The sequence below is a fragment of the Dyadobacter tibetensis Y620-1 genome (assembly GCF_000566685.1).
GTDB lineage: Bacteria > Bacteroidota > Bacteroidia > Cytophagales > Spirosomataceae > Dyadobacter > Dyadobacter tibetensis.
In genome coordinates this window covers 634,387-749,729 of record NZ_AZQN01000002.1, presented here as the reverse complement: position 1 = coordinate 749,729, position 115,343 = coordinate 634,387, and the positions used below count along the sequence as shown (strand labels likewise).

Below are 115,343 nucleotides of genomic sequence, written 5' to 3'. Positions count from 1 at the left end.
GGGAGCTGTGAAGATGACCTACAACCAAGTGCTTACGGATCGGGATGTAAAGGATGGGTGGGTGCTAACCTGTTGCGGCTTTCCCGAAAAGGGTCCCCTTATCCTTGACTTGGTCTAAGATCATATTACTCTGGCATCGATCTTAGATTTATACTATTCTTCTCTAAATACAACGGTTGCGCACCTTTTTCTCAATGGAAGTATGACGAGCTTGGAATTTCTATATTCTTAGTCGTCGAGTCGGTCTTGTGTAAGTCAAGTGTGAAAATGGATGACTCTACTTTAGTTAATTCTATAAATTTTGAATTTAAATACTTCTGACAGTAAAAAATATTAAAAAAAAATAGAATGGGACGTATAGCAGTATCGGTTTTGTTCAATTTTTGGGATCGGATCGAACTATTTTTGATGATCTATTTTGTTCTACTAGAATACCATGGGTATTTCTATTTGTTGTTAGGTGTACGTGCTATAAAAACAGTATGAGTTTTATAGAATACATTCAAAGTTCGACGTAAATCTACTTATTTTAGGACTGGTCAACTATTTTTCATAGCAAGAATTCGTAACGTTGCTCTATTTGTTTTCGATCAACTCTTCTAGATTTGTATGAAGAAGTTAAACGATTATCTAAGTAACACTTACACAAATGATATGAAAACTACAAGAAGGATTCTAGGAATAGTACAATTGATTGCCATGTGTTGGGTGGTAGGCACAAGTATGGCCACCGCTCCCGCAACTTATGACTGTAATTGCTCAGGAAATCTACTAAAGAACCCGAGCTTTGAATCGACCAGCGATTGGCAAAAGACCAGTGGTACCGACTTCTCTACAAGCACGGCTTATAATGTTTGTGGGAGCAAAAATGGAGTAATCGATGGCTCTGGGGCAGTATACCAACTGGTAGAAGTTCCTGCAGGAGCAAAGGTTGACTTTAGTATTTACGGAGGTACACATAATGCATCAAAATCTCATAAGATTAAACTTACATTCCTGAATAGCAGCGAGAAGGAAATTGATGGGGATCATAATATCAGCAAGGAGATGGACTATCAAGTAGGGCAGTCCCCGACTTTGCAAAAGTATACCATGAGTTCGACGGCGCCCTCGGGGACCAAGTACGTCAAGGTAGAAATGACCTCCTCTGGAAATTATTTTAAAATGGATATGGCTTGTCTGACCATTACACAGCCTAGTGCCTGTACCACCTGCGATGGCAACCTATTAGGAAATGATGGAAGCTTTGAATCGGGCAATACCAGCGGCTGGTATCATGACGGAGATAGTTTTAGCGCAAACAAGACCTATGCCGTATGTGGTACCTATGGTGCCGTTTTTGACGGTCCGGGATCTTTCTGGAGACGCTTGCCTATGAATGACCTAGTGGGTCGCACCGTTAATCTGGCGATCTGGGGTGCCATACACAACCGGAAGAACCAGAAGTTTTTCCTTGGTTTCAACGATAGCAATAATAATCCAATTGGGAATTATGTGAGTGTGGATATCAATAAGATTTACGATTCCAGTCCTAAAGGCTTGAGTGAATATAAACTTTCGGCCCTGGCACCTTCTGGAGCAAAGTATATAGTAATAGGAGGCTATTCCACAGGAGATTATATCAAAGTCGATGCGGCTTGTCTGACCATCTCTGCACCGAGCGAATGTGTTAATTGCGATAATAACCTATTGACAGACGGAGGTAGCTTTGAGTCGGGCAACACGAGTGGATGGTCTGTGGAAGGAGGCTCGTTTGGTGCCGATTCCAGATACGCTGTTTGTGGTAACTATGGTGCTGCTTATGGTGGTTCAGGTAGTTTTTATAAGGACATTCAGGTGGATAATATGGGAGGCCGTACCGTAAGCCTTTCAGCATGGGGAGCCTATCACCAAAATAAGGGCCAAAACTTCTTTGTGAAATTTCTGGATGCTTCGAAAAATCAGGTAGGAAGCGTCACCAAAGTGAATATTGATAAAGATGTAGATGCGAATCCTCAAGGCCTCAAAAAGTATAATTTAACGGCCCTGGCTCCTGCTGGTGCCAAATACATTCGGGTAGGAGGGGCCACCACTGGCGATTGGATCAAAGTTGACAAAATGTGTTTGACCATTACCCAGCCCGTAGAATGTACCAACTGTACGAATAATCTGGTAAAAGACGAGCCAGGGTTTGAGAATGGTAACACCACCGGATGGACCTCATCAGGAGGTAGTTTTAGCGCTAGTACAAGTTATGCTGCCTGCGGTAATTATAGTGGGGTACAGTCTGGAGCTGGAACCATCAAAAAAACTGTATTTGTAAATGGAGCCTCAGGCAATACGATTGAGCTCTACATCTGGGCAGGGTACGATAGTAAAAATAGCCAAAAAATATCCATGGTATTCCTGAATAGCTCTCAGAATACTATAGGAGCACCAGTGACTGTAAACCTGGATAAAGCGTATGAGGCCACACCTCAAGGACTGAAAAAATATACCTTAACAGGAACAGCTCCTTCTGGGACAGAATATATACGGATTGAGGGAACAACGAGTGGAAACAAATTAATTGTTGATGCAGTCTGTCTGACGATGTCAGGGCCTCCTTTGCCCGTCACTCTAACGCATTTCGATGCCCGGGTAGAAACAGGTCTGGTACAACTCAATTGGGCCACTACTTTTGAGACCAATTCAGATTATTTTGAAGTACAGCGTAGTAAAGATGGTAAAAACTGGGCTGTGATTGGACAGGTAAATGCCAGTCGTGAAAGCAATGTTCTTGCTACCTACGACTTCAAGGATTTACAACCCCTTAATGGATCAATTCTTTATAGACTGAGAATGATAGACCAGGATAATAGCTTTGCCTATAGCAGAAAAGTAGCCGTAGAGTCAAAGTCAACCATCAAGGTGACAGTATATCCCAATCCTACTACCGATATTGTAACCTTCGTAGGTCCTGTGCCTGTTGTAGCCGTAGAGCTCTTTAATACCTATGGTCAGAAGTTATTTTCAGGACGGCCCGATGCTCAGAGTCGACTAGATCTGAGCAGTCTGCCTCAGGGATCTTATATGGCCAAGATGCGTACTGAAGACGGTTCTATTGAAGTGAAGCGTATTCAGGTTCTGCGTTAGTCCTCACCATTCCTTATAATTGACTAGTTATGGTCGCTTCAGTCCCCCGGGGGATGAAGCGACCATTTTTTTATATAAGTTGTAAAATATACTTTTACGCTTAAAGCCAGTTCAAATTTCGATGATTGAGAGGTTTAGCCCTTATTTGATCTTTGTAGCAAAGCAATTTTATATAGAGTTTGTGCTATGATATAATGATTGCAGACATATTCAAATAATAGTATTGACATCTGAATGGTTAATATTTAAGTTGGTTTCTAACCATATGATGAAATAATGATGCGTACCGAAGATTTGCCATTCAGTCGAACCGATTTTGGAGAAGATTTTATATGGGGAACCGCCACCTCAGCTTATCAGATCGAGGGGGCGGTTGATCAATATGGGCGCGGGCCGAGCATATGGGATCCCTTTGTGAGAAAAAAGGGAAAAATAAAAGACGGAAGTAATGCCGATATGGCTTGTGATTTCTATCAGCGGTATGAAGAAGACCTTCGTATAGCCAAAAGTTTGGGACTTAAGCATTTTAGGTTTTCGGTCTCCTGGTCACGAATACTTCCTTCGGGCGTGGGAACTGTCAATCAGGAGGGAATTGATTTCTATAATCGTGTGATCGATTGTTGCGAGAAACTTAATATGGAGCCCTGGTTAACCCTATATCATTGGGACCTTCCCTTAGCACTGGAGCAGCAGGGAGGATGGAAAAATCGTAAGATTATTGACTGGTTTTCGAATTACACTGCTGTTTGTACCGAAGCCTTTGGAAATCGGGTCAAAAATTGGATTGTCATGAATGAACCGATGGCTACCGCCGGGTTGGGCTATACCACCGGCCTACATGCCCCCGGGCGGAGAGGATTATTTAATTTTTTACCGGTAGTGCATCATTTGGCATTATGTCAGGCCGAGGCTGGCCGAATTGTAAGACAATCGGTTGCTGATGCTTATATTGGTACGGCCTTAAGTTGCTCATTCGTAGAACCCGCCTCCCAAGACCGAAAGGATATCAATGCTGCCAGGCGCGCCGATGCCGTTATGAATAGATTATTCATTGAGCCTGCCCTGGGCATGGGCTATCCCAGCGATGTTTTTCCATATCTGGCTCAGATTAAAAGATATGTTATGCCCGGTGACGAGGATCGCTTGGCTTTCAACTTCGACTTCATTGGTCTTCAGAATTATTTTCGGGTAATGGTCCAACATTCGTATCTTAGACCAGTGCTCTGGCTCAAGGAAATACCCGCCACTATTCGGCAGAAACCCGTTACCGCTATGGGATGGGAAATCGCTCCAGATGGAATGTACGATATTTTGAATCAGTTTGCAGCTTATAAGAATCTTCCTGAAATAATTGTCTCAGAAAATGGTGCTGCTTTCGCTGATGAACTTAAAGATGGTCAGGTTGAGGATATTGCCCGGACTAATTTTTTTAAAGAATACCTTAGCGCCATCCTGCGTGCCAAAAGAAATGGCGTTAATATCAAGGGCTATTTTATATGGACACTTATGGATAATTTTGAATGGGCAGAAGGTTATAGTGCTCGCTTTGGAATCGTATATGTAGATTTTGCCAGCCAAAAACGTTATATAAAGGATTCAGGCAAATGGTTTGGCCGCCTGCTGAATGACCGGTGAAAAAATGACTAGCCATTACAACCCAAATGCCGTTTGTTGAGTCTTTCTTAGAAATGGGCGGACAAGATTTATGTAACTTTATTTAATCGAATAGATAATGACGACGGTGAAATGGATTCTTGGTTTAGTGGTGTTGGGTGCTTGTGCTCAGGAACCAATGTCAGAAGAAGGTAAGGAGATTTATGAAGCAGATGCGGTATTTTCGAATACGATTGCAGCCGATGGTTGTTCCTGGCATTTTGAAATCCAGGGGGTGGATAGTACGATCACATTATTGGCGCCATCTTTAACCTCCTTCAAAACTATTGAAGCCAAACTTGGGAGCATGGAGTCAAGCTACAGTACAACGCAAGTTAGGCTTCAATATTCTTTTACCGGAAATAAAAGAGCGGTACCCTGTGGCTGGGGAACAACTAGTGAAATGGATGAAATTACAGTTCGATCCATCCGCAAAAAATAGGATTTATATATTTAGTATCCTTCGCGCCTCCTTATCGGTATAATAGGGCCCTAATGCCGCCTCCTCAATCATTTCTTCTACTTGCTCTTCATTAGCAGACTTCGCATAATTATTGATTTGCTGCAATTCAATGATATTCTCGTCTACCAGTCCGTTCAGCAATTGCATCACTTTATTCTCATTTCGATCGGCTGGAATAATCAGTTGGTACGTTTTCATCTTTATAGATCAATTGGTTCTTGTTGATTTACTAGGGCTAAAAATGATGCCAGAATTATCCGTGTGGGATTCTTTATGGCCTCTATATGAGGTAAACGTTTAATTAATTTTTTATTGTGTTTAGGTTATAGAAATTAGGATTTAAATAATTCTGAATAAATTGTTGGAGCATAACAAAAAATAGCACCCTTGCGAAAAGGTGCTATTTTTTGTTATGCTTACCCTAATCTGGTATCTAGTAACGTTTAACTTTTACTTTTGTGAGGGCCCCTTCGAAACGGATTCTGACTTTCTGGGACGTCTGATCAAACCCTTCTGTCCTGAAAATATCACTGTCAACTTTCTGAAAATCTTTCAAAGATTTCGAATTCATTGCTCCATTGAGTGTGACTTCACACCCCATTCCTCTGGGGACTTGAATCTCTATGGACGCTACGCCCGCCTCCACATCTACCTGAACCTGATCATGCAAATTCCCCAAACGAAGGTCCAGGTTGGCCACTCCGGTACTTATATTGACCGATTCGACTTTGAATTTGCTTAAGTCGAAGTCACCCTTTCCTGCACCAATGCCCATGTCAATATTCCATATGGGTGTGGTATTTAGTTTGATCTTGGCTTCATTGGAGACTTTTCCATTTTTAAAAGAAAGTTCTCCTTCTTCCATTTTTAAGCTGATCTCGGTATTATTATTCTCCAGATTTGTCTTTTTGTTGGATAGAAAATTAACTACTGACGAGCTGGTATGGGCTTCAAAAAGTTTATTGGTAGATTCCTCTAGCACAAATGCTCCCGCTCCGCCTTCCAGATTTAGTGTAGCTTTGTTTATAGCCGATTCCATATCGTAACTGAAATACCCTTTTCTAGGGTTATTTTCTCTGAGACTACGGTCTCTTCTATATTCCTCATCTTTGTTCAATCGCTCTTCATCCAGCTCATCCTCGTCTAAAAAAGGCATATTATCCCCATTCCAACTTCGATTCCAAGATCTCCGATCTGAGTATTTCCAGTTTTTACGATTGGCAATTCCGCCCACAATGGCTAATATAATTAATAGGCTAACTACGGCTTTGGCAGCACCCCGATTATCCTGGCTGAAAATGCTGATTATTCCTGCAAGAATTAATAGTATAGGCCAATAAGGGAGTATATATCCCCAATCAAGGTCAAGCCATCCCAGGTTTCGCAATAGCCAGGCTACACCCAACAGGAGTAGCATACCCCCAATAACCATATTTTTGCTCGATCTCATTGATAGTATGTTTTTAGTCTTGTGAACGATCCGATTTTAGAAAATTTCTCATCAAGAGCATGGTCCCCGTACAGATAAGAATAAAAGGCCAGAAGTACTTGCCAATATGAAGATTTGTATGTTCTTCGATAAGAAAAAAACAGCCTACCAAAATCAGGATGATACCCCTAATTAGATTTTTTGCTTGCATAATATGATCTGTTTTGTTGATGGTCTCTGCTGCTTAATTAACCCTGATAACATCGTCATCGTCGTCTTTCTTGTCGTTTTTAGGCTCATCATCTGGAGTTGATAGCCTGTCTCTGGCATCGTCCCAGCGGGGATCTGATGGGGGAGTTGTTGGAGATGGAGGCGATGGTGGGGTAGTTGTATTGGTATGGCTTTGTTCTTGTTCCTGATCTCTTTGCCGGAGAATCAGATAGGCCCCAACCGATATCAGAAGGATGGGCCAGAAATATTGCTTAAACTGATACCAAATAGGAAAGTCGTCTACCAGCATGATAACGCCAAAAAATACGAGCGCTCCACCCAAAACCATGATGGTTTGATCAGTTCTCTTTTTATCGATAACAGGGTCAGAAGTTGTGCCCATATCGTCCGTTTCTGTGATCGAATTGTTACGAGAAAGGGCAGGCCCGGTAGGGAGGGCGGCCCAGAGGATGAGATAAATAAAGCCTGTCCATCCAAAACTGGGCGGGATGGGAAGTATTAGCATAATCACCATAATTACCCTTATGATCACCACATCTATCTGCATATACTGTGCCAGACCTGCTGCAACGCCTCCAACAACTTTCTCTTCGGGTATTCTATATAATTTCCTTTCCATAATAGGGATTACATTAAGTTTGTATTCAAAGGTAGTATGTTATACCAGTTACGTGCTAGTGGATAATTATGATTGGCTTATCTGCTTGTTAAATGGTGCATAACCCATTTAAAAGTGCTTCAATGCAGCCACGGTGGTTTATGCTTCTTAGTAGATTACCTACTCTTCTTCTAAGGCTTCCAGAATATCCATCATACTTCCGAAATCTTTATAGCCTGGCCTTATTTCTTCACTGCCTCTTAGCGCAATGCCAATCTGGGGCAGTAACTCGGTGAGAGCAGCTACTGAATATTCGTTATCCAGCCCAAATCCGATCATTACATTGAACTCATGGGTTAGGCGCTGTAATGTACTCATCCAGGTGTCATTTAGAGCGACGTCCTGATCGCTGACCAGTAAAAAATGAGTAACCAAGTCTCCATACCGTGCAACTATTGATTCCAAATCCTCGGGCCCATATAGGTCGACCGGAATCCTTAACAGAAGCGGTAGGTTGGATTTTGCTGCGAGGGTATGGATCAGGGCTGGGTGTTCTATTTCCAAGGCTCCTACCGGATATTGACTCAGCTGTGCCAGAATGGCCTCTGCATCGTCCAATGACGTTTCTGCCACTAGTTTTACACCAGAAATCCAAGAGCTGATTTCTTCAAATGTCTTAGGGGAAATATACTGAGCCGAATTTTCGTCAATATTGAAACCAAGCATTTCTACACCCATGCCGGCACAGTACCGGGCGTCGGACAAATTGGTAACATGGCTGATCTTTACTGTTTTGCTGAGCATTTCTACGGGTCATCGGTTTGTTGAGTCGTAAAGATACTTTTTAAAATTTTTAAATTCCAGTATTGCTATTGCCTGGAAAGTTTCAAAAAAACGCCCGATCCTTTAACAGGTCGGGCGTTAGCGCTTATTGGGCTGAGAAAGAGTATTGCGTGATACTGTGATAAGTTTGGCCGGGTCTTAACACGGTACTGGGGAAATTTGGATGATTGGGTGAATCGGGGAAATGTTGGGTTTCCAAACAGAGGGCAAAACGTTTTCCGTATGTAGCCCCTTTACCCTGAAGGGAGCCGTCCAGGAAATTGCCGGTGTAGAATTGTACACCTGGCTCCGTAGAGTATACCTCCATAATGCGCCCGCTCTTGGGCTCTGTAACGGTGGCAATACGCTGAAGTCCTTCTCCCGATCGGTTAATGACCCAGCAATGGTCATAACCCCCTCCGTAACTGATTTGCTGGTTGTCGGTTTTGTCAATACCTTTCGAAACAGCCGTTGGTTGCCTGAAGTCGAAAGGTGTCCCTTCTACAGCCATCAACTGCCCTGTGGGAATCAATGTAGCATCCACCGGGACTATACTGTCGGCATCTATACAGACCTGATGGCCCAAAATGTCCTCTTGCATTCCGGTCAGATTAAAATAAGAGTGATTGGTGAGGTTTACAATCGTTGGCTTATCAGTTGTAGCCGTATATTCTATAGATAGTGCGTTCTGATTATTCAAACGGTAATCGACCTGAACGGTCAGGGTACCTGGATATCCTTCTTCACCATCCTGGCTGGTATAGGTCATTCGAAGGCCAACAATAGAATCATTTCGCACTTCTTCTGTTTTCCATAATACTTTATCAAACCCCTTTAATCCACCATGGAGCGCATTAGGACCATTGTTGATTGGAAGTTGATAGGTCTTGCCATCTAGTTGAAACTGCCCCTTGCGGATGCGATTACCATACCGCCCTACTAAAGCCCCAAAGTAAGGGTGGCCATTCAAATAGGGTTGCAGGGAGTCGAAGCCCAGGACCACATCAGCCCACTGCCCCGTTCGGTCCGGAGCCGTTAACTTGGTAATAATTCCACCATAATTGGTGATATTCACTACCATACCATTGCCATTGGTGAGGGTATAAAGGTCAGCCGTTTGACCGTCGGCGGTCATGCCGAATTCTTCCTTCGAAATGGTGCTTTTCATGATACTGTCTTCTTTTTTGTTTCCACAACTTAAGGCAGACAAGGCCATAAGTCCTAAGATCAGGGTTTGGGATAAATTCATTATTAGAGCGTTCAGGGTGTTAGTGGTTGATTTCAACAACTTCGCTAGAGCCGTCCATGATGCGTACCCGATAACAAGGTAACTCAGTATTGAAAGACTCTTGATAAGCTTTTCTAATCTTGCTCTCAAAGGAATCGAGTTCTGAAGCTTTTACTAAATTGATGGTACAACCACCAAATCCTCCTCCCATCATCCTTGCTCCGAGCACTTCAGGCATTTCTAAAGTGGCTGCTACAAGGAAGTCTAGTTCTGGACAACTTACCTCGTATTCATTTTGAAGGCCATAATGGGTTTGATACATTTTTTCTCCGAAGGCTTGCAAATTTCCTGCTGCCAGATCTTTGCAACCCTCATTTACCCTTTCTATCTCTTCAGTAATGTACTTGGATCGCTGATATACCGGGCTTCCCAAGATTTCTTTATTTGCTAAGACGAGGGCTGGTGTAGCATCCCTTAAGCTTTGGATATGCGGGTGAGAGGCCTGCAATAATGCTACTGCCATTTCGCATTCTTGCCTGCGGGTGTTATAGGCCGAGTCTGCCAATGAATGCTTTACCTGTGTGTCGCAGAGCACAAGTTGGTAATCATCCATAGGAAAAGGGAAATACTCATAATCCAGTGATCGGCAGTCGAGGCGTATTACTGACTCTTCTTTTCCAAAGGTAGAAGCGAACTGGTCCATGATCCCGCATTGAACACCCACATATTCATTTTCGGCTTTCTGAGCCATTTTTACAATTTCCAGCCGGTCTAAACCCAACTCAAATATTTCGTTGAGGGCGAATAGTAATGCACATTCCAGTGCGGCAGAGGATGATAGTCCTGCACCCAATGGTACATCTCCCCCAAAAGCAGCCTGAAAACCTTTTATCTTCAGTCCCTTCTTTTGAATTTGTTCTAAAATACTCAATTGGTAAAATGCCCATGTTTGGGAGGGTTTGCTCAGATCATCCAAAGTCGTGGTATAACTTTCATCTAGATCGGTGGCCCTTAATATAATCTGATCGTCTTCCCGTGGTGCAATTACGAAATATACGGCCTTGTCTACACTGGCAGGAAGTACATAGCCCTGATTGTAATCCGTATGTTCTCCAATTAAATTGATTCTTCCCGGCGACCGGAAACTCCTTTCGGCTACAGTGGAAGATGTTCGATCGAAAACCTGATGGTATTGGGCTTGAATGCGTGCAAGTGTTTCGTTTGATTCAACTAACATTTTTTTTGAATTGGTATATATTTTTTTTAAAACTGCTTCATATAGGACAGGGATTAAGGATCGGGGGAAATAGTTTAACTTGGGTAGCTCTAATTAATACTCTTTCTAAAGTATTAGTAATTAGCGTGTTAATTTAATATCCCCGGGATATATCTATACGGTCCATAATGTCACAGCCTGTATTTAGTGCATAAATGTTAGTTAGGAACAAATCTACTTTACCTACGTGCTCATTTTTATGTCCACCCCCTGTGTGTTGAGTCAGGATTACCTGAGGCATTTTCCAGAGTGGATGATCGGATGGAAGAGGTTCTTGCTCGGTTACGTCGAGCACCGCTCCGTCGAGATGTCCACTAAGAAGGGCCTCTATCAGGGCAGTTTCATCGGTTGTGCTGCCACGACCTACGTTGGCATAGACGCTTCCGGCCTTCATGGACTTGAAAAAGTGATGATCGGCAAAATGGATGGCTGTGCCTGGAAGTGTATTAATGACCAGATCGATATGAGGTAATTTGGCCAATAATTCCTCTTTTGAGCGGAGATTGGCCTCGGGTGAGGTGCGGGCAAACAGATGTATGTGGCAACCAAAGCCCGTTAATATATTTTTAATGACGGTGCCTATGGTACCTGCTCCTAATATAACCACTTCTTCATTATATAATAACCTGAGGTCCTTCCGGATAGCATGTCCTACCCATTCTGATTCCTGCTGAAGTTTGGTAAGGCGATGTAAGCCCCGGTATAATGAAAGAATCCCGCCCACTATTGTTTCTGAACAGGGACGTCCAAACCAGGCCCCCATATTGGCCACTTTCGTGTCGGGATCCAGTTGTAAACCCTTATATTGGTCGAATCCGGCAGAATCTAGCTGCCAGTATATCAATTTGTTTTCTTTCCCGCTGAACCATTCTATGGGTGGGTTTCCGAGAACAATGTCCGCATGCTCAAAACAGGCTCTATTGCTCGCCTCATCACTTCCTCTAAATTGAATGGTATGGCTCTCGGGGATGTCTTTTTTTAACTTGTCAATAAGCGGTTGCTCAAATATAGAATTACAATAAATGTTCATATCGAATGCGTAAAGTTGGTTAATCATAAAGATATAAAAATATATGCCTAACACCTTTAAAAACCTTGAGAACGACTGCCATTCGGAGCCTGATCATTATCGTTTGTGGGGAATTTTGTGCATATTGCTGTAGCAACATTTTTCAAAAACAAACATGAAACAACGTACTTTAATAACCTTAATTCTCTTTCAGTTTCTACTGGTCGATCTAAGGGCCCAAAAAAGGTTGACTGCCGAAAAACTGTGGTCCCTGGGCCGGGTCTCCCCATTAGGAATTTCTAAAGATCAGCAATATGTTTTGTATGCGGTAAGTACTCCTGATATCAAAGAAAATAAAAGTACCAGGAAGCTGTTTAAAGTTCCCCTTGCAGGTGGGGAGGCGGAAGAGGTATCAGATACGGCCCCATATCTGGTCAATGATCGGCTCTCTCCTAATGGCCATTTTATATTTGATAGTCGCCCGGTGCAGGAGCGAAAGATGATTGGTGCTGACTTATATCCAGACCTGCCCAAGTCTGATGCCTATGTATATGAGGCACTCAACTATCGGCACTGGGATACTTGGGAAGACGGTAAATATGACCATGTAATGGTGGCACCATATACCAATGGGGTAGCTGGCGAATATATTGATATCATGAAGGGAGAGCCCTTTGACTGTCCGCAGAAGCCTTTCGGGGGTAATGAGGATTTTATCTGGAGCCCGGATAGTAAGCGAATTATTTATGTCACCAAGAAAAAATATGGCACCGAATATACCATTAGTACGAATACGGACCTATATGAATATGATTTGGCGACTAAACTGACCAAAAATCTTACAGAATCTAATAAAGGATATGATATAGCGCCCGCATTCAATCAAAAAGGCGATCTGGCCTGGCTCCAGATGAAACGGGATGGCTATGAAGCCGATAAGCAGGATCTGGTGGTCATGGATAAGGGTGGTGCCAGGAACCTTACTGCCTCCCGTGACGAGCTACATGTACAGGAATTTGCCTGGAGTGAAGAGGGGACAATGATTTACTTTACGGCTCCTATCAATGGTACGGTTCAGTTATTTCAGGTTTCCACACAAGCAAATGCTGCCAATATCAAACAACTAACCCAGGGAGACTTTGATATCAATGGTATTGTAGGCCAGGTAGGTGAGCGGCTGATCGTTTCCCGAAGCGATATGAATCATGCGTCAGAATTGTATAAGCTAAGCCTAACGACAGGTTCTTTGGAACAATTGACGCATGTAAACGATACATTTTATAATAGTATTGATCTGGTAAAGACGGAGAGACAGTGGGTAACCACCACAGATGGACAGAAAATGCTGGTATGGGTGATATTTCCTCCGGATTTTGACCCCAATAAAAAATATCCCACCTTATTGTACTGTCAGGGAGGGCCGCAGTCGGCGCTGACTCAATTCTATTCTTTTCGGTGGAACTTTCAATTGATGGCTTCTCAAGGATATATCGTGGTGGCTCCCAATCGGCGGGGTATGCCAGGCCACGGCACCAAGTGGAACGAAGCCGTAAGTAAGGATTGGGGAGGACAGGTGATCCGCGACTATCTGTCCGCTATCGATACGGTTGCTAAAGCACCTTATGTAGATAAAAATCGTATGGGCTGTGTAGGGGCTAGTTTTGGAGGTTTTTCAGTATTTGCCCTCCAGGCCATTCATGGTGATCGGTTCAAAACCTTTATTTCTCACGACGGGGTATTCGATTTTAGGAGTATGTATGGGACTACTGACGAAATGTTTTTTGAGAATTGGGAAAAGGGAGGGCCCTATTGGGATAAGAAAAATGCCGTAGCTCAACGATCATTTAGCCAGTCTCCTAGCAATTTTGTAGATCAATGGAAGACACCCATATTTATTATTCAGGGGGGCAGAGATTATCGCGTCCCTATTGAGCAGGGTTTGCAAGCTTTTCAGGCGGCGCAGCTACAAGGTATTAAAAGTAAACTGTTATACCTTCCAGAGGAAAATCACTGGGTGCTCAGTGCCCAGAATGCTATGGTTTGGCAGCGGGAGTTTTTTGGATGGCTGAAAGAGACTTTATAAAGCCCTCTTTTTTTAAAACAATAGAGAGTCAATATAAAAGCCCGGAAGTGATTTCATCTCCGGGCTTTTATGTTTTTTCTATGTTTTACTTCTTCGCTACTTTATTTTCATAGTATTCCAAAAAGCTGCTCAGCTGTTCTACCGGCATCTTCCGGGCTATGATTTTTTGATTCTTATCGAGGATATAAATGGAGGGAGTCGATACTACATCGAAGTCTCTGTAAAAATCAATACTGTTTTTGGTGTCAATACCATGCCGAATGTCGCTTAAATGATAGGTGCTAATATAATCTTTCCACTCCTTTTCATTACGGTCGGTGGCTATGGCCAATACTTGCACGCCCCTATCTTTATGGGCCTCATAAAACTCCTTAAGTTTTGGAGCCGCTTCCTTGCAGTGACCACAGGTGGGTGAATAAAAGAATAAAACGGCATAATTGCCTTTCAATTCCTGAGCCGAAACCTTCTGGCCCGCTGGGTTTGTTAATTCCAAAGCAGGGAAGGTTTTATTGACAAGCAACTTTTCCATTGACTGAACCTTGGAGACAATGCGTTTACGAGTGTCTTCACTTATAGGAATGTCACCTCCTAAATAATATTTCTTGGCCATATGGACCCATACCCCTTCTGTACCAACTGTTCTTGGCGTTTCGTACTGGTTGGTGATATAATAGATTACATAATTCCTGATGTCTGTATTTCCTTTTGTTTTTTCGATCAGACGATCGGCAGCTGGTATAATGGAATCGGGTACCTGAACCAACAAATTATGCAGGTAGGTATTTAGTTTTGGCTCTAAAAACGGGGTGTTGAGTATCCGGCCATCGGAGAAGTCGAAGTGGTCCCAAAAATGGTTTCTGTAATAATTAAACGTCCATAAAGAGTCGGGACTTCCGTTGGGTAGGAGAGGGGCTGCAGGAATTTCTGGGTCCGCGGCCATCTTTAACAATTTGGAAGTGAACAAAGCATTGTTATTTTGTAGAAAAGTATCTCTGAAAGCCTTGAACGAGGTTTGGATGCTTTTTTGTTTACTAGCAAGCTCAGGGGATTTTTGCTCCGTTAACTGCTTTACTACTTTTGAGTCTGCCAACAGTCTTCGCTGGTAGCTGTAGAAAGCTTCATTTTCAGGTGAATTTTTAATCACCATTTTTCCAACAATATCGGAGGTGTCTGTACGGATCTGAATATTAGTCTCCTTCCCTGAGTATACAAGCTCTATCCATTTACTATTGCCCGGAAATAAAATGACATATAAACCCCCTGGGAGGTTTTTCTCTCCAATAAATGAGACCTTTCCTCGAGCATCTGCCTTTGCCGTATCTTTCGGGATAAATTGTGTATTACTTCGGCTATAATGCCCCAGTATAAAAGTAGAGTCAGCCATTCCGGATATTTCTGCATCGATTTGGTAGTCTTGAGCAAGGGCTGGTGTGTACAAAGTAGCCCATGTACCGATCAGGAATAGGAAAAGAAATGAGAAATGTTTGTTCATCTTTGAATAGGTATTTAAATTGGGAATAGCTCCCGATTTTTTCGTAGTAAATGACAAAATTAAGAGATAAAGCCAAATAATAAATCAGGATATATATATGTTTTACTTTCTCTCAAAATCGATCGACTTTATATTAATGCCTTTCGTGATCGGATTGATTTGCTTCTTTTGGGCGTTATGCACTTCCAACAAAACGAGAAAAAAGGTGCTGATAATATCTGGGATCCTCATTTTTATAGGGATGTCCAATCTTAGGATCGTTAATTGGGCTTTTCAAAGCTGGGAGATAGAAGGGCAGGAAATCAACGAAATTAATGGCCCGTCCATGGTGGGGGTCCTGCTGACGGGAGGACTTGTAAATTATGCCCAGCATTCTGCTGGTCAGCTAGGTATGGGCCGTCAGGCCGACCGCTTCATGCAGATTTTTCAGTTGTATAAGCTTAAAAAAATTAAGAAGATTGTCATCACAGGCACCAATGCCGACTGGCTTCTAGTGCGTGGAAAGGGGGAGGGGCAGCAGGTGATGCGTTGGCTTATCGACTGGGGAGTTGCACCGGACGATATTATTCTAGAAGAACAGGCCAGAAATACCAGAGAGAACGCCTTGTTTACCAAGAAGATTTTGGATGAAAAATTTCCAGATGATTCATATATATTAGTTACTTCAGCCTTTCATATGAGGAGAGCAAAAGCATGTTTCAACAAGGTAGGTATAGAGGTCGCCGTTTTTCCAGCGGGGCATTACGGAGGAAATGTAAACTTCACTTTGAAAGAAAGCCTGATTCCTGAGGCCTCTGCTGCGGGAGATTTCAGCGTGATTTGGCACGAGTGGATAGGTTATCTCATCTACCGTCTCATGGGGTATTGTTAACCCTTTCCGCTAGTGATCAAAAGAAGCTTTGCCCATATAGTAAATAAAATTCACTTTGGGAGCTATCTTTGACCACCTTAGAGATTCTTCTTTTTAAACACTTAATATCTTCACCATACGCATCAAATCCTCGTTGATAGGTTTGGGTAAGCGAATACAGTCTTCGAACGGAGTATAAACCAGTTCATTATTAATAATACCCGCCATAACATTGCGCTGACCTGCAATAAGTCCTTCAACTGCACCTAGACCCAGGCGACTTGCAAGGATGCGATCGTATGCTGATGGAGGACCTCCACGTTGGGTATGTCCAAGGGTGGTTACTCTGATGTCGGCATCTTCGTCTACTTCTTCTTTGATACGAGCTGCCACTTCTACTGCACCGCCTGCCTCGTCTCCTTCGGCTACAATGATTATCGATGAGGATTTGGAACGGCTCCAGCCTTGACGCAGGGTTTCAACCACTTCTGAGATAGGAGTTAACACTTCCGGTACCATTACCAATTCTGCTCCACCTGCAATACCCGACTGAACCGCTATATAGCCAGAATCGCGCCCCATTACTTCTATAAAGAAAATACGATCATGCGAGCTTGCTGTGTCGCGAATTCTATCGATGGCATCTAAGGCCGTGTTGACTGCTGTGTCGAAACCTATGGTATAATCGGTGCCATACAGATCGTTATCGATGGTGCCCGGAGCACCCACTGCTGGAATACCAAATTCGGAGCAAAATAATTGCGCACCCGTAAATGTACCATTTCCGCCTATAGCCACCAGGCCTTCTATGCCTAGCTCCATCAGTTTGTCGTAGGCTTTCTGGCGCCCTTCCTTAGTTAAGAACTCCATTGAGCGTGCCGACTTCAGGATAGTGCCTCCGCGTTGAACGATATTACTAACCGAGTGGGACTCCATCTTATACACATCGCCAGTAATCATCCCGTTGTAGCCACGGCGTATACCATACACCTCAACGCCATGGTATACTGCACCTCTGACAACGGCGCGAATACAAGCGTTCATTCCAGGGGCATCACCACCTGAGGTAAAAACTCCAATTCTTTTCATTTATATTTTGGGTTACTTCTAAATATTCTCTTTCGTCTTATTCGGAACCTAAAAGCACAATTTCCGCAAATTTATCTGGTATTTTGATATAAACTTTAACCATTTTTTTAAAACTATTAGAAAATTACCAAAAGAGGATGTCATTTTAACAGTTCAAACATATATCATTACTTCTATATTTGCGATGGTTAATGAAAATTTAATATTGAAAGGTTACGTTCATTAGCCGTATTTTTGTGCCCATTAATCTGCAATTTTACCAAATCTGTACATAGCATACCACAATAATAACCTTTGGTTACCCTTTTTAACACCTAAAACATGAAAAATAATATGTCCTGGCATCGACTCTGGCCCCATTTAATAGCAATCATTGGTTTCATAATCCTTTCATTATCCTATGTGTCACCCGTACTGCAAGGGAAAAAACTAAATCAGTATGATGATGTTCAGGCCAAGGCCGCTTCTCGTGAAGTGATGAAATATCACGAACAAACGGGCGAATGGTCCGCATGGACTAATAGCATGTTCGGGGGAATGCCCGCTTTTTTGATTGGAACCGACTACCCAACCAGTTTGCCTACCAAATTAGGACAGGCCATCAATAAGTTGTTGCCGGCTCCAGCCAACTATTTGTTGATCGGATTGGGAAGTGCTTATATATTATTTCTGGTACTGGGTGCAAATATATGGCTTTCTGCGATAGGTGCCATCGCATTTGCCTTCGCTTCTTTCAATTTAGTATCCTTAGAGGCAGGGCATGTATCCAAGGTGATTGCCATTTTCTACGCTCCAGGTGTCTTGGCTGGGGTTTTGCTGGCGTTTCGTAAGAATTGGTTAGCGGGAGCCGCACTTACTGCTGTATTTTTGTCCCTGGAACTTTATGCCAACCACGTCCAAATTACTTATTATCTGGGGATCAGCATCGTGGTATTGGTGCTCATTGAGAGTTATCGTATGTTAAAGGAGGGTAATGGCCATAAAATTATGTTGATCTGGTCAGGACTCATAATGGCGGCATTATTATCGGTAGGCGCCCACACCACCCGATTATGGAGTGCCTATGACTACACCAAGGAAACTATTCGTGGAAAACCAGAGCTGAGTGTTTCTAATGGCGCACAAACTACGCCCAAACAAACCGGGCTGGATAAGGAATACGCTTTCTCCTATAGTTATGGCTGGGGTGAGTTGTTTACTCTATTGGTACCCAATGCCTATGGTGGTTCTTCACAAGGTTCGTTGGATGCCGACTCCCAGACCTATAAGACCCTTACGAGTCGGGGGGTAGATGCGGGTACCTCTCTCAATGTTGTTCAGAGCCTGCCACTCTACTGGGGTGCTCAGCCCATCGTTGGGGGCCCAATCTATGCGGGTGCGCTGGTATTTTTTCTTTGCATACTGGGACTGCTAATCGTTCGACAGCCTATTAAATATTGGGCATTGGGTATGATTATTCTATACCTGATCTGGGCCTTAGGGAAAAACTTTTCGGGTATTAATTATCTATTCTTCGATTACTTTCCCATGTTTAATAAATTCCGGGCCATCACCATGGTGCTCGCTCTGGTTCAACTTCTCATGGTTGTAATGGCTATGTTGGCTCTTATTAAAGTAGCCCGGAAAGAGATCGACCGGTCCAAATTCCAAAAAGCTTTTGTCATTTCATTAGGTGTTTCTGGTGGTTTGTGCTTGCTGTTTGCCCTGATTCCAACCTTGTTTTTTGATTTCCAATCTCCTAATGATGCTCAAGTGTTAGCCTCCTTCGAGCAAAGTACCCAAGACAAGGGTTTTGCACAACAATTGGTAAATGCCATTGTGCAAGATCGAATTGGGATGATGAAAAAAGATGCCTTCCGTAGTTTGATCTTTATATTGCTTGCAGCAGGACTGGTATGGATGTGGGTAAGAGAGAAAGTTAAGCCAGTGATGGCTTACACTGTGCTGCTCCTGCTGATGATTATAGATATGTTTGGTATCGATAAGCGCTACCTTAATAATGAAGACTTCATCAGCAAATTTGCTGCTGAAGAAGCAATGAATCCCTCTGCTGCCGATACACGTATTTTACAAGATACCGATCCGAATTTTAAGGTACTCGATCTTTCCACCTCTCCCTTTCAGAGCGCAGCGGCATCGTATTTTCATAAGTCCCTAGGCGGATATCATGGAGCCAAGATGCGCAGGTATCAGGAGCTTTTCGAGAGGCAGATTGCCAAATCGAATCCTAATCCCGGCATCTTGAACATGTTAAATGCCAAATATATTATTTCGGTAGATCAGCAGGGGAATAAGGTGGCCCAGCTTAATCCGGATGCGTATGGACATGGATGGTTTGTCGAGCGATATAAAATCGTTGCGAATGCGGATGCCGAAATGGCGGCTTTAGATTCGCTCATGCCCCGGCAGGAAGCAGTCATTGATCAACGGTTTGCTCAGGATTTGCAGGGCCTGAACCTACAGCCAGACTCTACGGCCAAAGTCAGTCTGATTACCTATAAGCCTAATGAACTGGTATATGAAACTCAATCCTCGGCCCAAGGATTGGCCATTTTCCCCGAGATCTATTATAATGTTAGAGATGAATGGCAAGTCAGTATCGATGATCAGCCCGCCAAAATGATTCGGGCGAATTATGTGCTTAGGGCATTACGCATACCAGCCGGAAAACATACAGTCAGATTCCGTTTTGAGCCTGTATCTGTCACAGTTGGGCGTAAGATCGATCTGGTTAGTTCTATATTATTATTGGTTCTGGTCGGAGGTGCGTTATTTGTGCATTTTAAATCCGGAAAAAAGGAGGATTAATTACATCCCAGTTTAAGATTATTTTCCTGTCAAAAAGGGGTATGCCCCTTTTTGACAGGAAAAATTAGGCTTTAAGTTTGTCCTTTAAATAGGAAATAGATAGTTGATAAGCCTCGGCTGTAGCAGCTGCATCATACTTAGGATTACTGGGGTTAGCAAAGCCATGAACGGCATCGAACATTTTTACTGTTAGTTTCTTGTCGGCCGCCTTCATATTTTTCTTAAACTGCGCTACGACTTCTGGGCTTATCCCCTGGTCCTGACTTCCAAAAATCCCTAGAACATCTACAGGTAAGGTTTTTAACTTTTCTATATCCTGTTCTGGTCTACCATAATACATTACGCAACCAACCATTTGTTCCTTTCCAATTAAGGCAGTCTGTAAGGACAACATTCCTCCAAAACACCATCCAATACTCGCAACCTGGGCTTTGGGGCCTGCATAGTCAAAGGCTCCCTGCATAATGGCTTCAAGTCGCTCTTTGGGGGTTGATTGCATCAGCTTTCCGGCTTCTTCCCTGGTGGTTCCCACTTTTCCGTCATACATATCCAAGGCGATTACGTTGACATTTTTCAGGTCTTTATAAAGCTTTTCGGCTTCTCGCTTTATATGATCGTTAAGGCCCCACCATTCCTGGTATACAAACAACCATTTGTCCGACTTCTTTTCTGACTTTAATAAAAACCCTGAACCCATTTTGCCATCGGGTGTCTGAAAAGTGACGGTTTCCCCCTGCCCTTGGTACTGGTAAGTCGGAGGTGTTTGGTGAAGGCGCTGAAAGGCGGGATCTGCGGCCATGCCGGCCATTTCATGAGGTGTGCTATGGCAAATGGGTAAGGCATCCGGCCGACTGTCAAGAAGGTAGGGTGTGTAGGCATTTAAACCAAATGCTGCTAGTAATAATAAGGCTTTTTGGTACATAGGAGATGGGGGTTTGATGAATGATATGGTAATATAGTGAGTTTGATGAAGTAAATTGTTAACAGGAAAGTGGTCGTTTTTAGGAGAGACCTCCCAACCGTTTAAATGGGATAATACAAAATTCATATTTGCTTCATGTATTTAACCTACGGTTCAAAAATAATTTTGGTTTATTTGTCTATACAAATTCAGACTCGTAACCATGCGTTATTTTTTCATTATTTTATTCCTTATACCTTTTTCCAAGACATCTGTCGCCCAAAGAAATAAGCCATTACCCTCTTATGAACAGATACATTCGGGAGATCTGTTGATGACCAAAAACTATTATCTGCTGACGCTTTTGGATGCCATTAGACCAGCGAGATCTATTCTCGAGAAGGATGAGGTTTTAAATGAGGTAACGAAAAATAATTTTTCACAGTTGGATTCAGCCGTCTCGCATGGCGGCCGAAGCTTAGCTTCTTACTCCAATGCCATGTTTTTTTCAGAAGAGACTATACAGCGTGTTGGGGAAAGGCTGGAGGAATTGTATGGTCATGAGCTTACCATCCAAAAATTAGTGAGAGACCATCTGATACCTTCTGGGATGTATTATTCTTATCAGGATAATGCTCCCCAACTTATGCTTCGAAAGGCCTGGGAACAGGATGCCCGAGCCGTAAATCATGCTATATCAGTATATGGCATGGGGCGGAAAGCTAATTATCCAGCTATCGACTCCGCTTATTTCACTCCAGGTTCGGCTACGCATCAGACTTTAGTTGCCGATCTGGCCTATGTAATTCATGCAGAAGGAAACAATCAACTATTTACGACCATTCCTTTAAAATTTGCCTTAGGATTTTTAGCGCTGAATAATCGATTTGAAGCCATAGATTTCGAGCCATTGGAGCAAGGGGTTAACCAGGCTGCCATTAAAAAGGGACGAGCGGTACACTGGGGGAGTTTTCCTTATTCCGTTGTGCTTATTCCTGGTTCTGGACCTTCCGATCCTAATTTGGCACTCAGTCCTGTAAGTATGCTTCGCTGCCGGTTGGGGGCACTCCGGTATTTTCAAAAGAAAGCCCCATTTATTGTGGTTTCCGGTGGTAGGGTACATCCTTTTAAAACCAAATATAGCGAAGCGTTGGAAATGAAAAAATATTTGATCGATGTGATGCAAGTGCCGGAAGAGGCTATTATTATGGATCCTCACGCCCGACATACGACAACCAATATCAGAAATACGGCCCGCTTGATCTTCCGCTATGGATTTCCATTTGAGAAAGCTGCATTAATAACTACAACTGAGGGGCAGAGCCGTTATATAGAATCGGAGATCTTTGCCAAAAGATGCCAAAGTGATCTGTCATATTTGCCTTTTCGATTGGGGAAACGGCTTTCGGCTACTGATATTGAATTCTACCCTATGAAGGAGTCGCTTCATATAGATGATGATGAGCCTTTAGATCCTTAACGGAACGAACTAGAGCGGCGCAAGTGGTTATTAGTGTGAATTATAGTTCCGTTTTGATGCAATGGAGTATAAACCCGATCGGAATATTTATAGCTGACCGAAATTAGAAAGGGTATTGCGACAGGTTGTGAAATTGTACAAAAGGCATGAAACTTCATATTTAGTTAATCTTCGCTTTGCTTTAAGATAATACAGTGGAAATACATTTGCAGGATATATAGGTGGATAATGAATCTTATCTGTATTGTTTTGAATGTATTATTTAATTGTATTATTTTAATTGAGGGAGTAGGGGATTATGAAAAAACTACTAGTGCCTATTGTTCAGCTGTCTATGGCAGGTCTTTTGGTGTTTGCTCCACAAAGCCACACCGAGGCCCATGTTTTGGTAGGGCGGAGCAAGATTTCGCAGAAGTATGCCACTGGGGAATTTGCCAGGCAAATTAAGGGTCGGGTTATCGATGAGAATGGAGCTGCTCTACTCGGAGTTACAGTATTGAAAAAAGGAACGGCTATCGGTTCTGTTACGGATGTAGAAGGAAATTTTATCATAGATGCCCCGGAGGGATCTACCTTGGTATTTTCTTTTGTGGGCTATATTTCTCAGGAATTAGTAATAGGCAAACAGGAAGACTTACAAATACAGTTGGTGCCCGATGCTATGATGCTTAACGAAGTCGTAGCGGTGGGCTATCAGACCATGCGCAAAAGCGATTTGACAGGTGCCGTATCCAGTGTGAAAGCGAAGGAGCTGAACCTAACCACACCTACCTTAGGCCAGGCATTGGTAGGTAAGGTAGCTGGGGTACAGATTTCGCAGGTAAGTGGTGCCCCTTATGTAGGTACTAAGATTCGGGTAAGGGGCGTTGGTTCGGTAAACGCCAGTTCCGATCCGCTCTATGTTGTGGACGGGTATCCAGCCGGAAATGATTTGTTTATCAATCCCAACGATATAGAATCTATTGATATATTAAAAGATGCTGCATCAGCGGCAATTTATGGTTCAAGGGCCGCAGGTGGGGTCGTGCTCATTACCACCAAGCGTGGGAAAGAAGGCAAGGGAACATTAGAATACGACTATCAATTCGGAGTACATCAGCTTGCTCATAAAGTAGATCTGCTAAATGCAGCTGAGTTCACTCAACTTATGATCGATGCGCGGAATAATTCCTACAGAGACTTGATGGTAAACGCAGGAAAGGCTTGGAATGATGGTATGTTTGCCGATGACAATGCTACGCGAATCAAAAATGTAGGTTCGGCGAGTTCGGTAAGTATACCTACAGATTTATATGACTTTGCGAACCAAAAAATGATTACTCCCCAATACGACACGGATTGGCAGGATGAGCTTTATAGGAATGCAATTGTTCAAAGGCATAATCTGTCCTTTAGCGGAGGTAAAGATGGTATCCGTTATGCCATTAGTGGAGGGTATCTCAATCAAGAAGGTATCATCAAAGGTACAGGACAGGAGCGTTATAATTTCCGGGCCAATGTCGATGGTAAGGTCAATGAGAGAATAAAGGTAGGGGCCAACCTCGCTTTTACCTCCAACCAGAACAAAGAAGTTCAGGAAGGTCGTTTCCATCAGGGCCCTATCCTTGGAGCCCTTATATATATGCCTATCTTCAAAGCTTATAATGAAGATGGCAGCTTAGCCAAGAATGAAGCTGCTGCGCTCAGTTCAAACTTTGGCTACCAGTCAATAGAAAATCCCGTAGCTCTCGCCACCGAAACTCATATCCATCGGAATGGGCTTAGGGGAACATATAATGGATTTGCTACCTACGATATTCTTCCTGAGCTACAATTCAAGGCGAATATCGGTTTACAAACCTATCAGGAGAAATACGAATTTTATCGTCCAACTAGCCTCTCAAATGGAGCGAACCCTCCAGGGTCTCCCCAGGCAATAGCGGCAGCCAACGCAATAGCCCAAACGAGAAGCCAGATAGACCAGCTGGCAGAATTTACCCTGAATTATAATAAGCAGTTCGGGAAAAATACGTTGTCGGCATTGGCCGGTTATACCGCCCAGCGTAATTCCCTGGATGTTATTTCAGTGACTGCCAGAGGTTTTCAAAACGATAATATAGAGGAAATAACTGCCAAAGGTGCCGACGCTGCCAATTTTAGTCTTAACTCGGGAACGGGGAAGGTAAACTGGAGTTTATTGTCTTACCTGGCTAGGGTTATGTATCAATACGATAGCCGGTATTTTATTACGGCATCCTTCCGTACAGATGGGTCATCCCGTTTTGGTCCCAACAACCGCTGGGGAAATTTTCCCTCGGTATCAGCCGGATGGAATATATCTAATGAAAATTTTTATGGTAATCTGCTAGGAGAGTCTTCTTCACTTAAATTGCGTGCTAGCTGGGGGCTAAGTGGAAATAATAATATAGGAAACTATCGTTTCCTTCAAACCATGGCTTCACCTGGTGGTGCTGTTTTTGGCAATGGAAATGTCAATACCGCTATGTGGGCAGAGGGCATTAAAGACAGGAGTTTGGGTTGGGAGTCTACTTCACAATTTAATTTTGGCGCCGATTTAGGGCTGTTGAATGATCGCTTATCTGTCATTGCAAATTATTACATCAGTCGTTCTTATAACCTGCTTTTCGATCAACCCATTTCGGCTATCTCTGGAGCATCGAATATTTTGACGAATCTTCGAAATTCTAAAGTGGAAAATAAAGGACTGGATTTGCAGATAGACGCCCGCGTAATTGCTCAGGCTGATTTCAATCTGAATGTTAACGGAAATATTTCTATAAACCGGAATAAGGTTTTGGATATGGGTGGGGCTAGTACCATTATTGCCAATGGAGCAGAGCGTTCATATAAAACGCATATTACCCAGGAGGGACAACCAATCGGGATGTTCTATGGCTTTAAAGTAAAAGGTATGGTTCGTGCATCTGATATGGAAAATCTGGCAATAGACAATGCCAATTATGACGCTGCTACCCAGTCGTTTCCCTCAGGTTATGTACTGAAAGGCCCTGCCCGGTCGACAGCTTCCAGCAACCCCTTACAGCCAGGTGACTTGTATTTTGAGGATTTAAACGGAGATGGGGTTGTCAATGACAATGATAAAACGGTTATTGGATCTCCCCACGCCAAATTTACCTATGGCTTTGGTCTATCAGCCCGGTATAGAAACTTTGATTTTACGTCTGCCTTCAATGGGTCGTATGGCAATAAGGTACTGGACGGTCAGGATTACTACCTCTTCAATATGGAGGGTTCCGGAAATCAATACCAAAAGGTGGTGAACCGATATAGGTCCGAAGCTGAGCCAGGAAATGGACAGGTTTATAGGGCATCCCGAGGAGGAACGCAAAGCAATAGTACCAGACTGTCTACTTTCTATCTGCAAGATGGATCTTTCCTGCGCTGTACCAACTTAACGTTGGGGTATAATATGCCAAAAATTAACGTCTTGACCAATGGAGCCGTTAGCAACTTGCGTATTTATGGAAGTATTGACAACGCCTTTACGCTCACAAAATATCTAGGCTACAATCCTGAAGTGGATTATAATGATGGTGCGAACCTTACTCCAGGGGTTGACTATGGGAAGTACCCTCTTGCACGAGCCTTTAATATTGGCGCCAAAATCACATTTTAAGTAACCAAGATTATGATGACTGTTAATAAAAATATAAAAAGCATAGGGGTAAGTTTAATCCTGATGCTCCTGGGAGCCTGCTCCTCCGATTTTATCGATCTACAAGACCCTAATGCGGTGGCAAGTGCCACATTCTATAAAAATGAAAATGATGTCTTACTCGGGGTAAACGGAATATACCAGTCGCTGAGGAGTGGCAATAGCATAGGGGAAAATTCGGGGATGTTCTTTGAGGAACGATCCGATAATACCGGTAGAAATGATAACCAATCCAGTTCCGGTGAGCCTTTCCAATTCAATGATTTTTCGCTTTTACCCAGCAATGCCTATCTCAAAAATCATTGGGATGCACTTTATGAATCGGTAAGCAGAACCAATCAGGTATTAGAAGGAATGGAAAAGGTTACCTTCTCCAATAATAATTTAAAGGCTCAATATGAGGCTGAAGCGCGATTTGTCCGTGGATTGATGTACTTTCATCTGGTTCGTAAATGGGGGGCTGTGCCACTGGTGACAAAAACCTTTAGTACGATGGCCGAAGTAGAGGCGGCGACTTTTCGCAGTGAAGAACCCGTAGTATACGACCAAATTGTAACAGATTTAAAATATGTGGTCGATAGTCCTTTGCCAAATCTACCTACTGCCGAATCCCGGGGGCGGGTTTCCAAAGCGGCTGGCAACGCATTATTAGGACAAGTGTATTTAACCATGGCCACTACATTGCCAGGTGTGGATAAGTCAGCATATTTGTCCGAAGCGCATAAATATTTATTGGCTGCTTATCAAATGCGAAACTTTGGCTTTTTAAAAGAGATTCCCTATCAGGATGTATTTGACGTAAATAAAAAAACCACTTGTCCCGAATTAATCTTCCAAATTGTAAATAAGCAAGGAGATATTAATTATTCATCTTCCATTGCACGCAACAATCAGGCTCGGGGAGAAACAATTAATTCCCTCTTTGCGAGTACTGGATTGGGCGGCAATGTGAAACCTGACCTGGTTAAAGACTATGAACAAGCCGATTTGCGTAAAGCTTTTTCCATTAAGTTTGCAGACCATGCTTCCGTAAAGGATTATTTTATAACTAAATATAGGGACAATAGCGAAGCTGCTGGTAGTACAGGCTATGGTGGTAACGACTGGATACTGATGCGGTATGCCGACGTGATCCTTATGTTGGCCGAGGTGAATATGCTGCTCGGTAATGACGTAGCGGCTATAGGCTATTTAGATCAGGTTCGGGAACGAGCAGGGCTTTCACCTTATTCCATAGCCAAAAATACGGCTGCTTATCAAGCTGCATACCCTACACTTAAGCTAGCCATTCTGCACGAGCGTCGCGTCGAACTGGCCTTTGAAAATCATCGGTGGTTCGATTTGTTGAGATTCTTTACAACGCCCGAACTCGTAAACTATTTTCAGAGTAAAAGTCAAGCTGATTACGGGGTTGCCCGCTTAAGCAACTTTGGGGAAAAAGATCGTTATTTCCCCATACCTTTCGATGAATACAAACTAAACCCCGAGAAAATGTATCAAAACAAAGGTTATTAATCGTATTCTATAGTATTATGAGCCGTCATCTGTTTCCAGGTGGCGGCTTTTTATTTTCTTCTGGCATGTCTTTTGCTCATAGAGATATCAACCCTGTCATAGGGTCAGTTAGTTATTTCAACTTTATATATTCCGGCGACCGAAATCAAAGGAGTCTAATATTAAATACTTAGAAATCATGGCTAAAGAAACAAATAAACCTAATCAGGAGGAGAGTCAAAGTGAGTTCGAAGGTTATCCGCTTTATCCTCCTAAGGATGATGTTTACAACCGGGGCATGGTCGATCATAGTATCGATCCTGAAGATACCGGACATGTGAAAAGTAGAGAAACACCGATGCCCGATGGCTGGAACGAGAAAGATTATAATAATGATCTGGTAGGAGATGACCTGGACGTTCCGGGTGCCGAGCTCGACGATGCCGATGAGATCATTGGCAATGAGGACGAGGAAAATAATTATTATAGCCTGGGTGGGGATAATCATAATGATCTGGAAGAGAATAAGGGCGAGTAAATACGGTTTTACCCTTCAATGACTGATCGGTACTGGCACCAGCTTGGATATTCCTGCTGGTGTTTTTTATTTTTTGGAGATTTAGATTTCAGCTGCATCTTCAAGTCTGATATGGGAATGGGCTTTAATGTTAAAGCTTTCGACTCCTTTATAATGACTAAACAGACATCTTGATTTTTAGGACACGAGTGATATCTTCCACCCCGATCACTCCCTCTTCGATTAAAAGTGCTCAGTGGCCAGGGATTAGGCAAAACCACCGGAAGTGAATTTATTAACATGGTCACTTCATCCGGAGGCTACAAGTAACTTCCCTACAGCACACATTTAAGTCATCCAAGAGAATATTCTATTTTTTTCTAAAAGGGAGGGATAGGTAAGGGCGCTGCTGTAAGCGTATGGTTATCGTTTTCGTACAACATCCTGGTAACTAGCCCGGCAGGTAAACGTAAATTTTCCTTATCTAGGATATTGTGGAGAGCTGGGGGCAGAATCCATATTTTGGCCCTTAGAGTTTGCTCCAACACGCTTCATGGGCTTACCTTTGAGGCTTGTAGCATACTAATCCTAAATCCATGACATTTACAGAATATCTAAGTCTTCTCCTCCTATTAATCCTGCTGGGCTTCGCTCCCGTGCAGGCCCAAGACCAACGTTATATTTATGAAAAAGGGATGATGGGATCGCCTTTCGTCTTGACTTTTTATGCCCCCAATGAAGCCTTGGCTAAGACCGCTGCCGATAGTGTATTTCGTAGAATACAGCAACTTAACGACTCCCTAAGCGATTATCGTGATGGGAGCGAGATCAACAAACTCTCGGCCACATCAGGATCCGATAAATGGGTTAAGGTTAGTCCCGATTTATATAAGATTATGGAGATTTCTCAGCGCTTTAGTCGGCAAACCAAAGGCGCTTTTGATGCAACTTTGGGGCCCGTCGTACAGGTATGGCGCCGGGCAGTACGAAAGGAATACATGCCAGCGCATGAGGATATCCAAACGACACTTGCCCGGACGGGCTATAAAAAAGTGCTTATGGAGCCCAAGAGTCAACGTATTAAGTTGGTTCAGAAGGGAATGCGTCTTGATATTGGCGGGTTAGGTAAGGGCTTTGCGGCTGACGAAGGCATGCTTGTCTTCAGGCATTTTGGTATTGATGCGGTTCTCATTGATGCCGGAGGTAAGCTTGCTATCGGGAATCCTCCTCCTGGAGATAAAGGCTGGAATATTCAGATTTCGACGGGGAGAGATTCTGTGGGCGCGGTGGTGTTATCAAACGTAGGGGTGGCGACTTCGGGGCCGACCTACCGGTTTTTGGAAATAAATGGTAAGAAATACTCCCATATCTTAGATCCAAAGACAGGAGTTGGACTTCTCTTTAATGTAAGAACCACTGTCATTTCTCCCAATGCCACCGACGCAGATGTGCTGGCGACGGCATTTAGTGTGACGGGTATCCGTAAAGGAAAACGTCTGGTCCGGAAATACTATCGCAACTCAAAAGTATGGATGGTTGAAACAAAAAATGGTAAGGTCAAAGAATGGAATGCTATACATTAATATTCCAAGTGCATAAGCTTAATCATAATTTAATTATTGCTCTGAGGAGAATCTAATAGAGTAGACCGATCTTCGCATCTTGTTTTAAAAGTGCCACCCATCCAGAACTTATTATGAAGTTGCCGATAAATCTCTGTTTCCTTTTGTTTTTTGTGGGATTTACATCCACACAGGCCCAGCCCCCCTTTCCTTATACCACGGCTCATGCACATTCTCATAACGATTATGAGCAAAAGTTTCCTTTCGAGCTTGCTTACGGTCAGCAATTCGGATCAATAGAGGCGGATGTTTTTGGAATTAATGATTCACTATTTGTTGCCCACGACCAAAAGGATATTCGTGCTGGTCGCACCTTGTCAAGTCTATATCTAGAGCCTATCGCTCTTTTGCTGGAAGAAAACAACGGGAAGATCTATAAAAATTCTGATCAGCAGCTACAGCTTTTAATCGATTTAAAAACTTCCGGCGCAATTACCATTCCGATATTGGTAAAGGAGCTGCAGCGCTTTCCCCGACTGATGGATCCCAATGGGCCGGTAAAAATCGTCCTGAGTGGAAGTACACCAGCACCCGCCGACTTCGACCTTTATCCTGAATATATTTCCTTCGATGGACGACCCAATATAAATTATACCCCCGACCAGCTAAAGCGGGTGGGGCTTATTAGCCAGGCTTTTTATCTTTATTCGAAATGGAACGGAAAGGGGGTTCTTACGGACCAGGACCTCGAAAAAGTAGAAGCTGTTATCAACCAGGTGCATCAGAAAGGGAAAAAAATAAGACTTTGGGCTACTCCGGATGGGGTCAATTCATGGAAAATGTTGATGAACTTAGGACTCGACTACATTAATACCGACCATGTCGATGATCTTGGCCTTTATTTGAAGGGACGAAAAAATGCTGAATTTATCAACCCCAACCCTCATCCTGTTTATCAACCTACCTATAAAAACAATGATGGCTCCTCCAAGGTTAAAAATGTGATCTTGCTAATTGGAGATGGCATGGGCCTGGCTCAGATACATGCGGGCATGACGGCCAATCACGGACAGCTTAACTTATTGCAATTTCTGAATATAGGTTTTTCTAAAACGTCTGCATCCGATAGCTATATCACCGATTCGGCCGCAGGAGGTACGGCCATGGCCACGGGGCATAAAACACGGAATCGCGCTGTAGGGGTCGATCATGATTTTAAAGCCGTTCCTAATTTGCCTGAACTGTTAAAACAGAAAGGAATAAAAAGCGCTATTATTTCTGCTGGCGACGTTACCGATGCCACTCCGGCGTCATTTTACGCTCATCAGCCCTATCGCGAGTTCAACAAGGAAATTGCAATGGATTATTTAAAATCGCCGGTTGAGATCCTTATTGGTGGAGGGTATGATCTGTTTAAAAGTCAAAATTTGACTGATTCACTGAATCTCATGGGCATACAAACGTCGAACAGCTGGTCTGAGTTGACAACCCTGAAACCGCCTTTTCTCTTGCTGGATGACAGCCGTACTAAATCCATAGAACAGGGTAGAGGTAACTTTCTGACTGAGGCCTTCCAGATCAGCTTAGAACACATGAAAAAGAATTCTAAAGGTTTTTTTATGATGGCCGAAGGAGCTCAGATCGATTACGGTGGGCATGCCAATCGTATAAGCTATGTAAGTTCCGAAATGCTGGATTTCGACCAGCTGGTGGGCCAGGCCCTACGCTTCGCCGATAGCAACGGTGAAACTCTGGTGATTGTGACAGCAGACCATGAAACTGGAGGCTTGACGCTTCTGGACGGGAACTTCGAGAAAGGCTACATCGATGGCCAGTTTAGTACCAATGACCATACGGCTGTAATGGTGCCTGTTTTTGCCTACGGCCCACATAGCCTCAGCTTCAGAGGGGTGTATGAAAACACGGCAATTTTTGAAAAAATAAAAGACATAATGCTCAATAAATAGGATCACTGGTTCCGGAGCGTTCTGTAAGACGGTCTCCGGAACCAGTCCTCTACATATCTTTAACCTCAAATTTCATTGGAGCTTGTCAGAATGACAGGTGTTTGTTCCGTGATTAAGATGGTATGTTCATGTTGGGTAACAAATCCACCCCGGTTCCCTACCAGGGTCCACCCATCGTTCAGCTGCACCGCATTATTGGAGTTTGTAGCAATAAAGGTTTCTATTGCCACGGTAGTGTTTTTCTTAAACTTCTCTCTATTGCTTCTTACTTTGTAGTTTAATATGTTATCAGGTTTCTCGTGAAGACTTCTTCCTACACCGTGGCCGGCTAGATTTCTGATAACTGTATAGCCATATTTTTTGGCCTCGGTTTCGATTAAATGGCCAATATCCGCTATTTTGACCCCGTCTTTGATATTGGAGATCGCCTTGTATAAAATGTTTTTTGAAGCATCTACAAGGGGTTGATGGTTGTGAAAATCCCGTCCTAATACGAATGACCCGCCATTATCTGACCAAAATCCATTTAACTCGGCAGAAACATCAATATTGATCAGATCTCCTTCCTTTAGAATTCTACTTTTAGAAGGAATGCCATGAGCCGCTACTTCATTGACGCTTATACAGGTAAAACCGGGGAATCCGTAAGTAAGATAAGGGGCGGATTTTGCTCCAAAGCTTTTCAGAATTTGCCCCCCATATTCATCGAGCTCTTTGGTAGACATGCCCACCTTGGCATATTCCCGCATTCTTTTGAGGGTGGTTCCTACGGCTTCACTTATTTTTTTCATTCCGATAAGCTCGGATTCTTTTGAAATAGACATCTGGATTTATGATTTATTTATGGTCGTGAGTAATAACGAAGGTTTAATTCTTCATCCTCAAGTATAGTTTTTAGTTTATATATTCGGTACGGTTAACAGAAAAATAATCCATGAAGAAAGGAGATAGTTCCCGAGATCTAAAAAAATGAGGCCCAGCACTGGTAGTGGCGATGACCCCAAAGAGCTGCTTCGGTTACACCAAAGGCCACTTCGGTGGAAATGCTAATTACGATATGGTCAGGCGAACTGTCGCACGCCGTACCTAATGGGACTCCTGGTACCGCTCCAATTCCTGTATATTTTTCAGATTGGTTTTTTTATAATCGGTCCAAATCTGTTATGTTTAATGTTCAGCCAATTATCGTGTAGTCCGCGCCTAAGCCTCTTATCGACTAGTACCAACTAACTCTAAGTAACATCGGGGCAATAATAGCAAAATTATTAAAATAATCAGGTAACTAATAAGCGAAAATGCTTAAGATACAGCCGTTTTTGCAAATGGAAACAGACTCGAAATAACAACTGTGTGAAGGGGATCATTGCAAATAATTGATATAATAGTTTGAAACCCTGGGGTTATGTAGATAATTAATTCTTTCATTGGTAATAAATATGTTTAAATCCACTCGAAATGCATATACCAAATTCATTCAGGAATCAAAATGTGAAGGAAGTGAAAAACTTTCTAACTGAAAATAGCTTTGGGATTTTGATTAATCAAACCAATGGGAAGTTGACTGGAACACATATACCATTACTACTGGATAGGGATGAGAATGGGGAGGACGTGCTGGTAGGCCATATTTCCAAGTCTAATCCGCAAGGAATTAATTTTAATAATCATGAGGAGGTTCTGGCAATCTTTAACGGTCCGCATGCCTATATATCCTCTTCTTGGTATGAGAAGGAGAATGTTCCTACCTGGAATTATATTGCGGTACATGTTTATGGTGTTATCCAGGTTATTGAAGGCGAAGATCTATTAATTTCGTTAAAAACAATGGTCGATAAATATGAACAGGGCTCTAAAAAACCTGCTTCAATAGAAACGATGTCAGACAAAACCTTGGCCCTGGTTCATGGGATCATTGGGTTCAGAATTAAGATCCATGAAATCCAGGCTGCTTATAAGCTTTCGCAGAATAGAAATGATACGGATTACCATCAGATCGTTGATAATCTCCAACAATCGGAGGATCCTACGGCAAGAGCACTCGCTAGCCAGATGCGAAGGGATACATATTAAGGAATACCCTGTTGAATATATTCCTCATCATTCCCTCAATCAGGAAAGGCTTAGGTTATATAGGGGTTGGCAATGAGGAGGTTAGAAAGACAAGAGCTGCTCGCATTATATTTGTACATAGACTCATAAATCGAAATTGTGAATATGAGTTTGACGAAACATAAGCCATTATTACGCTGGGCACCATTAGGGGTGCTTTTCTTTTTAGCCTTTATACAATCCTGTAAAAAGGATCCACACACCATGACTACCCAGGAGCTTGAACGGAGCATTGGGGATAGTAAAACCTATGCGTCCTTGCTCAGCTACGCTGAAGGGGTAGGCATTGATACAAAACCTTACCAAAAATCGGATAGTGTTCCCCCGGTAATGGCCCTTCTTGAAGAAATTGCCTATGGCAAGAAGCCCGATCTTCGTTATATTGAGAAAGATTTGCCAGCCGATACAGCAATACTTCGGGCAGCGGCCGAAGATTTGGTTACGGGCAGCCCCGTAACCAAAGTGACGGGTTGGTTGCAGCCTTCTTTTGCTGGTTATGTTACCCTTCAAAAGGAATACGCCAAGCAATTGGAAGGGAAAGATAGGCACAAATCGGATATGTTGGCCGAGACACTAAATGCCTATCGCTGGATGAAACGGCAGTCGCAGCATGCCCCCAGAATGGTGATGGTAAACATACAAGGTGCCTATTTAAAGGCTCTGGATTCTACAGGAACAGAGGTCCTATTTATGCGTACTGTCGTAGGTAAAGGGGAGACTCCCACGCCTACAATGGACACCTATGCTACCAGCATAGTAACCCATCCTTATTGGAATGTTCCCAAGAGTATTGCTGAGGGAGAAATGCTTCCTAAAGTATTAGCGGATGAAAATTATCTTTCCAAGAATAATATTCAGGTAGTAGGGGAGGATGGAGAGGTAGTCAATCCAGAAGATATCAATTGGAATAAAATTGACCGAAAAGGAAAATTTCCCTATAGATTCCGCCAGGAAACTGGGGAGGATAATTCTTTAGGATTGCTTAAGGTGGAAATGAAAAATCCTTTGGCCATTTATCTGCACGATACCAATGCCCGTTACTTATTCAAATCTGAGCAACGTTGGCGTAGCCACGGCTGTGTCAGGGTACAACAACCTACGGAGCTCGCTAACTTTATGGCGGGAAAAGAGCTTCTGGAAAGCAATTTTTTGACCGAGCCAGATACCACAGCCCGCCCACCTAAGTGGAACAAATTGTCAGAGAGGATACCTGTTTTTCTATTTTATCTTGGGGTTGATACCGATGCCAATGGACGAATTATTTATCTGGATGATGTGTACAAAAAGCGTTCCCCTGAGGCATAATCATCTATGATGTTATCCTCTATAGCCGCCAGTAATTTAGAAGTATTATGATATTTGGTGTCTTTGGAATATATGAAAAGTCCGGCACCATTATATAGCAGATTAATCACCTTTTTATGGTCTTTCATAGGCACTGCAGGGCAGCCCAGGCTTCGGCCGAGGCGACCTGTGTTGCGTATAAAGGATTCGCTGACATAGTCGGCGCCATGCATCACAATAGCACGCTGAAGTGCATGGTCATTGATTCCTCTTTCCAGTCCCTCCAACCGAAGCGAAAGCCCATGCTTACCTTGATAAGTCCCCAGGGTGCGATAAAATCCGAGACTGGATTGATATGATTCGTTGGTATTAGAAAAGCTTCTGGCATATTCATTGCCCGAATTTCGACCGTGCGCAACATAGGTATTTAACAGGAGCTGCTCTTTGGCCAAATCCACTATATAAAGTCTCTTTTTAGTAGAGGACTGGCTGAAGTCGGCAATTGCCAAAACCGGACTGGTAAACTTCATTTTCTGAAAGCCGTACCAGGCATAAGCAAAGGCTTTTTCTGATAACCCTTTCTCTGCCAGCCCTAAGGAGTCGTAAAGCACCTGCCAGGAAGGCTGCTGCACTTTGATGCTATCCTTTTCTATTGAGGAAGAGCGTTTTGAATCAGAGTAGGACTGAATGGTTTTAAAACCAACCGATAAGCTTAGAGCAATCAATAGTACGGAAAAAGAGATGCGTGACTTGGACATGTATGGTAGTTTAGTATCCTTTACTTTTAGGTTGTCGAGAGGAGGACGAGACTTACAAGTTGGAAAGCAGATACAGCTAGAATTTTAAAACGAAGAGTAGGCTAATTTGTTGCTTCTCCATAGTAAGCTGGCATGCTATTAACAGAGCAGTAGGCATTTATGGTTCCAGAGAGAAGTGGTTTCTGTTCGCCGTCAGAGAAATAACCATGTCAGGAACTGGTAGTGAGCCGACTTTGTTAGGTATCATTGGGGTAAACCATAGCTAAATATAATTTCATGGAAGAGCTAAAATTTCCTCTAGGAAGAGTAAGACTTCAAGAAGACTACAGCACCACGGAGCTGGCAGAAATACTTCATTATTTGGAAGAAGTGCCTTCAGAATATGCTGGGCTGACCCAAAACTTAGAGGTCGAAACCTTAAAAAAGACCTATAGACCAGGAAGTTGGAATATTCAACAAATTGTGCATCATGTTGCAGATATGCATTTGCTGCATATGCTAAGGATGAAAAAGGCCTTAACAGAGCCGGATTATAAGGAAGTGACCCTGGTAAATATGGACGGATGGGCTGCTACCGCTGATGTATTGGACGTTCCCATTTCTGATTCCCTGCTTATCCTTAAAGGTATTCACCATCGTTACGTGGCTTTAGGTCGGTCATTATCCGACGAACAGTATCAAATCCAATATTATCATCCGGTTCGAGGAATATATTTTAACCAAAAACAAGCCCTTGCTATTACGGCATGGCATGCGGCGCATCATCTTGCGCATATAAAAATTGCCCTGGGCTTACCCTATAAATAAGTTTTTGAAGCCCCATAATTTTTTTTTATTAATAATATTGATAAATTGGTTGACGATTCTGGTTTTAATGTACTACCGATATTGATTAAAATTGAAATATGGAATTAGCACTGCATCTGTCAAGCCTGGAGATGAATCTGTTAGCATTCACTATGTTGGGGCTCTACCTGGTTGCTTTAGCGCTTTTGGCTATGGCCAATAATCCTTGGAGAGCCAAGGTGATGTGGGTAATACTCATCCTTGCCTTGCCTATCGCAGGAAGCCTATTATTTCTTGTTCTGTACAGCTTTTGGCCCCGGAAGATTAGCTGGAAGGTCGATTAGGCCGTTAACTTACCGGTTGGTTCGGGTTTTACTATCATCACCGATAGTGATTGATCATTCATGCCTATATGATAAGCGGGTATGAATGTATGTTAATAAGAGATATTGATGCCCTATTTAAGGGCTTTCTGACGGCGTGATTGAGCAGGATAGTATCCAGCACACTCCTCCAGCCAAAAGTCCGCCTTTCGATTGTATTCATCCTTTTCAGTTCTTATATCTTAGTTGAGGTCAATTAATTTGAAAATTAACTGACCTCATTTTCGATATTGAATTTACAGAGTTCAATTTGCTTTTTGACCGCTTTCAGGTCTTTTATTTTTTCTTCTATTTGAACTAATTTCCGGTCTAGAACCTCAATTTTCGCATTTTGGCTTAACTGCTTTTTATACCAGGCATCAACAACTTCCTTTATTTCGGCTAATGTGAAGCCTACTGCTTTGGCCATCTGAATGAACCTGAGCTTTTCAACAACATCATTACCATAATATACATACTTATTAGTGGTTACTTCTTTTTTGGTTTCTCCTCTAAAGAGGCCGCTTTTTTCATAGAAACGTATGGTCCCAATGGGGATCCCTGTTTCCTTGGAAAGTTGATGGATTAACTTCATCGGTTAAATTATTTTAAAAAACTTACAACTATGTAGTATACTGCATGGTTGCAGGTTGTAAACATACTATTTAGTTTTGCCTTTCACAATTGGAGTCTTAAGAAATCCAATATTAAACAGCTGCGATAATAAAAGAATACTCTGGCAGGCAGTATTAGCCATGTATTCTTTCTTTAAAGCATTACAAAACCAAACAGTATGACCGATTATAAAAACGTGGACATTGCCGAACTTATCTCATTGGTACCCAATTTCTCCAGTCATTTTGCAGAGGTAAATGGTATAAAATTACATTATGTAGAAGGAGGACAGGGCGATCCATTGATATTGATCCCAGGCTATCCGGAGACCTGGTGGGCTTATCATAAAGTAATGCCTATACTTGCTTCCAGATTCCGGGTCGTAATCGTTGAGTTGCGTGGGATGGGTAACTCAGACAAGCCGATGGAAGGATATGAAAAAAAGAATATGGCTAAAGATGTTTTTGAACTTGTCGAAAAGTTAGGTTTCGAAAAAGTATGCATTGGGGGGCACGACATCGGGGCGCACGTAGCTTTTAGCTTTGCAGTAAACTATCCCGAAAGGACATCTAAATTAATCATGATGGATACGCCGCATCCTGACGCAGGCATGTATCAACTGCCCATGTTACCCATATTAGGGGCGGACTATCTTTATCCCTGGTGGCTCGCTTTTAATCAGGTAAAAGACCTTCCTGAACAACTTCTGGAGGGCCGTATGAATATTGTTATCGATTGGTTATACAAGAACCTATTGAAAAACCAAGATAGCGTAAGTGATTTTGATAAAATGGTTTATGCCTGTGCGTATGATGGAAAAGATGCCATCAGGGCATCAAATGCCTGGTATCAGGCATTTCCACAAGATATTGAAGAGAGCAAATCATTTGAGAAACTAGTTCTGCCAGTCATCGGCATTGGGGGTAGTGGATATGATATGTTAAAAATGTCTTTGCCAGATTTAGCCACCAACCTCCAGCTTGAAAAAATTGAAGATTGCGGTCATTTTATTCTTGCTGAAAAGCCAGAGGAAACCGCAATGTTGATAATGAACTTCTTAAAATAACTGTTAACCGGGAGAAGGCTATAAAATCGAAAACCGATAATCTAAGAAGGGAGGCCGTCCTACTGCGACAGCCTCCTTTATTGCAATGGTATTTTTTATCTGGTAAGAGATAGTTCGTTTAAATGGCCATCGATGGTGGCCAGCTCGTCTGCCGACAGGTCGATGTTCATGGCTTCTGCATTTTGAACGGCCTGGCTGGCATTTCTAGCTCCTGCCAAAACGATAGTTATTCCTGGTTGCTCGGCTGTCCAACGCAACACCAATTGTCCTAGGCTAGCGTTCTTTTCCTCCGCAATAGGTCGAATCTTATCCAGAAATGCATTAATTTTCTGAAGATTACCCTCCTGATAAAAGGGTAGCTTGGCGCGGTGATCGTTCTGCTCAAACTGATGCCCGGCCTTAATTTTCCCCGTTAGCAGGCCACGTTCCATGGGGCTATAGGCCAGTATACCTTTCTTTGTTTCGAGACAGTAGGGAATTGTATCTGCTTCAATATCCTTTCTCAGCATACTGTAAGCAACTTGGTCTGATACTATATCTACATACTTTGAGGCTTCCTTAAGCTGCTCTACATTATAATTACAAACACCCGCAAAGCGTACCTTACCCTGTTGGATAAGTTGATCAACCGCCTCCATTGTCTCCTGTATGGGGGTGGTACTTTCAGGCCAGTGAATCTGGTATAGATCTATATAATCGACTTTCAACCTGCGTAGGCTGTCCTCACACTCTTTAATAACACTTTCTTTACCTGCATATTTATATATTTCCAGGTCATTATTATCATTGTCCTTACTATGCATGGCGAAGTCTCCCTTTTTTAGATCCCAGCGCATGCCGTATTTGGTTAATATCTGAACTTTATCTCTTGGAATATCGCGAATGGCTTCTCCAACTATTTCTTCGCTCAAACCCTGCCCGTATACAGGAGCAGTATCGATGGAGGTTACACCAGCATCATAAGATTTTAGGATCGACTCTACCGCCTCTTTTCTTTCTGTACCTCCCCACATCCAGCCGCCGGCGGCAAATGCACCATATGTAATTACTGAAAGTTCTAAAGAGTCGGACTTGTTACTTAATTTTCTGTATAGCATCGTTTTTACTTTTAGTCAAAAAAGGTTTTCAAAAATTTAACAGGTAAAAAAATGTATGCCAATAGAAGATTTTAGCTATAGATTCGTTTAAGCTTGATGTTTTCTACGGGTCTAATAATCAGTGGTATTTTTTCGATCTTCACCGAGCTGCTGTCAAGGCCAAACCATTTGTCTTCAGGTGTAGTAAAATCTTTGACGAAGAAATAGGTTTTCATCACCAGCTGTTCCACGAAAGGCAGATCGTTCTCAAAGGAGAGAAACCGCTCTAATACTACAAATCGGAAGTCACCAGTGATATTTTGTCGGTTCAGTGATTCGTACCTACTGGTAATATCCACCTCCTTATTAAGTACCATATCTTCTACTACCTTTCTAAAAAACAGATTGATACGCTGCTCTACCCGAAATCCAAGCCGGAAGTTAATTTTAATAATATTATCGTCTGTGTCTTCATCTGAAAGTACTTTATATTCCATGGTATAGGGATCGTCCGTTGTATCCACGTGAATAAACCAGTAGACATCAGCACGCTTGGGACGCTTTTGAAAAATAGAATAGATCACTTTCGTTTCAATTTCACTCGGTTTAGACGCATTGGTCATAAATACCAGGTGAGTAGCATATTTGGGTATACTGATGTCGCGACTTAACTCATGCAGGGCGGGCAGGAAATTCTCTAACTTGGTATATTCTGTTAAGCGGAGTTTAATATAAAAGGCCTTTAGCCACACAGTCATCAAGGATGCTACGATTGTAGCGATTAAAATGGTAAACCAGCCACCATGCGAGAATTTAAGTAAGTTAGCTCCCAGGAAAGCGCCTTCTATGCTGAGGTAGAGTACCAGAAATAGCAGCACCAGATATATATTTACCTTTTTGATATAGAGGTAATAGGACATCAGCAAGGTGGTCATTACCATAGTAAGGGTTATGGCCAGGCCGTATGCCGCTTCCATATTGGCCGATTCCTCAAAATAGAGGACGACTGCCATACACCCCAGCCATAAGAGCCAGTTGATACTCGGGACATAAAGCTGACCTTTCTGGTCGCTCGGGTATACCAGACGAACTTTTGGCCAAAAGTTGAGACGTATGGCTTCGGAAATAAGGGTAAATGAACCGGTAATCAGGGCCTGGCTTGCAATGACGGCGGCCAGGGTGGCAATACCTACCCCCGGTAAGAGCCACCAGTCGGGCATCACTTCGTAAAAAGGCTTCCGTCCTGCCAGCTGAGTACCAGTCTGAGTAAGCAACCAGGCACCCTGGCCGAGATAATTAAGGATTAATGCGCTTTTCACCATCACCCAGCTAACACGGATATTGCCTTTGCCGCAATGCCCTAAATCGGAATAAAGGGCTTCGGCTCCGGTAGTACATAGGAATACAGCTCCCAGCATCCAAAAGCCACCCGGGTGCTGTGTTAGTAATGTGTAACCATATAGCGGGTTGAATGCCTTAAAAATTTCAGGATGCTGGATGATCTGGCTGATGCCCAGTACCGATAACATAGAAAACCAGATGAGCATTACCGGACCAAAAGCCCTGCCGACGACCTTGGTTCCAAAGGCCTGTATTAAAAATATAGCCGTTATAATGGTTAGGACTATCGGTATGATTTGGATATGGGGGTAAATAATTTCCAGCCCTTCTACCGCTGAGGAAATGGATATCGGAGGGGTGATGATGCCATCTGCCAGCAAGGTACTACCTCCCAGGATAGCGGGAACAGTTAGCCAGCGGGCGTGCTTCCTGACCAGGGCAAAGAGAGCAAATATACCTCCTTCCCCCCGGTTGTCGGCCCTCAGGATAAGAATAACATACTTTACGGTGGTCTGCAGGGTGAGCGTCCAGATGATACAGGATAACGCTCCAAAAATAATTTCTTCTGAAATAACTTCGGTTCCAATGATAGCCTGCATCACATAAAGTGGGCTGGTGCCAATGTCTCCGTAAATGATACCAAATGCTACGAGTAGGCCGGCGGCCGATACTTTATCGATTTGATGCTTAGATTCCATGCACGATAGTTGATAATGGGGGCGAAAGTTAGGAAACCATATGCAAACAAAGTAATCGATGCCGGAAAATTAATTCTATACATTCAATATCTTCTATAATAAAGTAATAAATAGCAAATATGCGTTCAATCCCATGATGATTAGCGAGATGATCCAGCTTAAATATTTAAGGGCTGTTGAATTGGCAAAGTTGCCCATAATCCGTTTGTTGGAGGTGAAAAGGACTAATGGCACCACAGCAAAGCTCAATTGCAGTGATAAAATCACCTGACTAAAAACGAGTAATTCGGTCGTAGCCTTTTCCCCGTACATAATAGAAACTACCAGAGCGGGGATGATGGCTATCCCTCTTGTGATAAGTCTTCTCATCCATGGCCTTAACCGGATTCGTAGAAAACCTTCCATAACGATTTGTCCTGCCAGTGTACCCGTTAGAGTGGAGCTTTGTCCGGAGGCTAATAGGGCCAAGGCAAAGAAAATACTGGCCAGGCTGACCCCTAAGATAGGATCGAGTAGGTGATAGGCATCGGTGATATCGGCCACATCGAAACGGCCAGTATTGTGAAAAGCTGCAGCGGCAAGTACTAATATGGATCCATTGATGAAAAAGGCTAAACCCAGAGAAAGTGTAGAATCAATGGTGGCGAATTTTATAGCCGATTTTTTTCCTTCATCGTCCCGGTTAAACGCCCTGGTCTGTACAATACTACTGTGTAGGTAAAGGTTATGGGGCATTACTGTGGCCCCAAGTATGCCAATGGCAATGTAAAGCATGCCCGGATTGGTAACAATCTCAGATTTAGGAATTAATCCTCCAGCCATTGCGGATATGGAAGGCTGGCTAACAAACATTTCATAAGCAAAGCAAAGCAGAATAAGGCCCATCAATCCAGCGACGATACTTTCTATGATCCGGAATCCACGTTGTTGAAAGTAGAGAACGATGAGTACGTCGAAAACGGTGAAGATAACACCGACTGGCAACGGTAGTCCAAATAGCAGGTTCAGGGCGATGGCCGAGCCGATCACCTCCGCCAGGTCGGTAGCAGCAATGGCTATCTCGGCTAAAATCCATAGAAAAAATGAAACCGGACGTGAGTAATAATCTCGGCAGGCTTGAGCCAGATCCCTGCCTGTGGCAATCCCCAGCTTAAGAGAAAGATGCTGAAGTAGCATGGCAAACAGGTTCGAAATCAGTATGACAGAAAGAAGGGTATACCCGAATCGCGAGCCTCCTTCAATATCTGTAGCCCAGTTGCCTGGATCAATATAACCCACGGCTACTAATAATCCGGGGCCGGCAAATGCTCTCAGTTTTCTCCAAAACCCTGCTCCTTCTGGTATGGCTATACTCGAATGAACTTCTGGCAGGGATAAATGGTAATCGCTGTTTTTTTCGTTAGTACTAGACAAAGAAATAAGAATATATTTGTGTGAAATACTTTTTACATCGTTCAAAACCAGCTAGAGGACTACTTGGCTTATCGAAAACAAAGATATATAATTGTTTAAATATATTTTTAGGCAAACCTAAATTTTTTTAATTCTAAATAGTAAATAGTACTTTTGCGTATTGCCGCTTTTTAGAGTACGGTTAAGAATATGATGCAAAATTCTTTCACAGAAGAAAATTACTTAAAAACGATACATGCACTATCGGGCCGGGATGGCCTCGATGTGAGTACCAATGCCTTGGCTGAGAGCACCGCTACTAGAGCGGCATCGGTCACCGATATGCTTAAGAAGCTAGCCGATAAGGGACTGATTAATTATAAGAAGTATCAAGGTGTTACCCTGACTACTTCAGGAGAGAAGGTTGCACTAAGTGTGATACGTAAACATCGATTATGGGAGGTATTTCTGGTAGAGAAGTTAGGATTCGGCTGGGATGAAGTCCATGATATCGCCGAAGAACTGGAACACATCCCTTCTGACATACTGGTGGAGAAATTAGATGCCTATTTGGGCCATCCGCGATTCGATCCGCATGGCGATCCCATTCCCGATGCGAAAGGGAATTTACTGGACCCCGACTACCGCTTGTTAACCGATATACAGATAGGAGAGAAAGTTCTGATGATGGGGGTATTGGATCACGCAGCGTCCTTTCTCCAACATTTGGACCGATCGGGTATTACCTTGGGTGCAGTTTTGGAGGTAAAAGATATTAATGAATATGATAAATCCGCCTCCATTATAGTGAATGGGGATCGGACGATTTTTATAAGTCTGGAGGTTTCCAAGAATTTACTCGTTCAACGCCGCTAAGACTTAGCCAACCATGAAAATACTGGATCGTTACCTGATCAAAAATTTCCTTATTACCTACATTTTCGTTGCCTTCGTCATTGTATTAATCATTTGTATGATTGATTACACCGAAAAGGTTGATGATTTCTTAGAGAAAAAGGCTCCGTTGAACGCCATAATATTCGACTATTATATGAATTTGATCCCTTACTGGATCAATTATATCAGTCCTTTAATGGTGTTTATTGCTACGGTATTTTTTACCTCCCGCATTGCTGCGCGCACCGAAATTGTGGCCATGCTAAGTAGTGGGATAAGTTTTATGCGAATTTTGCTGCCTTATATGATCGGGGCCACCGTACTGGGTATAATCACATTTATACAGGTGGGTTGGATACTACCATTAGCTAACAAAGTCCGTAACCAGTTTGAGAAATCCTACGTAAAAAGCGAGTTTTACTTTAGCGGGCGCAATGTGCACATTACAATCGCCCCAAATGTATATGCCTATCTGGAAAGTTATAATAATGCTACCAAGACGGGCAATAAGTTTACAATGGAAACCGTGGAGGGCACTGAGCTCAAACAAAAACTTGCGGCGGATAAAATTGTTTGGCAAGAAGATAAAGGTAAGTGGTTGCTTCAAAACATTCAGGTACGTACACTAGATAGCCTGAACGAGTCCATAAGTTATATGGCCGATCAGGACACTACCATTAATCTCTCGCCTAAAGACTTCGAGAGTGATTATAATCTATTTGAAACCTTCACCTTACCAGAGCTTAATGCTTATATAGACTTGCTTAAAAGTCGTGGGGCTGACGGCCTGGAAGTGTACCTGATCGAGAAGTATACTCGTTTCACCCAGCCGTTTGCCATATTCATTTTAACTGCCATAGGGGTGATCGTTTCGGCTCGAAAAAGCAGGAGGGGGGTAGGTTGGCAAATTGCCCTCGGCTTTATGTTGGCTTTTATATACATCCTCTTCTTTTTGTTGTCAAAAGGAGTAGCCGAAGCAGGTACTATCAACACGCTTCTTGCGGTTTGGCTGCCCAATATTGTCTTTACCTTCGTGGGGATGATCCTCTATAAAACCTTACCGCGTTAGTTTTCATGCTCGATTCCGGGAATATCAAATCCTATCTTCATCTGCATTTATTGGTGCTAATTTGGGGATTTACAGCAATTGTGGGCCTTATGGTGTCCATTTCACCCGTTGTGCTCGTGCTTTATCGTACGGCCATAGCTGCTCTGGGGCTGGGAGTGATAATATGGGTAAGGAAAAAGGACCTGCGCTCTGTAAGTCTGCGACAAGCCGTCCGGATGTTGCTGGTTGGCGGGGTATTGTCCGCTCACTGGATCCTTTTTTTTGCCTCTGCGCGCGTTTCTACTGCCTCTGTTTGTTTGGCAGGTATGGCTACGGCTTCCCTTTGGACAAGTTTGCTGGAGCCCCTGGTCTATCGCAGGCCTGTTAAAATCCTCGAGGTAGGGCTGGGAGTTTTGGCCTTTTCAGGTTTGTATCTGGTATTTCGATTCGAATTTGATCATGCCCTCGGATTGGCACTGGCCTTAACCTCGGCCTTCCTGGCGGCCTTATTTACAGTTGCCAACAGCAAAATGGTTCAAAGCCAGTCGGCCATATTCATTACCTTCTACGAAATGCTAGGAGCTACCCTGTTTTCTTTGGTATTTGCCCTACTGGCGTTTCAATATCACTGGACGGTTAATCCAAGCCTGTTTCCCCAGTCAGGTGATTGGATATGGATACTGTTTCTTGCTTTGATCTGCACCGTTTACGCGTCTACTATGATGACTCAACTGATGAAACAGTTCTCGGCCTATCTGGTCAACCTTACAATCAACTTGGAGCCTGTATATGGCATTACGCTTGCCTTCCTTTTTTTTGGAGAGAAGGAAAAAATGACGGCAGGGTTTTACTTGGGGACAGGAGTCATTCTACTGGCCGTAATTCTTTATCCGGTATTCAATCGCATTCAGAGACGTAGATCGAAGTTACAATCTGACAAGGAACTTGGGTCTTAAACGTCTGATAGTCAGAGTATGTCATTATGTGTCCAATGCGTATTTATAATTCAATCAGCATAATACTTAAATGGATCGGACATATCTTCTATTTTTGCGCAACAAAACAATCTAACACACGATGCCTGCACCACGACTGCTCTTAGTAATACCCTGCTATAATGAGGAAGCGATCCTGGAATTGACTTATTCTACTTTGTGCAATTATTACAGGGCTATTAAGGAGGCCGGCATGATCGCTCCGGAAAGCAAATTTTGTTTCGTCAACGATGGCAGTCGCGATCAGACCTGGGAGATCATAGAAAAACTGTCGAAACAGGATGAACAGGTGATCGGGGTGAAGCTTTCCAGAAACTTTGGCCATCAGAGTGCTATTATGGCCGGGCTGGAGAGTCAGGTAGAATCTTTTGATTGTTTTGTTACCATTGATGCCGATTTACAGGACGATGTTCAGGCCATCACAGGAATGATCGAAAAATACAAAGAAGGTGCTCGGATCGTTTATGGTGTCCGCTCAGATCGAGGCACAGATAGTTGGTTCAAAAGAACGACTGCTGAGGGGTTTTACAAGGTTATGCAAAAAATGGGTGTACCCGTGGTTTTTAACCACGCCGACTTCAGACTCATGGACCGCCGCGTTTTGCAGGAGCTAGGTAATTTTCGGGAGATAAATCTATTTTTACGGGGCGTAGTCCCTCTCATTGGTTTCAAAAGTGAGAAGGTCTTCTATTCCCGTCTGGAAAGGCAGGCAGGTGAGACCAAATACCCCCTGAGTAAAATGCTACTCTTCGCCTGGAATGGAATTACTTCCTTTTCTACCTTTCCCATGCGCATGGTTTTATATTTTGGCGTTTTTAACTTTATAATTGCTACCAGCATCCTTACATATATACTAATTTCTTATTTGGCGGGTTATACAGTACCCGGCTGGACTTCCACCATGCTGCCACTTGCTTTTTTTAGTGGCTCTAATATGGTCGCTATAGGTCTGATTGGGGAATATATCGGTAAAATTTATGAGGAAGTAAAAGGTCGCCCTCGATACATCATTGATAAAATTGTGAATGAATAAATTATATAAAAAATACAGAATAGTAGGGAATTGGATTAATGTTGCATTAATGCTGATCGTTCTGATCCCCCTGCTGATATTGGCACGTTATAATCACCCCTCACCGGCCGATGACTATTGTTATATTGATACGGTTTTTAAGTATGGCTGGTTAGAGGCTATGAATTTTTACTATTCCGGCTGGACAGGGCGCTATTTTGGGATCTTCCTCAATCATAGCAATCCCCTGCTCTTCCATTCGGTGACAGGTTTTCGTATACTGTCTGCCCTTCTGATTCTTTCTGTAATTGCCTCATTATATGTCCTGGTGCGGCACCTTACGCCCACCTTGTCACGTTTGGCTCATCTGGGATTCGCGGGTGTAGTATTTTTCTTGTATATCCTTAAAATGGCCTCTATTGTGGAGGCCTATTACTGGATGGCAGCTTTTGTAACTTATACTATTCCTAACGTCATGACCCTGGTCTGGATCGTGTTGGCCTTACGGTGGTACCGACAAGACTCCGTGGGCCCCCGCCGGATGTTAGCAGCAATAGCGGGATTTTTGGTATTTGCCGTAATCGGTAGTAGCGAGACCAACCTCCTGGTTATGGTCTTACTCATCGCGAGCTGGTGGTTGTACAAGCTCATTTATACTCGGAAGGTGGATGGTTTTATGGTAGGGATGCTAACAATAGCTGCTATTTCCTGCTATTTCTTCTTTACTTCTCCAGGAAATCAGGCTCGTATGGGTGGAAACCCCCTGGGTGGTGACCTGGTATTTTCATTAGTATCCAGTTTCGAGAAATTCGCCAGTTTGGCCTTCGACTGGATCTTTAAATCACCATTATTATTTTTCACTTTAATATGGTGGTATATACTTGCAAAGCTTTCGGTAGGGGCTCGGAATTATTTCGATATGCCCATCTGGATAGCACTCCTGGTGTACATAGGGGTAGTTACGGCGCAACTTTTCCCATCCTACTATGGGGTAGGCATCGAGCCCACCCCCAGGGTAATCAACTGTGTTTACTTCTTCTTTATTATTGGCTGGTTTTATGTGGCAGGGGTCATGTTTCATCAGTATAAAGTGCGCTCTGGTGCAATGTATGAGTTTACTGAGACCCGTTATGCAATCTTATACGGTATCTTATTGGTTATGGTAGGGCTATCTTTTTACAGAAGTAATAATGTGAAAATTATATATACGGATATACTGAAAGGACGAGCCGCTGCTTTTGACCGTGAAAATAATGAGCGTTACGCGCTACTGACCGAATCAAAAGAATCGGTATTATACCTGCCAGCTCTTAGTGTACGTCCACAAACGCTGTTTGTTGAAGATATTAAGCCAGAAAGTGACCATTGGTGGAACAAATGTATGGCTGGGTATTTTGGAAAAAAAGCTATTTACGTGATTGAATAAATGTGTTGACCAAAAATAAAAATATTTCCGGCCTTCCGGCCTTGCTTCCCATTTTGGCTTGGCTATGGGTCATTGGCTATTATTCTGTAGACGTACCTTGGTACGACGATTTTGACCCATTCCCCGATTTTTTGAGGCACTGGATAGAACAGAAGAACTGGAGTGAGCGACTCGGCTTATTGCTTCAGCCCAATAATGAACACCGCATGGTGATAGGCAAACTAATGGTATTGCTCTATTACGGACTGACTGGTGAGCTAAGTTTTACCTTTCTTCATTTTGCTGGAGCTGCGTTTACACTGGGGACCTGTTATCTTTTCTGGCTTTCTTTTAAGAATTTACAGTTAAAATGGTGGTATTTCTTGCCGGTAATATTACTCCTTTTTCAGCTGGAACATCACCTGGTTTACCTTTGGGCTATTTGTAGCCTCCAGCACCAGCCGGTAGTCTTTTTCCTTTGCTTATCGATGTATTTATTATCAAAAGATAGGTTAGTGGGAGCAATATTGGCTGCTATCTGCGCCAATTATGCTATGAGTAACGGAATATTCGTATGGGTAGCAGGTGGTGCAGTTCTTTTCTTACATTCCGATTATAAGAAATTGGTAGTGTGGTTATTGGCTGCAGGTATATCCATCTACTTGTATTTTTACGGGCTCAGCACAATGGGAAATGAAGCGAGCCTGATTTATCTCAAAGAATACCCACACCTATCTATTTTGGGCTTCTTTGCCTTTTTAGGAGGGCTGTTCGATTTATTCCCAAATCAGATCATACAAATCCGTACGGCCCTACCAATCCTAATGGGTTTCCTGATTATGATATGGATCAGTCGCTGGGGATGGGCCATCTTGCGGCGTTGGTTCGAGCAGAACTTTAAATCCAAAAATTCCAACCAATTACCAGGATTACCCCTTACCAGTTTTCTGCTAGGTATTATGGTATTTTTATTGGCCAACGCATTGGTCATTGGTCTGTTAAGACCGCGTTTCGGATTTTTTGTGATGGTAGTAAGCAATTATAAGATCTATCCGGCCTTATTCTTAATGGTGGCGTACCTCTCCTTACTATCTGGGCCTGCTACCCTGGTCTGGAGAAAACGTGGAATGATTTTGAGTTTTGTACTAAGTATTTTCATTTGGGCGCTCTCATATTATAGTTACCTTCCCGAAATAAGCGAGCGGAGTAAATATCTTACTGTGAATGGTTGGAACCAGAAGCATAATGGTTTTGGGCTAGGACACGTACCTTATTCCGAAGGAGCCGCCTACGTGGATACCCTGATGAAACAGATGGTAGCGCAACAAATCTATTCCTATCCGAGTGCAACAGATCGTGTGGCGAATGCCGCAGCTACCATAGTGCAGCCCTTACCGGCTTCTATCGACATAAAGCTAGTCGAACGCCCTGCTGAGTTGTTGCTGACAGAATCTAATCAGGTCTATGATCTTGCAAAAGATCATGGTCAATATGTTTTCCTTAGAAATAAGGATAAGACCTTCTTATTTAAAATGAATCAGAATCTGTATCAGGGTCGCAATCCTTTAAGAATCTATGACCGAGGACTATTCCTGACGATTCCATTGGAAAATATGTTGCCAGGAGAATACGAGGTAGGGTATCTGGACCTGGAAGGTACCCACGCGGAGGGAGGGATCTTAAGGAGGATCATCATCCCGAATAGAAACTAAGTTTCGTTAATGAACGGAAAACTGTATTTTTACCCGATATACATAAAGCTATAAGATTGAAATTACCTCAGATATCGATTGTCGCACCACTATATAACGAATCAGAAACTTTTCCGATGCTGGTGCAAAGGCTCAATGCGCTCATGGATACGAGCCCTCTGGCCATAGAAGTAGTGCTGGTCGACGACGGGAGCAAGGACGATACCGCAAGCCGGATTCGTCAGTTGGCCCTTACCGATGACCGTTATCACGGCGTGTTATTATCTCGCAATCATGGTCACCAACTCGCCCTTACAGCAGGAATTTCGGCCGCTAGAGGGACCGAGGCCCTTTTCGTGATTGATGGAGATCTTCAGGATCCCCCCGAGCTGTTACCCGAATTTTATAAGCTTCTTCTGGAGGGTAATGATGTAGTCTATGCTGTTCGTAAAAAACGGAAAGAAGGCTTCGTAAAACGCATGGGCTACCACTGGTTCTACAGAATTCTGCGCTCTATTTCCTATGTTGACATCCCTTTGGATAGCGGAGATTTCGCCCTGATTAGCCGACGGGTTGTAGATGTGCTCAACAAAATGCCAGAGGAGAGTAGGTATTTGCGAGGAATGCGTTCCTGGATCGGATTTAATCAGACCGGATTTGAATATGAAAGGGATGCACGAGCAGCTGGAGAGTCGAAATATAGTTTTAAACAATTATTTGGCCTTGCCTATAATGGAATATTTAATTTCAGCGAGTTTCCTATAAAGTTTATGAGCCGGACCGGTGCCGTAGCCATTACTATTTCCCTCATCTATTTCCTGGTTGTAGTAGCCAAGAAACTATTTTTTACTCAGGTAATCGAAGGATTTACCGCCCTTTTATTCGTTATCATACTCTTTAGTGGGGTGCAATTATTGGCTTTGGGCATCATAGGAGAATATGTCTTAAGGATTTTCTTCCAGTCCAAACAGCGTCCCTTGTTTATAGTTAAGGAAGAAATTGTAAATCGCGAGTATATCTGAAACAATGCTATTTAATTCCATTCAATTCCTAATTTTTTTCATTGTAGTAACTCTGGCTTATTTCAGCCTGTCGTGGCGGGGACGGTGGTTTCTGTTGCTGGCTGCCAGCTGCTATTTTTACATGGTTTTCAAGCCGGTGTTCATTCTCATCCTGTTTGGTACTATTGTAATCGACTATTATGCGGGAATCTGGATAGGTCAGGCCCAAACAAAATCCAGCAAGAAGCTCTTACTGGTCCTAAGTTTGATTTCCAATATTGGGATCTTAGCGTTTTTTAAATACTATGATTTTCTAGGCGATTCTTTCAACTCTATATTTAATGCTGCAGGGCTAAGAAGCTATGTTCCACCACTCACTGGGTTGGTCCCTCAGGCACTGGCTCAATGGATGGTCGACGGAGCGGGGAGGGTCATCTTGCCCATAGGTTTGTCTTTTCATACCTTCCAGGCAATGAGCTATACCATTGAGGTATATCGTGGAAATCAGAAACCTGAACGTCATTTTGGGATATATGCCTTATATGTGATGTTTTACCCTCAACTTGTCGCCGGGCCCATTGAGCGTCCGCAGAATATGCTGTTCCAATTTCACAGCTATTTTAAGTTCGATTGGCAGCAGGCCAAGGAAGGACTTATGCAGATGGCCTTCGGACTATTTAAAAAATTAGTAATTGCCGATCGGCTTGCCGAGGTGGTCAACCATGTTTACGATAATCCAGCCGATCAGAATGGCCTCTCACTGGTAGTGGCCACTCTGTTTTTTGCATTTCAAATTTATTGCGACTTTTCGGGTTATTCCGATATTGCTATTGGAGCTGCTAGGGTAATGGGTTTTACCCTTATGGAAAATTTCCGATCACCCTATGAATCCGCATCCATTTCTGAATTTTGGGGTCGGTGGCATATTTCCCTATCAACCTGGTTTCGCGACTATGTCTATATCCCACTAGGAGGCAATCGGAACGGAGAATTTGTGAAGTATCGAAATCAATTTATTGTTTTCCTCATCAGCGGTCTCTGGCATGGAGCTAGTTGGAATTATGTCATTTGGGGAGGCCTGCACGGAACCTATCAGGTGGGGGCTGCACTACGTCAGAAATGGATGAAAAATGCCGGAATTTCCCTCCCCCAAAATAGATTTACACACTTTCTGGGAATACTGTTTACCTTTTTCTTGGTAACCATAGCATGGGTATTCTTTCGGAATCATATGGCTCCCGTTAGCAGATCATTTACGATTCTTCATAAAATGGCTACCCTGTCATGGTCCGATACCATTCATACCCCCTTCAATGGCATTGAGATGTGGTTTTGTGTATTTCTGATCGCTTTCCTTATGGTTAAAGAGCACTTTTATCAACGCATTCCCACAAGAAATACCTGGCAATTTTTTACACTATTTTTTCTAATTACTTTTCTGACCTATTTCTTAGGCGTGGTTACCGATAATCAGTTCATCTATTTCCAGTTCTAGCAGTTCCGGTGAACAGTTTTACTGCCACACGCTGTTATACAGGTCTTGAATCGTTTACTAAAATATCTACAGTTTTAAATTTAATTTTATGTACGAAGTTACATCAGATAATCGATTGCGCAGTCTTATCGTAGTGGGCGACCGTGTTTTGGTGCGTCCTAAAAATCCCGACGAAAGAACAAGGAGTGGTCTATACCTTCCTGCTACTATCACCGAGAAGGAGCAAGTGCAGAGTGGGTATGTCATCAAGGTTGGGCCCGGCTTTCCCATTCCTTCCGCAGCAGAGGAAGAACCGTGGAAGGAGACAGAGGAGAAAATTAAATATATGCCCCTGCAGGCGAAGGAGGGAGATTTAGCGATTTATTTGCAGAGGAATGCCGTTGAATTAGAATATGACGGTCAAAAGTATGTGATCGTACCACAGTCTTCAATATTATTGCTGGAAAGATCAGAAGATCTGTTTGAATAGGCTTTGTTAATCCAGTTTTCATTACCTTAATCTGTAGTTTATGGAGTACAAATTTTTAGGAAATACGGGTGTACTGGTGTCCGAGCTATGCTTTGGCACCATGACTTTCGGAGGAGATGGCTATTGGGAAGCCATCGGAAAATTGCAGCAGCAGGATGCTACCAATTTGGTAAAGCTGGCCTGGGATCATGGAATTAACTTTTATGATACAGCGAATATTTACTCTTATGGACAGTCGGAAATTATGCTCGGGCGCGCTCTTAAGGATCTGGGTGTTTCGCGAAATGAAGTAATTATTGCCTCCAAAGCCAGGGGCAGGATGTCGGCTGGGCCAAATCGGATAGGCTTGTCTCGACTGCATCTGATGGACTCCGTAAACGAAAGTTTAAAGCGGTTGGAGACCGAGCATATTGATCTTTTCTACATTCATGGAGTAGACGCTTATACGTCTTTAGAAGAGACTATGCGGGGTTTGGAAGATATTGTGCGTTCGGGTAAGGTTCGATACTTGGGAATAAGCAACCATGCCGCCTGGCAAATTATGAAAGCCAATGGCATAGCCGAGAAGAATGGTTGGACAAAATTTGTAGCCTGTCAGCATTATTATTCTATCGGAGGCCGCGATCTGGAAAGGGAGCTTATTCCAATGATGACAGATCAGAATTTGGCATTGATGCCATGGAGCCCATTAGCTGGCGGATTCTTGTCGGGTAAATATACCCGGGGGACTGCAAGTTCTGGTGATAATCGTCGTGACCAGTTCGATTTTCCTCCTGTAAATAAAGAACGTGCTTATGACATTGTAGAGGTGATGGAACCGATAGCGGAGGCGCATGGCGTATCTGTTGCCCGGGTGGCCCTGGCATGGGTGTTACATCAAAAGCCGGTAACAAGTCTGATTATTGGGGCTAAGCGGCCCGACCAGCTTCTGGATAATATTGCTGCAACTGAACTAAAATTGTCGGCCGAAGATTTAGAAATACTGGATAAGGTAAGTGCTTTGGAAACAGAATATCCCACTTGGATGTTTGCTAGGCAAGGCCGTGACCGACTTCCTCAATAAAGGACTATTTTCCCAAAGCGGCGAAAGAGTTGTATACTTCTTTCGCCGCTTTTTTCGATAAGTAATAGCTACATCCTTCCTTAGCACTTACCTTTGTGCTATGTCAGAACAGAATTTTATCAGCAGTAGTTTAAAGGCACTGGGAATAGAGGCCTTAAATTCTATGCAAATACAAGCCTTAGAGGCTATTAGCGAAAATCCCGAGATACGCCTGTTATCCCCCACAGGGTCTGGCAAGACGCTTGCGTTCCTGCTACCCTTGCTTCCCCTATTGAATCCTGAAGTAGACCAGGTGCAGTGCATGATTATTGTTCCTTCACGAGAACTGGCCTTGCAAATTGAGCAGGTATGGCGTAATATGCAGACAGGCTATAAGGTGACCTGCTGCTATGGTGGGCATGATATGCAAACAGAAATCCGAAGTCTTAGTCAGCCTCCTGCTCTGCTTATTGGTACGCCAGGTCGTATACTTGACCATATGCATCGGCAAACCTTTTCTACGAGAAGTATTCTAACTTTAGTGCTCGATGAGTTTGACAAATCCCTGGAGATGGGATTCCAGGATGAGATGACTGAAATTGTTAGAAATCTGCGTAATGTCAAAAAGAAGATACTAGTTTCTGCTACGGCCGGAGCCAAAGTGCCGTCTTTCGTGGGCTTCAAACGACCTATCGAACTCGATTATATAACTTCCAAGTCGGCGCCAGATGGCCTTACGATTATGCAAGTCGTTGCGGGCACCGATGATAAAATGGATGTTTTAGTTCGCTTGATCAGTTTTTTAGGAGACGAAGCGACGCTTATATTTTGTAACCAGAGAGATACCGTTGAGGAAATCAGCCAGATGCTGGGTAGCAAGGGAATTGCTTGCGGATTTTTTCATGGTAAGCTGGAGCAAGAAGAAAGGGAACGCATGCTGATTCGTTTTCGGAATGGTTCCCTGCGTTTTTTGGCTGCTACCGATTTGGCGGCTCGTGGCCTGGATATTCCGCAAATGAAACATGTTATTCATTATGAACTTCCTATGCGGGCCGATGAGTTTACCCATCGGAACGGGCGTACGGCTCGGATGCAGTCGGAGGGTACGGCTTATGTGCTTCGTCAGGCTCATGAACCCTTACCCGAGTATTTCTCGGCCCAACCACAAATTTTGCGTTTGCCCGCTAGAGTAACAAAACCAGAGTCTGCTGGTTGGACTACGATTTACATTAGCGGTGGCAAGAAAAATAAATTAAATAAAATGGATATTGTGGGTTTCCTTATTCAGAAGGGGAAGTTAGAAAAGCAGGATTTGGGACTGATAGAGGTAAAGGATACCGTATCTTTTGTAGCTGTGCGCACTTCAAAGGTGGAGGGCATGCTGGTGGAAATTGAGGATCAAAAAATGAAAGGGAAACGTTTCAAAATTGAAGTAGCCCGATGAGTAGATCCAAGTCATAAAAAAAGCATCCCGATAAACTTGGGATGCTTCCAAAAATGCTTTGATTAGAATTACATCAAACGTACGTTCACTGCATTCAAACCTTTTCTGCCATTTTCTACGTCGTAAGACACTTTGTCGTTTTCACGAATTTCGTCTTGAAGACCTGAAACGTGTACAAAAATGTCTTTTTCCCCACTTTCTGGTTGGATGAATCCAAATCCTTTGGAATCATTGAAAAATTTTACTGTGCCTTCTGCCATTAGTATTGTTCTTATAAGTATTGAAAATCAAATTTATGGAGATTTTGCGGAAAAACAAGTTTCTTTTCAAAATTGCCTCGTAAAATTTAAATTTCCTTTCCTTTGGGAAACCCTGTGATTATCAGTTAGTTTTGTTTCTTTATTGGTATTATTATAAAATAGTTAATGGTCGGAGATTACCGGTTACATTTTTAGTGCGACCCAAAAATGTATAATCTTAATTTTCATTATCAGGCCTTTTTTTGATTACTTCTATGGACTATTTACCTCCTTATTGGCTTCCCAATGGGCATTTTCAGAGTATTTATCCTTCGTTATTTCGGAAGATTAAGGGTGTGACCTACCATCGGGAAAGGATTAAAACGCCCGATTCTGACTTTCTTGATCTCGATTGGACGCTGGCTCAACCCGAGATAGAAATCTCCAGGCCTCCTCTTATAATCCTATCTCATGGACTCGAAGGCAGCAGCTCTAGCCAATATATGTTAGGGATGTCTAAATATCTGAGTACAGCAGGTTGGGATGTGTGTGCCTGGAACTTTAGAAGCTGTGGAGGAGAGATGAATAGTACCTATCGTTTTTATCATAGTGGAGCCACCGACGACTTAGACTTGGTGGTGGAACATGCTTTGCAGAAGGGTTACCGGCAGATTAGCCTTATGGGTTTTAGCCTAGGAGGGAATCTAACTCTGAAATACCTTGGTGAAAGGGGGAAACGGCTACATCCAGTTCTCCATAAAGCAGTGGTGTTTAGTGCTCCACTGGACCTGAAGGCTTGCAGTCTTGCCATGATCGCTCCACAAAATCGGATTTATATGAACCGCTTTCTTAAGACTTTAAAGCCTAAGGTTTTTATAAAAGCGAGCCGTTTTCCAGATCAAATCGATTTTGGTGCCTATAATCATGTAAAAACACTCTATGATTTTGATCACCTCTTTACGGCGCCCATTCACGGTTTCGAGGGGGCAGACCATTATTACGCCAGTTGTAGCTCTATGCATTTCGTTGATGAAATTGCCATACCTACACTGATCATTAATGCAAAAAATGACCCTATCGTCCCCATACATAGCATTCCTATCAAACGAATTGAGGCGAATACTTGTCTTTTTTTCGAAAGTCCCTCTCAAGGTGGGCACTGTGGCTTTCGACCGGCAACGCTGCACAATAATGTATATTGGTCGGAGTATAGAGCCAAGGTGTTTTTAAGTAGCACATGATATATTGCTGGGCTGATTCCCTTTTCTGGCCAGAGTCCCTTATTATTTAGGCTGCTCCTCGCTACTGAAGTCCTGCCCGAGGTCTTGAAAATAAAGTCCGGGACTATTTAGAATAGATTAAGAATAATTCTAAATAGTCTTGGAGGAGATTATTGGATATCTTACATTTGCTGCTGATCCTTATATGTAATCAGTCCAAATTAAATCAATGAAATACTTTCTATTATTTTTTATACTTCTTCAGTCTCCACTGAAGGCCTTAAGCCAGTCAGGTCCTATTCGCGGACTCATTACCGATCAGAATCAAGCAGGGCTTCCAGGAGTCAATGTCCGGGTTGACAATAGCAATACAGTAGTCCACACTGATGAAAAGGGCTATTTTACCCTCAGCAATCTAAAAATTGGGACGATTCAGCTTACGATAACTTCGGTAGGGTTCAAAACCAGGGAAATTGCTGTAGATATACGAGATGGAGTAACCAACTTGCCTCCTATCATCCTGTTCGAAGGAGAAGAAATATTAAGAGAGGTGACTATAGAAGGGGAAAGAACCAATAAATTTTCTAGAAATAAAACGGCTTATGTGTCAAAACTTCCCTTAAAGGATTTTGAAAACACGCAGGTATACAGCACGATTACCAACTATTTACTGCAATCACAGATTGTAACAAATTTCGATGATGCCTTGAAAAATGCAGCAGGAGTGGATAATCTATGGACCTCGACGGGAAGGGGTGGGGACGGAGCCGGATATTTTACACTTAGAGGCTTTTCTGTTCAACCCAAACTGGTGAATGGACTTCCGGGGCTAACCAACGGGACAATTAATGCAGCCAATATTGAAAGAATTGAGGTTTTGAAAGGACCCTCGGCCACCTTGTTTGGGAATGCTGTAAGCTCCTATGGAGGACTTATTAATGTGGTTACCAAAAAGCCCTATGTGGGGACTGGTGGTGAATTGTCGTTTACTACGGGTTCGTTCGGACTGAATCAGATCACTGCCGATGTCAATACAGCACTGAGTAAGGAGAACAATCTATATTTTCGTTTGAATACCTCTTATTCTACCGAACAAAGCTTTCAGGATGCAGGTTTTAGAAAGTCTTTCTTTGTAGCTCCTTCACTATCCTATAAGGTCAATAATGAACTGTCCTTCTCCTTTTATGGGGAAATTACTCAAGCGGAGCAGACCAACCCTATGTTTTTGTTTCTCAACAGGAGCGCTCCTACAAAATCCAAGAATATGGAGGAGCTTGGCTATAATAACAAGCTATCGTTCACCAGCAACGATCTTACGCTGAAGAATCCTACCCAGAATTATCGTGTAGAGATGGATTATAAACTGTCGGATCAGTGGCAGTCCCAAACACTGGTGTCCACCAGCAGTACTTCGACAAGGGGGCATTATTCCTATTTGTTTGATTTAGGGGTCTTAGGCAACGACACATTTTCCCGGTTTATAAGCAAGCAGAATGCTAGCACGCAAACCGCAGATATTCAGCAGAATTTTATAGGAGATTTTAAGGTTGGTGCTTTACGAAACCGGATTGTTATAGGGTTAGATTATTTCACTGCAACTTCGACAAGCAATAACAGTGGTTATGTTTTTTATGGCAATGTAACCCCTGAGGGAGGGGTAAGTGGTGATAGCCCATACACAGCAGAGGTCGAGGACAAAAAGTATCCCCTGTCGGCCGCGGCCGTAGATGCTGCTCTTGCTAATGCTGCAGTGGGCAATGACAAAACAAGGTATCAAATATATAGTGCCTATGCTTCCGATGTGTTAAATCTGACCAGCCAGTTGTCGGCTATGGTGGGTATTCGCCTAGACCATTTCGACAATGCGGGTACTGTGGTGGACTCGGAAGACGGATTTAAACAAACAACCCTTTCACCCAAGTTTGGTCTTTTATACCAGCCTGTTGCCAATAAAATGTCTGTTTTCGCCAATTATCAAAATGGCTTTACCAACGTGGCTCCATCCCTGGTAGGTAATCCGGAAGAAGGTCCCCAGAGCTTTAAATCCTTTAGACCAGAGCAAGCTAACCAGATTGAATTTGGCGTAAAAACTAATTTTTTCAATAATAAATTAAATGCCACGATCAGTTATTATGATATCCGGGTAAAGAACCGGGTGATGATTGACCCTGCTTCTCCTTTCAATAAAATTCAGGGAGGTCAAGTTTATAGCAAAGGCTTTGAGGTAGAGCTGAATGCCAATCCTATAGCAGGATTGAATCTTCGGGCAGGTTTTAGTAATAACGATAGCGAAACCACCAAATCGGATAATACAGAGGTGCTGGGCAGGCGGCCTCTGGATGCAGGTGCCAAAACACTTTATAATTTTTGGGCGAATTATGAAGTGCCTCAGGGGAAATTGCATGGGTTTGGGCTAGGCCTAGGTTTCAATGGTGCCAGTGAGCGGTTCGCTATTAATTATGCCTCTACCGGTGAATTTATCCTGCCTGCATATACCATCGCCAACGCTTCTCTTTTTTACCAGGCCGAACATTTTAGGATTGGTTTCAAACTCAATAACGCATTTAATAAAACCTATTATAAGGGCTGGTCCACCATTGCTCCCCAGGCACCAAGGGCGGTTCTTGCCAATTTTACCTATAATTTCTAAATCTTTAACCATTAAACAGCCTGGCTCCCAGGCTGTTTAAATCATATGAAGGGTATGACCAGTAGAAAGCTAATATTAGAGATTCATAAAATCATGGGATTGATTACAGGACTCGTCGTATTTATTGTGGCGATTACTGGTTGTTTTTGGGCCTTTAAAGAGGAGATTGAAGGATTGTATGACGACTATAAGAAGGTGAAACCTATGGATCAGGCTATGCTGACGCCCACTGATGCTCGACGGCTGGCCTTGGAGGTTTTCCCCAATAATTCAGTCCATGGAACGGTCTTTAAGAAAGCCGATGATGCGATTGAAGTGATATTCTATGATAGAACCCCCGAATTTTACCAAAGTATCTTCCTGAACCCTTATTCGGGTCAGGTGATTCGCGTGGATGATCATCTTACTGGATTCTTTCCATTTATTTTGAAAGGTCATATGCGCCTTTGGCTTCCAAGAGAAGTTGGCGAACAAGTTGTGGGCGCCTCGATTCTCATGTTTATCCTTATCATTATTTCGGGGATCTGGCTCTGGGTTCCAAAGCAAAGAAAGACATTGAAGCAACGTTTAAGTTTCAACTGGAAATCTACTACAAATTGGCGTCGTAAGAACTTCGATCTGCATACCGTCATTGGGATTTATGTATGTGTTTTTGCTCTAATTCTGGCATTTACCGGAGCCATGATAAGTTATAACTGGCTCAAATATGTAGTGTATAAGGGTACCGGTGGTGAAAAGGAGGCCAAATTTATAATACCTGAAAATATCAGCAAGGAAGAAAATCAAATAGCCGGAAAGGCCCCCATGGACTTCCTTATTGCCCGCCTTCAAAAGGAATCTCCAGATGCGAAGGCCTATGAACTTCATTATCCTACCAGTAAAGAGGAAAGCATTTATGTAGAAATCAGTAATAGTGAAGGCTTGTATTATGATGCAGATTTTAGATTTTTCGATCAGAATACGCTGGAAGAGCTAGAAACCACCGGGATTTATGGGAAATATGCCAATGCCAAAATTCCAGATAAGATACTTCGTATGAATTACGATATTCATATAGGGGCCATAGGTGGAATTGCAGGAAAGATCATAGCATTTTTGTGCAGTCTTACCATCGCTTCTCTCCCCATTACAGGTGTATTTCTTTGGTTTGGAAGGAAGTTTAAAAAGAAATCACCCCGACTTATTCTCGAGGAGGTTAGCTGAAACAGCCAAATCTGCATCATGGATTTTACAGCCTTCGATGCTGGCTCATTTATTGAGGATAGGAGTACCCGTGTGAGCGGGTTTTCTATTTTAGGCCCATACCCTTAAATGAAGCCTGCTGAACTAGTCTCGCTGGCATCACCTGTTCATCTGAGGCCGGCTAGGGTCGAAACAGCCAAAGGTAGGAATTTAATTATAAGAAACATTCAAAGTGTTCAGGGCCCTGGAAGGGCCTCTGGTAAGTTATTACCTCTTTATTATCTGAGGGAGGAGACATTAAATGTTAATTTCACAATTAATTAAAACGGAACCTTTGCGATTTTTGTTAGGGGGATAAGAATCAGATTTGTAATTTTGTCGCCTGATTGATGAAATACAGTATTCTTACGATCGGATTCTTTAAATTAAGCTAGCAATTAATTCCGTTATCTACCGATTCATGTCCACATTAACGCTTACGTCTCCGTACATTATTATTGATTTCGACAGCACTTTCACCAAAGTGGAAGGCTTAGACGAACTAGCCGCCATAGCTTTAGCGAATCATCCCCAAAAGGATGAGGTAGTGGGGCAAATCCGTGATTTGACCGACAAAGGAATGAACGGCGAAATGTCGTTTGCCGAGGGGTTGCGACAAAGAATAGCTTTGCTTAGCGCTAACCGTTCCCACATCGAAGAATTAGTTGCCTATTTGAGAGGTCAGGTGTCCGATTCGTTTTTGCGCAATAGGCAATTTCTTACCGAACATGCCGACACGATATATATTGTTTCAAGTGGGTTTAAGGAGTTTATCGTACCTGTAGCAACGGAATTAGGCATTCATGCAGATCATGTTTATGCCAATGAATTTCTGTTTGACGAAGAGGGTAATATTACGGGAGTTGATACCAACAACGTTTTGTCCACCGATGGAGGCAAAATAAAATTACTTGAAAATCTGAAACTGGATGGAGAGGTCTATGTCATTGGGGATGGATACACCGATTACCAGATGAAGGAATCAGGTTTGGCTCAACGTTTTTATGCCTTTACAGAAAATGTTGAAAGGGATAAGGTAACTGCAGTAGCCGATCATATTGCCACGTCGCTTGATGACTTTTTGTTTGATAACAAATTGATGAGAAGTCAGTCCTTTCCTAAGAGTCGCATCAAAGTTCTATTATTAGAAAATGTACACCCAGCAGCTTTAAGAGCCTTCGAACAGGAAGGGTTCAATGTAGAGTTCGTAAAAGGAGCGATGGATGAGGATGAACTTTGTGAGCGTATAAAAGATGTATCCATTATTGGGATACGTTCCAAAACGAATATCACCAAGAAGGTTTTAGAGAATGCTCCCAAGCTGATGGCTATAGGTGCCTTTTGTATCGGAACCAATCAGATAGATCTGGAAGAGGCTGCAAAACGGGGCGTAGCCGTATTTAATGCTCCCTATAGTAATACCCGTTCTGTAGTAGAGCTGGCCATTGGTGAAATGATCTTGTTAATACGTAATATCGTTCCCAAGAGCAATCAGATGCATCTCGGGAAATGGGATAAGTCGGCCAATGGAAGTTTCGAGGTTAGAGGGAAGAAGCTGGGTATGGTTGGCTACGGAAGCATAGGTACTCAACTTTCCGTAGTAGCTGAGGCTTTAGGCATGGAAGTGTATTTCTATGATGAAGTCGAAAAACTTTCATTGGGCAATGCACGCAAGGTTAACTCCCTGGACGAGTTATTAAGCATTTCCGATGTGATAAGTCTTCATGTAGATGGGCGAAAGGAGAATACCAATATCATTGGTAAGCGTGAATTTGACCTCATGAAGGATGGTGTAATCTTTATGAACTTGTCTCGGGGGCATGTAGTGGATATCGCAGCGCTTGCAGATGCCGTTAAATCAGGCAAAGTTGCTGGCGCTGGAGTGGATGTTTTTCCCAAAGAACCAAAAACCAATAAGGAGGCCTTTGAAAGCGAATTAATAGGTCTGCCTAATGTGATTTTGACACCACATATTGGGGGTAGTACGGAAGAAGCTCAGGAAAATATCGGTCATTTTGTGCCAGCCAAGCTATTAGAATTTATGAATAACGGAAGTTCTTATGGTAGTGTCAACTTCCCTGAGGTTCAACTTCCGAAACTGAAGGATTCTCACAGGATGTTACATATTCATGCCAATGTTCCGGGCGTATTGGCGAAACTGAATCAGATTTTTGCCGATAATAACGTGAATGTGAACGGTCAGTATTTGAAAACTAACGAACATATCGGATACGTAATTGTGGATATTTCCAAGGAATATACCGAAGAGTTTATCCAGTCGCTTAAAGAAATAGAAGGAACGATCCGGTTCCGCATGCTTTACTAGGATACGACCTGGTTGAGCTGCAGAGGTTTGATTATTGGGCATATCCTAAATGATCAAACCTTTTGCTTTTTATAAGATGTTTTTTAAATTCACTCCACTTTTTTAATACTATTTATGTCACTTATTTACTTTACGCCTGGCCCCGCACAACTGTACCCAAGTTTCGAATCCCATGTAAAGGATTTCGTAGACCAGCAGTTAGGGTCAATTTCTCATCGTAGTGCTCAGTATCGGGCCATACATCAGTTTACCGTAGAGCAATTGCGTGCATTACTGCAGGTCCCCGACACTCATCAGATTTTATTTCTCGGCTCCGCCTCCGAAATCTGGGAACGTATCGTCTTCAGTTGTGTAGAGCTCGAGAGTTTTCATTTAGTAAATGGTTCCTTTTCCTTGAAATTTGCCGACTACGCACATGCCTTAAATAAATATGCCCACAAATACGAAAAACCCATGGGGCAGGGGTTTGTTGCTTCCGAAATAGTGGTACCTGAATATGCAGAGCTGATAGGCGTAACACATAATGAAACCAGTTCGGGGGTACAGATGCCTGTAAATGAAATTCATAAATTAAAGACTGGCAATCCAAATAAATTTATGGCAGTGGATATGGTTTCGTCGGCCCCATATCCTGAATTAGATTATAGCCTGATTGAAAATGCCTTCTTTTCTGTACAGAAGGCATTTGGACTTCCCGCGGGCTTGGGAGTGTGGATCGTGAGTGAAAAGTGCTTGGAAAGAGCGCAGCAAATTAAGAATACCTTTAGCATAGGAGCCCATAACGACCTGCCTACGTTATGGAAAAATGCCCTAAATCATGAAACCCCGGCCACGCCAAATGTAATGGGAATCTATCTTCTAGGAAAGGTAGCGCAGGAAATGAATGGTATTGGGGTGAACAATATCAGGAAGGAAACTGAAGCGAAGGCACAAAAGCTTTATAAGTTCATAGAAAAATATCAAGGCCTTTCCCCCTTTGTAAAAGAGAAAAAATTTCAGTCCCAAACTGTCGTAGTCGCCAATACAGAAGGTGCTTCTTCGGACTTGATTAAAGCATTGAAAGCTAAAAATATGATAGTAGGCAGTGGGTACGGAAAATTCAAGGACTCTCAGATCCGTATTGCCAATTTCCCTGCCACTTCCATGGAGCAGGTCGATCAGCTTATAGAGGCCATAACAGCCTTATAATAGGCTTTCCTCCCTTAAATTAAGCGCAGGGTAAGAGTCCTTGCGCTTAATTTTTTGGTCTGATCCACATGCAATGACCGCCTCCCGGCGCCAAAACGGCTTCTACTACCTCACCACGACGGAGCGACCCACGCCTGATCTGATAGGCTTCAGGGTTTGTTTTACAATGCGTTTCTGGGCTGTCTTCATAATAGGTGACTTCATAATTCGTGCCGGGCTCCAGAAAGTCCATGGGTATCTTTAACTTACCTCCTTTTTGGTTAATGGCACTTCCGATAAACCATTCTTTGCCGTGTCTTCGTGCGGTGGTGATATGGGAATCCAGATCTGCATTTAGAATTTTTGTCTCATCCCAGCGACCCACGGGTTGTTTCTGGATAAATTCGAATAGATCCTTCTTGGCTGCGTAGGCTTCGGGTGCATCCGGAATGCAGACCAACCCACTAAATATAATGAGAGTACGAGCCGCTTCGGAAGCGACGGTAGAATAATAAGAACCTACTTGTTTAGGTCCTTTTTCTCTGATGCCTTTATTAATTCCAATCAGATCGAAATTGCCGTTATTCATGTCTAATGGTCCGGTAATAGCATTAATCAAAGCCATTTTGATAAAGGATTCCGGAGTAAAAGCTCTCCTGGAGTCTTGCTGGCCATGACAGTATTCTCGGGTGATAGCATTGGGAAATGTACGGCTGATACCCGTATACGGAACCGGACTGTCATGGAAGTCTATTAATAATTTATTCTCTGCGCTCTGGATGACGGCCTTTTTGGTGAACGGCACATTATTACCCATGAATCCATATTTTATCCCCTTCATCCCTAGAGAATGATAATAGGGGAAAAGAGCCGAATCGCCATATACTCCCTGTCGGTTATCGTAATACAAGATAAGTTCAACCTTTTTTTTCTGAGCATAGGTAATCACACGTTGCAAGTCCAATCGTTCGGAATGCTCAAAATGCCCCGCTGTTACCTTATTATACCAGGCATCGTCAATCAGAAAATATTCAATACCATTGTCTGAAGCAAAGTCGATGAAACGTAGGTAGCTTTCTGTATTAATTCCGTAGGTGAAGCCATCCGGAGCTTTATAGCCATGAACCCGCCAGTCCCATAAGGTTTTCCCAGGTCTGACCCAGTCAGAATTTTCTAGTTGGTTGGGTGTAGCCAGGTTTTGGGTCACGGTGTTAACTACCAAATCTCCAGGCTTTTTGCCTAATAATATGACCCGCCAGGGCGAAGTAAAGGTCTGATGGGAAAGAGACGCCTGATTACGTGAGATGATCGTGTTTGTGGGGCCATAGGTGTCCAAACGCATGGCTGCCATTCCTTCTGATGCATATAGATCGGATTCCAGTAAAGCCAGATAAATACTTTCTTTTGTTTGAACTACCAGCGGAACCTGAAGATTCCTATTTTTGCCATTTGTGGTCAAATTGTGTAGCGACTGGTCCAGTTCGTTATAAGTGACCGGTCCTAATGGTTCGTCTTCGCGGTTGGGAGCATAGTAGCGGTTGCCCTCCGGTAATGTCGCCGTGAAGATTAACTCGGATGCTGCAGGCTTTTGACCTTCTTCCAGAACAAAACGAAATGCCACTCCCTCATTATAAACCCGGGCCATGAGCTTACCCTTCGCTGGTGGGGCCTCAAAGCTGATGGTTAACTGTTGATACTGATCTCGAATCTGGCTGAACTGACCCCAAACTGGCGCCCAATGTTGGTCCTGACTTATTCTATGCGTCTTAATTTCTTTCAGCTGTGCATCTTTTAGAAAAGAAATTACAGAAGGGTTAATCATCTTTTTACCCCAGGCATGAACGGAATACTGAAATTCTCCGTCTACCATTTGAATATTTAGGGAGATCTGCCCATCGGGAGATTTGACTTGATAGGGGCTGGGAGCTGCCAAGACTTGGAAAGGGAGAATCACCACCGTAACCAGCCATGACCATAGATATTTTTTTGTTAGCTTCATTTTTTTATCACTTGACTACTTGGTTGTTCAGATTAGGTTCAGGGAGTTCAGCGGAAACCTGTTGTTGCCATTTTTCCAGTTTAGACAAAAGATTTTTCGCCCGCCGAGGAAATTTTTCGGCGAGGTTAATAGATTCATTTATATCTGTCCTTAAATTAAAAAGGTGTATGACTTCCGACTCAAATTCCTTAATCAGTTTCCAGTCACCTTCCCGGATTGCGGCCGCCATGGCGAGCTCGGTATCCTTCCTATGATGTGGGAAATGCCAATATAGCGCCCGATTTTGTGTCTTTTCTTTTCCACTTAAAAGGGGCCATAGACTCTGCCCTTCCAGATAGGGTGGGCGGGGGGCTCGGACAGTAGCCACCTGCATAATGGTCGGGAAAAAGTCTACCGTAGTGACAGGAACCTCTGATATTCTACCTTTTGGGATATGTCCGGGCCAGGAAATGATCAGGGGGACGCGTATCCCTCCTTCAAACAATGAACCTTTATTATTTCGTAAGGGAGGATTACCCCAAAGTCCTCCATTATCTGAATAAAAAATTACCATGGTATTTTCTTTCAAGTGAAGCTTTTCTAATGCATGAAGTACCTTTCCAACATTTTGGTCCAGTTTATCGATCATGGCGTAATATTTATTCCCCGAAAATTTATTCAGGTTTTCTTCAGGGGCTTGTAAGGGGGTGTGGACCGTATAGGTGGCTAGATTAAGAAAAAAAGGCCGATCTTTGTTTTGGGTAATAAAATTAACCGCTTCATCACCAAGTCGATCCGTCAAATATTCACCTGCTTCGCCGTCCGGTAACGTGCCATTTTTGAAAGGAGAAAAATAGCTTCTAGGCTGTCCATAAGAGCAACCTCCAATATTAATATCGAACCCCTGCTTATCTGGATGGAAGTCAGCATTCACTATACCATCGGGAGTAGCTTCGGAACCCTCTCCTGCCAAATGCCACTTGCCAATGAATCCCGTAGAATAACCCTCCGCCTTTAATACTTCGGCTATGGTAACCTCAGCCGGTGGCAGATGGTCTAAAAAGAAAGCCTCCTTCATTTTCATTCCAGCATTGAATTTAGCTACATAGGGTTTCATTCCCATTCCCGGAATATGGCAGGTGATTTTTAAAGCGGCTGGAGACTTACCAGTCATCAGACTTGCCCTTGTAGGAGAGCAAACGGGTGCAGCGGCATAGGCATGTGTAAAGACCATCCCATTTCCAGCCAGCCTATCGATATTGGGAGTCAATATTCCCTTTTTCTGCTTCATATAACCTAAATCGGAATAACCCAGATCGTCTACCAGAATAAATACGATATTGGGCTTATTCCCCCGTTCTGATTGTCCCGAGCTTTGATAATTTACAAGACAATAAAAACATAAGAGCAAGAGGAAAGTCTTTATTCTAATTTTCATGATTTCATTCAATCTAGATTCTTTGATTCGTTATACTCCACTTGAAAATAGGGTGAAGCTCCCGCTTTGAGAGGGCTGCGGTGAAAATTTTAATTATTCCGCAAGAAATAGAAAAATGTCCTTTATTAAATCTCAAAATAGGGACGATTTAGTCTCAAAGTGGGTGCCGGAAGGCTTCTACTGCCATGAGATGAGAAATAGTGGTCAGGATTACCGGACCAAGAAGCCTGATTATGGGCAAAACAAACTGACTTTCCGCTATTTTAAACTTTATGTTTTCTTTAAGTTAATAAATTAGATTCGAATAGTACTATTGAGAGGGTTTTGAGTATATCATTTTACATGGCATAATAGAACCAACCCAAACGCTGCAATTCATGGAGGATAAGAAAACTAAACAGATGAGTACTCCTAGTAGGAGAGAATTTCTAAAGGCTTCCGGACTGGCAGCAACATCATTTTTTATAGTGCCCCGACATGTATTAGGAAAGGGGTACATCGCACCGAGCGATAAGCTTAATATTGCAGGTATTGGGGTAGGAGGAAAGGGTAGGAGCGATTTAGCAAGCTTTGCAAAGAGTCCGAATGTTAATATTGTGGCACTTTGCGATGTAGATGACCGGCAGGCGGTTACCTCCCGTGAGAATTTTCCGAAAGCAAAATATTACAAAGATTTTCGGGAAATGCTTCAAAAAGAGCACAAGAATATAGATGCCTGTTCTATCTCTACCCCTGATAATACCCATGCCGTAGCCACGTTGGCAGCTATGCAGTTAGGAAAGCATGTTTATACCCAAAAACCATTGACGCACGATATTTATGAGGCGCGTATTTTAGGGCAGGCTGCCAAGAAGTACAAGGTCATAACCCAAATGGGAAATCAGGGTGGATCTGGCAATGGCGTGCGGCGCATGCAGGAAATTTATAACTCAGGAATCATTGGTAAGGTTGACAAAGTGCTCTGCTGGACCAACCGACCGGTATGGCCGCAAGCGATCCCTTCAGATATAGTAGATCCTATTCCCAAAGAACTAGATTTCGATCTATGGCTGGGACCCTCTCCGAAGGTAGGCTATAATAAGTCCTATCACCCTTGGAACTGGCGGGGATGGTGGCCTTATGGCACAGGGGCACTCGGGGACATGGCCTGCCATATCATGGATCCCGTATACAGGATTCTTCCTATCTTGTATCCTAGTTCTGTGGAGTGCAGCGTAGGGGGGACCTGGACATTTACGTTACGGGAGAAAGATAATAATCCCGACTGGACGCCTTTCACCACTTCTATACATCTGGACTATCCCCGCAACGACGGAGAGGGCAATATTAAGGTAAGCTGGTATGATGGAGGAATTTTGCCGGAGCTACCAGAAGAATTGCTGCCGGGAGAAACATTTGGGAATTCCGATGGGGGAGTCCTCTTTATTGGCAGTAAAGGGAAACTGATGGCAGATTGCTATGGTGCTAATCCAAGGTTACTTCCCTTGAAAGAAAATGATATTATAAATGTGCCGGAAACCTTGGCAAGAGTACCCAATGAGGATCACTATTTGCAGTGGGTTAATGCCTGTATAGACGGTTATGGTAAAGGGATTACCAGCTCCCCCTTTGAGTATGCGGCGCCATTTACGGAAAGTATACTTATTGGTAATCTGGCCTTGAGGAGCTGGATGTCCAGAGATAACCCAACTGCCCAAAGAAATGCCGATAAATATATGGGTCGGAAGAAATTATACTGGGACGCGGAAAATATGAAGGTTACCAATTATGATAATGCCAATCAATTTGTAAAAAGGGCATATCGTGAGGGGTGGGAATTGAAATTATAAATATGTATGTGTTAGGTGGTATTTCAAAAGCAGTGAGACGTTCGTTTCGCTGCTTTTTGTATTATTTTCAATTTTTATTATTTATATTTGAGAATCCATACTCAGGACAAGAAAAACTTCAAAGTGGAAAATAGCGACAATTTTGGACCGTGGAATACGGAATGGGCCTTATGGCATGCCATAAGAACCGGCGACGAAGCAGCTTTTACATTTCTTTTTGAGAAATACCACGGGCATTTGTACAATTATGGCTATAAACTTACGGCTGACGTCGGCATGGTTGAAGATGCTATCCAGGATGTATATATTGATATCTGGAGACTCCGAAGTAGTCTTGCCGAACAGGTGCTCTCAATTCGCTATTATTTACTAAGATGCCTCAGGCGAAGAATCATGCGGAGAATTGGTCCTGATGCAGCCGCTATAGATCTGGATGCTTTGCCTGACCTGGTGCTCTTCACGCATGATTTTTTAACCTCCGACTCCGAAGCTTGCTGGATAGAGGCTGAGTCGACAGAAGAACGTCAAAAATGGGTTAAAAATTTGATAAGTGATCTTCCTCACCGACAATTAGAAGCCATTACACTGCGTTATTTCGAAGGCTTATCTCATGCGCAGATTGCTCAAATGATGGGAGTAAGCCAGAAGTCGGTACGAAATTTTTTGTATAAGGCCCTAACAAGCATGCGTTCCATGCATCTCTCTCCCCTTTGTATGCTTATACCTTCCCTAATTTCTTTGGTTTTATAATTTTTTCAAAAAAAATCTTCAATTACAGGGGTCAAGTTAAGGAAACGCTGCTCTTACTCTATGAATGGCATCTGATAGGCAAAATTTATGACAGCAGTACCACTTAGTCTTACAGAACTTATCCGACAGGATACCTTTGTCGATTGGGTATTGCACCCCACATCTGAGAGGGAGGCATATTGGCAGTCCTATTTGAAAGCCTTTCCGAACCAGGAACCGGTGCTGGCAGCTGCCAGGGATTATGTACTTCTTCTCGCTATTGATACAGGAAGACACAAGCCCACTGCAGATCAGAGCTCAAAAATGTGGGAAGTAGTTAAGCGCGGGATGGGGAAAAAATAGAGATAGTTTTTTAGTGAGTGTTTGGCAAATGCTATTATACCTAAGCAAAATTCGTAGGTAGGGAAGATTGCGTATATACTAATAAGTTTGATCAGTAAGCATGGGATATATTAGTGATTTATTTACTGCGATTCAGCTGAAGATATATAAGAACTGTGCGTCCTGAATATTAATGATTCTGGGGGGATTGCTCCGGGTCATTGCAATAGACTTTCCTTAATATTTCGATTCAGCAGTGAACAGGCTATAAATAATATTTTCACCGTTAAATACTTCCGCTATGATATAAGATAATTAAGCAAGGCCTTTTATAATGGGTCAACCGTGCGACAACACGATTGACCCTGATTCGAAAGCAAGCCCCCTTGAAGTAAGGGAACCACCACAGGCCGTGGTGGGGCGGCTTTCAGATTTCATGGAAAATTGTGATGACCATTAAAATCGTTCAAAAATATGAAAAAATATCTTCTTTATCCTAGTCGGCCACGGCCGATCTACTTTTTGTTATTCTTGTCATACATGGGAATTTCCTTGCCGTATCCCACCTATTCAAAAGGATATGGATCTTTAGAAATTTCAGTGGCCACGATGGAGAAGACTCTGTCAGGGATCGTTAAAGATGCCGAAGGAACGGCTCTGCCGGGTGTTAGTGTAGTGCTGAAAGGAACTCAAACGGGTACGATAACCGACGAGAAAGGGAATTTCTCCCTTTCTGTTCCCGAAGGGGACCAGACAGTCGTAATCTCTTTCGTGGGTTTTATTACCCAAGAGGTTCTGATCGGGAGCGGGCAGGTAAAGGTAGAAATATTGTTAAAAGTTGACGATAAGACTTTTGATGAGATAGTGGTGGTAGGTTACGGTACCCAGAAGAAGGAGTCATTAACCGGGGCGATAGCCACGGTAACCAGTAAAGATTTGGATCGAGTTCATGGAGGAGCCACGGTGAGTTCCGGACTAGCAGGTAAGATACCTGGGGTAACCTTTCGTATGCCCGATGGTCGGCCCGGTGCGAGTGCTAATATACAAATTAGGAATATGGGCAATCCACTATATGTAATTGATGGTATTCAGCAGGATGCGGGTCAGTTTAACAATATTGCCCCCAACGATATTGAGAGTATAACAGTACTTAAGGATGCATCGGCGGCTATATATGGGGTAAGAGCTGCCAACGGAGTAGTGGTCGTAACTACCCGCAGAGGTAAGAATGGTACCAAGAATACAGTGAGTCTCGATGCTTTCATGGGCTGGCAAAATTGGTCGCGATTCCCCAATGTTGTTAACGACTCGTATCAGTGGATGGCAGGAAAAGCAGAAGCAGAAATGAATCAGTATGGGAAAACATCGATAACACCTGCGGAATTGGAAAAATACAAAGCTGGGACTGAAGCTGGTTATCAATCATTTAACTGGAAAGACTTTATTGTTCAGAAAAATTCGCCAATGCATTCTGTTAATTTGAATATGACAGGAGGGTCTGAGAAAATAAGTTATTATATCTCAGCAACTCAATTGAGTCAGAATTCAGTATTAGGACGTGAGTTTACATTTAAAAGAAATAACCTCCAGAGCAATATTGACGCCAATATTACTGATCATTTAAAAATAGGTGTACAGATAAACGGAAGAATTGAAACACGGGATAATCCAGGAATTCCTGGTGGTGACGATTACTGGCTACCTCGTTTTGCTATCTTAAGAAACCGACCCTTCGAGCGCCCTTATGCCAATGATAACCCCTTATACCTCAATGATATTAAGCATAACGAAACGAACTGGGCTTATAATAATAAAAGACTCGGTGGATACCAGACGGATATATGGAGGGTGTTGCAGTCTAATATGACAGCGGAGTACAAAATTCCAGGTATAAAGGGTCTGGTGGCCAAGGGAATGTATTCCTATTATATTGCCGATCAGGTAATGAATGGGCATGAGTACACCTACAAGGCCTATACTTATAATCCTCAGGATGATAGCTACGTCGTGACTGGAGGAAGCACCAACCCTTGGAGAGAACGTCGGACTCGTAAAATCATGAGAAATGTATATCAGGGCCAGCTGAATTATAATAATTCCTTCGGTAAACATACTGTAGGAGGCACATTTGTGGCGGAGCGGCAGGAGGAGCGGGATCAGGAACAGTGGACCCATTCCGTACCGTCCACCAATGTACTTCCTCTAATGTATTTCACAGATATGGACACCTATAATGATAAGGACAACGAATTGGCCCGGATCGGTTATATAGGCCGTGTTAATTATGATTATGATAGTAAATATTACCTGGAAGTGTCTGCCCGAAGAGATGCTTCCTGGAAGTTTGCTCCGGATCGGCGTGTGGGTTTTTTCCCTTCGGCCTCAGCTGGCTGGAGAGTAACTGAGGAGCAATTTATACGCAATATATTAGGAGATAGAACCGTATTGGGCGACTTGAAATTACGCGCATCCTATGGAAGTCTAGGCGATGATAATATTGGAATTGGAGCCTATGATTACATTCCTGGCTACAATTACAATCAGGGAAATGCGATTTTAGGGGGAACAGCCATTGTAACTTCGAGAGATAAGGGGCAGATTATCAATAATATTTCCTGGTTTAAAAGTAAAATTTTTGACGTGGGGGCCGATTTTAGCCTCTTTGGTACCAAGGTTACTGGAACGGTAGATTTTTTCAATCGGGTAAGGACCGGGCTTCGAGGTCGAAAGTATGATATCCAGGTACCTAGCGAATTAGGGTATAATCTTCCGGATGAAAATGTCAATAGTGATTCCCAAACCGGCTGGGAGGCTTCGCTTCAGTATAATTTTAAGACTGGTGAAATCGATTATGCGCTAGGAGGAAACGTATCCTTCTCGAGAAGTAAATTTGAATCTTCCTATAAACCAATTTTTAACAATTCATGGGATCGATATAGGGGGTCTTCTGAAGCTCGTTACAATAATATTTTCTGGGGCTACCAGACTATAGGCCAGTTCCAGTCCCAGCAGGAAATCAATGAATATCCGGTCAATGTTGATGGCCAAGGGAACCGAACTTTACTGCCAGGAGATTTGATCTATAAGGATTTGAATGGCGACAAGGTCATTAATGGACTCGATGAAAGACCTATTGGCTATACAGAATCTGGGCAACCGAGTGTCAACTTTGGATTTAATTTTTCAATGGGTTGGAAGGGATTTACATTTAATGCCGACTTCTCAGGTGGAGCTATGTATTCCTGGAATCAGAACTGGGAACAAAGATGGGCGTATCAAAATGATGGTGCCTTAAATAAAATATTTCTGGATCGTTGGCACCGAGCGGACCCATTTGACCTTAACAGTGAATGGATTCCTGGAAAGTACCCTGCTTTGCGTTACAACGACGGAGGGCATAGCAATTATAATAAAAACTCTACTTTCTGGCTTCACAATGTAAGATACCTTAGAGCCAGAACACTTGAGATAGGTTATTCTCTCCCACAATCTGCCTTGTCCAAACTAAAGATGCAAAGGGCGAGAATCTATATTAATGGATATAATTTATTCTCTATTGACAACCTAAAATCCTTTGGCGTCGATCCGGAGATTTCCGATGGGAATGGACTACAGTACCCTCAGAACAAGTTTGTCAACGTAGGCATCAACCTTTCGATTTAAACTTAACCCAATTTTGGTTATGAAAAAGTTACAATATATATTATTCTGTTTTTTACTATTCGGGTATGGATGTAATGACGATGCGTTTCTGGACCGTCCGCCGACAAATATACTTTCTGAAGCTCAGGTATGGAGCGACGAGGGACAGGTATTGTCCTTATTAGGAAACCTGTATAATCGTTATTATGATATTGCTTCTGTAAAAGACTGGGGCGCCTTAGGCGATTTCAATGAGGCTTTTTTTTCAAACGCAGGTAGTTATGGAAACTTCCAAAATTCTGGCTGGGGTTTAGGCTCTTGGGGAAGCTGGGATTATGGTTATATCAGGGAGATGAATTTGTTTATTCAAAAATGTGAAGCTGCAAATAAATTAGATCCTGAAACACAGAAGCGTTTTCTGGCGGAAGCTAGATTTTTACGGGCTTCCTACTATTTTGAATTAGTAAAAAGAATGGGTGGAGTCCCTCTTATTTTGGAGCCACTTACCTACGATTTTGGAGGTGATCCATCTTATTTACAGTATCCCAGAGCAAAGGAGTCTGAATTATACGATTTTGTCATTTCAGAGGCGGAAGCTATTAAGTCGATATTGCCCGCATTGCCCACGGAGAAGTCTCGTGCTACCCGTGGGGCTGCCCTGGCCATGCAATCCAGAGCGGCCTTATACGCCGGATCGATTGCAAAATATGGCGGAAAAACTCCGACCGTCGCCTTAAAAGGGGGAGAAGTAGGAATACCGGCGGACAAAGCGAATGGCTATTTTTCCAAAGCCCTCGATGCTGCCAAGGCTATTATAGATGGTGAGGCTGGTAACTATTCCTTATACCAGAAAAAACCTGATTTATCTGAAAATTTTTCTAGTCTGTTTTATGACAAAGCAAATAATTCAGAGGTGATTTTTGCGGATGACTTTAAATTGAAAAGTGGCAAAGTCCATGGTTTTACCATCGCCAATCAACCTAGGTATGGGGCAGAGGAAGAGGAAGGTGGAAGGCTTAATCCATCGCTTAACTTAGTAGAATCCTTTGAAAAACTAGACAATACATTTGCTCCTATTCCAACCCATGCAGGAGCGGGGACACCTCTCTATTATGAAAACCAAACGGATATATTTGCGGGTCGTGATGCCCGGCTAGCAGGTACCGTTATACTCCCAGGTACTGCCTTCAAAGGCCGAAACGTTGACATATGGGCAGGTTTTCAACTTGCCGATGGAAGTATTATTAGTGGGGATGACCGGGGAGCACAAAAAATATTACCAGGAAAATCTACCCCAGAACAGGTCGTTGGATTTGATGGTCCTATTGATGGTTTCGAGTTTACCGCTCAAACAGGGTTTTATCTAAGAAAATATTTAGATCCCGTTGTCGGTTCGGGCCAGAGAGGAGTTCAAAGCGAAGTCTGGTTTATAAGGTACCGATTCGCTGAGGTACTATTGAATGCTGCAGAAGCTTCCTTCGAATTAGGGAATCTGGGTGATGCCGCTACCTATATGAATCAGGTAAGAGCTAGAGCGGGATTAATCATTCCTTTAAAATCATCAGAAATTACTTTTGACAGGATTGTCCATGAACGCCGAGTTGAGTTCGCGTTTGAAGGGCACTATCTATATGATATGAAGCGATGGAGAATTGCCCATGAGATTATGGACGGTAATCCCATATCACTGCAAGAGCTCAGAGAGGATTTGGGCAGGGCAACCAAAAGAAATACCCAGCCATGGGGGCTGTGGTCTTACAAAATACATCATCCTGGTTCCCCGTCTCATGGAAAGTGGTTGTTTAAGCCCGTAAAGCTCAGTCGAGTAACGGGAGCCGACCGATTTCAGTTAGGCAATTATTACTCCTACATTTCTGACGAGGTAATTAATAATAATCCAAAACTGATCAGGAATCCTAACCATTGAGTTAAACCATTATCTACAAAAACTATGTATACTCAATTCATATTTAAACTCAGGACGACCACATTAGCTGTGCTTCTCATTCTGATGGCCATGCTTTCCTGTAAAAAAGATAATTATACAGAACCAAAGACCGAACTATCGGGCAGTATCGTGTACCAGGGGAATCCGATAGAACTGGAATATGATCAGGTAAGAATGCAGCTATGGCAACCGGGCTTTGGCAAATTAGCCGCAATTGATGCGCCGATCAGCCAGGATGGGAGGTATTCTGCCTTGCTTTTTAAGGGGAACTATAAGCTCGTTTTTCCTCAGAATCAGGGTCCATTTATTACCCTCCAGAAGAATGCAGAGGTGAAAGATACCATTTATGTGAATCTTTCAGAAGATACCGTAATGGATATAGAAGTGCTTCCCTACTATATGATTCGGAAAGCGGTTGTCACTAAGATAGAGAATAACATCGCAGCTCAAGTATCCCTTGACAAAATCATTCAGGATGAGCAGGCCAAGGATATCGAATCTGTAACATTATTTTTAGGCCGGACGCAGCTGGTTTCCAGAGCCAATAATATTGCCAAGACTGAAAAGTTGGGGTCCGAGCTGAAGGATTTGACATCTATTATGCTTTCGGTAGAACTTCCTTCTTTACAGCAAACAGATATTTATGCTCGTGTTGGGGTGAAGATAAAAAACGTAGAGGACATGATTTTTTCTAAAGTTGAAAAGGTAAAGCTATAATATCGGCTATCACCCTGCTAATGGGCTTCTATGTCCAGGAGTCTCGTTTTTCGGATACTTGGATCGGGACAAGGTCGATGACAGGCTCCTGGATCGTAGAAAAGTATAAATCATTGAAGAAGATATATTTGATTATTTTTTTACGCTTAAAACTAAAAACAATGAATGAAGCAACAAGGTGGTATTGGGTAACTTTCTTACTAATAGCCTTCGTCCTGGGCTGTAGTAAGAGTAATCTTACCTCCAAGGATTCCCAATCCACCCAATCCGAAGTGTCCCCCCGCCGGGCAGAAGTACTTTTTCTGGGGCATCAGAGCAAGCACCATGATTCTGGGAAGTATGCACCCTGGTTGGCCATTAAGCTTTTTAGAAGTGGTGTAAACATGACTTATACTACCGAGCTTGCTGATATTAACGAGGATAACCTGGCAAAATATGATGGACTTATCATCTATGCCAATTATGACTCGCTTCCTCCAGTTCAGGAAGAGGCCCTGAAGGCCTTTGTGGAAGGAGGGAAGGGATTAATTCCCTTACACTCAGCCTCCGGTTGCTTCCGAAATTCGGACTGGTATATCCAAACCATTGGTGGACAGTTTGCTTCGCACGGCACGGGGACATTTACAAATACTATTCTTAAACCTGGGCATCCCATCATGCAGGGCCTCGACAGCTTTTCTACCTGGGATGAGACCTATAAGCATCAAAGGCTAAATCCGGATATGACCGTATTGGGAGAGCGAGTAGAGGGGGATCATCATGAGCCTTATACCTGGGTACGAACTCAAGGTAAGGGTCGTGTATTTTATACCGCTTATGGGCATGAGGACAAGACCTGGACCAATATTGGTTTCCTGAATCTCGTTCGTAATGGGGTTTTGTGGGCTTTAGGTCCACGAGTGAATCAACAAATTGCCGCTTTAAACATTCCAGATCCTGATATTTATGATGCCGATACCATAGCAGCCTATACTCAAAGGCATGTGGTACCTGCCATCCAGGAGGCCCTTTCTCCAGCAGAATCTAATAAACTAACCCAGGTTCCAGCCGATTTTGAAATACAGCTATTCGCTGCCGAACCCGATATTCAGAACCCTATCGCCATGGCCTGGGACGAGCGGGGACGGCTTTGGGTAGTGGAATCGGTAGACTATCCTAATACCTTTATAGAAACGGATGGATTGGCCAACGATCGAATTAAAATTTGTGAAGATACAGACGGGGATGGTAAGGCCGATAAATTTACTGTTTTTGCAGATAAGCTCAATATTCCTACCAGCATGGTATTTTCTAATGGAGGAGTAATTGTCTCCATGGCGCCTGATTTCGTCTTTTTAAAGGACACCAATGGCGATGACGTTGCCGATGTTCGCAAAGTAATTATGACCGGCTGGGGGAAGAATGACACGCATGCAGGACCTTCCCAGCTGCAATATGGCTTTGATAATAAAATCTGGGGCGTAAATGGCTATTCAGGTTTTAATGGAGTGGTGGATGGTAAAAAATGGAAGTTTCCACAGGGAGTTTACCATTTTAAGCCCGATGGCTCGGACTTCCAATTTCTGGGTAACAGTAATAATAATACTTGGGGACTAGGATTTACCGAGGAAAATAACGTATTTCTTTCCACGGCCAATAATACGCATAGTGCCTATTACAGCATGCCGGCGCGCTATCTCCAGCGAAAATTAGGAGACGAAAAGAATAGCATTCTTTCAGTACAAAAGATTGATGGTCATTATGATGTTCACGCCATGACTCCCAATCTAAGACAGGTTGATGTAGTAGGAGGTTTTACGGCTGCTTCGGGACATCACTTCTACACCGCACGTGATTTTCCCAAATCTTATTGGAACAGAGTAGCCTTTATTACCGAGCCTACCGTTCGTGTTGTCCACAATGCCATTATAGAACGGGAAGGTGCCGGTTTTAAAGAAAAGGATGGCTGGAACCTGATGGCGAGTTCTGACGAATGGTTCGGCCCCGTGCATGCTGAGGTAGGTCCCGATGGTGCCGTTTGGGTAGCGGATTGGTATAACTTTATCATTCAGCATAATGTATTTGTTCCCCGCCAATCTCCCGCTGAATTTATCCTTCCTTTTAAAGACCAGCCTCATGGCCAGGGAAATGCCTTTCAAAGTAAGCTCAGAGACACCAATCACGGGCGGATTTATAGGGTAGTATACAAGCATGCAGCCCAAAAACCTTGGCCTAAGCTGTCTCTCCAAGATAAAAATGGCTTGGTAGCGGCTTTGCGCCACGATAATATGTTTTGGCGGATGACCGCCCAACGGTTATTGGTAGAGGCTCAGGATAAGTCCGTTGCCCCAGCACTGACTCAAATTATAGCCGACCAGTCTGTAGATGAAATTGGGCTCAATAGCCCTGCAATTCATGCCCTATGGACCCTTCATGGCTTGGGGTTGCTAGACGGAAGCAATCCCGAAGCGAATAGAAGCGTCGCAGGAGCTCTCAAACATCCTGCTGCCGGAGTGCGCAAGGCTGCATTGGACGTGTTGCCACGCGAAAGGACTTTTATTGAACACTTAAAACCGCTACTGAAGGATGAAAATTTAAATACGCGTTTAGCCGCTTATCTGGCACTAGTAGATTTTCAGGCTGATTCGCAGATAGGAGCCATGTTGGTAGAGGGTGCTCAGGTATCTGAAAATGTGTCTGACCCATGGATCTCTAAGGCGATTATGGCGGCAGCTACCGTGCACGAGGTGGCATTTTTAAACGCGATAGAAGAAGGGGCAATTACGGGATTGGTAGCGGATATCCGAGCGGCCTTATTAAGGGAAGAATATGGTCTTGGTCGCCGCAATGTCCAGTTGTATTCACCCGACGTTAACGGTAAGGAATTGGCTATTTCTGCTCAGGTCACCAAGGATAAAGATAAACCTCTGAAAGGATTTATTGCAGGGCAGGGGAATAGACAAGCAGGATATGCCTTATATATCGAGCAGGATAAAATAATATTTCAAGTGAACCAACATGGAATGGCTATGAAGGCAGTAGCGAATGTTCCTGCTTCCGACAAGTTTGACCTGGTGGGGGGCCTGAGGAAAAATGGACAACTCTATTTGCTTATTGATGGAAAGTCTGTAGCGACAGCTAAGGCTCATGGGCTGTTTATGACGGGCCTTGCCGAATCACTACGGTCTGGAGAGGATTTGACGGGCTCAGATAATATCGGTGATTATAAAGGAAAATTTGAATTTGAAGGTAATTTTCAGAAGGCCACGTTGATACTGAATAGACCTGAAAATAGGGAAGGAATGGGTATAAAAGTCAAGCGTCCGGAGAAGATTCCAGGCGATGAATTTCAAATCATTTCCCTTTCGGTAATACCAGAAATGTTACAGTTTAGTAAAAGTCTGATCGAGGTCAAGGCCGGAGCCAAAGTGGCTATTGTGCTGGAAAATCCGGACGGTATGCAGCATAATTTATTGGTTATAAAGCCTGGTACACTCCCTGTAGTAGGAAAGGCAGCAGATGCTATGTTGACAGACCCTAAAGCCTCTGAAAAATATTATGTTCCCAGTATTCCTGAAGTTCTATTCTCAACCCAATTGGTCAACTCTGGAGAAACTGTGACGCTGGAATTTAAGGTGCCCGATAAGCCTGGAGACTATCCCTTTGTATGTACCTTCCCGGGGCATTGGCGGGGCATGAATGGTATACTCCGGGTATCACCTTAATGGTTTACAGCAATGCGAATGTCGATATGGAGATCCTGAAATTTTAAAATAATATCTATGAAAACTAAGATAATTCAATTGATAGTGCTGTCTGCTATACTTCTCATTAGTAGCACGAATAAGGTATGTTCAGCACCTGACAAAAAAAAGCCAATTAAGGTACTAATGGTGGGCGGTGGATCTTCCCATGATTTTGATCGCTGGTACAAACAGGAAGATGTTGAGACCTTGCAACGGGATGGATTGGCGGTGGTCAGCTATACCGATGACCCTTCAAAGATTCTGGGTTTGTTACCAGAAATGGATGTCTTGTTTCTAGCCAATAATCAGCCTATTTCAGATGAGCCCACCCGAGCCGCCATTTTTACTTTCTCGCAAAAAGGAAAAGGAATAGTGTTGGCACATCCCGCCTTGTGGTATAATTGGAAAGACTGGCCCGGATACAATCAGTTACTAGTGGGAGGGGGATCTCGTGGTCACGATGCCTATGGCCCTTTTCGGGTGAAAATTACCAATCCTCAACATCCTGTTACCAAGGGGCTGCCTGCTGACTTTAAGCTCGACGACGAATTATATTATTTCAAATCTGACACCCAGGGGTCATCAGTCACGGTTTTAGCAACGGCCCAGGCCCGTACCGACGGCCCAGAATTTCCCAGCATCTTCACCGTGGGGTATAAAAAAGGGAAGATAGTAGGAATCGCGCTGGGCCACGATGCCGCCTCTCACAAACTGGAATCCTATCAGACATTAATTCGAAATGCGGTGAATTGGGTTGCGAAAAAGTGAGCTCCATGATGGAAAATAAACATATTAATTAATCAAAATAAATAATAATGGATCAGAAGCAAATTACGGTTGTTATCGTAGGAATGGGTTTTGGAAAGGAATTTATACCCATCTACCAAAGTCATCCAAATATAAAATCGGTAGGGATTTGTACCCGAAGCAAAGAAACGCGTGAGGAGCTAACACGTAAGTTCAATCTGGATCCCAATCTGGTATTCGAAAATTTTGAAGATGTCCCGAAGCGTGATGATGTCGATGCCATTCACGTGGTAACACCCGTCCCTGAGCATGCCAAAATGACCTTGGCGTCTCTTAATGCCAATAAGCATACGGCCTGTACCATACCTATGGCCATGACTGTCGCAGACTGTGAAGCCATTGTAGAGGCTAAACGCCGGTCGGGGAAAGTATATATGATGATGGAAACGGCACTCTATACTCGGGAATTTTTGTATGGCTTAAAAAAGGCACAGGATGGCTCTTTAGGCCGTATTCAGTTTGTCAGAGGCTCACACATTCAGGATATGAGTATGGACGGATGGGGTGAATATTGGAAGGGTTATCCTCCCATGCTTAATGGTACGCATGCTATTTCGCCTTTGTTGAAAATAAATAACACGGTAGCTGAATCCGTTGTATGCCATGGATCTGGGCGACTTTCAGAAGACCTTACCAGTCGTTATGGCTCACCCTTTGCTGTAGAAACGGCGACGTTTAAATTGAAGAATTCGGATGTAGTGGCCGAAGCTACCCGATCCTTATTTGATGTGGTTCGGCAGTACCGCGAAAGTTATGATGTGTATGGGACGAAAATGTCTTTCGAATGGGAGCAGCTGCAGGATGAACAGCACGTGGTGTTCGATGGAGGGGAAAATGCGCACCGGATAGAAGTACCCGATACGGACGAATTGCTGATAGAGCCCATAAAACATTTTACTAAACGGGAGAAAATTGATGATCCTAATCATGTGTCATTTTTGCAGGGCGCGGGCCATGGAGGTTCTCATCCGCATCTGGTGCAGGAGTTTGTAGCGGCTATTGTCGAAGGTCGAGATTCAGCAGTGGATGCGGCATTGGCGGCGAATTATACCTGTGCCGGCATCTGTGCCCATGAATCGGCTATGCAAGGGGGGCAGAGGGTGGAAGTACCTACTTTCGGTCTTTAAAGATTAATAATAATTGGGTCTGTCCATCGGGACAGGCCCGCCAGATCACCGATCTTTTCGGTCGGTTTAAACGCACTAAACTATGCTTTTTGGTATCAGTACATTTGTTTGGGCCTCTCCATTTTCTACCCAGCATCTTTTCCTTATGGAAAAAGTAAAAACAATGGGTTACGACATTTTAGAGATTGCCATTGAAGACGCCTCACTCGTCGATTGGAAACTGGTGAAGACAAGAGCCCGTGAGTTAGATTTGAAGATTACGATAAGTGGTGCGTTTGGAGCAGAAAGGGATCTTTCCAGTACCTATCCCCATCACAGACAAACGGCGTTTGAATATATTGAAGACTGCATCAGAAAGGCTTCCTTCCTGGAAAGTCCTATTTTTGGCGGCCCGCTTTATTCGGCCGTGGGCAAAACCAGGCTGGTGGGGGCCGAACAAAAACAACAGGAAAGAGACTGGTGCGTACAAGCCCTGGGCGAACTCTCCAATATAGCCAGTACAGAGGGGGTGATATTAGGGCTGGAACCACTGAATCGTTTCGAAACCGATATGGTAAACACCGTGGAGCAAGCCATTTCCTTAGTTGATGAGGTGGGACACCCCTCGCTTCAGATAGTTCTGGATACATTTCATGCCAATATTGAAGAAAAGGATATTGCTCTAGCGATCAGAAAGCTTGGAAAAGAGCGTCTTTGTCATATACAGGGAAACGAAAGTGACCGGGGGACACCGGGTACCGGACATTTGGAATGGGAAGCCATCTATAAGGCTCTCCTGGATATTGATTACCAAGGAGCCGTGGTTATTGAAACTTTCGGCCAACCTTCAAAAGAACTTGCCAAAGCGGCCTGTATTTGGCGCCCCTTGGCCAATAGTCCCGACGAGCTAGCTACCGAAGGTCTAGATTTTTACCGTAAATTATTTAGTCCCCATTTTATTGAAAACGTATGAGATTTCGCGTAAGGATTTTATGGATGCCCCTATTGGTAATATCTCTTCTGGTATTCCGATGTACGCATGCACAGGTAGCAGATGAAAAAAATACTTCCATAACCTATACCAATCCGGTGTTTGAGCCAGTCCTGGCCGATCCTTCGGTATTAAGGGGCGATGATGGATGGTTTTATGCCTATGGTACTATGGATAACTGGGGCGATGGAAAAGGTGCTCATCTGGTACCCATACTTCGTTCTCCGGACTTGGTTAAATGGACCTATTTGAAGGATGCTTTTTTAGAAAAACCCGGTTGGAAAAAAGAAGGGGGATTATGGGCGCCCGATGTAGTAAAGGTAAAGAATCGGTATCTGATGTATTATGCTTATTCTACCTGGGGAGATCCCAACCCAGGAATAGGAATAGCCATGTCTGAAAAACCAGAGGGGCCCTTTTCAGGAGGAGGTAAGCTCTTTTCTAGCGACGATGTACAGGTCCCCAATTCAATTGATCCGCATTTTTTCGAAGATCAAGGTGATAACTATTTGTTCTGGGGCAGTTTCAGCGCCAAGCCTGAAGCCGGAACTTATGCGTTATTGCTTTCAGAGGATGGGATCAGGGTCGAAGATTTAACCAAGAAAGTAAAGATTGCCGCAGGAGATTTTGAGGCAGTCATGATTCACAAAAAAGGCCAGTACTATTATTTTATCGGGTCGAAGGGCTCCTGTTGTGAAGGTGCTGATAGCAAATATCAGTTATGGATGGGACGCTCGAAAAATGTTCTGGGTCCCTATGTCGATCGGCAGGGTAAGCCCTTGACAGAATCAGGAGCAGGATCCCTGCTCCTGAAAGGGAATGAAAAAATTGTAGGCCCAGGTCATAATAGCCGTATCTTGACTGACGAAGAGGGTGTCGATTGGCTTTTGTATCATGCCATAGACCCACAGCGTCCCTATATCCAAGGTAAGGTTAACCGTAGGGTTCTGATGCTTGACCGGCTGCATTGGCTGGACGAATGGCCTAAAATTCTGAAAGATTCTCCCACTCTTACCCCACAAGAGCGGCCGGTGTTTAGGCAATAGTTAAATATGAGTAGAAATATCATCCCAGAAGTTTATTATACAAAAAACGAATAGAAAATGAGACGATTGAATAAGTATATTTTGGTGTTTCCCATTCTGCTGATGGCAATAGCCTCCTCCTGTGGTCCTCAGTCCGAAAAGCAGGAAGCGGATGTGTCCAAAAGAACAGTGTGGAGCAAGGAACAGGCCCGGGATTGGTATGCCAAACAGCCTTGGCTGGTTGGTGCCGATTTTTTGCCTAGTACTGCCATTAACCAGTTAGAAATGTTCCAGGCAGAGAGCTTTGACACCCTCACCATAGATAAGGAACTAGGATGGGCCCAGAATATTGGCATGAATACGATGCGGGTATACCTACATGACTTACTCTATGAGCAGGACTCCACGGGGTTTTTCCATCGACTCGATCAGTTTTTGGCCATTGCCGATAAACATCAGATAAAGCCTATGCTGGTCCTTTTCGACTCTTGTTGGGATCCATTTCCTGCCCTGGGCACGCAACGCGCTCCTCAGCCTGGTCTGCACAATTCCGGTTGGGTTCAAAGCCCGGGTTATCATGCGCTGAAAGATAGTAGCCAATACCCCAGACTTGCCCGTTATGTGCAAGGTACGGTGGGAAGATTTGCAAACGATGACCGGGTTCTGGCCTGGGACATTTGGAATGAACCGGATAATACCAATGCCTCTTCGTACGGGGAAAAAGAATTACCCAACAAAGTGGACTATGTTCTGCCATTAATGAATAAAGCTTTTGATTGGGCACGTGCCATGAACCCTTCGCAGCCACTTACAGTAGGGGTTTGGGCAGGAGATTGGACCTCATACGAAACCCTTAAACCGATTGAGAAGGCGAGTATAGATCAATCTGATATCATATCGTTTCATAATTATGATAAAGCAGAAGATTTTGAAAAAAGAATCTTACAGCTTCAGCAGTATGACCGACCGTTGATTTGTACGGAATATATGTCACGGGGTAATGGGAGTTTCTTCGAAGGCTCATTACCTATTGCTAAAAAACATAAGGTGGGTGCCATTAATTGGGGATTGGTTAATGGGAAGTCCCAGACTATTTACCCTTGGGACAGCTGGCAAAAGCCATATGATCAGGAGCCGGAGCTCTGGTTTCACGATATTTTCAGGAAAGATGGTACTCCGTATAGAGCTGAAGAAGTTGCACTTATTAAGCGTTTGACGAAGGGAGAATAATCTCATCCTCTAACAAAAGACAGGGCGGTACATTACTGTACCGCCCTGTCTTAGTTTTCAAACCTGCTCAAAGTCCCTCTTGCGTTCGCAGCAGATCTTCCAGTGTTTCTTTTCTTCTTATCAGGCGAGCCTGTCCCTCTTCAATAAGCACTTCTGCCGGGCGGAAACGGGCATTATAGTTGGAACTCATGGTGATGCCATAGGCCCCTGCATTCATAAAGGCAAGAATATCTCCTTTACGAACCTCTGCCAATACCCGATCGGTAGCGAAAGTATCTGTTTCACAGATATATCCAACAACATTATAATGTTTTTCTTCCCCCTCAGGGTTGGAGGTATTTATAATATGATGGTATGAGCCATACATCATGGGGCGAATCAGGTGATTCAGTCCGGAATCAATATGAACGAAATTTCGGGCTGGATCTTGTTTTACCACCGTAACGGTAGTGAGCAGGTATCCTGACTCACTCACCAGAAATTTACCGGGTTCAAACCATAGCTGTAAGGGTCGACCATATTCTTTACAGAATTTGTGAAAGCGATCAGAAATTTTTGCTCCTAGATGCTGCATATCGGTTATGCCATCCCCCGGGCGATACGAAACCTTAAATCCACCACCTAAATCTATTATCTCTAAATCTTTAAAGTGGCGGGCTGCATCTAACAAGATGTCGGCAACCTGAATAAAAGGAGCGGCATCCTTTATATCGGAACCAGTATGTTGATGTAATCCAATTACTTTGATCTGATATTGATCTACGATATTGAGAATGTCTGTTAGCAATAATACAGAAATCCCGAATTTGGAATCTGCATGAGCAGTCATGATTTTCTCATTTCCACCTGCCGCTACATTGGGTTTTATCCGTATCATACATGGCTTGCTGGAGCCGTAGGTTTGGCCAAACCATTCTAGCAGAGGTAGGCTGTCAATATTAACGATGGCCCCGGCATCAACGGCCTGAGCAACTTCCCAAAAGGGAACTCCGCTAGGCGTAAAGGTAATTTGAGAGGGCTCAAAGCCTGCTATTTTCCCCATTTCCATTTCCCCTGGAGAAACTACGTCCAGTTCTACGCCCATTTCCCGCATCAATTTGAGAATCGCCAAGTTCGTATTGGCCTTACAGGCGTACTTAATCTTTAGGTTAACCCCTTCGAAAGCCGATTGAAGTTCGGCAACCTTGTTTCGGATGGTGGCTGCATTATATACATAAAGAGGGCTGCCAAATTCTTCTATAAGTTGCTCGGGCGTTAGGCCCTGTAAATGGTAGGTGTTGTTTTCGAAACGCTGCATATGGCGATAAATAGTAAAAAAGGAAATAAGCCATTTTAGGCTGATAAATATTGATCGAGATACTGTTCCATCTCTTTTTGTAATTTTTGAGCCTCTTCTCCTGCTCTTTCTGCGAAGTCTCTACCGTCACTGGCATAAATAATACTCCTGGAGGCATTTATCAAGAGGCCACAATGGCGGTTCATTCCTATCTGCGACACGTCTTTTAGACTGCCGCCCTGGGCTCCTACCCCGGGAACGAGTAAGAAATGCTCCGGAATCAGGGAGCGGATATGCGCCAAATCCTGCGTTTGAGTTGCACCAACCACGTACATCATCCGATCGGCACCGGCCCATTGTTGAGAAGTGGTAAGGACTTGTTCGTAAAGGCGGCCCTGAGGTGTGGCAAGCTGCTGAAAATCACTGCCACCCTGATTAGAAGTGAGGGCCAATAAAATCACCCATTTATCTTTGAACTCCAGAAAAGGTTTTACCGAATCACTTCCCATATATGGAGCCACTGTAACGGAATCGAAATCCAGTCCGGCGGCAGAAGGGTCGAAGAAAGTTCGGGCGTAAAGACTTGAAGTATTGCCAATATCTCCACGTTTGGCATCGGCAATGCTAAAGTGGCTTTTGGGTATATAGTCCATCGTTTTGATCAGACTCTCCCATCCCTTGGGTCCCATGGCCTCGTAGAAAGCGATATTTGGTTTGTAAGACACACAATAATCGGCCGTAGCATCAATTATTTGTTTGTTAAATGCGAATACCGGATCGGGTTCCTGTAACAGATGGCGGGGTATTTTTCGAATATCCGTGTCCAAACCCACACATAGGTAGGACTTTTTCTCTAAAATATGGGCAAAAAGCGTTTCGTAAGTCATAGTCTCTAAAATATTGCGCCGAAATTACAACCTCTGCAAATAGATTCATAAATTTGCCACATTATTAAGTGAGAAACCATACGACAAATTACAATATAAGCATCTATGCGCATTCGAGAAACGTCAATTGCCGGTTTAGTTGAGCTCTTTCCAAGAGTTTTTGAAGATGAAAGAGGTTTGTTTTTTGAATCCTTTAATGCTACTGTTTTTGAAGGCTTGGGCTTACCCGTCAATTTTGTACAGGACAATCAGTCTTTTTCCGTAAAAGGAGTAGTGAGAGGATTGCATTTTCAAAATGCTCCATACGCACAGGGTAAATTGGTGCGGGTGATATCGGGCCGGGTGTTGGATGTGGCTGTAGATGTGCGTCCAGAGTCTCCTACATTTGGCAAATATGAGATATTTGAATTGCGAGCGGACCTTAATAATATGGCTTATATTCCAGAGGGATTTGCCCATGGTTTTGCTGCCCTCGAAGATTCCGTTTTCAGTTATAAATGCACTAATGGATATAATAAGGCATCGGAATCAGGTATCATCTGGAATGATCCCGATCTTGCCATTGACTGGGGAGTAGAGACGGCGAACGTATCGGAGAAAGATCAGTTACTACCTACATTAAAAGAACTTTTTAAAGTTCAGGATATATAACGGGATAAGGAGAGAATATTGGCCGATATTATTTTTCGAACAGCTCTTCCACGGCTTTACTAGCTACTTTACGCGCCGATTGGCCATTCTGTCCGGTTATAAGTCTTTCGTCCATTTCTATAAATTCTAGAAATGGCAACATGGCTTTGGTGAAATGGGCGCCCTTTTCTTTGAGGGTATCTTCCAGAGAGAAGGGTGCATCACTCATAAAGCTGACAAGTTTCTCCTCTAGATTGGTAAATCCGGTGACATATTTGTCCCTTACAAATGGACTGCCGTCTGTAAGTTTTATGGCGAGCAAGGCGGCTACACCGTGACCCACTGCGGTGATAAACCCACCGTTGTCGTATATGATTTTAGCTATTGCTGCCAGAGTTTCGTGGGCAGGGAAGTCGAACATAGCCCCAGGACCACCTACAAAATAAACCAATCGGTATTCAGAGGCATCGATTTGATCCGGGGAGCGTGTATTCTGAAGCATCTGCATCCAGGAGACGTCTCCCAAGTATTGGGTGTTCAGTTCATCCTTTATCTCAAGGCTCCTTGGGTCTACAGGAACTGCCCCTCCTTGTGGGCTTACGATGTCAAGAAGGATTTTCCTTTTATTGAAAATGTGATAGAAATGCGTCAACTGATTGAACCAAATCCCTGTGCTGGCAGACCGCTTAGGATAATGTCCATAATTGGTACAAACAATAAGTGCTTTCATAAGGCCGTTGGCATGGTGGGTTTTTGCAAAGGGTATTCGTTAGCGCCGAAAGCCTGAAATTAACAAATAAATATCGAATTTGTGCTGATAGGAATGAGGATGTTATAACAAATGGTTCTTATAAGCAAATGCAACTGCTGCAGCAGTGGACCTTGTTCCTGTCTTTTCCAATACCCTTAGGCGATGCCCTTCCACGGTACGTACCGATATAAAAAGTTTATCTCCTATTTCGACCGTAGAGAGCCCTTCACATATCAGTTGTAAGACTTCTTGTTCTCTCGGCGACAGGGATACATTACAGGCATTTGGGAAAAAAGGGTGTTTATTAGTCGCCCGGTTGGCCATTTTTCTGTGCATGGCTTTTGATACAAAATCATTATAATAAAAGCCTTCTTCAGCTACCCTATAAATGGCTTTCTCTACCTCGTCAGGGTTGGTGTCCTTAAGCAGGTATCCCTGGACTCCTTTCTCAAGCATATGGATGACAAACTTATCTTCGTTAAACATCGATACCACTATAATTTTAACCCCTGGATATCTTTCCAATGCCAGTTCAGTAGCCTGGATACCATCCATGACAGGCATTTGAAGGTCCATGAAAATAATGTCGGGAGTGTTGTCCTCCATTTTATCCAGGAGTTCCTGGCCATTGGCGGCTTCCAATACAAATTCTAAGCCCGGGATTCCACTGAGCATGGCAATGAAACCTTTCCTGAAAAGCTCGTGATCGTCAGCAATTCCTAATTTTAGTACTTTGGGTGCTTGGTCAATTTTAATTTCCATGATCGTTACAGGTTGATCGTTAATAAAGTTCTCTGGATCCTCAATTTAAGAAATTTTTGCCCGTTTAAAGGGATAAAGCGGCTCGGGTTTCTTCTCCGAAATTGGGGCAACAGGAATTTGAGCGATTGCCAAAGAACCTCCGGCAGGAGGAGAAACGTACCGAACAATCCCATTGATGATGGCCAGTCGACTTTCGATGCCAAGTAACCCTAGTCCTACAAGGTTGTCTTCTTTAAGTTGTGTTGCATTAAAGCCTATTCCATTGTCTGCTACTTTAAGGAAAATAAATTCAGAATTAATTTCCAACTCAATTTCAATGTTAGAGCATTTTGAATGTTTTATTGCATTATTAACCAGTTCCTGCATGATGCGATAAATAGTGAGTTCTACCTTCGGCTGTTGACGCATGCTGTCGTCGGCGGTGGAGTGGAAGGTTATCTGAAGTTGGTTGTTATCTTCGAGTTTATTGATGAATTCGCTAATAGCCTCCGAAAGACCGAAACGTTCCAAAGTCGTGGGAACAAGGTCCCGGGTAATTCGTCTTACATGTAAAATCGTTTCTTCTACCAGGGTCTGGGATTTATGAATCAGGGATCTTTCCTTGCTGTCGGGTTCCAGAACGATTTTGTTTAATTGGTTGAGACTTAGCTTGGTAAGGGAAAGCATAGTACCGATGTCATCATGCAAATCCTGGGCTATTCGGCGTCTTTCTGTTTCTTCCGAATTCAAAGCCGTGTCCAAGAGCCGCTTACTGTGGCTTTTTTCTATACTGTTCAGGGCCTTTTCCGCTTCAAATTTTCTTTTCTGATAAAGCATCACAAAAGTGATTACAAAAAATGCCATGATCAACATAGCCAACGTGGCCAATAGTAATGCAAATTTTAACTCTTCAATATTTTGCATAATGTTGTTTTTCAAAGTTAAAAAGCCCTACACTGATCGCTAGTAAATAAAAAATTTCAAAAATATAAGAAATATTAGCGGCAAAGCCAATGGAAAGCGGGTTGGTCCACTTTTCTGTGTAATGCAGGACCGGGGCGATGAAAACAAAACTGGAATAGTATAACAGGAAGCCACAACAGATCCAAAAAAATGTCGAATTGAATAGATTGGGTATTTTCATGGAAACCATAATCTCATAAAAGTAGAGCAGTATCCATAGGATCATCAGGATACACTGAATGGTAGATGCGTAAGGTACCATGGAATGATTATGACTATCATTCATATCTGGATTCACACGCATCATATCCCAAATAGAGAATAAGGCAAACAATACTATACTTAAGGCCACCAATTTCTTAAATATTGGAGAATCGAGTTTATAGATAAACATACCGGCCAGCAAAGTATAGGAAACCGGAATGCTTATATTATAAAATAATAAATTATTCGTTCGATGGGCTGCCAAATGAAACATGATAAGGTCAATGGCTAATTTGAAAATAAGGAAAATAAGTAGAATCAAATAAGGTTTACTGATATATGCCTTTCTCTTTAAAAGGATTATTATAGGTAGTATGGTGATGAAGACGGGCAAACATTGTAAGGGATGTCTGGTACAAAGCCCGATATAATTGTCGAACATAAATATTCCGTTGGTTAGAAGCCTCTGTTGAAAGAGGAAACGATAGGTGCTGGAGCCGTTGAACCAGGCTCCAGCAAATTTTTTAGCAATAATGGGGGCAGGTAGGTCCATCGCCCATGGCGCCTCCATCATCGTCGGCATCCTTCATTCCAGGAGCCTGCTTGCCACCCATTAGATTGTTCCCCTCCGCATCGACCGGAATGATGACAACCCTTGAGGTAGGTTTACCCTTTGGATCTTCCTTGGGTTGCTTTCCATCCCTGTTTTCTAATTGATTACCATAATAAACCTTAAAGCCTACGGCTTTTCCTCCACAATTTTTTAATAATTTCTCGAATGTCTCTAATCCGAAAAATTCTGATTCGATGTAATGGCTACCACTTTTTTCTTGATCACCACGTTTTGATTTATGATTTTCAAGTAATTTCTTTACTTGTGCACTCGGAAGGATTCTTCCTTCCGTTCCCGTATACTTTGGCATGTTTTTAAAGGGTAAAGGGTTAAAATTAGACCATGTTACTTTCAATAAAATTACTTGGAAGGTACATACGAAACAAATTTCTGTGCATGGACTTATTTAACGGTATTTGTTATAAAGTTTTCACTTTGAGTGATTTATATTATTTATTTTAAAAGTTTCACGTAAGATTACCTGTACAATCAGGGAAGGTTACGGATAGATGTATTACTAAAACATATATAGAAAAAAATGTTATAGCTTCTGATATTTGCTTGAAAAACCCCAACTTAATTGGCAACTTTTTTGATGCTCCTGAATTAGCCATTCATTAAAAGCATAAATTAAGCTGGGAATATACTTAAAGAGAATTCCTTCTTACTTAATAATTAGTATGACCAAACCTAAAATTTGCATAACCTATTGCCCTAAATGTGGTTGGTTGCTTCGGGCAGCTTGGTTGGCTCAGGAACTTTTGACCACTTTTTCCGAGAATTTATCAGCGGTAAGCCTGGAGCCAGCCGAGGAATCAGGGCGGTTTATGATCTCAATACAGGAGCATACCGACGGCGAAATTATCGTATGGGAACGAAAACGGGACCACGGCTTCCCGGAGGCTAAAGTGCTCAAGCAAAGGGTTCGTGATATTATTGATCCGCAGCGTTCTTTGGGTCATAGTGATCACGGAAAGAATCAGACAGAATGACATCATTGAAGCCCTTGTGGTGACAATATGGCATATAAATATTTGTAGGTTATTTATTTGTATATTGATTATCAGGTATTTAGTTATTTTATTATAAAAATATTATATTCTGGGAAATTTTTGGTATGGTGTTTTATGTTTTATAGGTAGCATTACACACCTAAACAAGCTGAGCCATGAAAAATAAACTAAATATCCCCAAAGAAATGTTGATGAATATTGATTTTATCAACACCGTGAATGGAGGCATGAGTGCCTCGGCCGTTCACCTAAAAGAAAATGAAAATGACTATGAGGTTCATGTCAAGATTCCTGGAATAGAAGTGGAAGACATGCAAATAGAGATCCTAAAAACTCCAAAAGGTAAGAGTGCACTAAAACTGTTTCACTTACTACCGGTATTCGGAACGGAAAAAGATGAGGTACACGAGTGGAAGTCGATCCGGGTAATCAATAACTTCATATTGCCAGATGGTGTAGCCCACGAAGAGATTTCTGCCGATTATGATCGTGCAGGACGGGAATTGATTTTAAGGCTTCCCTTCGGTCACGACGCTAGTGGCTTCCGTAAGACCGTAGATATTGGTCGAATCTAACTGTAGTAATTATACGATTGAATATTTAGGCGTGCCGTTCTGATTTAGGGGCAGCACGCTTTTTATATACCCTTAATAATGGGTGGAATACGTTAACTTACAGGTAATGGGCTTATTAATACAAATGAAGTGACTTCTGAAAAAGGCTATATCAGAAATTGTATTTGGTCGGCTATGCTTATAATTATAGGAGGGATTTGAGTGGAAATGATTTATAAAGATGGCTGGAGAGGTCAATAATAATTCTACATAAGTGTATCTTAGGGCCAAAGTTTACAGTTACTCCTCCAATCAATACTTAACGTTATGAAGAAGTCTAATATCTTCGCCTTTATAGAACTATCTAAGCTCGTGGCTGAAATAAGCAAGGCCGAGAATCCGGCTCAGTTAAAGCAGAAGTTCAAATCTCAGTCTGCCTATTTTAATATCCTAGAGTCCCGTTATTTTTCTGACGGTCTCGTTCCTGAGTGGGAGGCGATCCTTAAATTAATTCAGAAAAAAGAAGCTTTGGTCGATGAAAGTGGAAGGGTGATCATGAATGCCACTGCCAATAGTCTAGACCATTTTACAGATCAGGAATGCAAAAATCTGGCGAATAAAATATCGGCTCTATTCCAAAAGGTGGAAAAAGAGTTTAAATAAAATTGCTTCCTATTCGGCCGGGAGGATTAGAATAATTTCCTCCCGGATCGATAAGAAGCAATGTGATCAGTTGACTGTAGCGCCTTGCCAAACTGGAGCGCTGGGCTGAATAAACCTAAGGCTTCCGTCCCGGTCTTCGGCCATTAATATCATTCCTTGGCTTTCCATTCCCATCATTTTCCGAGGAGCAAGGTTGGCCAGGTATAGTACCTGTTGCCCTATTATATCTTCTGGCTTGAAGTGCTCCGCAATCCCACTCAGGACCGTTCTCGTTTCCAGACCCGTATCTACTACTATCTTTAGTAATTTCTTACTCTTAGGTACAGCCGATGCCTCGAGAATCTTTACGACCCGGATATCCTGTTTGGCAAAATCTTCAAATTGTATCTCTGCTTTTATGGGTGCCACCACTTTCCCTTCGAGCTCATTTTGTCTTTTTGCATCATGAAGTTTTTGAATTTGAGCAGCAATGGCCTGGTCTTCTATTTTTTCGAATAAAAGACTAGCGGTAGTTATATTTTGCCCGGCACCTAACAAATCGGGGCTGCCCGCATCCTTCCATAATAAGGATGTCATACCAAACTGCGTGGCCAACTTGGCGGCAGTATGGGGAAGTACAGGTTCGGAGACTATAGCCAGTGTCGCTGATATCTGCAGGGCGATGTTTAGTATGGTATTAACCCGATCAGGGTCCGTCTTGATGGCATGCCAGGGCTGGGTGTCTGCCAGGTATTTATTACCCATTCTGGCCAGATCCATAATATGCGTCAGGGCTTCTCTGAAGCGGTAATGCTCCATAGAGTCGGCAATTTTATCGGGGAAGCTACCCAGCTCGCTCAATACTTGTTGGTCTATAGGTTCTAATGGTCCCCGAACTGGTACCCTGCCTTCGCAGAATTTCTGTGTAAGAACTACGGCTCTGTTTATGAAGTTTCCGTAAATACCTACGAGCTCGCTATTGTTCCTGGTCTGGAAGTCTTTCCAGGTAAATTCACTGTCTTTGGTTTCGGGTGCATTCGCTGCCAGTACATAGCGAAGTACATCCTGCTGTCCCGGGAAATCCTGCAAATATTCGTGCAGCCACACAGCCCAGTTACGGGACGTGGAAATTTTGTCCCCCTCCAGATTCATGAATTCGTTGGCGGGGACATTGTCCGCTAGGATATAACTGCCTTCTGCCATCAGCATGGCAGGAAATATGATGCAATGGAAAACAATATTATCCTTACCAATAAAATGTACAAGCTTAGTTTCTCCGTCTTCTGATAACTCCGGATCCTTTTTCCACCATTTTTCCCAACCTTGATCTGTCCCATTCTGCTGAATTAACCAGTCCCTTGTGGCCGAAATATAGCCGATGGGAGCTTCAAACCATACGTAAAGTACCTTATTGTCGGTGTCAGGAAGAGGTACCTTTATGCCCCAGTCAAGATCCCTGGTCATGGCACGGGGCTTAAGCCCATCTTTTAGCCATGATTGACACTGCCCTAATACATTGGTTTTCCATTCGGGATGGCTACCTATATATTGTTCGAGCTCAGTCTGCATTTTATCTAAAGGCAAAAACCAATTTTTTGTGGATTTCAGTACCGGCTTTGATCCTGATAAGGTGGAGCGTGGGTCTATCAGCTCTAGCGGGCTCAGTGTGGAGCCGCATTTCTCACATTGATCTCCGTAGGCATTAGGATTGCTACAAACCGGGCAGGTACCTACAATATAGCGGTCGGCCAGGAACTGTTGTGCCTGTTCATCATAATACTGTTCAGTGGTCTCTTCGACAAAGCCGTTTTTGTCGTATAGCTTCGTAAATATTCCTTGTGCGGTTTCGTGATGTATAGGTTTGCTGGTGCGGGAATAAATATCGAAGGAGATTCCTAATTCCTTAAAGGATGCATCAATTTGCGAATAATATTTATCCACCACCTGCTGAGGGGTCATGCCTTCATTTTTGGCACGGATTGTAATAGGGACACCATGCTCGTCTGTGCCACTAATGAAGGCCACTTCCCGCTCCCTGGCACGTAAATAGCGTACATAAATGTCGGCTGGAATATAGCAGCCGGCCAAATGGCCAATATGAATGGGGCCGTTAGCATAAATAAGTGCGGCGGTGACAGTATATCTTTTAGGTACTTTATTAGACATGGAATGGCGGTGAAAATTTCGTAAATAGGATGTTTTCCATAATGGATACTTAACAACATGCGAAATTAGTAAAAAGGTCATTGAAAATAGGGGAATGCATGGGGAAAGTAGGCTCAGATGCTTTTTTTATCTAATTTTTTGTCAACCCGATATATTAAAGCGAACTTTGATGATCTTCGAATCTTGAAAGGTATGAATGTATTAGTAACCGGGGCGACTGGCCTGGTAGGTAGCGTCACTTGTAAACTTTTGTTGGCAGAAGGGCACCAGGTTTTTGCCCTCGTACGTAGTGGAGCCGATCGCTCCTTGTTAAAAGGGATTCAATCACGTATCAACTGGGTAGAAGGGGATGTGCTGGATGCAGGAAGTGTGGAAGATGCTGTAAAGGGTATGCATTATGTAGTGCATACGGCTGCTGTAGTTTCTTTTGTGCCCAAAGATAGGGCTATGATGTATCGGGTAAACCAACAGGGTACAGCCCATGTCGTGAACGCCTGCCTGCTCCAAGGGATCGTTAAGCTTTGTCATGTCAGTAGTATTGCCGCTCTAGGCCGCCCAGATCCTCGGAAGATCGTAGGGGAACATCCCCTTGTACTCGATGAAAGCCAACGTTGGGAAGAGTCGCCGGAAAACTCTGAATATGCCAAAACAAAACATCTTGCTGAACTGGAGGTCTGGAGAGGCATAGCAGAGGGGTTGAATGCCGTTATAGTGAACCCCACTCTGATTCTGGGAGAAGGGGACTGGACTAAAAGCAGTACACAGATATTTCGGTATGTTTTTCAGGAAAAACCTTTTTATACCGAAGGGATTGCTAATTATGTGGATGTCAGAGATGTAGCTTCGATTGTTATCCAACTATTGGTTTCTGATATTTCTGGAGAGCGATTTTTGCTCAATGCGGGAAGCATTTCTTATAAAGATTTGTTTGATTTAATAGCAGATAAAATGGGCAAAAGGCGACCTCGATTTAAAGTAGGATCGGGGCTTGCGGGAGTAATCTGGCGTGTTGAGGCGGTTCGAACCTGGCTAATGGGAACTAAGCCGCTAATAACCAAAGAAACGGCACAATCTAGCGCCAGACGAATTAGTTATGATGCTTCTAAGTTGCGGAAAGCCTTAGATTTTAGCTTTACACCCATTGACCAAACCATCGCCCGGGTCTGCGAAAGTTTGAAGCAATCCATTTGATAAGCGCCGAATAATTTATAACTTTCTATGTCTTTGGACCAGGGGTGTTTTATTCATGACTCGATAGGGATGCTATTTTTCTTTAAAAAGTATATTACGATTTGGCTAGAGGAGATCTATTGATATGAGCTGTTGTTCTTTATGCTAATGGAATCAGGATTGTTATGGAGAAAAATTTCGGAGAAAGGAAAAATTATATGAATGAGACCCTTTTAAGGTTTGAAAAAATGCTGGCAACCAGTGTCCAGGAGTTTTTCGATCTGGATACCTATGAGCAGGTTACGGGGCATTACATGGAAATTGGCGATTATAATAAGGCTATGATTGCCTGTGAGAGAGGACTGGCCGACTATCCATATTCTTTGGATCTAACATTATGTAAAGTACAGCTGCTGGCTAAGAAGGGAGAATTTGAACAGGCGCAGGAATTGCTTGAACGCGCTTCACTATTTCATCCTGGCGATATCGAAATCGTTTATATGCAGGTAGGAATGGCCAATATGACGGGAGATTACGAGGAAGCCATCGAGCTTTTGGATAGTCTGTTGCATCGGGTAGACGAACGCGATGAGATTTACTTTCAAATGGGCCAGACCTACCAGAATATGGGTCGGCTAGAGGACGCTGTTCGCTACTATAAGGATTCTTTAAATATTAATCTAGACAATGAAAATGCCCTCATGGAGTTGGCGCACTGTCTGGAAATGTTGGGACTGCTGGAAGATCATTTACAATATTACACTCAGCTGGTCGATAAGGCCCCTTTCTCATGGCTAGCATGGTATAATCTAGGCATTGCCTACCGAAGATTGGAACGTCATACCGATTCCGTAGAAGCATTCGAATATGCCACATTGATCAAAGAAGATTTTGCTTCGGCATATTTCCAGCTCGGCAATGCTTATATGAGCCTGGAAAATTATGGAGATGCCAAAACACAATATTTAAAAGCAATTGAGTTAGAAGGGGATCAACCCGAGACTTTTTGCAGTTTGGGTACCTGTTATGAAAAGATGGAAGTATATGACCAGGCCATTAAATGTTATCAGAAAACCGTAAAAATAGATCCGCATTGGGACGATGGATGGTATGGCTTGGGTATTTGTTTTGCGGCATTGGATCGATGGTATGAAGCGGTTGGCTTCTTAAGAAAAGCGATACAAATAACCGAGTTCAACCCTGACTATTGGTTGGCCCTGGCCGAGACTGAGTTTAAGATTGGAAATGTGATATCGGCCTTCGAAGCCTTTGAAAAGGCGGCGGAAATTGAACCTTCGAACCCGGAAATTTGGCTGAAATGGTCTTTGGTATTATTTGAACAGGGCAATTATGCCCGTGCCATTGATCTGATTCAGGCCGCCATTGACGATATGCCAGAGGAGGCCGACCTATACTATCACATGGCAGTATATCATATTCATTCTGGAAGTTATCGGGAGGCGCTGGTTTTTTTGGAGACTGCCCTCACCTTAGATTACGAAGGCCATGCGCAGCTCTATGAATTCTTTCCAGATTTGGAAAAGCAAAAGGCCTTGCATAAAATCATTGAGCAGTATCGCCAATAATTTTATTTAATGGCAGCAAGGAGCTGATTCGTTTGAATGCCCGTAGCACATTTGAAATGTCCCTGCGGGCATTCTTTATGCCCATGTAATCCGCACGGTCTACATGCCAAGGGTTCCAGGGGCTGAACTACATGGGATAGCGGAGATAAAGGCCCAAAGCCAAATGCGGGCACAGTCGAACAAAAAATTGCAGTAACGGGGGCTCGCATGGCCGAGCATATATGCATGGGGGCCGAATCGTTTACATAATTCATAACGGCATTTTTCATTAGGGCTGCGGATTCCAGAAGGCTCAGCTTCCCTGATAAATTTTCTATCCGAATGGATGAATTGGCATTTTTAATAAGTTCTTCACAAAAGTCAGTATCCGAGGGCGCTCCTAGCAAATAAATCTGATATCTGCTACATTTGTTGATTAGGTCGATCCATCCTCGTTGATGATACTGCTTGGTAAACCAAACCGAGGTAGGAGCCATGCAGATATACGATTGAGATTGATATTTGACAATCTTTTGGTTGTCCTGAGGAGATGGGTAGAGTCGGGGTAGGGTAGGCTCGATGGGGGTATGACCCTGTAGAAGGCTATGATTTCGTTGGATTTCGTGAACTCCATCTTCAATGGCATGTGGGTATGCTTGTGAAAATAGAAATGAGAAAGGGTTCTTATTGAAGCCAATACGATTAGGGGCCTGAGATAGGCCGGTTAATATGCCTGTAGCCCCAAAACGTTGCAGGTTAATGACGAGATCATATTTTTCACTTCTGATCTTCTTCAGGAGTTTCCATAGACTGCTGTATTTTGCTGTTTTCTTTTCCCAGATCAAAACCTGGTGTAAATAGGGGTGGTTCGCTAGCAATCCTTCATTTCCTCTTCGAAGCAGAAAGTCTATCTTTGCCGAAGGATATGCCTGAAAAAGGGTTTCTAACAGGGCCGTAGCCAAAATTACATCACCGATAAAAGCGGTTTGTATGATTAGAATACGTTTTGAATCCATTAATTTCACAGTGTTTCACGCAAAAGTCCGTATTTTTGTACAGACCACCCTAAATTATTGGTGCGTTTTTTGTGTTTAAAAGGAATGAAGAGAAACAGTTCAGGCAAAAGGCTTTCCTCCAGTGCCTCATCCATAGTGCTTACAGAAGAATACCAGGTACATACGTTGCCCAATGGAATCCGTATTGCTCATAAACAAGTCCCATATACTCAAATAGCCCATTGTGGCATTATGCTCGATATTGGGAGTCGTGATGAGCTCCCTCATCAGCAGGGGCTGGTTCATTTTTGGGAGCATATGGCTTTTAAGGGGACGGGAAAGCGGAGTTCTTACCATATTATCAATCGTCTGGAGAATGTAGGAGGCGAGCTTAATGCTTACACCACCAAAGAAAAAATCTGTTTTCATGCTTCTGTCCTAGATGTTCATTTTGACAAAGCATTGGAGCTACTTGCTGATATAACTTTCAACTCCGTATTCCCGGAAAAGCAATTGGAAAGGGAGCGGAATGTTATCCTTGAGGAAATGTCAATGTATATTGATTCTCCCGAAGATGCTATCCAGGATGATTTTGACCAACTGGTATTTCCGGAGCATGCCCTAGGCAATAATATATTAGGCACGGCAGAGACGGTTAATTCTTTCGGGAGAGAGGAGTTAATTGGCTTTATCGATCAGAATATTGATACCGAACATATCGTAGTTTCTTCTGTTAGCAGACTACCCTTCGCCAAGGTGGTTCGTATTGCGGAGAAGTATCTGCGGGATATTCCTTCACGTAGATCGAACAGACTTCGGGTTCCGCCACAAATATATACGCCCAGCGTTCAGCAAAGAGAAAGGCCTATTACCCAGGCACAGTGTGCCATGGGGCACCCTTCTTATGCCCTCTCTGATGCCCAGAGATTGCCATTTTTTATGTTGGTTAACCTTCTGGGCGGACCAGGAATGAACAGTAGGTTTAACCTTTCCTTAAGAGAGAAATATGGATTTGTATATGCCATTGAAGCCAATTACACCCCTTATCTGGATACAGGCTTTCTGGGCTTTTTCTTTGGTACTGAAGCCCGTCAGTTAGCAAAAAGTATATCTTTAATAAAGAAAGAACTGAAAAAGGTGCGGGAGGTATCCCTTTCTACGACCCAGTTGCATCAGACGAAAGTACAGTTGATGGGCCAGCTTGCGATGTCAGAAGAAAGTAATATGAATTTTATGCTAATGATGGCTAAAAGCCTTCTGGATACCGATAAGGTAGATTCTCTTCCGGAAATATTTGCTGAAATTGAAGGAATAACTGCGCGCCAACTTCAAGATATTGCACAAGAAATGTTTAATGAGGATGATTTTAGTTACCTCACCTTTTTGCCTGAATAAATATCAAGGCCCATAGGTAAATCCTGACGGGCCTTGATGGGCTAGTTTTCTGAGTGATAATAGAGGGTAGAGGCATTTGCCGGCCTGAGGATATTTTGAGCAGCGACATACAGGTCTTCAGTACTCAGATTGTGAATAATATCGGCATCTTCGTTGGCCCAATCCACATTACCCGCGTTTGCTGCAAATGCCAGATTCATGGCACGGTTGAGTAGCTCTACTTCAGAGAAGGCAAGAGTGGCTTCTGTTTGATTTTTAACTTTTGCAAGTTCCTGCTCCTCCACCGGTTGGCTTAGCATTGTTGCCAGAATTTCATTGACCGCCTCATCGGCCTCTTTCATATCTACACCCGGGTTAAGGTTGCCTTTGATTAGTAGCAGACCTGGGTCCAGGGAGGCAGTTACACTTGCACTAATGCTATTGAAAAAAGGACTTTCTTTCAGTAAACTACGATAGAGCCTTGATGACTTACCTCGCCCTAATATATCGCTGAGTAAATCGCCAGCGTAATAGTCCTTATCATAACGCCCAGGCATATGAAACACCTTCACTAGGGAGTTCAATGGTACTTGTGCGGATGTTTCTAAGAATCGGGGAGCCGTTTGTATCGGCTCCTTGGGTAGGTTGCGCTGATATATGGGCCCGGAGGGGATGGGGCCAAAGTATTTCTCTGCCAGCATTCGAACATCGTGAGTATGTACCGCACCGGCAACTACCATGACAGCATTATTGGGGCGGTAGAATTTATAGAAGAATGCTTGTACCTCTTCCATCGTAGCCTCTTCAATATGGCTGATATCCTTGCCAATAGTAGCCCATCGATAAGGGTGCTGGGAATAAGCTAGGGGGCGCAACTTGAGCCACATATCCCCGTAAGGCTGATTAAGGTATCTTTGTTTAAACTCTTCAATCACCACTTTTCTTTGAACCTCCAGTACATTAGGATCAAAGGATAGGCTCATCATCCGATCCGACTCCAGCCAGAATGCAGTTTCTATGTTTCGAGCGGGAAGGGTAATGTAATAGTTGGTTATATCTGGAGAGGTAAATGCATTATTTTCACCTCCTACACGCTGAACAGGTATGTCGTAGTCGGGAATGTTTTTAGAACCTCCAAACATCAAATGTTCGAATAAATGGGCGAAACCAGTTCGGTTTTCATCTTCATCCCGGGAGCCCACGTTATAAAGAATATTGACAGCAGCCATGGGCGTAGCAAAATCTTCGTGGACAAAAACTTGAAGACCATTCTCTAACGTGAATTGCTCGTAACGGATCATACTTTTGTGTTCAGATAATATTTTATTGAAAAAGGGGTTATATCCCTATATTGGGGAAACCCTAGCCAGATATTTGTGGTTGTATGCAAAACTAAGGGTCAGCAACCATAGCACCAAAAATCATTTTTCATACTGCATCAACAAAATGAAGTTACGTTTATTCGCATTTGTATTGTTTACTCTAAATTTTAACCCGGTTCAACAGTCCAAAGCACAGTTGCTCAACGATCCTGCAGCCATGAAAACTATTCAGAAAAGCCTGGATAGAATTTATAACCTGGAATTTGCAGAAGCCCAAAAACTTATTGACCGTATTGAAGTGCAGTATCCGGGTCATCCCGTATCTCATATTCTTGATTCTTTCGTATTATTTTGGAAATATCTCCCGGTTAAAGATCATAAAACCATGTCGAAGGTGTATGTGCAGCACCTTAATAAATGTCTGGATGCGGTGGATAAAAAATTTGGTAAAGATAGCAAGGATCCGGAGGCCGTTTTCTATACAATGGTTGCCCGGGGTTATTTGGCTATGATGTATAATTATAATGGAGAAATGCTCAGTGCTGCCTCCGAAGGAAAGAAGGCTTATAACGCTTTTACTGAGGGATTAAAATTAACCAATAAAAATCCAGAGTTTTATTTCACTTCCGGCATGTATAATTATTATGTGGAAGTGTATCCCGAAGAGCATCCTATTGTGAAGCCTTTATTGATATTTTTTAAAAGTGGAGATAAGGAATTGGGACTTCGACAAATTGAAATTGGAACCCGTTTGGGAACCATTACTAAGGCAGAATCTTGTTTTTATTTGGCACATATATTTACCAAATATGAAAATAAAACCGAAAAGGCGGCTAGCTTCATGCAGAAACTAGTCGACTGGTATCCTCAGAATCCGCTTTATGCGATGAAATATGCCGAGGCCCTTCTGCTGGCTGGACGCTTCGATCAGGCAGAGGATAAGCTAAATATGATTAAAAAAATTTCTACTGGTTTTTATCCCGGGGCTTATCAAACATTTCAAGGCCTAGTTTTTGAAAAATCTCTGAGAAACGATCAGGCTGCAAAAACATGTTATCTTGCATCATTAAAGTTGCCTCATGACAGCCAGTATACAGAAGAGTACATATCTATTGCCTATGCGGGCTTAGCCAGAATTGCTCATCGGGAAGGGGATAAAGCCAAGGCCAAGGCCTATTATAAGAAATGTCTGGAAAAGGCGGAGTATCGTGCCCTGGTCGCTGAGGCCAAGGCCTATAAGTAGGGTCGTCTTATATTTTTTGAATGGTGAGGGACAGTCATCAGGTTAGAATATCTTTTACCACATGTCCGTGAACATCGGTAAGGCGATAACGTCTGCCTTGATGTTTAAATACAAGTTGTTCATGGTTCATACCGAAGAGGTGTAGGACAGTGGCCTGAAAATCGTGAATATGAATTGGATTCTGAGCAACATTATAGCTAAAGTCATCCGTTTCTCCATAAACGATGCCGGGCTTTACGCCTGCTCCGGCCATCCACATCGTAAAACAGCCTGGATGATGATCTCTTCCATAATTATTTTTGGTAAGCTGTCCCTGGGAAAAACTGGTCCGGCCAAATTCACCTCCCCAAATGACCAGAGTATCTTCCAATAATCCCCTTTGTTTCAGATCCTGCACCAGGGCGGCAGAGGCCTGATCTACATCCTTCGTTTGCTTTCGAATATCGCCAGGAAGATTGCCGTGTTGATCCCATCCGGTATGGTAAAGTTGAATAAACTTCACATCTCTTTCCGCCATACGACGAGCCAACAGGCAATTAGCAGCAAAAGTACCTGGCCTGCGGGCCTCTTCTCCATACAGCTTATAAACATAATCGGGTTCGTTTTTTAAGTTAACGGCATCAGGAACAGAGGTCTGCATTTTGTATGCCATTTCATACTGGCTAATCTTAGAATTAATTTCTGGATCACCCCAGAGTGTGTATTGGTGTTCATTTAAGGCTTTAATATGATCCAGGGTCCTGCGTCGATCTGCCGGGGAAACCCCGTTTGGGTTTTGTAGGTATAAGACCGGGTCTTTTCCAGCCCGCAAATGTACTCCCTGGTGGTGTGATGCTAGAAAACCGTTTGACCATGCTGCCGTGCTGAGAGGCTGGTCATTGAGCCCCTTGGAGATAAGAACCATGAAATGCGGCAGATTTTCGTTGTCCGATCCTAGTCCATAGCTTAGCCAAGAACCCATAGAGGGGCGTCCGCTCTGTTGCGAACCAGTCTGAACGAACATGACGGCTGGTTCGTGGTTGATGGCTTCCGTATATACAGACTTTAAGATGCATAGCTCATCTACTATTTTTGCCGTATGAGGGAGTAATTCACTTATCCAAGCGCCTGCCCGTCCATATTGTTTAAAATTGTAGATTGACTTTACCAAAGGGAAAGAAGATTGCCCTGCCACCATTCCTGAATTTCGCTGGGTGCCCCTAATGGAATCGGGTATCTCCTGGCCATGCCATTTGGTTAAAGCGGGTTTGAAATCAAAGGTTTCTAGCTGAGAGGGTCCACCACTCATAAACAAATAGATTACCCGTTTGGCTTTTGCAGGAAAAGTAGGCCCGGTCAAAAAGGTTTGTAGCTCATTAGGCAGGTCGGTCCGTCTGTTTTGAGAACTACTAAGCATGCTGGAAAGCGCCAGACCACCAAAGCCTAAACCGGCTTTGGTAAGAAAATCTCGACGGTTTAGCTGGTTCTGTATTTTTTTTATCTCATTCATATTATTTACGTGTATAGGCTTCATCAGTATTCATTAGAGCATGTACAACCGTAGCCAGGGCTGCGGTTTGCTGCAGAGGTAGAGATGTGTCTCTTGCTCGACTACCAGTACTGAGGTATTGCTCAGCCTGGTTCGTATTATCTCCGAAATGTTTTAATTCATCTCGGTAAAAACGATAGATTAGCTCGATCTCACTTTTGTCAGGCTCTCGGCCGATGACCATCCGGAAGGCCATTTTTAATGCCTTTTCTGGAGGAAGCCTATCTCTTAGTACACGTTCCGCCAGGCTGCGGGCTGCTTCTATATACTGTGGATCGTTGAGTAGGACCAGGGCTTGTAGGGGTGTACTGGTAGGCCGCCTCTTTACAACACATTCTCCTCTTTCGGGAGCATCGAAGATTAACATGGAGGGTGGGGGAGAGGTTCTTTTCCATATGCTGTATAAACTACGTCGATAAAGGCCATCACCTGCTGCCTGAAGGTAGCGATATCTCCAGATTTTGTCAGTAAGTTCATCCCAGATACCCTCTGGTTGGTAGGGGTATACACTGGGTCCTCCGAGACTTTTGACTAATAATCCGCTAATGGCTAGGGCATTGTCCCGAATCATTTCTGCAGACAGCCGGAATCGTGCAGCTCGGGCTAGAAGTAAATTTTCGGGATCCTGCTCTAATAATTGGGGACTTATGGCGCTGTGTTGTCGATAAGTGGCTGAAAGCATAATGGTTTTATGCATTTTTTTTATGTCCCAACCCGACTCTTGAAAGGTGACTGCAAGCCAGTCCAGAAGCTTGGGATGCGTAGGTAAATCTCCCTGATTACCGAAGTCTGCTGCCGATCGAACCAATCCATTTCCAAAATGCATCTGCCATAATCGATTGACATACACCCGGGATGTAAGGGGATGATCTTTATGGAAAAACCACTGAGCGAGTCCCAACCTGTTGGCTGGGAATTTCTTTTTGAAGGGAAGTATGCCTTCCAATGCTCCTGGCTCTACCCGTTGTTTAGGAGCATTATAGACGCCTCTATCCAGTAAATAGGTAGGGCGAGGCTGGGGTAGATCGCCCATGACCATGATTTCTGGAATTTGGTTAAGCAGTGCATTTTTTTCTTCTAAAGTCTTTTTTATATCCTTATTGATTTTTATAAAAGACGGATTTGCATGGGTATGATAATATTCTTTAAGCCATTTTTTTTGTAAATCAGAAGTAGTGGTTTTCCAAATATTTACCACTTTCTGCGGATCATGCTGAAACAATACCTCAAGAGCCGTAAGGTTTCGGTTATAAATGGCTAGTTCGTCAATACCCCCATCTTTAAAGGGGATAAGCAGGTTACGTTGTCCAAGGGTAAAGCCTTCAAAGTTATAGGTATGGATATTTTTTTGATATAAAATCCCTTTATACAAATTATCATAATCATGCTGCTGGGCTACCAATTCACCATCAATATAAATTCTTGCGCCCTCTGCCTTACTCGATCCGTCATATGTGAGCGTTATCCGGGTCCATTTTCCTGTTGGAATCGGATTTTTAGTGCTCACCTGAATGGCATTTTGCGGATAAGAATGGGCAATGATAAACTGTAATTTATTTTTTGCCAGACGTAAGGAATATCCCTTGTAGCCCAAACGAATGTCCTCGCAATGATAAAACACTCCGGCATCGGGGTAGACCTTTTTGGGGTTAATCCATAAATCTACGGAAAAGGGGTCGGTGCGTTCGAACCAACCTACCCTATGCCCTAGCTTTATGGTGTTATAGTCGCTTACGAAATAAGCATTCCCTTTTTTACCTGGTTTTAGTATGGCTTCACTGGTTTTGGCAGGTTGGCCTGGGTTAGCCAAATTGGGAGTGCTAGCGTGCTTATTAACAATATTTTCTAATTTGTCGAAGGGATAGTAGGCCACGAGGTTCTTTCGTATTCCTGCTTTAAGCATATCAACATCTGAGCCATTATGGCGGATCCATTTTCGCAAGTTTTCCGATTCGCCAGATTTTATTAGGGTTTTCTTCTGCTGGAGTTTCCCCAATTTTGCATCGAGGTTACGGAGTAAGTTTTCCTGCTCTTCAGTAGTTAATAAAAGTGCAGGACCTGGCGTTTGATCTGGGCCATATACAGGGCTTCCAGTTTCATGAGTGCTGTTGAAGAGCCCAAACATTTTGTAATAATCTTCCTGACTTATGGGGTCATATTTGTGATCGTGACATCGTGCACATTGAACAGAGAGCCCTAGCACACCCTGACTCACCGTTTGCACCCGATCGGCATTGTATTCCACCCGGTATTCTTCAAATACAATTCCTGCTTCTGAATTCTTTTTATGAAGCCGGTTGAAGGCGGTAGCCAATATACTCTCTTGGTTTTTATTAGGGATTAAGTCCCCGGCCAGCTGCCAGGTGATGAATTGATTGTAGGGCATATTCCGATTATAGCTGTCGATTACCCAGTCCCGCCATGGTGAAAAATCCCGGTGTTTGTCATCCAGATATCCGTCGCTGTCGGCATAGCGAGCAATATCCATCCATTCGGAGGCCATGCGTTCACCATATGCCGGTGATTGAAGATAGCGGTCAATCATTTTTTCATAGGCATCGTCCGATCGATCGTTAAGGAATTCATCTATCTGACTTAGCGTTGGAGGGAGTCCACATAAATCGAAACTGGCTCTTCGGATCAGATCTTCACGGCTTGCTTCTTTGGATGGTTTGATACCTTCCTTTTCTAAACGCTCCAGGATAAATGCATCAATGGGTGATTTTATCCATCTGGTCTTGCTGGTTGCTGGGATAGCAGGCTTCTGGGGCTTTATGAACGCCCAATGCGGCTTGTAGACAGCCCCTTGTTCTATCCATCGTGTGATGATAGCAATTTCTTTTACGGATAGTTTCAGGTTCGATTCAGGCGGGGGCATTTGCAAATCAGGATCCGAAGAAACGATACGTGTATACACTTCGCTGGCCGCAAGGTCATGTGGTACGATGGCGTGTTGTTCAGGAAAATTTTTAAGAGCGGCATAAGCTCCTTCGGCGGTATCTAAACGTAATCCTGCTTTTTGTTTTTTTTGGTCTGGTCCATGGCAAGCGAAGCACTTATCCGACAATATCGGCTTAACATCGTAGGTGAAATCTACGTACTCAGTAAGTTCCCCTTCTGCCAAGTTCACCTCATATGGCTTTTTTTTGCCACAGCTCCATAGAAATGCCAGAACGATCAGGGTAAAGAAACGATTCATGTTGTATATTCTACTTTAAGCTTATCCCCTGGCTTTTAAGCTGGAACAGGAGCATCCCCATCTAAGGGTACGTACCCTTATAAGGAATAATTGTAGCAATATACTTGGATTAAGTAGGAAAAAAATTATTTATAATAAGACCTCATTTGCTCGTTGAGCTAATTAAGTAGGTTCGTTCCTGGCCCCGCGGAGTGAAAAGGGAGCCTTGGCTACATCTTCCTTTTTCTACGGTTCCCTGGCAATACTGCCGAGTGCCAAACGTTGCCGATGATCAGGGGAGGATTTTAACTTTCACCCATACCATACGGTGGTCTGAGCTAGCGGTTCTTGTGGCGACAAGGGCCGCGTGGGGACTATCGGGGGAAGGCCAGAAGACGCCACTGTCAACTAGGTCAAAACCGAATTGGGAGGGAAGGACATAATCGGCCCTCATACGCCAGACGGCAGTATGGTATTGGGAAACCTTATTGGTAGGGCTATGAAGCTTAGCGCCTTCGCTTTGCGGAGCAGGTTGACCTAAGACTAAAGGGTCGGTAAGTAAATTTTGAATTGCCGATAATATGGCATTCCCTTCATCCGGAGAGGCATTTTGGTCGCCCAGAATAACGAATCTACTGTGGGTAGGGAGTCCACCTTTACCCCCTTGATCATCATAAATATAGTCGCTTTTGTCTTTATGTATATAGTCATTCCAAAACCGAATTTCGTCATGATTCCTTTTGCCGTTACGATCTTCGGCTCCATCAAATGATGGGGGAGTGGGGTGACTGGCCAATAAATGGATGGTTTTACCTCCTACGATCACGGGAACGTCCCAGTGTGATTTGGAAGAGAGAGGAAATTGCGCCCATGCTTCGGGGCTATACCAGTCCGAACCATCAGCTTTGGTGGTGCGCAGTGCTCCCGGCATATCCTTCCATTTGAAATGTTGAAAGGTTCTTATCCTTGATTGATCCAGGGGGAATCTTGAAAGTATAACCATTCCGTATTGTCCGGGATAAAGTCCGTAACCCCATGCATCGGCACCGAACTGACCCGCCTTTCCATCGTTGTCTAGGTCGAAGGGGCTTGGCTGACCGGTATTCACCGTATGAACAAAATAGTACGGATAGTCTATGGGCATCTTTCCGTTTTGAGCTTTGTTCAAATAGTTCCTTTTAAAAGCATTTATACCATCTTCTGGGTTGGAGATATAATCAAACTCATTAAGTAAGATAATATCTGGCCTGACTGTCTGGATAATCTGAGCGATATTTTTAATCTGTTGATTATCACCCGAGGCAAGTTCTGCTTTTAAGATCCCGGCTGATAATGGGACCGATTTCGATAGAGCATAATTTTGTGCCTCCATACTAACATTAAAAGTGGCTATCTTCAAAGTGTTATCTTCGGAGACGGATTGGGAGCGGGCTTGGAAGCTTAACATGATAGCGGGAAGAAAACTCAGTAATAATCGTTGCGAGAATCGATTCAGCTGAAGTAAAGCGAACATATTGGTTTGTTGAATGAATGAAGGAACAAAAGAAAGTAATTCCTGGTAATTTACCAGCAGGATATACAGGATATTGTTACTTGAACAGCTGGTACCCTGGCCCTAATAGGATTTCTCTTCTTTTACGCTCAATATCTGGAATAGACCTGAAAATATTACTAATCGTTGTGTTATGGAGAAATGTATTCCACAAAAAAGCCGTTGGACAGTTCCAACGGCTTTTTTGTTTATCGTATATCAATGGAAGAAATCTTTCATTTTATCAAAAAATCCTTTTTCATGTTTGCCAGGTTTCGGCTGAAAGTTAGGCGAATTCCTTAAACCTTCTAAGGTATCCCTTTCGTCGGCCGACAGCTGCTGAGGCGTCCATACATTAATATGAACCAGCTGGTCTCCTTTACCATATCCGTTCAAATCTTTGATACCCTTTCCTTTCAAACGAAGTATTTTTCCCGCTTGAGTTCCAGGGTCTATGGTAATTCGTGCTTTTCCATCGATGGTAGGTATTTCGCTATGCGTACCCAAGGCTGCATCGATAAAACTCAGGTGCATATCAAAGACGACATTGGTGCCGTCACGTTTCAAATGCAGATGTTCTTCTTCCTCTATAACGATCAGCAGATCACCCGCCATTCCTCCCCGGGGAGGAACATTGCCTTTACCCGCCATAGAAAGCTGCATGCCTTCGGCTACTCCTCCAGGGATGTTAAGGGTTATTAGGTCGTCTTGCAGTAGGCGACCTTCGCCTGCGCAGCTATCGCAACGCTCGCTAATTATTTTTCCATCGCCATTACAGGTAGAGCAAGTAGTGGTTGATACCATCTGACCCAGCATGGTGCTTACCACTTTACGAACCTGCCCCGAACCATTACATGTACCACAATTTGTTAGAGCGGTACCATGCTTGGCTCCATTTCCCCCGCAGGTATTACAGGTAACATGGCGCTTTACTTTGATCTTTTTTTCTACACCATTCGCCACTTCTTCCAGATTGAGCTTTAACTTAATCCGTAAGTCGGAACCTTTACGCATACGGCGCCCACCGCCACCTCCGCCGCCAGCGCGACCAAAGATATCCCCGAAAGGGCTGCTTTCTCCAAAAATATCTCCAAACTGAGAGAATATATCATCCATGGTGAATCCACCGCCACCATAACCAGCACCGCCACCAGAGGCACCACCTACACCGGCGTGACCAAACTGGTCGTATCGACGACGCTTGTTATCATCGCTAAGAATGGAATAGGCCTCTGCCGATTCCTTAAACTTATCTTCAGCAGTAGGATCGTCGGGGTTTTTGTCTGGGTGAAACTTGATGGCAAGCTTCCTATAGGCTTTTTTAATGTCGTCGGCCGACGCATTGCGGTCAACGCCTAACACCTCGTAATAATCTCTTTTCTTGGACATCTTGTAATGTAGGGATTGTGCAAACTGACGAATATCGTCGTTCACTTATTAATAAAAGCGAATGATGATGGTCATGCTTACATCATGCTAGATAGTTCTTTGTTAAAATTAGGATCCTACGACCACTTTGGCAAAGCGAATCACCTTGTCATTGAGGTAATAGCCTTTTTCTACCTCGTCAATTACCTTGCCCTTCAGGTCTTCTGAGGGTGCAGGAAACTGGGCTACTGAGTCGTGAATTTCAGCATCGAAGAGCTCGCCCTTGGCCACCATTGGTTTCAAACCTTTGGACTCCAGTGTTTTAATTAGCTTGGTAGAAATCAGATCTACCCCTTCCTTTAAAGCCTCCAAATTATTAGAAGATTCAAACGAAGCATTCGCACGTTCGAAATCATCCACAATAGGAAGCATCGCCTTTACCATATCAGCATTAGCTGTACTTAATAGTTCCAGTTTTTCTTTCGCCGTTCTTCTTCTGAAGTTCTCAAAATCAGCATATAGACGTAAGTACTTGTCCTTTAATTCTGCATTTTCGAGCTTGGCCATTTCCAGCGGATCTAGCTTCTCTTGTGCTTCCTCTAGTGTTTCGGCCCTGTCAGTTACCTCCTCCTGACTTTCCATATTGTCAGTTTCCGGGTTCAAATCGGCAGTATCATTCAAATCAGCGGAATTTTCGGCGTTGTCAAACGCCTCTTCTTTATTTTCGGGCATATTATGGCTCAATTTTTATCACAAACATACTGGTTATAGCCTACTAAATTTCTTTGCCAATCAGGAAAAGACTGACAAGATGGCATTTGAAGGCTTCTTTATCTACCTTTGCATGATGACTACCCGCGATATCGTTCTACAGCAGCATAGCCAGTTTATCAAACAGAAGGCAGCAGAAATTGGTTTTGATTTTTGTGGAATTTCCTGTGCTGACTTCCTTGAAGAGGAGGCGCCTCGGCTGGAGAGATGGTTGGACCGGGCTTCTCATGGTCAAATGCAGTATATGGCCAACCATTTCGACAAAAGACTAGATCCTCGAAAATTAGTGGAAGGTTCAAAAAGTGTCATATCCGTATTATTAAATTACTACCCCGAGGACAAGAGGCCGGAGGCGGATCAAGATCTTAAGATTTCTAAATATGCCTATGGAACCGATTACCACTTTGTTCTTAAGGACAAGTTGGCAGCTCTTATGTCTGCTATTTCTTCAGAAATTGGTGAGGTGAATGGCCGGATCTTTGTTGACTCTGCTCCCGTAATGGATAAAGTGTGGGCGGCAAAAAGTGGATTAGGGTGGGTAGGAAAGCACTCCAATATTATCAATAAGTCCATGGGGAGTTATTTCTTTATTGGAGAAATTATCTGTGATCTGGAGCTATTTCCCGATGGTCCTGTACGCGATTATTGTGGAACCTGTACCCGATGCTTAGATGCCTGCCCGACGGATGCCATCACAGAGCCCTATGTTGTTGATGGTAGCAAATGCATTAGTTATTTTACAATTGAGCTGAAAGAGGCCATCCCGCAAGAAGCAAAGGGGAAAATGGAAAACTGGATTTTTGGTTGCGATATCTGTCAGGATGTCTGCCCATGGAATCGTTTTTCTAAACCTCATCAAACTCCTGCCTTCACCCCTTCCGATGAATTTCTCAGTTTTTCAAAGGATGATCTTATTGAGATCACCCATGAAGTTTTTCAACGGGTTTTTAAGAATTCTGCCGTGAAACGGACTAAACTCGCAGGAATACAGCGTAATATAGAATTTGTTTTAGATAAAAATCTTCCCAATAGCCCCTCAGGCAGCTCGGAAAAATAGGTAGATATCGCGTCTATTATCCAATTTCTTGTCTCTACTCTCCCTATACTAACTGGACATGATGCCCCATTACTAATCTCTCCCTTAGTTCAATATTGATTTTAATTTTATTTTAATGTTAAAATACGAATATGAAATAGTAATATAATTAGTTATATTAACAATTCATTAACAAAAAACCATTAATTATTAATTTTTTTTATAAATTAATTTTTTTCCATATTTGGCACAGGTTCAGTTTAGAAAATTCTGATGTAACGGTCAGATACAAAATGAGATATTGTAAATTGAATTAATCAACAATTTAAATTTGGTATGGATGATGGAACGATTATGTAAAGTATTAAGGAAAGTTGCTATCCCGTTATGGGTCATGGTCCTGATGTATGGAACGGTAATGGCGCAGGATCGCTCAATAACAGGAAAGGTATTAGATGAGACTGGCCAAGGACTTCCAGGTGCCACGGTTACAGTCAAAGGAAGTTCCAGGGGAACCAATGCGGATGCTGAAGGTAATTTCTCTCTATCGGAAGTTGGAGACAATACAACTTTGGTTTTTTCTTCTATTGGTTATTTAAAGAAAGAGGTGGTAGTAGGCAATCGTAGCGAGATTACAATTGATCTGGCTCCTGACGTGGCAAATTTGCAGGAAGTAGTGGTAACGGCCTTAGGTGTATCAAAAGAAACACGTAAGCTTGGTTATTCCGTTACTACCATCGGTGGCGACGTGATGAGTAAGGCCCGGGAAACCAATGTAGGAAACTCATTAGCGGGCCGCGTAGCGGGGCTTAACGTCAAAGGAACCAGTGGAGGGCCAGGAGGTACTGCCAAGATCTTGATGCGTGGAATGCCCAGCATGAACTCTGGAGGTTCTCCATTAATCGTTATCAATGGTGTTCCAATGGACAATACTCAACGCGGTAGTGCAGGAGAATGGGGTGGTGCAGATGGTGGTGATGGATTGGGTAATCTGAATCCTGACGACATAGAGAATATGACGGTTTTGAAAGGGCAGTCTGCTTCAGCTCTTTACGGAGCCAGGGCATCTAATGGAGTAATCCTAATTACCACCAAACGTGGAAAAAAGGGGAGCTTTTCTATCGACTATAATATGAATTATGCCGTAGATAAAGCCATTGATATGACTGACTTTCAGTATGTTTATGGACAGGGAGATGCAGGTGAAAAACCTCTTACCGCTTCTTCGGCGCAACAAACTGCCCGTATGAGTTGGGGGGCCAGATTGGATGGTTCCGATGTGATTCAGTTTGATGGTAATATGTATCCATATCAGGCTCAGAAAAATAACATTAAGAATTTTTATCGCAATGGTTCTAATTTTACCAATAGCTTGTCAGTGACAAAAGGTGGTGAAAATGGATCTTTTAGATTTTCTTTTGCCAATCTGGATAACAAGGCCATCATTGAAAACAGCGGTCTGAACAGAAAAACCTTTAACCTGACCATTGACCAAAACATTACCAGCAAACTGAGTGTAAATGTAATGGCCAATTATGTAGATGAGCTCGTTACCAATAAGCCTATACTTAGTGATGGGCCCATGAATGCTAATAATGGATTATTCCTTGCCACGAATATCGATCAAAGGATCCTGGCTCCAGGATTCAATCCGACTACCGGAAGAGAAATTCAGTTCAGCGACGATGAATATGTAACGAACCCCTATTTTGTAACCAATCAATTTGTTAACGACGTAGGCCGGAAGCGCATCATCTCTGCTGC

91 protein-coding genes (2 of these 91 only partly in view) are annotated in these 115,343 nt (G+C 43.2%); 56 read left to right on the top strand and 35 right to left on the bottom strand.

What is annotated here, in order from left to right:
- The 4 genes from X939_RS0106745 to X939_RS0106730 all read left to right on the top strand — a co-directional run.
- Nucleotides 1–118 carry the final stretch of a flavin reductase family protein gene (locus X939_RS0106745; protein ID WP_025762504.1) on the top strand. The gene continues 932 nt to the left of window position 1, outside the view, so 118 of the gene's 1,050 nt are visible here — the last part of the coding sequence; the start codon falls outside the window, past its left edge; it ends in the stop codon at nt 116–118.
- A gap of 536 nt (nt 119–654) precedes the next feature.
- Nucleotides 655–3,114, top strand: coding sequence for a T9SS type A sorting domain-containing protein (locus X939_RS22915; RefSeq protein WP_198034369.1), 2,460 nt, complete (start codon nt 655–657; stop codon nt 3,112–3,114).
- A 276-nt stretch (nt 3,115–3,390) separates the two neighbouring features.
- Nucleotides 3,391–4,749 (top strand): GH1 family beta-glucosidase, encoded by a 1,359-nt coding sequence (locus X939_RS0106735; protein ID WP_044198556.1) that lies wholly within the window; start codon nt 3,391–3,393, stop codon nt 4,747–4,749.
- Nucleotides 4,750–4,846: 97 nt separating this feature from the next.
- A complete protein-coding gene (locus X939_RS0106730; RefSeq protein WP_025762501.1) occupies nt 4,847–5,209 on the top strand; it encodes a hypothetical protein in 363 nt (120 codons plus the stop codon).
- A 3-nt stretch (nt 5,210–5,212) separates the two neighbouring features.
- On the opposite strand, the gene X939_RS0106725 is transcribed toward X939_RS0106730, so the two are convergent.
- From X939_RS0106725 to X939_RS0106690, 8 genes are all read right to left on the bottom strand, one after another.
- Nucleotides 5,213–5,428 (bottom strand): hypothetical protein, encoded by a 216-nt coding sequence (locus X939_RS0106725; RefSeq protein ID WP_025762500.1) that lies wholly within the window; start codon nt 5,426–5,428, stop codon nt 5,213–5,215.
- Nucleotides 5,429–5,663: 235 nt separating this feature from the next.
- Nucleotides 5,664–6,680, bottom strand: coding sequence for a toast rack family protein (locus tag X939_RS0106720; RefSeq protein WP_131694644.1), 1,017 nt, complete (start codon nt 6,678–6,680; stop codon nt 5,664–5,666).
- A 13-nt stretch (nt 6,681–6,693) separates the two neighbouring features.
- Nucleotides 6,694–6,870, bottom strand: coding sequence for a LiaF transmembrane domain-containing protein (locus X939_RS23285; protein WP_084299330.1), 177 nt, complete (start codon nt 6,868–6,870; stop codon nt 6,694–6,696).
- Between the two features lie 33 nt (nt 6,871–6,903).
- Nucleotides 6,904–7,509 (bottom strand): PspC domain-containing protein, encoded by a 606-nt coding sequence (locus X939_RS22115; protein WP_025762498.1) that lies wholly within the window; start codon nt 7,507–7,509, stop codon nt 6,904–6,906.
- Between the two features lie 159 nt (nt 7,510–7,668).
- Nucleotides 7,669–8,292: a beta/alpha barrel domain-containing protein gene (locus tag X939_RS0106705; protein WP_025762497.1), complete on the bottom strand. Its 624-nt coding sequence runs from the start codon at nt 8,290–8,292 to the stop codon at nt 7,669–7,671.
- Between the two features lie 124 nt (nt 8,293–8,416).
- On the bottom strand, nt 8,417–9,559 hold the full coding sequence (locus tag X939_RS0106700; RefSeq protein ID WP_025762496.1) for an aldose epimerase family protein: 1,143 nt from the start codon (nt 9,557–9,559) through the stop codon (nt 8,417–8,419).
- 19 nt (nt 9,560–9,578) lie between these two features.
- Nucleotides 9,579–10,775 carry a galactokinase gene (gene galK, locus X939_RS0106695; protein ID WP_044198554.1) on the bottom strand — a complete coding sequence of 399 codons (1,197 nt, stop codon included), beginning with the start codon at nt 10,773–10,775 and terminating at the stop codon, nt 9,579–9,581.
- Between the two features lie 133 nt (nt 10,776–10,908).
- A complete protein-coding gene (locus tag X939_RS0106690; RefSeq protein ID WP_025762494.1) occupies nt 10,909–11,844 on the bottom strand; it encodes a D-2-hydroxyacid dehydrogenase in 936 nt (311 codons plus the stop codon).
- 154 nt (nt 11,845–11,998) lie between these two features.
- Between X939_RS0106690 and X939_RS0106685 the strand changes: the two genes are divergently transcribed.
- Complete coding sequence (locus tag X939_RS0106685) at nt 11,999–13,906, top strand: S9 family peptidase (protein ID WP_025762493.1); 1,908 nt, start codon at nt 11,999–12,001, stop codon at nt 13,904–13,906.
- A gap of 85 nt (nt 13,907–13,991) precedes the next feature.
- Here X939_RS0106685 and X939_RS0106680 read toward each other — a convergent pair whose 3' ends face one another.
- A complete protein-coding gene (locus X939_RS0106680) occupies nt 13,992–15,398 on the bottom strand; it encodes a TlpA family protein disulfide reductase (RefSeq protein ID WP_044198732.1) in 1,407 nt (468 codons plus the stop codon).
- A 241-nt stretch (nt 15,399–15,639) separates the two neighbouring features.
- Between X939_RS0106680 and X939_RS0106675 the strand changes: the two genes are divergently transcribed.
- Entirely contained in the window at nt 15,640–16,269 is a 630-nt protein-coding gene (locus X939_RS0106675) for a YdcF family protein (protein ID WP_052353413.1), read from the top strand.
- A 93-nt stretch (nt 16,270–16,362) separates the two neighbouring features.
- Here the strand turns inward: X939_RS0106675 and pfkA are convergent, their stop codons facing one another.
- Nucleotides 16,363–17,337 (bottom strand): 6-phosphofructokinase, encoded by a 975-nt coding sequence (gene pfkA / locus X939_RS0106670; RefSeq protein WP_025762490.1) that lies wholly within the window; start codon nt 17,335–17,337, stop codon nt 16,363–16,365.
- A 321-nt stretch (nt 17,338–17,658) separates the two neighbouring features.
- On the opposite strand from pfkA, the gene X939_RS0106665 reads away from it, so the two are divergent.
- The gene (locus X939_RS0106665) at nt 17,659–20,145 is read left to right on the top strand and encodes a hypothetical protein (protein ID WP_025762489.1); all 2,487 of its coding nucleotides are present in this window, start codon (nt 17,659–17,661) and stop codon (nt 20,143–20,145) included.
- 64 nt (nt 20,146–20,209) lie between these two features.
- On the opposite strand, the gene X939_RS0106660 is transcribed toward X939_RS0106665, so the two are convergent.
- Nucleotides 20,210–21,067 (bottom strand): dienelactone hydrolase family protein, encoded by an 858-nt coding sequence (locus X939_RS0106660; protein WP_044198730.1) that lies wholly within the window; start codon nt 21,065–21,067, stop codon nt 20,210–20,212.
- Between the two features lie 202 nt (nt 21,068–21,269).
- Here X939_RS0106660 and X939_RS0106655 point away from each other — a divergent pair, with 202 nt between their 5' ends.
- The 6 genes from X939_RS0106655 (at nt 21,270) to X939_RS0106630 (ending at nt 31,742) form a co-directional block, all read left to right on the top strand.
- Entirely contained in the window at nt 21,270–22,526 is a 1,257-nt protein-coding gene (locus X939_RS0106655; RefSeq protein WP_025762487.1) for a YdcF family protein, read from the top strand.
- Between the two features lie 298 nt (nt 22,527–22,824).
- Complete coding sequence (locus X939_RS0106650; protein WP_025762486.1) at nt 22,825–26,163, top strand: SusC/RagA family TonB-linked outer membrane protein; 3,339 nt, start codon at nt 22,825–22,827, stop codon at nt 26,161–26,163.
- A gap of 12 nt (nt 26,164–26,175) precedes the next feature.
- Nucleotides 26,176–27,717, top strand: coding sequence for a RagB/SusD family nutrient uptake outer membrane protein (locus tag X939_RS0106645; RefSeq protein ID WP_229236014.1), 1,542 nt, complete (start codon nt 26,176–26,178; stop codon nt 27,715–27,717).
- A gap of 178 nt (nt 27,718–27,895) precedes the next feature.
- On the top strand, nt 27,896–28,234 hold the full coding sequence (locus X939_RS0106640) for a hypothetical protein (RefSeq protein WP_025762484.1): 339 nt from the start codon (nt 27,896–27,898) through the stop codon (nt 28,232–28,234).
- 575 nt (nt 28,235–28,809) lie between these two features.
- Nucleotides 28,810–29,796 carry an FAD:protein FMN transferase gene (locus tag X939_RS0106635; protein ID WP_025762483.1) on the top strand — a complete coding sequence of 329 codons (987 nt, stop codon included), beginning with the start codon at nt 28,810–28,812 and terminating at the stop codon, nt 29,794–29,796.
- Nucleotides 29,797–29,909: 113 nt separating this feature from the next.
- Complete coding sequence (locus tag X939_RS0106630; protein ID WP_025762482.1) at nt 29,910–31,742, top strand: alkaline phosphatase; 1,833 nt, start codon at nt 29,910–29,912, stop codon at nt 31,740–31,742.
- 65 nt (nt 31,743–31,807) lie between these two features.
- On the opposite strand, the gene map is transcribed toward X939_RS0106630, so the two are convergent.
- Nucleotides 31,808–32,566, bottom strand: a complete 759-nt coding sequence (gene map, locus X939_RS0106625; RefSeq protein WP_025762481.1) for a type I methionyl aminopeptidase — start codon at nt 32,564–32,566, stop codon at nt 31,808–31,810.
- A 631-nt stretch (nt 32,567–33,197) separates the two neighbouring features.
- Between map and X939_RS0106620 the strand changes: the two genes are divergently transcribed.
- Entirely contained in the window at nt 33,198–33,812 is a 615-nt protein-coding gene (locus tag X939_RS0106620) for an FMN-binding negative transcriptional regulator (RefSeq protein ID WP_025762480.1), read from the top strand.
- 144 nt (nt 33,813–33,956) lie between these two features.
- Nucleotides 33,957–35,156: a L,D-transpeptidase family protein gene (locus X939_RS0106615; RefSeq protein ID WP_025762479.1), complete on the top strand. Its 1,200-nt coding sequence runs from the start codon at nt 33,957–33,959 to the stop codon at nt 35,154–35,156.
- Here the strand turns inward: X939_RS0106615 and X939_RS0106610 are convergent.
- Nucleotides 35,114–35,893: a murein L,D-transpeptidase catalytic domain family protein gene (locus tag X939_RS0106610; protein WP_025762478.1), complete on the bottom strand. Its 780-nt coding sequence runs from the start codon at nt 35,891–35,893 to the stop codon at nt 35,114–35,116. The genes X939_RS0106615 and X939_RS0106610 overlap by 43 nt on opposite strands.
- A 276-nt stretch (nt 35,894–36,169) precedes the next feature.
- Between X939_RS0106610 and X939_RS0106605 the strand changes: the two genes are divergently transcribed.
- Together X939_RS0106605 and X939_RS0106600 are read left to right on the top strand one after the other, a co-directional pair.
- Nucleotides 36,170–36,700, top strand: coding sequence for a DinB family protein (locus tag X939_RS0106605; protein WP_025762477.1), 531 nt, complete (start codon nt 36,170–36,172; stop codon nt 36,698–36,700).
- A 98-nt stretch (nt 36,701–36,798) separates the two neighbouring features.
- Nucleotides 36,799–37,023 (top strand): hypothetical protein, encoded by a 225-nt coding sequence (locus X939_RS0106600; RefSeq protein WP_025762476.1) that lies wholly within the window; start codon nt 36,799–36,801, stop codon nt 37,021–37,023.
- Nucleotides 37,024–37,270: 247 nt separating this feature from the next.
- Here the strand turns inward: X939_RS0106600 and X939_RS0106595 are convergent, their stop codons facing one another.
- Nucleotides 37,271–37,636 carry a MerR family DNA-binding protein gene (locus X939_RS0106595; RefSeq protein WP_025762475.1) on the bottom strand — a complete coding sequence of 122 codons (366 nt, stop codon included), beginning with the start codon at nt 37,634–37,636 and terminating at the stop codon, nt 37,271–37,273.
- Between the two features lie 198 nt (nt 37,637–37,834).
- Between X939_RS0106595 and X939_RS0106590 the strand changes: the two genes are divergently transcribed.
- The gene (locus X939_RS0106590) at nt 37,835–38,722 is read left to right on the top strand and encodes an alpha/beta fold hydrolase (protein ID WP_025762474.1); all 888 of its coding nucleotides are present in this window, start codon (nt 37,835–37,837) and stop codon (nt 38,720–38,722) included.
- A 95-nt stretch (nt 38,723–38,817) separates the two neighbouring features.
- On the opposite strand, the gene X939_RS0106585 is transcribed toward X939_RS0106590, so the two are convergent.
- The 3 genes from X939_RS0106585 to X939_RS0106570 form a co-directional block, all read right to left on the bottom strand.
- The gene (locus X939_RS0106585; protein WP_025762473.1) at nt 38,818–39,819 is read right to left on the bottom strand and encodes an aldo/keto reductase; all 1,002 of its coding nucleotides are present in this window, start codon (nt 39,817–39,819) and stop codon (nt 38,818–38,820) included.
- Between the two features lie 71 nt (nt 39,820–39,890).
- Nucleotides 39,891–41,837 (bottom strand): KUP/HAK/KT family potassium transporter, encoded by a 1,947-nt coding sequence (locus X939_RS0106580; RefSeq protein ID WP_025762472.1) that lies wholly within the window; start codon nt 41,835–41,837, stop codon nt 39,891–39,893.
- 93 nt (nt 41,838–41,930) lie between these two features.
- Nucleotides 41,931–43,250, bottom strand: a complete 1,320-nt coding sequence (locus tag X939_RS0106570; protein ID WP_229236013.1) for an Nramp family divalent metal transporter — start codon at nt 43,248–43,250, stop codon at nt 41,931–41,933.
- A gap of 192 nt (nt 43,251–43,442) precedes the next feature.
- Here X939_RS0106570 and X939_RS0106565 point away from each other — a divergent pair, with 192 nt between their 5' ends.
- The 11 genes from X939_RS0106565 to X939_RS0106515 all read left to right on the top strand — a co-directional run bounded on the left by X939_RS0106565 (nt 43,443) and on the right by X939_RS0106515 (nt 55,728).
- A complete protein-coding gene (locus tag X939_RS0106565) occupies nt 43,443–44,105 on the top strand; it encodes a metal-dependent transcriptional regulator (RefSeq protein ID WP_025762470.1) in 663 nt (220 codons plus the stop codon).
- Between the two features lie 13 nt (nt 44,106–44,118).
- Nucleotides 44,119–45,195 carry an LptF/LptG family permease gene (locus tag X939_RS0106560; RefSeq protein WP_025762469.1) on the top strand — a complete coding sequence of 359 codons (1,077 nt, stop codon included), beginning with the start codon at nt 44,119–44,121 and terminating at the stop codon, nt 45,193–45,195.
- 5 nt (nt 45,196–45,200) lie between these two features.
- On the top strand, nt 45,201–46,130 hold the full coding sequence (locus X939_RS0106555; protein WP_025762468.1) for a DMT family transporter: 930 nt from the start codon (nt 45,201–45,203) through the stop codon (nt 46,128–46,130).
- 121 nt (nt 46,131–46,251) lie between these two features.
- Nucleotides 46,252–47,202, top strand: coding sequence for a glycosyltransferase family 2 protein (locus tag X939_RS0106550; protein ID WP_025762467.1), 951 nt, complete (start codon nt 46,252–46,254; stop codon nt 47,200–47,202).
- The gene (locus X939_RS0106545; RefSeq protein ID WP_025762466.1) at nt 47,195–48,607 is read left to right on the top strand and encodes a DUF6056 family protein; all 1,413 of its coding nucleotides are present in this window, start codon (nt 47,195–47,197) and stop codon (nt 48,605–48,607) included. Before X939_RS0106550 ends, X939_RS0106545 begins: the two co-directional genes overlap by 8 nt.
- A gap of 5 nt (nt 48,608–48,612) precedes the next feature.
- Nucleotides 48,613–50,298 carry a hypothetical protein gene (locus X939_RS0106540; protein WP_229236012.1) on the top strand — a complete coding sequence of 562 codons (1,686 nt, stop codon included), beginning with the start codon at nt 48,613–48,615 and terminating at the stop codon, nt 50,296–50,298.
- A 56-nt stretch (nt 50,299–50,354) separates the two neighbouring features.
- The gene (locus tag X939_RS0106535; RefSeq protein ID WP_025762464.1) at nt 50,355–51,299 is read left to right on the top strand and encodes a glycosyltransferase family 2 protein; all 945 of its coding nucleotides are present in this window, start codon (nt 50,355–50,357) and stop codon (nt 51,297–51,299) included.
- A 4-nt stretch (nt 51,300–51,303) separates the two neighbouring features.
- A complete protein-coding gene (locus tag X939_RS0106530; RefSeq protein ID WP_025762463.1) occupies nt 51,304–52,773 on the top strand; it encodes an MBOAT family O-acyltransferase in 1,470 nt (489 codons plus the stop codon).
- 88 nt (nt 52,774–52,861) lie between these two features.
- Nucleotides 52,862–53,242, top strand: coding sequence for a co-chaperone GroES (locus X939_RS0106525; protein ID WP_025762462.1), 381 nt, complete (start codon nt 52,862–52,864; stop codon nt 53,240–53,242).
- A 40-nt stretch (nt 53,243–53,282) separates the two neighbouring features.
- Nucleotides 53,283–54,305 carry an aldo/keto reductase gene (locus X939_RS0106520; RefSeq protein WP_025762461.1) on the top strand — a complete coding sequence of 341 codons (1,023 nt, stop codon included), beginning with the start codon at nt 53,283–53,285 and terminating at the stop codon, nt 54,303–54,305.
- A 100-nt stretch (nt 54,306–54,405) separates the two neighbouring features.
- Nucleotides 54,406–55,728, top strand: coding sequence for a DEAD/DEAH box helicase (locus tag X939_RS0106515; RefSeq protein WP_025762460.1), 1,323 nt, complete (start codon nt 54,406–54,408; stop codon nt 55,726–55,728).
- Between the two features lie 68 nt (nt 55,729–55,796).
- Here X939_RS0106515 and X939_RS0106510 read toward each other — a convergent pair whose 3' ends face one another.
- Nucleotides 55,797–55,988 carry a cold-shock protein gene (locus X939_RS0106510; protein WP_025762459.1) on the bottom strand — a complete coding sequence of 64 codons (192 nt, stop codon included), beginning with the start codon at nt 55,986–55,988 and terminating at the stop codon, nt 55,797–55,799.
- Nucleotides 55,989–56,242: 254 nt separating this feature from the next.
- Between X939_RS0106510 and X939_RS0106505 the strand changes: the two genes are divergently transcribed.
- From X939_RS0106505 to X939_RS0106480, 5 genes are all read left to right on the top strand, one after another.
- Entirely contained in the window at nt 56,243–57,208 is a 966-nt protein-coding gene (locus X939_RS0106505) for a YheT family hydrolase (RefSeq protein ID WP_025762458.1), read from the top strand.
- Between the two features lie 208 nt (nt 57,209–57,416).
- On the top strand, nt 57,417–59,837 hold the full coding sequence (locus X939_RS0106500; protein ID WP_025762457.1) for a TonB-dependent receptor: 2,421 nt from the start codon (nt 57,417–57,419) through the stop codon (nt 59,835–59,837).
- Nucleotides 59,838–59,891: 54 nt separating this feature from the next.
- Nucleotides 59,892–61,040: a PepSY-associated TM helix domain-containing protein gene (locus tag X939_RS0106495; RefSeq protein ID WP_025762456.1), complete on the top strand. Its 1,149-nt coding sequence runs from the start codon at nt 59,892–59,894 to the stop codon at nt 61,038–61,040.
- Between the two features lie 439 nt (nt 61,041–61,479).
- On the top strand, nt 61,480–63,384 hold the full coding sequence (serA, locus tag X939_RS0106485) for a phosphoglycerate dehydrogenase (protein WP_025762454.1): 1,905 nt from the start codon (nt 61,480–61,482) through the stop codon (nt 63,382–63,384).
- Between the two features lie 114 nt (nt 63,385–63,498).
- A complete protein-coding gene (locus X939_RS0106480; RefSeq protein ID WP_025762453.1) occupies nt 63,499–64,572 on the top strand; it encodes an aminotransferase class V-fold PLP-dependent enzyme in 1,074 nt (357 codons plus the stop codon).
- Between the two features lie 46 nt (nt 64,573–64,618).
- Here X939_RS0106480 and X939_RS0106475 read toward each other — a convergent pair whose 3' ends face one another.
- A complete protein-coding gene (locus X939_RS0106475) occupies nt 64,619–66,550 on the bottom strand; it encodes a glycoside hydrolase family 97 protein (RefSeq protein ID WP_025762452.1) in 1,932 nt (643 codons plus the stop codon).
- Nucleotides 66,551–66,557: 7 nt separating this feature from the next.
- On the bottom strand, nt 66,558–67,967 hold the full coding sequence (locus X939_RS0106470; protein ID WP_044198721.1) for a sulfatase: 1,410 nt from the start codon (nt 67,965–67,967) through the stop codon (nt 66,558–66,560).
- Nucleotides 67,968–68,344: 377 nt separating this feature from the next.
- On the opposite strand from X939_RS0106470, the gene X939_RS0106460 reads away from it, so the two are divergent.
- From X939_RS0106460 to X939_RS0106405, 12 genes are all read left to right on the top strand, one after another.
- Nucleotides 68,345–69,796 carry a Gfo/Idh/MocA family protein gene (locus X939_RS0106460; protein WP_025762449.1) on the top strand — a complete coding sequence of 484 codons (1,452 nt, stop codon included), beginning with the start codon at nt 68,345–68,347 and terminating at the stop codon, nt 69,794–69,796.
- Between the two features lie 87 nt (nt 69,797–69,883).
- A complete protein-coding gene (locus tag X939_RS0106455; protein WP_025762448.1) occupies nt 69,884–70,546 on the top strand; it encodes an RNA polymerase sigma factor in 663 nt (220 codons plus the stop codon).
- A gap of 87 nt (nt 70,547–70,633) precedes the next feature.
- Nucleotides 70,634–70,888, top strand: coding sequence for a hypothetical protein (locus X939_RS0106450; RefSeq protein ID WP_025762447.1), 255 nt, complete (start codon nt 70,634–70,636; stop codon nt 70,886–70,888).
- 453 nt (nt 70,889–71,341) lie between these two features.
- Nucleotides 71,342–74,530, top strand: a complete 3,189-nt coding sequence (locus tag X939_RS0106445) for a SusC/RagA family TonB-linked outer membrane protein (protein ID WP_084299329.1) — start codon at nt 71,342–71,344, stop codon at nt 74,528–74,530.
- 19 nt (nt 74,531–74,549) lie between these two features.
- The gene (locus X939_RS0106440) at nt 74,550–76,436 is read left to right on the top strand and encodes a RagB/SusD family nutrient uptake outer membrane protein (protein WP_025762445.1); all 1,887 of its coding nucleotides are present in this window, start codon (nt 74,550–74,552) and stop codon (nt 76,434–76,436) included.
- 24 nt (nt 76,437–76,460) lie between these two features.
- Nucleotides 76,461–77,174 (top strand): DUF3823 domain-containing protein, encoded by a 714-nt coding sequence (locus tag X939_RS0106435; protein ID WP_025762444.1) that lies wholly within the window; start codon nt 76,461–76,463, stop codon nt 77,172–77,174.
- Nucleotides 77,175–77,335: 161 nt separating this feature from the next.
- Nucleotides 77,336–80,878, top strand: coding sequence for a PVC-type heme-binding CxxCH protein (locus X939_RS0106430; protein WP_044198713.1), 3,543 nt, complete (start codon nt 77,336–77,338; stop codon nt 80,876–80,878).
- Between the two features lie 57 nt (nt 80,879–80,935).
- The gene (locus X939_RS0106425) at nt 80,936–81,667 is read left to right on the top strand and encodes a ThuA domain-containing protein (RefSeq protein WP_025762442.1); all 732 of its coding nucleotides are present in this window, start codon (nt 80,936–80,938) and stop codon (nt 81,665–81,667) included.
- A gap of 47 nt (nt 81,668–81,714) precedes the next feature.
- Nucleotides 81,715–82,833 (top strand): Gfo/Idh/MocA family protein, encoded by a 1,119-nt coding sequence (locus X939_RS0106420; RefSeq protein WP_025762441.1) that lies wholly within the window; start codon nt 81,715–81,717, stop codon nt 82,831–82,833.
- Between the two features lie 82 nt (nt 82,834–82,915).
- Nucleotides 82,916–83,785: a sugar phosphate isomerase/epimerase family protein gene (locus X939_RS0106415; RefSeq protein ID WP_025762440.1), complete on the top strand. Its 870-nt coding sequence runs from the start codon at nt 82,916–82,918 to the stop codon at nt 83,783–83,785.
- Complete coding sequence (locus tag X939_RS0106410) at nt 83,782–84,849, top strand: family 43 glycosylhydrolase (protein WP_025762439.1); 1,068 nt, start codon at nt 83,782–83,784, stop codon at nt 84,847–84,849. Before X939_RS0106415 ends, X939_RS0106410 begins: the two co-directional genes overlap by 4 nt.
- 57 nt (nt 84,850–84,906) lie before the next feature.
- Nucleotides 84,907–86,058, top strand: coding sequence for a cellulase family glycosylhydrolase (locus X939_RS0106405; protein ID WP_025762438.1), 1,152 nt, complete (start codon nt 84,907–84,909; stop codon nt 86,056–86,058).
- A 67-nt stretch (nt 86,059–86,125) separates the two neighbouring features.
- Here X939_RS0106405 and lysA read toward each other — a convergent pair whose 3' ends face one another.
- Both lysA and pyrF read right to left on the bottom strand, forming a co-directional pair.
- Nucleotides 86,126–87,355: a diaminopimelate decarboxylase gene (lysA, locus tag X939_RS0106400; protein WP_025762437.1), complete on the bottom strand. Its 1,230-nt coding sequence runs from the start codon at nt 87,353–87,355 to the stop codon at nt 86,126–86,128.
- A 35-nt stretch (nt 87,356–87,390) separates the two neighbouring features.
- Nucleotides 87,391–88,221 carry an orotidine-5'-phosphate decarboxylase gene (gene pyrF, locus X939_RS0106395; RefSeq protein WP_025762436.1) on the bottom strand — a complete coding sequence of 277 codons (831 nt, stop codon included), beginning with the start codon at nt 88,219–88,221 and terminating at the stop codon, nt 87,391–87,393.
- Nucleotides 88,222–88,326: 105 nt separating this feature from the next.
- Between pyrF and rfbC the strand changes: the two genes are divergently transcribed.
- Entirely contained in the window at nt 88,327–88,872 is a 546-nt protein-coding gene (gene rfbC, locus X939_RS0106390) for a dTDP-4-dehydrorhamnose 3,5-epimerase (RefSeq protein WP_025762435.1), read from the top strand.
- A 28-nt stretch (nt 88,873–88,900) separates the two neighbouring features.
- Here the strand turns inward: rfbC and X939_RS0106385 are convergent, their stop codons facing one another.
- The 5 genes from X939_RS0106385 to X939_RS0106365 all read right to left on the bottom strand — a co-directional run bounded on the left by X939_RS0106385 (nt 88,901) and on the right by X939_RS0106365 (nt 92,433).
- Entirely contained in the window at nt 88,901–89,581 is a 681-nt protein-coding gene (locus X939_RS0106385; RefSeq protein ID WP_025762434.1) for a type 1 glutamine amidotransferase domain-containing protein, read from the bottom strand.
- 102 nt (nt 89,582–89,683) lie between these two features.
- A complete protein-coding gene (locus tag X939_RS0106380; RefSeq protein ID WP_025762433.1) occupies nt 89,684–90,364 on the bottom strand; it encodes a response regulator transcription factor in 681 nt (226 codons plus the stop codon).
- A gap of 45 nt (nt 90,365–90,409) precedes the next feature.
- Nucleotides 90,410–91,267 carry a sensor histidine kinase gene (locus X939_RS0106375; protein WP_025762432.1) on the bottom strand — a complete coding sequence of 286 codons (858 nt, stop codon included), beginning with the start codon at nt 91,265–91,267 and terminating at the stop codon, nt 90,410–90,412.
- Nucleotides 91,254–92,084 (bottom strand): hypothetical protein, encoded by an 831-nt coding sequence (locus X939_RS0106370; protein WP_131694645.1) that lies wholly within the window; start codon nt 92,082–92,084, stop codon nt 91,254–91,256. The genes X939_RS0106375 and X939_RS0106370 overlap by 14 nt, the downstream gene beginning before the upstream one ends.
- Nucleotides 92,035–92,433: a hypothetical protein gene (locus X939_RS0106365; RefSeq protein WP_025762430.1), complete on the bottom strand. Its 399-nt coding sequence runs from the start codon at nt 92,431–92,433 to the stop codon at nt 92,035–92,037. Before X939_RS0106365 ends, X939_RS0106370 begins: the two co-directional genes overlap by 50 nt.
- 370 nt (nt 92,434–92,803) lie before the next feature.
- On the opposite strand from X939_RS0106365, the gene X939_RS0106360 reads away from it, so the two are divergent.
- From X939_RS0106360 to X939_RS0106350, 3 genes are all read left to right on the top strand, one after another.
- Nucleotides 92,804–93,115, top strand: coding sequence for an Rdx family protein (locus X939_RS0106360; protein ID WP_198034368.1), 312 nt, complete (start codon nt 92,804–92,806; stop codon nt 93,113–93,115).
- Between the two features lie 176 nt (nt 93,116–93,291).
- Complete coding sequence (locus X939_RS0106355) at nt 93,292–93,711, top strand: Hsp20/alpha crystallin family protein (protein ID WP_025762428.1); 420 nt, start codon at nt 93,292–93,294, stop codon at nt 93,709–93,711.
- Between the two features lie 306 nt (nt 93,712–94,017).
- Entirely contained in the window at nt 94,018–94,353 is a 336-nt protein-coding gene (locus X939_RS0106350; protein ID WP_025762427.1) for a hypothetical protein, read from the top strand.
- Between the two features lie 66 nt (nt 94,354–94,419).
- On the opposite strand, the gene metG is transcribed toward X939_RS0106350, so the two are convergent.
- The gene (metG, locus tag X939_RS0106345) at nt 94,420–96,579 is read right to left on the bottom strand and encodes a methionine--tRNA ligase (RefSeq protein ID WP_131694646.1); all 2,160 of its coding nucleotides are present in this window, start codon (nt 96,577–96,579) and stop codon (nt 94,420–94,422) included.
- Nucleotides 96,580–96,690: 111 nt separating this feature from the next.
- Here metG and X939_RS0106340 point away from each other — a divergent pair, with 111 nt between their 5' ends.
- Nucleotides 96,691–97,689 (top strand): NAD-dependent epimerase/dehydratase family protein, encoded by a 999-nt coding sequence (locus tag X939_RS0106340; RefSeq protein WP_025762425.1) that lies wholly within the window; start codon nt 96,691–96,693, stop codon nt 97,687–97,689.
- Between the two features lie 164 nt (nt 97,690–97,853).
- Nucleotides 97,854–99,254, top strand: coding sequence for a tetratricopeptide repeat protein (locus X939_RS0106335; RefSeq protein ID WP_025762424.1), 1,401 nt, complete (start codon nt 97,854–97,856; stop codon nt 99,252–99,254).
- A 2-nt stretch (nt 99,255–99,256) separates the two neighbouring features.
- Here X939_RS0106335 and X939_RS0106330 read toward each other — a convergent pair whose 3' ends face one another.
- Nucleotides 99,257–100,249 carry a glycosyltransferase family 9 protein gene (locus X939_RS0106330; RefSeq protein WP_044198544.1) on the bottom strand — a complete coding sequence of 331 codons (993 nt, stop codon included), beginning with the start codon at nt 100,247–100,249 and terminating at the stop codon, nt 99,257–99,259.
- Between the two features lie 84 nt (nt 100,250–100,333).
- Here X939_RS0106330 and X939_RS0106325 point away from each other — a divergent pair, with 84 nt between their 5' ends.
- On the top strand, nt 100,334–101,623 hold the full coding sequence (locus tag X939_RS0106325) for a M16 family metallopeptidase (RefSeq protein WP_025762422.1): 1,290 nt from the start codon (nt 100,334–100,336) through the stop codon (nt 101,621–101,623).
- A 41-nt stretch (nt 101,624–101,664) separates the two neighbouring features.
- Here X939_RS0106325 and X939_RS0106320 read toward each other — a convergent pair whose 3' ends face one another.
- Entirely contained in the window at nt 101,665–102,903 is a 1,239-nt protein-coding gene (locus X939_RS0106320; RefSeq protein ID WP_025762421.1) for a M16 family metallopeptidase, read from the bottom strand.
- Between the two features lie 145 nt (nt 102,904–103,048).
- Between X939_RS0106320 and X939_RS0106315 the strand changes: the two genes are divergently transcribed.
- On the top strand, nt 103,049–104,167 hold the full coding sequence (locus X939_RS0106315) for a tetratricopeptide repeat protein (protein ID WP_025762420.1): 1,119 nt from the start codon (nt 103,049–103,051) through the stop codon (nt 104,165–104,167).
- 37 nt (nt 104,168–104,204) lie between these two features.
- Here X939_RS0106315 and X939_RS0106310 read toward each other — a convergent pair whose 3' ends face one another.
- The 5 genes from X939_RS0106310 to X939_RS0106290 form a co-directional block, all read right to left on the bottom strand.
- Nucleotides 104,205–105,656: a DUF1501 domain-containing protein gene (locus X939_RS0106310; RefSeq protein WP_025762419.1), complete on the bottom strand. Its 1,452-nt coding sequence runs from the start codon at nt 105,654–105,656 to the stop codon at nt 104,205–104,207.
- A gap of 1 nt (nt 105,657) precedes the next feature.
- Nucleotides 105,658–108,894 (bottom strand): DUF1553 domain-containing protein, encoded by a 3,237-nt coding sequence (locus tag X939_RS0106305; RefSeq protein ID WP_025762418.1) that lies wholly within the window; start codon nt 108,892–108,894, stop codon nt 105,658–105,660.
- A gap of 271 nt (nt 108,895–109,165) precedes the next feature.
- Nucleotides 109,166–110,386: an endonuclease/exonuclease/phosphatase family protein gene (locus tag X939_RS0106300; RefSeq protein ID WP_025762417.1), complete on the bottom strand. Its 1,221-nt coding sequence runs from the start codon at nt 110,384–110,386 to the stop codon at nt 109,166–109,168.
- A 237-nt stretch (nt 110,387–110,623) separates the two neighbouring features.
- Entirely contained in the window at nt 110,624–111,793 is a 1,170-nt protein-coding gene (dnaJ, locus tag X939_RS0106295; RefSeq protein WP_025762416.1) for a molecular chaperone DnaJ, read from the bottom strand.
- Nucleotides 111,794–111,901: 108 nt separating this feature from the next.
- Nucleotides 111,902–112,504: a nucleotide exchange factor GrpE gene (locus X939_RS0106290; protein WP_025762415.1), complete on the bottom strand. Its 603-nt coding sequence runs from the start codon at nt 112,502–112,504 to the stop codon at nt 111,902–111,904.
- A gap of 115 nt (nt 112,505–112,619) precedes the next feature.
- On the opposite strand from X939_RS0106290, the gene queG reads away from it, so the two are divergent.
- Nucleotides 112,620–113,600 (top strand): tRNA epoxyqueuosine(34) reductase QueG, encoded by a 981-nt coding sequence (queG, locus tag X939_RS0106285; protein WP_025762414.1) that lies wholly within the window; start codon nt 112,620–112,622, stop codon nt 113,598–113,600.
- Between the two features lie 319 nt (nt 113,601–113,919).
- Nucleotides 113,920–115,343: the start of a SusC/RagA family TonB-linked outer membrane protein gene (locus X939_RS0106280; RefSeq protein WP_025762413.1), read on the top strand. The gene runs 1,675 nt beyond the window's last position; only the first 1,424 of its 3,099 coding nucleotides appear in the window; the start codon lies at nt 113,920–113,922; the stop codon falls past the right edge of the window.

Excerpts from the sequence above, each read along its gene's own strand:
- X939_RS22915 (WP_198034369.1), top strand. The coding sequence starts at position 655 with ATGAAAACTACAAGAAGGATTCTAGGAATAGTACAATTGATTGCCATG.
- X939_RS0106735 (WP_044198556.1), top strand. The coding sequence starts at position 3,391 with ATGATGCGTACCGAAGATTTGCCATTCAGTCGAACCGATTTTGGAGAA.
- X939_RS0106730 (WP_025762501.1), top strand. The coding sequence starts at position 4,847 with ATGACGACGGTGAAATGGATTCTTGGTTTAGTGGTGTTGGGTGCTTGT.
- X939_RS0106725 (WP_025762500.1), bottom strand. The coding sequence starts at position 5,428 with ATGAAAACGTACCAACTGATTATTCCAGCCGATCGAAATGAGAATAAA.
- X939_RS0106720 (WP_131694644.1), bottom strand. The coding sequence starts at position 6,680 with ATGAGATCGAGCAAAAATATGGTTATTGGGGGTATGCTACTCCTGTTG.
- X939_RS23285 (WP_084299330.1), bottom strand. The coding sequence starts at position 6,870 with ATGCAAGCAAAAAATCTAATTAGGGGTATCATCCTGATTTTGGTAGGC.
- X939_RS22115 (WP_025762498.1), bottom strand. The coding sequence starts at position 7,509 with ATGGAAAGGAAATTATATAGAATACCCGAAGAGAAAGTTGTTGGAGGC.
- X939_RS0106705 (WP_025762497.1), bottom strand. The coding sequence starts at position 8,292 with ATGCTCAGCAAAACAGTAAAGATCAGCCATGTTACCAATTTGTCCGAC.
- X939_RS0106700 (WP_025762496.1), bottom strand. The coding sequence starts at position 9,559 with ATGAATTTATCCCAAACCCTGATCTTAGGACTTATGGCCTTGTCTGCC.
- galK (WP_044198554.1), bottom strand. The coding sequence starts at position 10,775 with ATGTTAGTTGAATCAAACGAAACACTTGCACGCATTCAAGCCCAATAC.
- X939_RS0106690 (WP_025762494.1), bottom strand. The coding sequence starts at position 11,844 with ATGAACATTTATTGTAATTCTATATTTGAGCAACCGCTTATTGACAAG.
- X939_RS0106685 (WP_025762493.1), top strand. The coding sequence starts at position 11,999 with ATGAAACAACGTACTTTAATAACCTTAATTCTCTTTCAGTTTCTACTG.
- X939_RS0106680 (WP_044198732.1), bottom strand. The coding sequence starts at position 15,398 with ATGAACAAACATTTCTCATTTCTTTTCCTATTCCTGATCGGTACATGG.
- X939_RS0106675 (WP_052353413.1), top strand. The coding sequence starts at position 15,640 with ATGTCCAATCTTAGGATCGTTAATTGGGCTTTTCAAAGCTGGGAGATA.
- pfkA (WP_025762490.1), bottom strand. The coding sequence starts at position 17,337 with ATGAAAAGAATTGGAGTTTTTACCTCAGGTGGTGATGCCCCTGGAATG.
- X939_RS0106665 (WP_025762489.1), top strand. The coding sequence starts at position 17,659 with ATGAAAAATAATATGTCCTGGCATCGACTCTGGCCCCATTTAATAGCA.
- X939_RS0106660 (WP_044198730.1), bottom strand. The coding sequence starts at position 21,067 with ATGTACCAAAAAGCCTTATTATTACTAGCAGCATTTGGTTTAAATGCC.
- X939_RS0106655 (WP_025762487.1), top strand. The coding sequence starts at position 21,270 with ATGCGTTATTTTTTCATTATTTTATTCCTTATACCTTTTTCCAAGACA.
- X939_RS0106650 (WP_025762486.1), top strand. The coding sequence starts at position 22,825 with ATGAAAAAACTACTAGTGCCTATTGTTCAGCTGTCTATGGCAGGTCTT.
- X939_RS0106645 (WP_229236014.1), top strand. The coding sequence starts at position 26,176 with ATGATGACTGTTAATAAAAATATAAAAAGCATAGGGGTAAGTTTAATC.
- X939_RS0106640 (WP_025762484.1), top strand. The coding sequence starts at position 27,896 with ATGGCTAAAGAAACAAATAAACCTAATCAGGAGGAGAGTCAAAGTGAG.
- X939_RS0106635 (WP_025762483.1), top strand. The coding sequence starts at position 28,810 with ATGACATTTACAGAATATCTAAGTCTTCTCCTCCTATTAATCCTGCTG.
- X939_RS0106630 (WP_025762482.1), top strand. The coding sequence starts at position 29,910 with ATGAAGTTGCCGATAAATCTCTGTTTCCTTTTGTTTTTTGTGGGATTT.
- map (WP_025762481.1), bottom strand. The coding sequence starts at position 32,566 with ATGTCTATTTCAAAAGAATCCGAGCTTATCGGAATGAAAAAAATAAGT.
- X939_RS0106620 (WP_025762480.1), top strand. The coding sequence starts at position 33,198 with ATGCATATACCAAATTCATTCAGGAATCAAAATGTGAAGGAAGTGAAA.
- X939_RS0106615 (WP_025762479.1), top strand. The coding sequence starts at position 33,957 with ATGAGTTTGACGAAACATAAGCCATTATTACGCTGGGCACCATTAGGG.
- X939_RS0106610 (WP_025762478.1), bottom strand. The coding sequence starts at position 35,893 with ATGTCCAAGTCACGCATCTCTTTTTCCGTACTATTGATTGCTCTAAGC.
- X939_RS0106605 (WP_025762477.1), top strand. The coding sequence starts at position 36,170 with ATGGAAGAGCTAAAATTTCCTCTAGGAAGAGTAAGACTTCAAGAAGAC.
- X939_RS0106600 (WP_025762476.1), top strand. The coding sequence starts at position 36,799 with ATGGAATTAGCACTGCATCTGTCAAGCCTGGAGATGAATCTGTTAGCA.
- X939_RS0106595 (WP_025762475.1), bottom strand. The coding sequence starts at position 37,636 with ATGAAGTTAATCCATCAACTTTCCAAGGAAACAGGGATCCCCATTGGG.
- X939_RS0106590 (WP_025762474.1), top strand. The coding sequence starts at position 37,835 with ATGACCGATTATAAAAACGTGGACATTGCCGAACTTATCTCATTGGTA.
- X939_RS0106585 (WP_025762473.1), bottom strand. The coding sequence starts at position 39,819 with ATGCTATACAGAAAATTAAGTAACAAGTCCGACTCTTTAGAACTTTCA.
- X939_RS0106580 (WP_025762472.1), bottom strand. The coding sequence starts at position 41,837 with ATGGAATCTAAGCATCAAATCGATAAAGTATCGGCCGCCGGCCTACTC.
- X939_RS0106565 (WP_025762470.1), top strand. The coding sequence starts at position 43,443 with ATGCAAAATTCTTTCACAGAAGAAAATTACTTAAAAACGATACATGCA.
- X939_RS0106560 (WP_025762469.1), top strand. The coding sequence starts at position 44,119 with ATGAAAATACTGGATCGTTACCTGATCAAAAATTTCCTTATTACCTAC.
- X939_RS0106555 (WP_025762468.1), top strand. The coding sequence starts at position 45,201 with ATGCTCGATTCCGGGAATATCAAATCCTATCTTCATCTGCATTTATTG.
- X939_RS0106550 (WP_025762467.1), top strand. The coding sequence starts at position 46,252 with ATGCCTGCACCACGACTGCTCTTAGTAATACCCTGCTATAATGAGGAA.
- X939_RS0106545 (WP_025762466.1), top strand. The coding sequence starts at position 47,195 with ATGAATAAATTATATAAAAAATACAGAATAGTAGGGAATTGGATTAAT.
- X939_RS0106530 (WP_025762463.1), top strand. The coding sequence starts at position 51,304 with ATGCTATTTAATTCCATTCAATTCCTAATTTTTTTCATTGTAGTAACT.
- X939_RS0106525 (WP_025762462.1), top strand. The coding sequence starts at position 52,862 with ATGTACGAAGTTACATCAGATAATCGATTGCGCAGTCTTATCGTAGTG.
- X939_RS0106520 (WP_025762461.1), top strand. The coding sequence starts at position 53,283 with ATGGAGTACAAATTTTTAGGAAATACGGGTGTACTGGTGTCCGAGCTA.
- X939_RS0106515 (WP_025762460.1), top strand. The coding sequence starts at position 54,406 with ATGTCAGAACAGAATTTTATCAGCAGTAGTTTAAAGGCACTGGGAATA.
- X939_RS0106510 (WP_025762459.1), bottom strand. The coding sequence starts at position 55,988 with ATGGCAGAAGGCACAGTAAAATTTTTCAATGATTCCAAAGGATTTGGA.
- X939_RS0106505 (WP_025762458.1), top strand. The coding sequence starts at position 56,243 with ATGGACTATTTACCTCCTTATTGGCTTCCCAATGGGCATTTTCAGAGT.
- X939_RS0106500 (WP_025762457.1), top strand. The coding sequence starts at position 57,417 with ATGAAATACTTTCTATTATTTTTTATACTTCTTCAGTCTCCACTGAAG.
- X939_RS0106495 (WP_025762456.1), top strand. The coding sequence starts at position 59,892 with ATGACCAGTAGAAAGCTAATATTAGAGATTCATAAAATCATGGGATTG.
- serA (WP_025762454.1), top strand. The coding sequence starts at position 61,480 with ATGTCCACATTAACGCTTACGTCTCCGTACATTATTATTGATTTCGAC.
- X939_RS0106480 (WP_025762453.1), top strand. The coding sequence starts at position 63,499 with ATGTCACTTATTTACTTTACGCCTGGCCCCGCACAACTGTACCCAAGT.
- X939_RS0106475 (WP_025762452.1), bottom strand. The coding sequence starts at position 66,550 with ATGAAGCTAACAAAAAAATATCTATGGTCATGGCTGGTTACGGTGGTG.
- X939_RS0106470 (WP_044198721.1), bottom strand. The coding sequence starts at position 67,967 with ATGAAAATTAGAATAAAGACTTTCCTCTTGCTCTTATGTTTTTATTGT.
- X939_RS0106460 (WP_025762449.1), top strand. The coding sequence starts at position 68,345 with ATGGAGGATAAGAAAACTAAACAGATGAGTACTCCTAGTAGGAGAGAA.
- X939_RS0106450 (WP_025762447.1), top strand. The coding sequence starts at position 70,634 with ATGACAGCAGTACCACTTAGTCTTACAGAACTTATCCGACAGGATACC.
- X939_RS0106445 (WP_084299329.1), top strand. The coding sequence starts at position 71,342 with ATGAAAAAATATCTTCTTTATCCTAGTCGGCCACGGCCGATCTACTTT.
- X939_RS0106440 (WP_025762445.1), top strand. The coding sequence starts at position 74,550 with ATGAAAAAGTTACAATATATATTATTCTGTTTTTTACTATTCGGGTAT.
- X939_RS0106435 (WP_025762444.1), top strand. The coding sequence starts at position 76,461 with ATGTATACTCAATTCATATTTAAACTCAGGACGACCACATTAGCTGTG.
- X939_RS0106430 (WP_044198713.1), top strand. The coding sequence starts at position 77,336 with ATGAATGAAGCAACAAGGTGGTATTGGGTAACTTTCTTACTAATAGCC.
- X939_RS0106425 (WP_025762442.1), top strand. The coding sequence starts at position 80,936 with ATGAAAACTAAGATAATTCAATTGATAGTGCTGTCTGCTATACTTCTC.
- X939_RS0106420 (WP_025762441.1), top strand. The coding sequence starts at position 81,715 with ATGGATCAGAAGCAAATTACGGTTGTTATCGTAGGAATGGGTTTTGGA.
- X939_RS0106415 (WP_025762440.1), top strand. The coding sequence starts at position 82,916 with ATGCTTTTTGGTATCAGTACATTTGTTTGGGCCTCTCCATTTTCTACC.
- X939_RS0106410 (WP_025762439.1), top strand. The coding sequence starts at position 83,782 with ATGAGATTTCGCGTAAGGATTTTATGGATGCCCCTATTGGTAATATCT.
- X939_RS0106405 (WP_025762438.1), top strand. The coding sequence starts at position 84,907 with ATGAGACGATTGAATAAGTATATTTTGGTGTTTCCCATTCTGCTGATG.
- lysA (WP_025762437.1), bottom strand. The coding sequence starts at position 87,355 with ATGCAGCGTTTCGAAAACAACACCTACCATTTACAGGGCCTAACGCCC.
- pyrF (WP_025762436.1), bottom strand. The coding sequence starts at position 88,221 with ATGACTTACGAAACGCTTTTTGCCCATATTTTAGAGAAAAAGTCCTAC.
- rfbC (WP_025762435.1), top strand. The coding sequence starts at position 88,327 with ATGCGCATTCGAGAAACGTCAATTGCCGGTTTAGTTGAGCTCTTTCCA.
- X939_RS0106385 (WP_025762434.1), bottom strand. The coding sequence starts at position 89,581 with ATGAAAGCACTTATTGTTTGTACCAATTATGGACATTATCCTAAGCGG.
- X939_RS0106380 (WP_025762433.1), bottom strand. The coding sequence starts at position 90,364 with ATGGAAATTAAAATTGACCAAGCACCCAAAGTACTAAAATTAGGAATT.
- X939_RS0106375 (WP_025762432.1), bottom strand. The coding sequence starts at position 91,267 with ATGCAAAATATTGAAGAGTTAAAATTTGCATTACTATTGGCCACGTTG.
- X939_RS0106370 (WP_131694645.1), bottom strand. The coding sequence starts at position 92,084 with ATGATGGAGGCGCCATGGGCGATGGACCTACCTGCCCCCATTATTGCT.
- X939_RS0106365 (WP_025762430.1), bottom strand. The coding sequence starts at position 92,433 with ATGCCAAAGTATACGGGAACGGAAGGAAGAATCCTTCCGAGTGCACAA.
- X939_RS0106360 (WP_198034368.1), top strand. The coding sequence starts at position 92,804 with ATGACCAAACCTAAAATTTGCATAACCTATTGCCCTAAATGTGGTTGG.
- X939_RS0106355 (WP_025762428.1), top strand. The coding sequence starts at position 93,292 with ATGAAAAATAAACTAAATATCCCCAAAGAAATGTTGATGAATATTGAT.
- X939_RS0106350 (WP_025762427.1), top strand. The coding sequence starts at position 94,018 with ATGAAGAAGTCTAATATCTTCGCCTTTATAGAACTATCTAAGCTCGTG.
- metG (WP_131694646.1), bottom strand. The coding sequence starts at position 96,579 with ATGACCTTTTTACTAATTTCGCATGTTGTTAAGTATCCATTATGGAAA.
- X939_RS0106340 (WP_025762425.1), top strand. The coding sequence starts at position 96,691 with ATGAATGTATTAGTAACCGGGGCGACTGGCCTGGTAGGTAGCGTCACT.
- X939_RS0106335 (WP_025762424.1), top strand. The coding sequence starts at position 97,854 with ATGGAGAAAAATTTCGGAGAAAGGAAAAATTATATGAATGAGACCCTT.
- X939_RS0106330 (WP_044198544.1), bottom strand. The coding sequence starts at position 100,249 with ATGGATTCAAAACGTATTCTAATCATACAAACCGCTTTTATCGGTGAT.
- X939_RS0106325 (WP_025762422.1), top strand. The coding sequence starts at position 100,334 with ATGAAGAGAAACAGTTCAGGCAAAAGGCTTTCCTCCAGTGCCTCATCC.
- X939_RS0106320 (WP_025762421.1), bottom strand. The coding sequence starts at position 102,903 with ATGATCCGTTACGAGCAATTCACGTTAGAGAATGGTCTTCAAGTTTTT.
- X939_RS0106315 (WP_025762420.1), top strand. The coding sequence starts at position 103,049 with ATGAAGTTACGTTTATTCGCATTTGTATTGTTTACTCTAAATTTTAAC.
- X939_RS0106310 (WP_025762419.1), bottom strand. The coding sequence starts at position 105,656 with ATGAATGAGATAAAAAAAATACAGAACCAGCTAAACCGTCGAGATTTT.
- X939_RS0106305 (WP_025762418.1), bottom strand. The coding sequence starts at position 108,894 with ATGAATCGTTTCTTTACCCTGATCGTTCTGGCATTTCTATGGAGCTGT.
- X939_RS0106300 (WP_025762417.1), bottom strand. The coding sequence starts at position 110,386 with ATGTTCGCTTTACTTCAGCTGAATCGATTCTCGCAACGATTATTACTG.
- dnaJ (WP_025762416.1), bottom strand. The coding sequence starts at position 111,793 with ATGTCCAAGAAAAGAGATTATTACGAGGTGTTAGGCGTTGACCGCAAT.
- X939_RS0106290 (WP_025762415.1), bottom strand. The coding sequence starts at position 112,504 with ATGCCCGAAAATAAAGAAGAGGCGTTTGACAACGCCGAAAATTCCGCT.
- queG (WP_025762414.1), top strand. The coding sequence starts at position 112,620 with ATGACTACCCGCGATATCGTTCTACAGCAGCATAGCCAGTTTATCAAA.